This is a genomic window from Bacillus sp. AK031, assembly GCF_053903065.1.
On sequence record NZ_CP096424.1, the window covers coordinates 4017793 to 4133135 of the forward strand.

Here is a 115343-nt window from a genome sequence, read left to right on the forward strand (position 1 = left end):
TGAAGCCTGTAACAGCTCTCAGCGGCGGAGAGAAAGCAAGACTTGCCCTTTCCAAGCTCATGCTCCAAAAGGCAAATCTCCTTATCCTGGATGAGCCTACCAACCACTTGGACCTTGATAGCAAAGAAGTGCTGGAAGCTGCCTTGATCGATTACCCAGGCACCATCTTATTTGTTTCGCATGATCGTTACTTCATCAACAGAATTGCCACGAAAGTGATTGAACTGTCCGTAAACGAAGCAACAGAATTTCTTGGAGACTATGATTATTATCTTCAAAAGAAAAGAGAGACGCTGGAACTTGCCCAATTGGAAGAGAACAGCAAAGCTAAAGAACAGACTAATCCCAAACAGGAAAAACAAAACTATCAGCTCGACAAAGAAGCGAAAAAGCTTGAGAGGCAGCGCAGAAGGCGCGTGGAAGAGTTAGAAGGACTGATGGAAGAACTTGAGGAGAAAGTCAGTACCATCGAAGCCGAGTTATGTGACCCGGATGTCTTTCAAGATCATGAACGAGTCATTAAACTGAATTCAGAATTGGAAGAAGCAAAACAATCATTAGATGCCTATATGGAAGAATGGACAGAAGTTGAAGAGTTACTTCAATCATAAAAAGCGCAAACTCCCCGTTTAGACACGACAGAAAAATGTTCCAAAGAGAAAAAAAGGCTGCAGGAATCGACTCCCGCAGCCTTTATATATGTAAGTGATTCAGTTATTCACATAGAAAACAAGACTATTTCATTATTTAGTCAGTGTACTCCACAAAGTTATTCACAGAACAATTGTTAATTTCTCTTTATTCACAACACTTTTCCACATTATCCACAATTTAATCCACAGTTATCCCCATTACTAACAGAAAAATAGGAATATTTTCCTTAGGATTTTACACATACATCTGCCTACTTACTAACAACTTATCCACAAACTGTGTACAAAACACATGTTCTTATTTCCTATCGAAGAATTACAGTATTTTTATTAGTATTTTCCCACATTTTATCCCCATAAACTTTTAATAGCTTTTGAAATCATCCACTTTTTATCCCCATATTTAAAAAAGCTTGAGAGATTTTATCCCTCAAGCTTAAAAATTCTCGATATCCAATCCAGGATTCGCATTCATCGCCATTGACCCTCTTTTTCCCTTTTCAAATTGGATCGTCCCTGCTGCAGCAATCATTGCTGCATTATCTGTACAAAGTGAAAGAGGAGGAATAATAAGTTCAATGGGCTCAAGTCCACTGAATTCTTTTTCCAAAGCACTTCTCAGCCCTTTATTAGCTGCTACCCCTCCAGCAAGCAGTACCTGCTGTACCTTAAGTCTTTTCGCTGCTTTTCCCGTCTTGGTTACCAGGACATCAATGACACTTTCCTGAAAACTTGCAGCCAACGTTTCTGGAGGAATAGTTTCCCCGCGCTGCTCAGCATTGTGGACAGTGTTGATAACAGCTGATTTAAGTCCACTGAAGCTAAAGTCAAAAGAGTCAGCCTCAAGCCATGCCCTCGGCAGATCAATCTCTGGTTTCCCTTCAGCAGCCAGCCGGTCAATGTGAGGGCCGCCCGGATATGGAAGCCCCAGTGTGCGTGCTACCTTGTCATAGGCTTCCCCTGCAGCATCATCTCTTGTTTCTCCAATCACTTCAAATGAACCATGTTCTTTCATATACACCAATTCAGTATGGCCGCCTGAAACAACTAGTGAAAGCAGCGGAAATTTCATCTCCGTTACCAAACGGTTGGCATAAATATGGCCAGCAATATGATGGACTCCAATAAGAGGGAGATCTTGAGCAAAAGCTAATGCCTTTGCAGCGTTGACACCGATCAGCAAAGCACCTACAAGTCCAGGCCCTTCTGTAACAGCTATAGCATCCATTTCCTTCAAGGTCATACCGGCTTGTTCCAACGCTTCCTCAATGACGATGGTGATTTGTTCTACATGGTGTCTGGAAGCAATCTCTGGAACAACCCCCCCAAAACGCTTATGGCTTTCGATCTGGGAAGCCACAACATTGGAAAGAATCTCTTTCCCGTTTTTCACGATAGCCACAGCTGTCTCATCACAGCTTGTTTCCATTCCCAGTATATACGTGTCTTTACTCATATAATTTCACCCACATAACTAATGCATCCTCTTGGTTGTCAGAATAATAATTTTTACGGATCCCGCCTTCCTGGAATCCAAACTTTCTGTATAATGATTGTGCCGGAGTATTACTTACCCTTACTTCAAGTGTCATCGATGCTGCACCCATTTCCTTGGCTATCTCCACCATTGCGCCCAAAAGCCTGTCTCCCAAGCCTTTGCCCCGGTAAGATGGCAGCACGGCCACATTGGTGATATGCCCCTCATCCACAATGATCCAAACACCGCAATACCCAACAACTTGCCCATTGTCTTCAATAACTATGTATGTGGCAAAGTGGTTCTTCTCAATTTCATTGAAAAAAGCGTCCCTGCTCCATGGAATGGAAAAAGAATTAACCTCCACTTGCATCACATCATCCAAATCTTCGATACTCATCAACCTGATTGTGTAATCACTCATAATCTAATCCTCAATATCACTACTATTTTTGAGATTCTCTCCACTTGGCTTCTGCTTCAGCGAGCCTGATATAGTTAGGTACCAGTTCATGGACAGGCACTTCATCGGACTCCATTCCCAGCCTGATCAACTCTGAAGGGCGAGGGTTATGGCTGGCCATATCAGCAAATTCCGCCTGGTCTCCAAGCTTCTCACTCAAAACTTCCCGATGAACCAAGATATCATGGCCTGTAAATAGAACTCTTTCATCAAATGTTGTTAAAAATTCCGCCCACTCTGCTGCAGGAAGATTGGCATCCTCTTTCATACATTGCAACTTTCCATCTTGGAACTTATAGAGCCCTGTATACAGCTGGCCGCGGCGTGCATCAAACAGCGGGGCTATCAAGCCGTTATAGTATCTGCCCGAAGATGCCAAGACGGCCAGACTCGAAACAGCTGCCACAGGAATTCCCAATGACCATGCAAGAGTTTTAGCAAGGGTAACCCCAATTCTTACTCCCGTATAAGAGCCCGGCCCGTTTGCCACCACTATTTTATCAAGCTCACAGGGAGCAACGCCGCATTCCTTCATCAGCATCTCCACTGCCGGCATGGCTCTCAAAGAATGGTTTTTCTTTATATTGGTGATGAATTCACCGATTATTTCATTGTCACTGGATAGCGCAATTCCTAATTGATAATTGGACGTGTCAATCGCCAGGATTTTCATTCAAAAATCTCCTTACATAACATTTCATAACGGGAGCCGGATGGTTCAAGCATAATCATTCTCTCGTGCTCTGACTTTCTTCTGATGGTCACAGCAAGCTTCTCTTCCGGCAGTTGTTCTTCAATCAAGTGAGCCCACTCAACTACCGTGACACCTCCGCCAAGGAAGTATTCATCAAAACCAAGATCCTCAAAAGAATCATCCAACCGGTAGACATCCATATGATACAGAGGCAGGCGCCCCTGATATTCTTTAATAATCGTAAAGGTAGGACTGTTCACATTCCTTGTAACACCCAAGCCCTTGGCCAAGCCTTTTGTAAAAGTCGTCTTTCCTGCACCCAGATCTCCTTCTAAAGTGAGAACATCATTCTCTGCAAGCTTTTCCGCAAGCCTGCCGGCAAACTCTGCTGTCTGATCTGGACTGCCGGATACTAATTCATACGTAGACATAAATTTCTCCTTTGATGGTATAAAAAAACCTTAGGATAAATGCATTTCCTAAGGATGAAGTATATATGTAGTTTACCCGATTTAGGCAAGTTGAGCAAAAAATCTTTCCTTTAGACATAAAAAAATAACGAAACATGGTTTCGCTATACTCATAAAGTAATAGATGGCGGTCCGGACGGGACTCGAACCCGCGACCTCCTGCGTGACAGGCAGGCATTCTAACCAACTGAACTACCGGACCAAAGATTTTTGCCGACAGGCAAAATATCTGTCCTTAATGTAAGGACTAGATTCTGATTGACAAAATATCTATCCTTAATATAAGAATTAGATACTTGTTTAAAAAAATGGTATTGCGGGGGCAGGATTTGAACCTGCGACCTTCGGGTTATGAGCCCGACGAGCTACCGAACTGCTCCACCCCGCGACGATATAAAAGATTGTTACAGCCTGGCGACGTCCTACTCTCACAGGGGGAGATCCCCCAACTACCATCGGCGCTGAAGAGCTTAACTTCCGTGTTCGGCATGGGAACGGGTGTGACCTCTTCGCCTTAATCACCAGACTGTATTCAGTTGAAAGAACATCGTTCTCTCAAAACTAGATAAAGTATGAAGAAAAGAAAGTATTCCGAGTTTCGCTATAATTGTGGTTAAGTCCTCGATCGATTAGTATCTGTCAGCTGCACGTGTCGCCACGCTTCCACCTCAGACCTATCTACCTGATCATCTTTCAGGGATCTTACTCACATAAAGTGATGGGAAATCTCATCTCGAGGGGGGCTTCATGCTTAGATGCTTTCAGCACTTATCCCTTCCGCACATAGCTACCCAGCGATGCCTTTGGCAAGACAACTGGTACACCAGCGGTGCGTCCATCCCGGTCCTCTCGTACTAAGGACAGCTCCTCTCAAATTTCCTGCGCCCACGACGGATAGGGACCGAACTGTCTCACGACGTTCTGAACCCAGCTCGCGTACCGCTTTAATGGGCGAACAGCCCAACCCTTGGGACCGACTACAGCCCCAGGATGCGATGAGCCGACATCGAGGTGCCAAACCTCCCCGTCGATGTGGACTCTTGGGGGAGATAAGCCTGTTATCCCCGGGGTAGCTTTTATCCGTTGAGCGATGGCCCTTCCATGCGGAACCACCGGATCACTAAGCCCGACTTTCGTCCCTGCTCGACTTGTAGGTCTCGCAGTCAAGCTCCCTTGTGCCTTTACACTCTGCGAATGATTTCCAACCATTCTGAGGGAACCTTTGGGCGCCTCCGTTACTCTTTAGGAGGCGACCGCCCCAGTCAAACTGCCCACCTGACACTGTCTCCCACCCCGATCAGGGGCGAGGGTTAGAAGTTCAACACAGCCAGGGTAGTATCCCACCAGCGCCTCCACCGAAGCTGGCGCTCCGGTTTCCAAGGCTCCTACCTATCCTGTACAAGCTGTGCCAAAATTCAATATCAGGCTACAGTAAAGCTCCACGGGGTCTTTCCGTCCTGTCGCGGGTAACCTGCATCTTCACAGGTACTATAATTTCACCGAGTCTCTCGTTGAGACAGTGCCCAGATCGTTGCGCCTTTCGTGCGGGTCGGAACTTACCCGACAAGGAATTTCGCTACCTTAGGACCGTTATAGTTACGGCCGCCGTTTACTGGGGCTTCGGTTCGCACCTTCGCTTGCGCTAAGCACTCCCCTTAACCTTCCAGCACCGGGCAGGCGTCAGCCCCTATACTTCGCCTTACGGCTTCGCAGAGACCTGTGTTTTTGCTAAACAGTCGCCTGGGCCTATTCACTGCGGCTCTCTCGGGCTTGCACCCTAACAGAGCACCCCTTCTCCCGAAGTTACGGGGTCATTTTGCCGAGTTCCTTAACGAGAGTTCTCTCGCTCACCTTAGGATTCTCTCCTCGCCTACCTGTGTCGGTTTGCGGTACGGGCACCTTTTTCCTCGCTAGAGGCTTTTCTTGGCAGTGTGGAATCAGGAACTTCGGTACTATATTTCCCTCGCTATCACAGCTCAGCCTTCACGGTGACGGGATTTGCCTCATCACCAGCCTAACTGCTTAGACGCGCATATCCAGCAGCGCGCTTACCCTATCCTCCTGCGTCCCCCCATTGCTCAAACGGAAAAGAGGTGGTACAGGAATATCAACCTGTTGTCCATCGCCTACGCCTTTCGGCCTCGGCTTAGGTCCCGACTAACCCTGAGCGGACGAGCCTTCCTCAGGAAACCTTAGGCATTCGGTGGACAGGATTCTCACCTGTCTTTCGCTACTCATACCGGCATTCTCACTTCTAAGCGCTCCACCAGTCCTTACGGTCCAGCTTCTCAGCCCTTAGAACGCTCTCCTACCACTGACACCAAACGGTGTCAATCCACAGCTTCGGTGATACGTTTAGCCCCGGTACATTTTCGGCGCAGAGTCACTCGACCAGTGAGCTATTACGCACTCTTTAAATGGTGGCTGCTTCTAAGCCAACATCCTGGTTGTCTAAGCAACTACACATCCTTTTCCACTTAACGTATACTTTGGGACCTTAGCTGGTGGTCTGGGCTGTTTCCCTTTCGACTACGGATCTTATCACTCGCAGTCTGACTCCCATGGATAAGTCTTTGGCATTCGGAGTTTGTCTGAATTCGGTAACCCGATGAGGGCCCCTAGTCCAAACAGTGCTCTACCTCCAAGACTCTTACTACATGAGGCTAGCCCTAAAGCTATTTCGGAGAGAACCAGCTATCTCCAAGTTCGATTGGAATTTCTCCGCTACCCACACCTCATCCCCGCACTTTTCAACGTGCGTGGGTTCGGGCCTCCATTCAGTGTTACCTGAACTTCACCCTGGACATGGGTAGATCACCTGGTTTCGGGTCTACGACCACATACTCATTCGCCCTATTCAGACTCGCTTTCGCTGCGGCTCCGTCTTTCCGACTTAACCTTGCATGGGATCGTAACTCGCCGGTTCATTCTACAAAAGGCACGCCATCACCCGTTAACGGGCTCTGACTACTTGTAGGCACACGGTTTCAGGTTCTATTTCACTCCCCTTCCGGGGTGCTTTTCACCTTTCCCTCACGGTACTGGTTCACTATCGGTCACTAGGGAGTATTTAGCCTTGGGAGATGGTCCTCCCAGCTTCCGACGGGATTTCACGTGTCCCGCCGTACTCAGGATCCACTCAAGAGGGAACGAAGTTTCGACTACAGGGTTATTACCTTCTGTGACGAGCCTTTCCAGACTTCTTCGTCTACTTCGTTCCTTTGTAACTCCGTATAGAGTGTCCTACAACCCCAAGAGGCAAGCCTCTTGGTTTGGGCTAATCCCGTTTCGCTCGCCGCTACTCAGGGAATCGCGTTTGCTTTCTCTTCCTCCGGGTACTTAGATGTTTCAGTTCCCCGGGTCTGCCTTCCATACTCTATGTATTCAAATATGGATACTGCACCATTACGTGCAGTGGGTTCCCCCATTCGGAAATCTCCGGATCAAAGCTTACTTACAGCTCCCCGAAGCATATCGGTGTTAGTCCCGTCCTTCATCGGCTCCTAGTGCCAAGGCATCCACCGTGCGCCCTTTCTAACTTAACCAAATGGTTAATCAAACAATATCTCATAAGAGATATCCTAAAATGGCAAATTCTCGGTTCTTTCTTGACTTTCTTCATATATCTTTATCTAGTTTTCAAAGAACAATGTTTTGACGGTATTAAACCATCAAAACTGAACAAAACAAAATCAAATCGTCACGTCTCATATATCCTTAGAAAGGAGGTGATCCAGCCGCACCTTCCGATACGGCTACCTTGTTACGACTTCACCCCAATCATCTGTCCCACCTTAGGCGGCTGGCTCCAAAAGGTTACCTCACCGACTTCGGGTGTTACAAACTCTCGTGGTGTGACGGGCGGTGTGTACAAGGCCCGGGAACGTATTCACCGCGGCATGCTGATCCGCGATTACTAGCGATTCCAGCTTCATGCAGGCGAGTTGCAGCCTGCAATCCGAACTGAGAACGGTTTTATGGGATTTGCTAAACCTCGCGGTCTTGCTGCCCTTTGTACCGTCCATTGTAGCACGTGTGTAGCCCAGGTCATAAGGGGCATGATGATTTGACGTCATCCCCACCTTCCTCCGGTTTGTCACCGGCAGTCATCTTAGAGTGCCCAACTGAATGCTGGCAACTAAGATCAAGGGTTGCGCTCGTTGCGGGACTTAACCCAACATCTCACGACACGAGCTGACGACAACCATGCACCACCTGTCACTCTGTCCCCCGAAGGGGAAAGCCCTATCTCTAGGGTTGTCAGAGGATGTCAAGACCTGGTAAGGTTCTTCGCGTTGCTTCGAATTAAACCACATGCTCCACCGCTTGTGCGGGCCCCCGTCAATTCCTTTGAGTTTCAGTCTTGCGACCGTACTCCCCAGGCGGAGTGCTTAATGCGTTAGCTGCAGCACTAAAGGGCGGAAACCCTCTAACACTTAGCACTCATCGTTTACGGCGTGGACTACCAGGGTATCTAATCCTGTTTGCTCCCCACGCTTTCGCGCCTCAGCGTCAGTTACAGACCAGAAAGTCGCCTTCGCCACTGGTGTTCCTCCACATATCTACGCATTTCACCGCTACACGTGGAATTCCACTTTCCTCTTCTGTACTCAAGTCCCCCAGTTTCCAATGACCCTCCACGGTTGAGCCGTGGGCTTTCACATCAGACTTAAGAGACCGCCTGCGCGCGCTTTACGCCCAATAATTCCGGACAACGCTTGCCACCTACGTATTACCGCGGCTGCTGGCACGTAGTTAGCCGTGGCTTTCTGGTTAGGTACCGTCAAGGTACCGCCCTATTCGAACGGTACTTGTTCTTCCCTAACAACAGAGCTTTACGATCCGAAAACCTTCATCACTCACGCGGCGTTGCTCCGTCAGACTTTCGTCCATTGCGGAAGATTCCCTACTGCTGCCTCCCGTAGGAGTCTGGGCCGTGTCTCAGTCCCAGTGTGGCCGATCACCCTCTCAGGTCGGCTACGCATCGTCGCCTTGGTGAGCCGTTACCTCACCAACTAGCTAATGCGCCGCGGGTCCATCTGTAAGTGGTAGCTAAAAGCCACCTTTCCACTTTTCCTCATGCGAGGAAAAGAAATATCCGGTATTAGCCCCGGTTTCCCGGAGTTATCCCAGTCTTACAGGCAGGTTACCCACGTGTTACTCACCCGTCCGCCGCTGACTTCAGGGAGCAAGCTCCCATCAGTCCGCTCGACTTGCATGTATTAGGCACGCCGCCAGCGTTCGTCCTGAGCCAGGATCAAACTCTCCGATAGAAGTTTGACTTGCTCATTTGCTAATTTTAAAGTGTTAGCAACTTTGTAAGAACTGTGTTCTTACTAGAATTAACGTTGACGTTTTGTCTTGTTTTGTTCAGTTTTCAAGGTTCAATCAGTATATTATGGAGCGGGTGAAGGGAATCGAACCCTCATCATCAGCTTGGAAGGCTGAGGTTTTACCACTAAACTACACCCGCATATTAAATTGCTCACTGGTCGGGAAGACAGGATTTGAACCTGCGACCCCTTGGTCCCAAACCAAGTGCTCTACCAAGCTGAGCTACTCCCCGTTTTGTCTCTCATTCCTCAAAACAGGATTGAGTTGATTTGTAAATGGCGCGCCCGAGAGGAGTCGAACCCCTAACCTTTTGATCCGTAGTCAAACGCTCTATCCAATTGAGCTACGGGCGCAATTTGTTTGCATTGCTTAATTGGTGCGGCCGAGAGGAGTCGAACCTCCACGGGGTTGCCCCCACTAGGCCCTCAACCTAGCGCGTCTGCCATTCCGCCACGACCGCGTTGAAAAGCGACAAGATCTATTATATAATTTCTAGCGTTAGATGTCAATAACCTTTTTTAAAAAGAAAAGTGCGGGTGAAGGGACTTGAACCCCCACGCCTTGCGGCGCCAGATCCTAAGTCTGGTGCGTCTGCCAATTCCGCCACACCCGCATGATGAAAGTTATTTTGCTGCGCAAAAAACTTTGGTGAGCCATGAAGGACTCGAACCTTCGACCCTCTGATTAAAAGTCAGATGCTCTACCAACTGAGCTAATGGCTCTTAATGGCTGGGCTAGCTGGATTCGAACCAACGCATGTCGCAGTCAAAGTGCGATGCCTTACCGCTTGGCTATAGCCCATCATTTTTAAATTCTCGCAAACGCGAGGTTTATAATATAACATGTTTTATTGAACAGTGTCAAGCACTTTCCTCAAAAAATTAATGGCGGTCCGGACGGGACTCGAACCCGCGACCTCCTGCGTGACAGGCAGGCATTCTAACCAACTGAACTACCGGACCAAAGATTTTTCACGGAGTGAAAATATCTGTCCTTAATATAAGGACTAGATTCAACTTGGCAAAATATCTGTCCTTAATGCAAGGACTAGATTCAACTCAGGCAAGATATCCTTCCTTAATGTAAGGAATAGAATATACTTATCATCACTTTCGCAAAGGGAATTTAAAGGTACGCTTCGCTGCGCAAATTAAAGAATGTTTATTTTACTACGCTTCGCTTCGTAAAAAAACCTGGTGACCCATACGGGATTCGAACCCGTGTTACCGCCGTGAAAGGGCGGTGTCTTAACCGCTTGACCAATGGGCCATTAGATAATGGCGGAGAAGGAGGGATTTGAACCCTCGCGCCGCTTACACGACCTACACCCTTAGCAGGGGCGCCTCTTCAGCCACTTGAGTACTTCTCCACATCTTCATAAAAATGGCTCCGCAGGCAGGACTCGAACCTGCGACCGATCGGTTAACAGCCGATAGCTCTACCACTGAGCTACTGCGGAACAAAAAGTATTGTTTGTCGTTTGTCGACTCTTATTATTATACTTACATCCAATATGCTTGTCAACGAAATTTTTCACGTAATTATTGTTGGATTATTTTTCACTTTCCAATCTTAGTTTCCCTTTGCACTTCCCGCATACATAACGGTCTGTATTGATCCTCTTTCTTCTTTTGTAAACGAGCCGGCATGATGTGCATATATAAACAATAATCTTCCTTTTCTTTTGTGAAGGGGCAGACAGCGGAGTACAGTGTCTTGGGGCATCCACTTTCTGAAGCAGTTCACGGAAGTCTCTGTCCCTGTGTTTGTATCCTTTTCCCTCTATGTGTAAATGGTAATGGCATAGCTCATGTTTGATGATACCGGTAAGTTCCTCAATGCCATGCTCCGCCAAATACTTAATGTTGATTTCAATATTATGGGACCGCAGCATGTATCGGCCGCCTGTTGTGCGGAGGCGGTTATTGAAAAAAGCTTTATGCCTGAAAGGTTTGCCGAAGCTTTCTAAAGATATCTCTTGAACCAGCTCCTGCAATTCTTTATTTTCCACATTCAACACTCCCTTGGTGAACCTGACAAACTATTATAGCATATATTTAAGTAGGAGCTTTGAACCTGCATTTTTTTGGCTCATCGTGTGAAACAGCAGAGCAAATGCCTTTGCTCAGCCGTTTCGTATTCATTGGGAGGAATGAGCTAAAAATAATAATCTAATACTATTCCCCAACTCTTTAATAATCTCATTTGAGCACCTCTCAATACATCAGTAAAAGAATGCTTTTCACCCTAAAGTAAACAAGGAGGTTTGATGATGCCTAACTGGCTTGTCAGTCAAATGCGTAAGGCCTACTTTGAAAAAGACCGTTACCAGATCAAACTTCTCAACCAGTGCTGGTACTTCTATAGAAAAAAACACTGCTCATGATCAGCAGTGTTTCCTTCATTTCTTATTCTTTCACCATCGTCAATGCTACCCGTCCTTTTTTCACATCCGCACTTTCTACCCAGACTGTTACCACATCTCCGACTGAAACGACGTCAAGAGGGTGCTTAACAAACCCTTTGCGCAGTTTAGAAATATGGACAAGCCCATCTTGCTTTACTCCTATATCAACAAACGCACCAAAATCAACTACATTTCTGACCGTTCCCTGAAGCTCCATTCCCGTTTCAAGATCTTCAAGCTTCAATACATCCTTTTTAAGAAGTGGTGCAGATAACTCATCCCTCGGATCACGGCCGGGACGAACAAGAGCATCGATGATATCTTTTAATGTCAGTTTTCCAATTCCAATCTCCTCTGACAATTCATCAACATTGATGCTTTCCATTCTTTTGCGCAGTTCTTCTGTTCCGATTGAACTCTCATCTAAAGAAAGCTTTTGAAGAATCTTTCGGACTTCTTCGTAATTCTCTGGATGGATCGGCGTTCTGTCCAGCACTTCTTCACCGTCGATAATTCTCAGGAAGCCGATACATTGTTCATATGTCTTTGCCCCGAGGCGTGGTATTTTCTTTAATTGTTTTCTCGTTGTGATTCTGCCCTCTTCTTCTCTCTTGTTAACTATATTATTGGCAACTGTTTTAGACAAGCCTGCTACATATTGCAGAAGGGAAGAAGATGCCGTGTTGACATTCACGCCGACCTGGTTAACGACTGTCTCTACTACGAATGTAAGAGATTCATTTAATTTCTTCTGAGATACATCATGCTGGTATTGTCCCACCCCGACCGATTTCGGATCGATCTTCACCAGTTCAGCTAAAGGATCCTGCAGTCTTCTTGCAATGGATACGGCACTTCTTTCTTCCACTTGAAGTTCAGGAAACTCTTCGCGCGCAATATCCGATGCCGAGTAAACACTTGCACCCGCTTCATTTACAATTAGATAAGAAATATCCTGGTTGACTTCCTTCAAGATATCAACAACGAATTGCTCTGTCTCTCTGGAAGCAGTTCCATTTCCAATAGCGACAATTTCAATATTGTATTTTTGGAGCGTTTTCTTGAATACCTCGATGGCCGCTTCTTTTTTCGCTTTAGGGGGGTGCGGGTAAATAACGCTGATGTCCAGCATTTTTCCTGTTTGGTCGACAACCGCTAATTTACACCCCGTACGGTAAGCCGGATCGACGCCAAGAACCATCTTCCCTCTCAGCGGCGGTTGAAGAAGCAATTTTCTAAGGTTTTCTGTGAATATATGTATGGCTCGATCCTCAGCTGTTTCGGTAAGGGCATTTCTAATTTCCCTTTCGATTGAAGGCTGTATTAACCTCTTATAGCTGTCTTCAATTGCTTCCTCGACAACAGATGATACAACAGAGCTTGTTTTTATCACGTTTTTAACAAGGAAGTTATGGATTCGTTCTGTGTTCGGCTCAACAGACACCTTCAGAACCCCTTCCTTTTCTCCTCTATTCACCGCCAGCACACGATGCGGAACAATCTTGCTAAGCGGCTCACTGTAGTCATAATACATTTCAAAAACATTCTTTTCATCCTCAGCATCTTTTTTCACTGAAGCTGACAGTGTTCCGTTTTTGAAAGTATCATTACGAATCCACTCTCTATATTTGGCATCATCGGCTACCATCTCGGCAATGATATCCTTCGCTCCTGTGATAGCTTCTTCAGCACTGTTCACTTCAAGCTCTTCAGAAATATATTTTTCTGCTTCACTCTGTAAATTTCCGCTTGAAGGGAAAGTCATGATCCAGTCAGCGAGCGGCTCTAAGCCTTTTGCTTTGGCAACCGTTGCTTTGGTTCTGCGTTTTTGCTTGTATGGACGGTACAGATCTTCGACGATTTGCAGCTTGTCCGCTCTTTCGATATCCCTTTTTAACTCTTCCGTAAGTTTTCCTTGTTCATCAATTAAACGAAGCACTTCTTCTTTGCGGGATTGGAGGTTTTGGACATAGTTCCAGGATTCCATAACCGAACGAATTTGCACTTCATCCAAAGCCCCTGTCTGCTCTTTACGATACCTGGCAATGAACGGGACCGTATTTCCTTCCTCTAAAAGAGATATAACACTTCTTATTTGTTTAACATTTATCTTCAAGTCTTTTGAAATCTTCTCTAGTAAATCAGGTTTTTCAATTACTGCTGACACTGCTGCATTACCTCCAGTTCATTTCTATACTTAACAGTTTACCATAGCCTTTAGTATATATACTGTACAGGGAGGGGACTTTCCTTCTTGTATTTAGCCTGCTCCCCCAGCCGGAACACTGATTCCCCACATAGGAGGAGGACTTCTAACACACAGAGCCATTTAACAACAAAAAAGAAAAAGCCTACTCTTTAGAGTAAGCTTCCTACGATAAAAGTTGTATCATCTATTGGCTCTGCCAGACGCAAGCTGATTTCGTCATTGATTTTTCTCAAGGAATTACTATTTTGAAGCAAGGATTTAATATTCGTGATATTCAATCCGTCGGAATGCAATAAGAATTTAGATTGGGGTTCATAGGAAAATCTTTGTGTTCTGTATTTTTGGGGTCTGCCTGAAAGATAGCCTGTTACTGGCAGCGGGTAAGTCATTTTACCTACCGATGAATAAAGATAGAAACGAATATTGCCGACACAACTGTATTCAAACTCCTGACTGTCAAAATATACTTTAATGATCGCTACAGCTGCACCTCTTTTATGAAGCAACTCTTCATTACAATAATTCATTAACGTGGATACATCTTCGTGATGATGCTTCTCCACCAGCTCTACCACCGCATTTGAAGATTCATAGGCAAATTTTCCGCTTCCAAGGCCATCTGCCAGAATGCAGATGAAATAGTCGTCTGTAGAAGTAAAAAAGAAGCTGTCCCCACAATAGGGATTTTTACCTTTAGAAACTTGCTTGGCATAAACCTCAATGTGATCTTTGACTAAATGAGTCATTCAGAAAAACTCTCCGAATTTCTCATCTCTGCTTCAATCGCTTCTTTAAGCTTCTTGATTGCGCGTCTCTGTAGTCGGGAAACGTGCATCTGAGAAATTCCCAGTTTTTCTCCTGCGTCTTTTTGGCTGAGATTATCCAGATAAGTATATTGAATAATGAGCCTTTCTCTCTCTGATAGAACGTGAAGCACTTTTTCAAGAACCAGTTTTTGGTTAATTCTTTCATATCCATCGTCAATGCTGCCGACGATATCCAGAAGGGTCACTGTACTACCTTCTGAATCAGCCTCAATAGAATGATCCACTGATAATGCCTGGTAGCTTTTACCCATTTCCATAGCTTCCAATACTTCTTCTTCCGTCACTTCAAGATAATCTGCAATCTCAATTACCTTTGGTGAACGTTCCAGCGTATTGGTAAGCTCCTCGACAGTTGACTTGATCTTAGGTCCGAGCTCCTTGATCCTTCTAGGAACATGCACACTCCATGTTTTGTCACGGAGAAACCTTTTAATCTCACCTACTATAGTTGGAATCGCAAATGCTTCAAAAGTCTTCCCGAAAGAATCATCATAGCGGCGTATGGCACCTAATAAACCGATCATGCCGACTTGCACAATGTCCTCATGGAAAGATTTCCCCTTGGAATACTTGCGGGCAATAGAAATTACAAGGTTTTCGTAATGCAGCACCAGATTACTCTGGGCTTCATCGTCATTATCTTCCTGATATGCTTTTATCCATTCTTTTACTTTCTCTTTTGTCTGCTGATTAGGTTGAGATAGTTTTGGCATCCTTCTCCACCTGCTCTCCTTCTAGGAACTTAGTCATAAAGACCGTTACACCCTCTTGATGGTGGACTTTCACCTCATCCATAAGACTTTCAATCAGGTACAGCCCAAGCCCGCCTTCTCTTAAAAATTCTACAGAGTTCTCAGCGTCATACGGTCCCACTTCTTCACGGGTCTTCTTGAAGTCAAAGCTTTCTCCATTATCTGCTACCATCACTTCCAAGCGTTCCTCATATAAAGCAAATCCGACAATGACTTCTCCGGTTTCATCCTTATACGCATGCTGAACCGCATTGGTAATCGCCTCACTTGTCGCGATTTTCAGGTCTTCAATTGCATCATAAGTGAAGCCCATTCTGCTCGCGATACCGGACAAAGTCAAACGAATTACACCTACATATTCTGGTTTAGCAGGGATTTTCATCTCGATGTAGTCAAAATCTTGCATTATTCTACGCCACCTTTTACCTCGGAATTAATATTCATAATATCTCCAAGTCCTGTAATATCAAACAGGCGTCTTAAGCGTTCTGATAAACCGTTTAAGTAAAGTTGGCCACCGTTTGCTTTAATGGTTTTGAATAAGCCCACAAAAACCCCTAAGCCTGTACTGTCCATATAGGAAACCTCGGATAAATCAACGTTCATCACCACATTTTCTTCTTCCGCCGAAGAAGAAAGGGCGTCTTTTAGTTTGGGAGCCGTATAGGCATCAATTTCTCCATTTACTTTTACATCAATTACCTTATCATTCTCATTAAGATCTATCGTTAAATTCATCTAATTCACCTCTTCTACACAAATCCATCGCTATATTCGTTTACCCTATCCTTGGGATAATAAACATCAATCAACAAATTCTTTTTAATATGATGAGAGTGAAGTCATCCCGCAGCTGGAAATGCTGCAGTCTTTCCAATTCTTTATAGACACTTGTCACGATATCCTGGGCTGGAAGATGAATATATTTTTCAATATACCCTATCAAATCTTCCCTTTCGATAAACCCTTCTTCCGTGCGGCACTCGGTCACGCCGTCCGAAAGCAGGATAATCAGATCCCCTGCATTCACCTGCCGTTCATACTGGCGGTATTTGGCTCTCTTATCAACTCCGAGCAGCAGCCCTTTTGCATCCAGGTCCTCGAATTCATTTGTTTGCGAATTGAAAAAGAATCCAGGTTCATGGCCGGCTGAAGAATAATTGAATACATGCTTATAAGGATCATACATGCCATAGAACATGGTGATGAACATACTAGGATCGACGTTCATTTCTACCACTCTATTAAGGCTTTCCAGGACTGCACTTGGATAATGCCTGTGTTCAGGCAGGCTGTCCATTGCATATTTGATCATGGACATACAAAGTGCAGCAGGGATCCCTTTTCCGATAACATCGGCAATCGCAACACTTATATAATCATTATCATCCTGAACAAAGTGATAATAGTCGCCGTTCATTCGTTTTGCAGGCACACTCAATGCTCCTACATCCAGCGACTCTACTTCCGGCACCGTAGTACCGAGCAGGGTCTGCTGCATATTTGAAGCAATCTCGATTTCATTGTTCAGTTCCTGCTGCTTGGAACGCAGGCTTTGGTGTTCACGATAAGCAAAACCGTAGCCTATCATTACTTCTAGTAATATATCAAAAGAGTCGAGCACACTCGGTGACAAGCCAGGCTCCATTTCAAGCATGATGCTTTTGTGAAGACTGATGATTTCTTCAGGCGAAATGTTATGTTCAATTGATTTCCGGCTGAACTTCTGGCCCAGATACAGGGCTTGCTCATCCTGCACTTTAAGATAGTTCTCGAGGATTTCTTTATATTTCACATCCATTAACTCTCTAAAATCCATGTCACTCCCCCTAGCGGAGCCACTTTGTAGCTCTTATATCGGTTCCTTCTCCCGGGGTCGATTCAACGTTGAATTCATCCATCAACCGCTTAACACCCGGCAGTCCGGCTCCCAGGCCTCCTGAAGTAGAAAAGCCATCTTCCATCACTTTTCGTATATCCTTGATTCCCGGCCCTTCGTCCAAAGCGATAATACGAACACCGTTCTTTCCGTTTTCGCTTAATTTCTCTATACATATTTGTCCCTGTCCGGCATACAGGTAGATGTTCCTTGCCAGTTCAGAGATGGCAGTGGTTATCCGGGCTTGGTCGACAGTGCCAAATCCCAAATCCTTCGCCACATTCCTGCCAAGCTGTCGGGCAGCAACGATGTCCCACTCATTTGTAATTTTTACGCAGGATTGGATTTCCATACACTAGTCCCCCAATTCCTGTTGTAATTTCTCCAAACCTTTTTCTAAATCCAATGCCGTCAGAACATCATCCAGATGGATGCCAAGTTCAATGAGTGTAATGGCAACTGCAGGCTGAATGCCGGTAATGACGACTTTTGCACCCATTAGCCTGGACATATTGATGACATCCCCCAGAACCTTGGCAATGAAAGAGTCGATAAAATCGATGGAAGTTATATCGATTACAACACCTCTTGCACTTGTTTCATGAATTTTGTGCAGGAGATCTTCCTGGAATTGAAGTGCAGTCTGATCATCCAGCTCCCATTGAATAGATATTAACAGGCAATCATGCAGCTTTAAAATTGGTATCCTCACACTGTTCCCTCCGTTGAGACAATTTTTCTATCGGTCATTTCAAGGGCTTTTTCAATACCCTTGCGCAATGTACTGTTTGTGCTGAATTGATTTAAATCAATTCCCAAGTTAACAATCGTTTGAGCGATTTCCGGCCTTATTCCTACAAGCATGCACTTAGCCCCTACAAGACGCACTGCTTCAGATGCTTGTATGATGTGGTGTGCTACCATCGTATCCACTACCGGAACCCCGGTAATGTCGATCAGCACCACTTCGGCACGGTGTTTCACCACGCCGGTAAGCAGGTTTTCCATGATCAGCCTTGCACGTTCCGTGTCTATAGTCCCTACCAGCGGCATAACGGAAATCTTCTCGAATACAGGAATCAATGGGGCTGACAGCTCTTGAAGCGCTATTTTCTGTAAAGAAACCGTCTTTTCCCATGTTTTAGCATAGGCATTGATAATTTCGTTATACATAGGAGACAACCACTTGTCGAAGTAACCACAAGCTTCCATATGGTTGTCTTTTGTAACTTGTCCCTTTTCCAGCAGGAAGTCATAGACAATCCGCCCGAACATCTGCAGGCCGGAAGTGACAAAAGTCAACGGCCATCCCAGCCTGACCACTCTTTCCGCAAAATCGGCAAGCCTTTCCTTATAATCCTTGGAGTCCTCAAGATTGGATACAATCAATTCAACGAACTCATGGCTTGTCTTCACAAACACTTGATCAGACACAACTTCCGTGACAATATCATCTGACTCATCTTTCATGACTTCCATCCATTTTGCGACAAATTCTGTTTTATTTTCTTTTATCGTTCCAATTAAATCGTTAAACATCTAGTCCTCCCCATTTTATCATAAAGATTTTCTGCTTCCTGCCCGAGGTGCCAGTTGTAACGCCAATTTAAAATTAGTAAAAGATATAAATAAAAAAGTATATATCAGTACGTGCAGCCACGTATTAAAAACACCTGGAAACAGAATATTGGATAATATCTGCTAACTGTTCCCCTAATCTCAATTACATTATAAGTATTTTTTGATTATTTGTCATATAATGTCCACTTTACAAATAGGCATGCACCTGTGAAAGTCATCTGAAATAGGCTGTATAAACAGGTCCCGCTGAATTCAGCAAACAAGGGTGAACTTTGCAGAAGTGCCTTAGCCAGCAGGAATTGTACCCCGCAGCAAGATTTGCTCCCACTGGAAAAATCAGCACATTTAAGAACGCCTAAACCTTTCAAAACAGGCTAAAATAAAAAGAACACCCTTCCTCGAAGAGCGTTCTTTTTTAAAACTGTATGAGTCCTACACTGATCTGCAGGGCATCATCCACTTTTTCCATCATTTCATCATCTAGATGCGTTATCTTATCCGTTAAACGCTGTTTGTCGATTGTTCGAATCTGTTCGAGCAAGATAACGGAATCTCTTTCAAAGCCATATCGCTTTGCATCAATCTCAACATGAGTAGGCAGTTTTGCTTTTTGGATTTGGGCTGTAATGGCAGCCACGATCACTGTGGGACTGAATCGATTGCCGATATCGTTCTGAATTACAAGAACAGGCCTAACGCCTCCCTGCTCGGATCCGACTACTGGGGAAAGGTCCGCAAAATAGACGTCACCACGCTTGACAATCAAAGGATTAGCCTCCACTCACTAAACGTTCGACTGTATGCTCTGCCTCATATTCTGCCTGAATTGCTTCTGAAGCGATAGCAAGGTTGATCTTTGCCATTTCCATATATCCACGTCTCATTGTTTCACGGATTTGGCGCTTCTTTCGTTCACGAAGATACATTTTAGTCGCACGATAGATATACTCATTGCGATTAACATTTTCTTGTTCTGCAAAGCCGTCAAGTTCTGTAACGAGCTGTTGCGGTAAGCGAATTAAGATTTCTGTTGTTGTGCTGGATTCAGACACAAACCACACCTCCACCAATCACTATAAACCGTTTCGTTTTACTACCATAACTATCATACCATCGATTGCCCCAAGATAAAAGACATAAAATAAAATCCTTCTCTATTATCGGCCAATCCACTGGAGAATTATGCATCTTTTGCCTAAGCTGATTCATAAACTTCCAAAAAGGACAAACCCAACGGTGACAGGCTCCACCGGATATTCACTTTTTGTAAAATCCGCTAGTCGAAAGCAGTTGATTGGAAACTTCCACCGGCTGACCTTCTTTAATATAGATTCTCGGCACTCGATTGGAGATTATGCAGGGAATCTCATAATTGATGGTATCGAGTTTCCGGGCAATTTCATCAATAGAGATAAAAGCTTCCTCCTGATTGCCAATCAGCGTTACTTTCGCTCCCGGCTGCACCTCTTCCGGCAAGCTTACCATGCATTGGTCCATGCAAATCCGGCCGACAATCGGCGCCCGCTGCCCATTGACCAGCACTTCCTGCCCTTGGAGCTTCCTCAGCCAGCCGTCAGCATATCCGATCGGCAAAGTCCCGATCCACTCTTGATTGCCTGTTTCATAAGTAGCTCCATAACTGACTTTCTCCCCGGCTCCCAGCTCTTTTACCTGTACAAGCCTTGAATGCAGGGAAAACACCTGCTTCAGCGGAAAAGGCAGGACACCTTTCATATCCATGGAAGGCGAAAGTCCATACATCGCGATTCCCGCTCTTACTGCATTGAAATGGGATTCAGGGCTTATCAAGGTCGCTGCGCTATTGGAACTGTGGATATATCTTGGCTTTTGTGACAGACAGGATATCATATCTTCAAAGGAAGCCAGCTGCTTATGGAAATACTCTTTATCCAATTCATCAGCTGTCGCAAAATGCGTAAAGACTCCTTCTAAATGGAAATGTTCCTTCTCCAGGATGAACTTTTCCACCCGTCTGAGTTCTTCGGACGTACGCACCCCGATCCGGCCCATTCCTGTATCACACTTGACATGGAGTTGCAGAGTCCCCTCTTCTTTTGCCAAATAATCTTGGGCTGCTTTCAACCATTCATAATCAAAAACTGTCAGAGAAATATTGTGTTTCAAGGCCAGCAATGCATCTTCTGCCCTGGTTGCACCCAGCACCAGAACGGGAGCATCGATTCCATTTTCCCTGAGTGAGATTGCTTCATCCAAAAAGGCTACGGCCAGACCTCCGGCACCTGCCTCCAATGCTGTCCGGGCTGTTTGGACATCGCCATGCCCGTATGCGTTCGCTTTCACTACCGCAAACATCGTGACGTTCAGAGGAAGATGCTGCTTTATATTGCTTACATTGTAAAACAAGTTATCAAGATCAATCTCTACCCATGTATCCCTGAAGAACCTGGTTTGCGTTATCACTACATCACTTCCTATTCTAAAAAACAAAGGCTTGCCAATCGAAACTTTAAAATTGTATAGATAGATTATTCACGCAGTGCGCCAGTCTGTCAAAATCAAATTTACCTATTTCTCCGAAAACCGCCAGACCTTCAATTTTTTCAAAGACCTGGCGCTTGCCGGAAATCAACACTTTTCCATTTTATTATAAAAGTATATCAAAAATGCTTATCTTTTATCTAACTTCTGATATCAAAGGCGGATGCGCCCCATTCAGTCCCGACAAGCAAATGTTCCAGTGTGGGTCACAAGTTAATGGAGGCTCTTTTGAATCCATAATTTTTCTGTTTACCATATCCTGTATTTTTGCATTGAATGAGCGACTCCGGAATGATGTTCCATTTCGGGATGGATTACTGCGTCATAGGACTGACAACGATAATGATTTTCATAATAGGATCTATTACAGGACCATTGGGCCGGCAACAAAATAATGATGTCATATACATTCAATCTAAAAAAATAGGAGCCACCCATTATAGGCAGCTCCTTCATGTTGTTTATTTTACCATCGATCCTTGAACGGAGCGGGCAATTTCTGTCATTTCTTCCGGCGTAAGGTCATTTGATGCAAGCATGTAGTCCACGCCATCATATGTCCAAGTGATGGTGCGGTCTGTCATGGCCGCAACTGTGAAACCAAGATCCTGGATATCGCCATTTACAGTTGTAGAGACTGTTACAGCAGGGACTACTGTTGATTTCTCCTGAACAAGCGTAAATGATTTCTCTCCATCATAAGTCAGGACAACACGTTTGCCGTCATCAGTCTTGACTTCCTTCTCTTCTACCAGCTCTGCACCTTTCTCTGATGCAGCCAATGGATAATGAACAGTAAATTCACTGTCTCCTACATTAGCACTTACAGGCATTTCAAGCTGAGCACCTGTCATATTCTTCTTCATGTCAAAGTCGTTCTTATCGAATGCCGCTTTTGTATCCATCTCTGAGAATTCTACTGTCACAAGGGCATTGCGGTCAGCATCCATCACTTTTACTGATGCCGGCGTCAAGTCCTTCTTGTTAAAGCTGATTTCCTGGACAGGCAGCATCTGGCTGTTTTGATATCGTGTTTTCGTTTCAAAAACATAATGTTCCTTTGTTTCTGTGAACTTCGCTTCTTTATCAGCTTCGATATCTTTTACCAGTGACTCATAAAGATAAGCCTGGCTGCTGTTGTTCGGCCATTCACTTTCGAACTTGAAGCTTTTGTTCAATGCCGGCGTCAAAACGAAGACACCCTCTTCATTTCTTAAAATCATCTGGCTTTGTTCTTTGGCTGGGTTCGACAAATTCACGCGGTAGAAATTGGGATCATTATGCCACACGTCCACATCATAGGTTTGCGGTTCGTCCCCTACTTGAAGAGTCATTTTTGCTTTCGCTTTATATCCCTTCATATCTTCCACTTTCGCAGTCAAACTTTTCAGGACATCCTCTTGAGACTTGGCTCCGCATGCAGCCAGCATCAACACTGTTAACATTGCCGCAACCAAAACAACTAACTTCTTTTTCATCCTTTCAACCCCTTTTATCTCAGTTAACGTATTTGAGAGAGGGGAAAACCAGCCGGCAAGAATGAACCGTCCTCCAATCCACGCCGCTCGCTTGCTAACCGTCCGAAAATCTTTGAGGATCGGCAATCCGATTGACGACTGGTCTTGTCTCTCCTATTGCACTATGAATATATGAGACAACCTCGGGGTTTATGCTAGGAAAGATGACAAGCCTGACAAAATTTATTGTGTTTTCTTTGAGTAAAAGTGGGTTGTTTTTTGAGACGGCTGCAGGAGTTCGGGGGTTAATGGCTGGAAGGGTATTTTTGGATTACAATGTTGTTTCTCGCTTAACAAGCAAAGGACATCATTCGGTGCTCCTATCAAAATGATGTACCTCGATCCAACACACAGCCTCAGAAATCATCTTGAATTCACAAAGCACCTATACATCCTTTTCAGCCTTGCATTGTTCTTCAGCCATCACTTTTAAAGCAGCTGAACGGTCAATAATGAACCTTTCCATATATCTCTCGAGAAATAATTTGTCTGCAAAGACGCCAATTATGCCAAGAGGAGACTTGTACCGGAAGATATCTGTCATGACAGTGAACTCTCCTTCTTCCTCGAATTGATGCGTATGGATGAAAGAATGAAAGGCCCCGCTCACCATCTCATCCACAAAGAGAGAGTATTTCTCCATCCTGGTAATTGTAGCGGTCAGCCTCTGCCTGATTCCGAAATGAACCGCCTCCCAGGTCACTTTGTCTCCTTCCTCCATCAAACCGCTTGTAATGCCCGCAACCGCCTTTTCTTTTGTATGAGAAACCGTTTGAGTGTGTATATCCACATTTCTCGCAAGGTCGAAACAAACCTGGATAGGTGCGTGAATGTATTCTTTATGAATGATTACCGGCATTGCCCCGCCCTCCTTATATTACTTACTCTTCAATGATAACCTGGGCAGCAGCAAACTCCCGGCTGTGGGTGATCGTCAGGTGGACACCCTTTTCTATGGGGGAAGCAATAAACGGCTTTCCAAGTTGGTCTTTCCTGATTTCGATATCAGTGAAAGACAACTGTGAACCAATGCCTGTTCCCCTCGCTTTGGCAAAAGCCTCTTTGGACGCAAACCTGCCTGCGACAAATTCAGCTTTCCGGGCTCCGTTCAGTGAAGAGCAGTCATCCATTTCCCTGTCCGTTAGAATACGTTCAAGAAAACGAGGCTGCCTCTCAGCCAATTCTGCTATCCTTTTGATCTCCACAATATCCAATCCGATTCCTTTAATCATGTTAAGCCCTTCTCCTTCTATTTTTATATAAACTTACATATTATTAGTACAAGATATCCTGTAATCGATCTTATCACACTTCACACTACACAGCGGCTGGTTTAAAAGGTAGAATGTATACAGTCGCACCGCTTTTTTAAAGGCTCTTTTCTAAATGGTTGAGGTTTTTTATTCCTACTGTATTTTTTCGATTGGAGCGGAAGGCGTGCGACCTCCTGCGGGATTAGCGTGACAGGTGAGACCCCGCAGGCAAAGCCGAGGAGGCTCACCGCACGCCCCGCGGAGTCGCATGCCTGGAGCGGAAATCACTCTGAACTTAAAAGGAGGTATTCAAGTGTTTGTCCGGACTGAAAGCTTTTCACAATATATCCGCCTGTACCCGGTCATATCCATTATAGTATTTATCCATCTATTATTATTCAGCTTCACGCTGATTCCGTTTCTTCCGGAGGTTTGGGTATACGAGCATTTTGCGGGAATCAACCTATATATATTCAATGGGGAATGGTGGAGGCTGATCACCCCTATTTTTGTACATCTGGGGTTTGCTCACGTTTTATTCAATTCATTTTCACTTATCCTGTTTGCCCCTCCATTAGAAAGAATGCTTGGAAAATTCAAGTTCACTATCATTTATCTGGCCTGCGGAGTTATCGCCAATATTGCCACTTACTTCTTAAAACCGCTTACCTATAACCATGTTGGTGCTTCCGGAGCCATTTTTGGCTTGTTCGGTATTTATGTAGGCATGACATTGTTCCAAAAGCATATGATTACAAGGGAAAATAAACAGGTCATTCTCCCGATTGTTGTAATCGGTTTGGCCATGACCTTCTTCCAGCCGGGCATCAATGTCACTGCCCATCTGTTCGGTCTTCTCTCAGGATTGGCAATCGCTTGGCTACTCCCCTATATTACCAAACCTAATAGGTATTAAAAAAACAGCTGGCACCGAGGGAAAACTATTTCCCAGTGCCAGCCGTTTTTGATTTAGAGCCTTTGCCTTTCAGGGTAATACCATTTATAGATATGCCTTACACTTTGTTCATCCAGATCCTTGATTTTCCCGGCGGCACCGGCTTCCCCGGACTTCACAATCGCCTTTAAATTACCCAGGTTCCTTTTACTCTGAAAAAAATTCTGTTCTGTCTCTAAGGACTGAATCCTGTATTTCTTCATGAATAAGGTATGTTTTTGAAAGGACCGATACCTTAACCCCAGCTGGGAGTCGTGAATGCTCCAGCCCGCACTCCTGAACTTAGAGTATCCCCATAACCAGAATGGCACGTACAAGAGGAGAGACCAAAGGCCAAGTGGCCAGAACGCAATGGAAAGCCCCGCCGCAGCCAGCGTTACAAGAAAGCTTTCCCTAAAAAGGTATCGTCTCAGCGACCTTTTAGGAACAAGGTTGAAACCTTCCGAAAAAGTATATTCAGGCAATGTATCCTGAAGGATGGAAGCAATCTTCTTCTTCTTCACCATCGGCAGCAGTTTGATCGTGCTGCTTTCCTTATCTAACACCGAGCCCCCTGCGCTTTCGATCTGTACAGCGGCATAACCGAAAGGCTGCCTCAGAATGTTTTCCACTATCCTGATTCCCTGGATGCGGTTCAAAGGAACGGTCATCTGTTTCTTCTCCAGCAATCCTCTTGTGATGACCAGATCATCACCCTGTTTTCTTACAGTAAAATCAGCGTATACAAGCAGTGTACCGATAATCGAAGCAACCCAGGCCATGAACAGCCCAACTGCAACCACAACTACCACTAGCAGCAGGCCGCTCCGGACAAACTCTTCCACTTCATTAAAGACTTTTTCATAAGGAATGATTTCATCAAACTGTGACAGGAAGATTAACACACCTGAAATCACCACTCCCGCTCCACCGGAAGTGCTGGCCATCAGGAGCAGATCCTTAAAGCCCATTTTAAAAATGACTGTTTCTGTGTCTTTAATGGCCGGCCTATCATCTTGGACGGCTTGATTCTTTTTAAATGACTTCGCTTCATTAATGATGTTCTGCAAATTTTCCGCTTCCATTTTACTGATCGCCGTCAACTCTGCTTCCGCCTGGCTTTTATCTGAAGATCCCGCCGTTTCAATTTTTACTTTTACCAGACCGAATGGCCGCTGGAGAATGCCTTCCGTCAGATTCAAACTCTGGATTCGTTCAAAAGGAATATACCTCTTTTTCTTCACAAATAGACCGTATTCAATTCTCAACTCTCCATCTTCAATCCAGTAGCTGAAGCGCAGCCACTTGATGATGCCTGACACCAGCAAAAAAATCAACATGGCCCCGGTTATCAGGAATGGCAGCCATTTGAAAAATCCCGTTGCCTCTTCCCCTCTGTTCAAGAAAAATAAAAAGATGATCGGCAGGATAAGTTCTTTTAACTGTTTAAGGAAGTTGGCAACTGCCGAAATCGGGTGAAGCCTCTTTTTCTCAGACATCATCTTCAGCCACCCTTGCCAGTGCAGAAATCGAACTCCGGAGTTCGTCCGCTTCATACATGTCTAAAGCCGGTATTTCATGCGTTGTCGCAGCCGTTGAAATAGTAATGGTCGCCAATCCATACTTTCTTAAAAGCGGTCCCTGCACCGTATCCACATGCTGAACCCGGACCATTGGCACCAGTGTCCTTTTTACAAAAAAGACCCCTCTTTGCAGTTCAATCTCCTGCTCCCTGACTTCATAACGCCATCTTTTCCATCTAATCATCGGCAGTAACGCAACGGAGAAATATGTATAAATCGCCGCTATGATGACTGCTGCAGCAGGTATCCATATCGGCCAGTCAAAAAAATAGGTCAGGACAAGTGCTGCGACGGCAAGGATTACAATACCGGCCGAATGCATAACTCCGTACCATCTCCACACCGGCAGCGCTTTTTCTGATATCCGTTTCATCGGTTCTTTATTCATCGGTTCAGCCTCCAATCGATTGTTCCCTTCTCATTGTATACGATTGCAGACGCTCATTTGTTTCGTTTATTCAAATTATTTTATTTCAAAGGACGCCTGATCGATCCATTGAAGTGAAGATTCCCCCCTTAACTGTTCCGCCAGCCTGAATAAGGCATCATCTTTCTGTTTGGCTTCAATCATGCAGTCGACTCTGTCTGTTGATTCTTTGATTCCATTCAGGAAGTCCATGAACATACCGGGATCAATATAATCTGCATGGGCCTTGTAATCTTTCTCTGACCGCGGGCTGGAAATGTGCATCTTGACTGGCAGCGGGGAGTTTTCCCACGTGCGGACGACCCGTTCCCAGCCCTCTTCCCACCCCAACTCATGATGAGCCAGGTGGTGATGGTAGTCAAACACCATAGGAACACCAAGCTTTTCGCAGAGATACAACGTGTCTTGAAGCGTAAAAACAGTATCGTCATTCTCCAGGATGATCAGATCCTGCAGGGAAACCGGTGTCAGGCCCCAGTTATGGATGAACTGCTCAAGCGCTTTTCCTTTATCATCATAGGCCCCTCCGACATGTAAGACACAGCGGTGTTTCGGGTCGACGTCCATGCCTTTGAGCAGCGCTTCATGAATCTTTAAGGTCTGAAGCGTATTTTTCAATGTATCTGTATTGGAGGTATTAAGGAGAACGAAATGATCGGGATGAAACCCGACACGCTGCGGATGCTTCTTGATAAATTCGCCGATTTCATGCAGCGGCTCCTTCAAAGCCCGCATGAACTTCCAATCCTTGAGCTCAGGATGGTTCGCCAGCGGAATCAGTTTTGAACTGAACCTGAAAAACTTTATGTCATATGCGAGATTATGTTTAAGGAGCCTTAAGCAGTTTTGGAGGTTCGAGACCGCAATGCGCTCGAGTTTCCGCAGTCCCGCTTCCCTGTCTTTCAGCTGTGAAAATTGTTTATAAGTCATTGTTTGGGATGGTGACGCATTTTCCAAGTGAACGCTCATTGCCACGTATCCAAGTCGTACAATCGTCATTTCTGCCCCCGCCTTTTTTGGATAGTATCTGCCAGTGGAGGGGGTTCTATTAGAATTTTGATTTTATAGGGCGGCAGAGGAGTAATTTTTAGGTGATTTTGAAAGAATATCTGATTAATTCAGGATATTCTTTCAGAATTTCCAAATCATTGCGATTCAGACCAACTCATATCATGACGGAAAAACAATTTATGAGCGTAATTTTTGTATTTATGAGCCAAACTTATTAGTTTATGAGCCAGATTTTGATTTTATGCGTATCTTTTCAATTTTTTGAGCCTGATATCATATTTATGAGCATTTTGCCTTTGTACGGGAAAAAACCAGCAAGAAAAATCCCTCATAGGTAATCGGCCCAAAGAAAACAATCAACACCGACACACTCAAACTCAACAAAAAACCACTCCCGCAAGGAAGTGGTTTTGAAAAATATTATGATTCTCTTTGCTGCTTGCGGCGAGGGTTGCGTTGTTGACGGCCTCTTGAAGAAGAGTAACCTTGTCTTCCTCCACCTTTGCCTCCGCGAGAAGATCCTTTTTTATAATCGCGTTTGCCACCGCCGCCTCCGCGTCCATCTCTTTTGTTTGGAAGCGGGCGTTCCTCTGTGATTTGAACCGGTGTATCATCCGGCTCTTTCGTGAACAGGCGAAGAGCAGCTGCTACGATATCTACATCGTTGTGGTCTTCAAGAAGTTCTTTTGCCATGCTGCGGTAATTTTGAAGTTCGTTGGAATTGATTGTTTCCACTAACTTCTCCATTGCCAAGCGCTGCTGGCCTTCAAGTGCTTCATTTGAAGTTGGCGGCTTCATTTGCGTCATGCTCTTTTTCGTTGTTTTTTCAACAATGCGAAGGTAACCCATTTCTCTTGGTGTTACAAACGTCATCGCCATACCTTCTTTACCTGCACGTCCTGTACGTCCAATACGGTGAACGTAGCTTTCAGGGTCTTGAGGGATATCGAAGTTATAAACATGTGTAACTCCTGAGATATCAAGTCCGCGTGCCGCTACGTCAGTAGCTACAAGCACATCGATACGGCCTTCTTTGAACTGGCGAAGAACGGTCATACGTTTCGCCTGGCTCAAGTCACCATGAATACCTTCTGCAGAGTAGCCTCTCAACGTCAATGCACGAGCCAGCTCATCCACACGGCGCTTTGTGCGTCCGAAGATGATGGCAAGTTCAGGTGACTGAACATCAAGTAAACGGGAAAGCACATCGAATTTTTCTTTTTCATGCGCTTTTACGAAATACTGCTCGATATGCGGAACAGTCATTTCTTTAGACTTCACGCTGACTGTTTCAGGGTCTGTCATGAAGTTGTTGGCGATTTTGCGGATCGGTCCCGGCATTGTTGCTGAGAACAATAGCGTTTGGCGCTCATCCGGTACATTCTTCAGGATGGATTCGATATCTTCGATGAATCCCATGTTAAGCATTTCATCCGCTTCGTCCAAAACAAGTGTGCTTACGTTTCCAAGCTTCAATGTTCTGCGGTTGATATGGTCAAGCATACGACCTGGTGTACCAACGATGATATGAGGGTTCTTTTTCATCGCGCGGATCTGGCGCTGGATGTCCTGGCCGCCGTAAACTGCTAATACACGGACTCTTTTGTCCTGGCCGATTTTGAATAATTCTTCGGAAACCTGGATTGCAAGCTCACGGGTAGGTGCAATGATAAGTCCTTGGACGTTCGGGTTGTTGACATCGATCTTTTCAACCATTGGAATACCAAATGCTGTTGTTTTACCAGTACCTGTCTGTGCCTGTCCGATAACGTCCTTGCCTTCAAGTGCCAATGGAATCGCACCTGACTGGATTGGCGTTGCCTCTTCAAAACCCATTCGATTGACGGCTTTTAACGTACTAGAGCTTAAATTTAAATCTGAAAACTTTGTCAATTTCTCATTCTCCTTTTGTTTATGGCTGTCTTCGCATTGTTTTCACTTTCCTGATAGGGGAATAGCAAAAAAGGTTGCGAAAGGAGCCTTATTGATGCATTTATTTTTATTGACATGGTCTACATTTTCATAAAGAGAACCCGGCTATAGTCTAAGCTACCCGCATGATAACGGGACATGGATCTTACCGAGAATATATTTATAGTGAAAGCCGTGTTATCCTTATCGGCAATAAGTTTTAGGATTCCTAATCCACCCTACAAAAAAAATTACTCTTCTTAAAGAAGAGTTTGCACAAAAAAATGTGAACAATGTTATGGATATGTTACCACTAATAGAAAAAGATTTCAATTAAAGTAAAATTATCTTGCTATTCACTTTCTTTCAAGAGAAAAGATGCCACCTTCTCAAACAGGTCTGCACTGTCGTCGCTATGGCAGATGAGGTGCTTTGCTTCTTCCGAAAAATACCTTTCCTTTTCATCATATGTAATTTCTTCAAAAAGAAAATCGGCACTTTTCGGCGGAACGATTCCATCTTTTTTCCCCTGGGCAATAAAGACAGGAATGCTGATTTCTTTTAGCAGCGGTTTCACCATCAACACGACTTTTCTGAACTGGTAGGTTGCGGATATCGGCGTATCCTTTATCTTCTTTTTATACCTTAGATACAGCTCATTATTCGATAGGTCGCCGCGAAATACATCCTGAACCATTTCTTTGATATCGGCCAGCAGCTGTTTCGGGTTGACATAATAGGCAGCAGCACTCAGCAATACCAGCTTGCATACAGGGTAATTTACAGCAAGATAACTGGCGATCAATCCTCCCATGGAAAATCCGATAATATATACTTTTTCACATGTCTCCAATAAATTCTTGAGCTCTTTTTCTGCACATTGAATCCATTCTTCTGCCTTTTTGCCTTTCAGAGCCAGAGACTCTCCGTGCCCCGGCAAGGTTGGAACAGAAATCTTCCAATCGGTATGATATTCCAGATACTGAGCGAGAGGGTCGACTTCGTACGGTCCTCCTGTGAAACCATGTAAAATTAAACATCCATTCATCATTATCACCGTTTTCAAGGTATTATATTTATTGCTCTTGAGTTTTATAAAAAAGAAATTTAATACCGTCTTTTTAAAAAAAGGAGAGATACTATGAAAGCAATACTGTTCGATCTGGACCGGACGTTACATGACCGGGATGCTTCTGTGCTTCGTTTCCTGAAGGCTCAGCATCAGTCTTTAAATGAGCTGCAAACAGCTGGGGTACCTTCTTCTTATATTGACCGGTTCATTGAGCTCGAATGCAAGGGATACGTTTGGAAAGATAAGGTTTACAGCCAGCTGGCCGGGGAATTCAATCTTCCGCTCTCCCCGTCAGAACTGCTTCAGGATTACTTAACAGGCTTTCACCGTCACTGCCGGGAGATGGAAGGGACTTCTCTTTTACTCCCTTTTATAAGAGAAGCGGGATTTAAAGTCGGAATGATAACGAACGGAATGACCGATGTACAAAATAATACGATTGACGCATTGGGCATACGCCCTCACTTTGACTGCATTATCATTTCCGAAGAAGCAGGGATGAAAAAACCTGACCCGCGGATTTTTATAATGGCGGCAGAAGCGCTCGGTGTGTCGCCCTCGGATTGCCTGTATGTTGGCGACCATTATGAAAACGATGTAGCCGCTGCCCGCCAAGCCGGGATGAAGGCCGCGTGGCTCGTGGTGGATGAAGCGGTTCAAGAGAGACCTCAAGCCGATATCGTAATCTCCACACTTAACGAACTGCAGGAACACCTGGAATAGCAAAGCGGTGCCTGGTACAAATCAGCGCATTTGTACCAGGCACCAGGAAAGGGTTATTGTGTAAGCTTCTCGATTACTTCCTCCAGCCTCATGCCTCTAGAGGCTTTGAAAAGAAGGATCTCATCTCCTTGCAGGATTCCTTCCAGCTTTTCTGCCAGTTCCTGTTTGTCATCAAAGCTGAAGACATTTTCTTTACCGAGATTTTCGGAAGCCCCTTTGGCTGCATGCTTCGACAAGTTTCCGTATGTGAATAGAAAATCGATTTTGCCTTGTTTGATTTCCTTGCCTATTTCATAATGGTACGTTTCTTCCTCAGGCCCCAGTTCAAGCATGTCACCCAGAACAAGTATTTTTTGGGTGTAGCCTTGAAGGCCTGAAAGCAGGTTGATGGCCGCCCTCATGGAAGTTGGGCTCGCATTATAGGCGTCATTCAGGATTTTCTCACCGCGTCTGCCTTCCATCATTTCCATTCTCATTTGAGTCAGCTTCAGATTTTCGAAAGCCTGCGGCATTTCGCTGTATTCTACTCCCCATTCTCTGGCGATAAGCATGGAAGCCAGTGCATTCATGATGTTATGCTCGCCAAGGACAGGCAGCACAACCTCCAGGTCCGGCTGGGCATTGACCCTGAAGGAACTTCCTGTATCAGTCGTTCGCATTTCAATTGGATATAACGTATGGCCGTCCCCTTGCCCGAATGTTTCCACCTTAAACGGCCAGTTTCGGTCAACCCGTTCATTCAGCAGAGGTTCATCCCCGTAATAGACGAACAGACCGTCCTTTTTTAACCCGCTGATGATCTCAAGCTTGGCTTTGGCGATTCCTTCTCTTGAACCAAGGTCCTGAAGATGGGATTCTCCGATATTAGTGATGATGGCTGCATCAGGCAGGGCAATATTCGACAATTCTTCAATCTGCCCGAAACCACTCATGCCCATTTCCAATACCGCAACCTCCGTGCCCTTTTCCAGCGCAAGAATTGTAAGGGGGAGCCCAATATGGCTGTTATAATTCCCCTGTGTTTTTTGAACTTTATATTTGACGCTCAACAGATTTGCCATCATATCTTTTGTTGTTGTTTTCCCGTTACTTCCTGTTATTCCTACCACTTTGATGCCCAGTTCCTGCCTGTACGCCCTGGCAAGGTTCTGGAGCGCTGCCAATACATCTTCAACAATGATAATCGGCAGATTCGCAGGAGGGTTCGGAACATCCTTCTGCCACAGTGAGGCACTCGCTCCGCTTGCAATGGCGCCCTCGACATACTTATGGCCGTCGACATTTTCACCTTTGAACGGGATGAACAGGTTTCCCTTTTCAATTTTTCTGGAGTCGATACATACTCCCTGAATCTTAATATCCTGAATGGCAGAAGTATCGTTTTCCACATCAATCATTCCGGCTAACTGTCCAATGGATTTATTTATCATTCCAATAGCTCCTTTTCAATTCGGTCTGCTTTCCTATATTATAGGCACTTGGCACTGCATTGTTACTTCCAGTATGTTTGAAAAAAAGAGGGCTGACTCAAGTGTTTACGCCAGCCCTTCTTGGGTTACATCGTATGTTTGATATTCTGCTTCTCTTCGTGGCGCTCTTTGGCCAGCTGGACAAGGCGCTCGATCAGCTCCGGATATTCGACGCCGGTGTGCTTCCAAAGCAGCGGGAACATGCTGAATGGCGTAAACCCAGGCATTGTATTGACTTCATTCATATAGATTCCACCGTCTTCTGTCAAGAAGAAATCGGCACGAACAAGTCCTGAGCAGTCCAGGGCTTTAAACGAATCGACAGCAATCCGTTTCATCTCTTCATATACATCATCAGGGATTTCTGCAGGAATGATGAGGGCCGTATCGCCATCTTCATACTTTGCTTTGTAATCGTAGAAATCTTTTTTCGGTAAAATTTCTCCGGGAACTGATACTTCAGGATCATCATTGCCAAGAACCCCAAGCTCGATTTCTCTCGCTTTAACCCCTTCTTCAATAATAATTTTACGGTCAAATTGGAAAGCTTCCTTGAAGGCAAGGATGAGTTCTTCACGGGATGTCGCCTTGCTGATCCCAACGGAAGAACCAAGGTTTGCAGGCTTGACGAAGCAAGGATAGCCAAGCTCTTTTTCAACCTTTAAGTAAGCCGCTTCCGGATCGCTTTCCCATGTCTTTCTCAAATACCATACATAATTCACCTGCGGGATGCCCGCCTGTGCATAAAGGTTTTTCATGATGACTTTATCCATACCGGCTGCAGAAGCCAAGACTCCATTTCCTACATAAGGAAGGTCCAGGAGTTCCAGCATTCCCTGTACTGTACCGTCTTCCCCGTTTGGGCCGTGAAGCAGCGGAAGGATGACATCAAACGTGCCGCCTTCATTTTCGGACGCGCTTAAAGTGGTGCTCAATGCGTTCGGTGCAATGGCTTCGCCTTCTGAGAAAGCGAGCTCTTTAACCGCTTCAACAGGTCCTTGAAGCTGAGGCCCTTTAATCCATTGGCCTTCTTCAGAGATGTAGATCGGGTATATATCATATTTGTTATTATCAAGAGCGCCGATTACAGCTTTGGCTGTCTGCAGGGAAACATTATGCTCAGCTGATTTGCCGCCGTATAGTAAACAGATTTTTGTTTTCATAAGTTGTAGCCTCCAGTAATTGAAGTAAGATGTTTCTATTTTATCACTTTCGCCTGAAAGCGGAAGAAGGATTGTGCAGGAAAAAACAAATTAAGTACAATGTCTGTTACTAAATTTCTATGTAACAAGAAGAATGTCCTACTACATCACATTACTTACGCTGTAAAAATATACCCTCAGGCAACACCATATCAAACATCCTTATTATCCGGAACACCCACCATAAGTATTCCGGGGGACTGTCCCCTGTTACGCTAACGCATTAACGCACTGAAAGGGACAGTCCCTCTCAGTGCGTTAATGTGTTAAAGTCGTATTCCGTTATTCGACAAAACCAGACACATTCCGGGTAGTGCCTGTCACCAGTTATTTCACTACTAGAACCGGGCGGTCTGCCTTTTGCACGACCTGATGGCTGACGCTGCCGAGCACAAGTTCCTGGAGTGCATTCAGGCCCCTGCTTCCGATGACGATCAGATCCAACTCTTCTGTTTTGGCGCATTTGATAATTTCTTCGGCCGGATTGCCCTTTGTCAGGTTGACAGAATAATGGATATCCGCCTCTGCAAGAACCTTGGAAATCGGCTTCAATTTCTCTTCGCGTTCTTTCTGCCGTGCACCCGGGTTCATCCCCAGCCAGGCGTCATGCTTGGAAGCTTCATGATCAATGACATGGATAACCATTAATTTATAGTCTTCATTACCCTGTAAAAGCGTAACAACATGCTCTGCCGCTTTACTGGAATGGGGGGATCCATCAGATGCTAAAAGAATTTTTCTCATATACTCCACCTCTTTTATATGATTTTATCAGAAGCACATTTGCAAAGAAGGGTTTCCCTGAAACATTCACAATTTGTCCTCATGTAGCGAACTGTGTTATACCATACGCCCTTTGCACTATTTTTCTGACGCTTTTCCGGAAATTTTCAACAAAAAAGACTATCCTCCGGAACAAAGGATAGTCTTCTTACTATATTAATGGCCAGACAGCTTGGCGCCCTCTTTATTGTGGACAGCCAGCTTGTCGATCAAATTCGAACTCGCCTCATTCATGCCTTTCAACGTTACCGTGGTACCTGACTCTCTAAGCTTAAGAACAATCCGGTCGATAGCATTTACACCGGAATCATCCCAGATATGAGCTTTCGAAAGGTCGATTTCAACTTTCTCGACATTTTCATTGTAGTCAAACGCGGCAATCAAGTCTGTTACAGAGGCAAAGAAAATCTGGCCTGTAACCTGATACACTCTTTTGCTTGTCTGTTCTTCAACAAACGAATGAACATGGACTTCTGAAATTTTTGCTGCAAAGAAAATCGCACTTAGAATAATACCCGCAAATACACCTTTCGACAGGTCATGCGTATAAACTACTACAGAAACTGTCACAATCATGACCAATGAATCAGTGATAGGAGCTTTCTTTAATGATTTTAAAGAACCCCAGTCAAACGTTCCGATTGATACCATGATCATGACACCTACAAGAGCAGCCATCGGAATCTGGACGACAAGATCACCAAGCACCATGATCAGGAACATCAGGAACACACCCGCAACAAGTGCAGACAAGCGTCCGCGCCCGCCGGATTTCACATTTATGACCGATTGGCCGATCATGGCACAACCTGCCATACCGCCGAAGAATCCAGCGACGATATTGGCAATCCCCTGCCCTTTACTCTCCTGGTTCTTATCACTTGCCGTATCTGTCATATCATCAACAATAGAAGCTGTTAATAAAGACTCTAATAGACCCACCATCGCCAATGCAATCGAATAAGGGAAAATGATGGACAAGGTTTCAAGGTTAAATGGAATTTCAGGTACTAAGAATAGAGGCAGAGACCTTGTTAGTTCTCCCATATCCCCAACTGTTTTAACACCAAGTCCCCCAAAGATAACGACCATGGAAATGACGATGATCGCAATCAGCGGAGACGGAACCGCCTTTGTAAACCTGGGAAGAATATAAATGATAGCAAGCGCACCTGCAATCAAAGCATACACCAGCATGCCTTCACCTAAGAAGTGGGGAACCTGCGCCATAAAAATCAAAATCGCCAAAGCGTTTACGAACCCCACCATAACGGAGCGCGGGATGAATTTCATGAATCTCCCAAGCTTGAATACCCCAAATAAGATTTGGAATACCCCCGTTAAAATTGTGGCCGCAAATAAATACTGCAGTCCGTGATCCGCGACTAACGTAACCATCAACAGAGCCATGGCACCCGTCGCCGCTGATATCATCCCGGGACGTCCACCGACGAAAGCAATTACAACCGCAATACAGAAGGAAGCATACAAACCTACCATTGGGTCGACACCCGCAATAATTGAGAACGCGATCGCTTCAGGAATTAAAGCAAGGGCTACGACGATACCTGAAAGGATATCCCCTCTGACATTGTGGAACCATTCAGTTTTGTAGTTTTTGAACAAAACTTGCACCTCTTTCTATTAATATATTATTTCTTTTCCCGTAGAAAAGACCCCGACCAAAACATGAGTAATCATACCTTCTATCAGAGAACTTAACAAGAGGTTATGTAAGCGGTAATTAGCTGGTTTTTCTCTCTTAATCTTTGATTTTCTATTGTTATCGCACGCAAATGATAAAATTGGCTTATGTAGAAGTTTAACTTTTCAGAAAAAACACATCGCCTTTATAAGTCAAATCCTTACAAACGTGTCCTGCCTTTTTGCTATCCTATTGGAAGGAGGTATTCACAATGAGTTCAAACGCACCTATACATACAAAGTTTTTTTACGGCTGGATGATCGTTGCCATTGCCGGGCTGGCTGTATTTTTTTCAGGACCCGGACAAACATACTCAGTATCCGTTTTTATCGACCACTATATCAAGGATTTCGGATGGAGCCGCTCGCAGGTTTCTTCTATTTATTCTGCCGCTACCCTTCTGTCTGGATTATGCATGTTTTTTGTAGGATGGTTCATCGACAGGTACGGCCAGAGGCGGATGTTCGTTTTCGTTTCAATCGGTTTGGCATTGGCCTGTCTGCTTAACAGTATGGTCGCCAATATCACCATGTTGTTTTTTGGTTTCTTCCTTATACGCTTATTCGGTCAGGGGTCGCTCACTTTGATTCCGAACACCCTTGTCCCGCAGTGGTTTATTTTAAAAAGGGGGAAGGCCCTGAGCTTCATGGCCATCGGTGGATTTGCAAGCTCTGCAGCCATCCCCCCAATCAACGCCTGGCTGGTTACCGACTTCGGTTGGGAATTCACCTGGAGGCTTTGGGCTGTGCTGCTGGTCTTGATCTTTACGCCGCTTGCATTGTTTTTCGTCCGCAACAAGCCTGAAGATATCGGACTTCTCCCTGATGGAAGGCAAAAACGGCTGGATATCAATGAAGAGGAGGAGGAAGATTTAGAAGATAATTGGACATTCCAGGAAGCACTGAGGACGAAGGCATTCTGGCTCATTCTGTTTTGTGTAAGCATTCCCGCCCTGGTGAATACCGGGATTACCTTTCATCTCATTTCCATCTTCAAGTGGAATGACCTTTCTGCAGGGACGGCTGCGCTTGTCCTGAGCCTGATGGCACTAGTCGGATTTCCTGTCACGCTTCTAGCCGGAAGGGTCCTTGATAAGGTAAAAGTAAATTATGTTCTCGCTGGAATTTTTGCAGGGGAAATCATTTTCATCCTGTTCTTGTTTGTCACAAAGACCCCATGGCTGGCGATTGTGTTCGGCTTGCTTTGGGGAATCAGCGGCGGTTTTGAACGGATTGCGTTGACCTATATTTGGCCGAGTTATTATGGAAGGGCATCACTTGGACGCATAAAAGGGACCGCCACCACCGTGATGGTCCTTGGATCGGCATTCGGCCCGCTTCCATTCGGTTTTGCTTATGATACTTTCAACGGCTATTCCGAGATACTGCTGCTGACGTTAATACTGCCGGCCCTCGGAATTGTATTTTCCCTGCTGGCGAAAAAACCGGAAAGAGAAACAGCCTGAACCATAATTCCCCACTAAAAAAAGAGAGCTGTGTGCTCTCCTTTTTTAGATTGGCGTACAAATTTCAATATAGTGCCCGTCAGGATCCTCTATATAAGCGACCACTTGTCCCCATGGTTTTTCGGTTGGTTCCAGCAGGATCGCCACACCTTCGCTCCTTAACTTTTCGACGGCGCCTCTTACATCCTCTGTCACCAGCCCCAGTTCAAATGTCTGCTCTTTTCGCTTGCTGTCCGGTATCGGCAGCCCGGTAATCTCCCTGCCTGATTCTCTCGTATTAAAAGAAAGAGTCGTGCTGCCAGTTTCAAGTTCTATGTAAGTACCTGCCTCCATCTTAATCTGTAAACCAAGCAAGTCGCGGTAAAATCGGATTGTTTCCTGCAGATTTTCAACATATAAAATGACATAACCTAATTTTAACTCCATCTGGATCCTCCTTTGAATAAGATTTCACTCTCTTCACAAATTCTATTCCGCTCTTTAATTTCCTTTTTAAAAGAGAAATTTCTTTAGGACAGCCTGCGGGTATGGTTAAATTAAACCAAGATTAAATTTTCAGATTTAAGCGGCAAGGAGAGATAGGATGACGCTAACAGGACCAAAAGTGGCCTTGCGAGAGGTGAAACCCGCAGATTTACCGGAATTATTCAAACTGATCTATGGTGAAGGTGACGAGCTTCCGGAATGGAAGAACTGGGATGCCCCCTACTTCCCGTTCAGCAAACCAAATTATAAGTCTTACATAAAAGGGACAGCCAAAAAGATCAAGGAAGGCAGAGACAACCAGCGGATGGCGATCATTGTCGATGGTGTCATCATCGGCACCGTCAATTATTATTGGGAAAATGAATTGACGAAATGGCTTGAAGCCGGAATCGGCATCTACCGCCCTGACTACTGGAATGGGGGCTACGGCACAGAAGCGCTTTCCATGTGGGTGGAACACCTTTTTAACACTCTCGATATTCCCCGTGTCGGCATCACGACATGGTCCGGGAATGAACGGATGATGAAAGCAGCCGAAAAAGTGGGAATGATTCTTGAAGGCCGCCTGAGAAAGTGCCGCTATTATAATGGGGAGTACTATGATTCCATCCGCATGGGGATCCTTCGTGAGGAATGGGAAGAAAAGAAACCTGATTTTTTGAGATGACAGGAGATTGTGCTTTAATGCATTAAAGTACAAAAAGGGACTGTCCCTCTTAGCGCTTTAAAGTGTTAAAGCACTATAATCTTAAAAAGCAGATTAAGCCTTGTTGCTTAATCTGCTTTTTTTTTAATTCAAATACAGGCTCCATTCTTTGGATTTCCGGTCGTATACCAGGTAGCCGTAGGCCTGGTTATGAGAAAGGAGCTGGTAGTCTTCGTACATGGTATCCATATGCATATAATCGCCCATTACCCAAAGCGGGATTTTAATGGTGGTTCTCCCTTTAACTGCCGCTTGAATGGAAATTGCCAGTCCTTCTTTTATTTTTTCCTTTAGTGAGTACATGACTTCCTTCCGGATAGGGGGAAGGCTGGTGATCTTCTGGCCCGGCAGAAGGCGTTTCAGGGGTTTGTCTCCCTTTTGCTGAACAAGCTTCCCTGAAATGGTTTTGCCGAGCATGCTGTAGAAGTCATCTGTATGCCTGTAATAGGTTTTGTTGAACCAGCCGTCATCATGTGCCAAATAGACAAACCGGTTATTCAGCTTTGAGTAAAATGGCGAATTCAAACTTTGTTTCGTATGACCCATATAAAGTATCTCCGCAATCTCCTGTCCGCTCAGCTGATCCAGTCCGTCCACTTCCTCAAAGTCGACCCAACAGAAATCTCCATATCCATGAATATTATCCGCTGCCAGCTTATTGACCTCTTCTTTGTCCGTATACTCCATAAGCGTATTCATATTGAAAGAACCGTGGTCAAACTGATGCTCAATCATCAACAGGTGGTTGAGAGGCTGCGGCAGATTTTGTGAAAAATCGCGGAACTCCAGTCCATAAGACATCACATATTTCTGAGCTTCATTCTGGTGTATATAAATGACGTCTTTAAAATTGCCGTTCTGTTTCAGTTGTATCACTTCCCTTAAATTGGAATCCGAGTTCATATCGTTAATTTTATCAAATTTTGACGAAAATAATATTTTATTATGATTACATTTTTTTAACTGCATTTGTGTTTATAAGGCTGTTTCGTATAGATTGTTGCTTTCGGAAAAATCCCAAGAGCCGGATTTTTCCCCTGGATACAAAGTTTTTTCTCTCTTAACGGGGAGAGTAGCTCTTTTCCCTCGTGCTTACCAAAATATTTCAGGTGAATTATGGCGATATTTTTCGGAATTCATATTGAATAGCGACAAAGTTTACGAAAAGAGCCATAATAAAAATGTTAATCTCCACAAAAGGAGGGCCCTCCCATGTATAAAACATTGCCTCAGGACCAATTGACACTGCTGACCATCAAAGCTCTTAAAGAGGGCAAGAAAAAAGAACTGCAGCAAATGCTTGAAGAATTACAGCCATATGACATGGCATTAATCTATACAAACCTTCCAGAGAAGCATCAGGCGCGTTTCCTCCTGCATTTAACCATACCCGTTTTAGCGGATATGATTCAGGAACTTTCCCCTGATGAACAGATATCGGCTCTTCAAAAAGTCGGGAAGGAGCGGTCCGGCAAAGTTCTCGATGATATGGATAATGATGATATCGCTTCCCTGCTGGATAATATGTCGCCTGAACGGATCGAAAAGTTTTTATCCGGCATGACTAAAGAGGAATCATCAATCGTCCAGGATATGATGAACTACCCGCCGGAAACAGCAGGCCGCTTGATGACAAACCGGTTTGTCTGGATCAGGAGTTATTATTCTGTAAGAGAAGCAGTCGACAAGCTGAAAACATTCGCGGAATTTGCGGAAACCATCAATTACTTGTATGTGGTGGACGAAAATCGAAAGCTGGTCGGTGTGGTCTCCTACCGTGACCTTCTGCTGGCAGACATGGACCATATGATCAAAGACATTATGTATACTCGCGTCATTGCGATCGGGTTGGAGACCGACCAGGAAGAAGCGGCCAGGCTGATCGAGCGATACGACTTCCTTGCGATTCCCGTCATTGATGAGGAGGGTATACTGAAAGGAATCATTACTTTTGATGACATTATCGACGTTGTGATCCAGGAAGCGAATGAAGATATCGAGAAGTTATCCGCATCCGGTAAGGCCATTGATTTTGATACAAAATCACATGTTGCTGCTTACAGAAGGCTTCCTTGGCTGATCTTGCTTTTGTTTATCGGCCTTGTATCCGGGAGCATCATTGCCTCTTTTGAGGAGACATTGTCAAAGGTTGTGGCTCTGGCCTTTTTCATGCCGATGATTGCCGGGATGACCGGCAACACAGGAACTCAATCTCTTGCTGTCGTTGTCCGCGGACTGGCTTCGCGGGATATTGATATGAAAATGGTCATGCGGCTGATTGGCAGGGAATTTGGGGTTGCGCTGATTATCGGGATCACCTGCGCCATCTTGATTGCTGTCATTGCCTTTGTATGGCAGGGCACACTTGTACTCGGGTTTGTCGTCGGATCTTCCCTGCTGCTGACTTTGATTATCGGCACGATGGCCGGCACGATCATCCCACTCATTTTGTACAAGTTAAATATCGATCCGGCTGTCGCCTCCGGACCGCTCATCACAACCATTAACGACATTTTATCGCTGCTGATCTATTTTGGCATTGCGTCATTTTTCATCCATTTATTAATGTAACCATCGAGCGAGGTGTTTTCGGATGCCTCGTTTTTGTTGTTGGTTTTTTTCACCGCACCATCTTCAAGTTTAGAAGCTCTTTAGGGAATCGAAATCTGAGTCGTGATTGGCGCTCTATCGGGGTGGCGATTTAATGAAATTTCAAATCCAAGTCGCCATTTGCCCTCTATGGTGCTGTCATTTTAGGAAAAATCAAAAGCCGAGTCACCATTGGCGCTTTATGGGGGGGTCAAATCAGCATAATTCCAAATTGGAGTTGCCATTGGCGCTCTATGGCGCTGTCATTTCAGGAAAAACCAAAATTCGAGGCGCCATTGGACCTCTATGAGGGTGTCAAATCAGCATAATTCCAAATTGGAGTTGCCATTGGCGCTCTATGGCGCTGTCATTTCAGGAAAAATCAAAATTCGAGGCGCCATTGGAGCTCTATGAGGATGTCAAATCAGCATAATTCCAAATTGGAGTTGCCATTGGCGCTCTATGGCGCTGTCATTTCAGGAAAAACCAAAATTCGAGGCGCCATTGGACCTCTATGAGGATGTCAAATCAGCATAATTCCAATTCCTAGTCGCCATTGGCGCTCTATGGCGCTGTCATTTCAGAAAAAACCAAAATTCGATGCGCCATTGGACCTCTATGAGGATGTCAAATCAGCATAATTCCAATTCCTAGTCGCCATTGGCGCTCTATGGCGCTGTCATTTCAGAAAAAACCAAAATTCGATGCGCCATTGGACCTCTATGAGGATGTCAAATCAGCAAAATTCCAAATTGGAGTTGCCATTGGCGCTCTATGGCGCTGTCATTTCAGGAAAAATCAAAATTCGAGGCGCCATTGGACCTCTATGAGGGTGTCAAATCAGCATAATTCCAAATTGGAGTTGCCATTGGCGCTCTATGGCGCTGTCATTTCAGGAAAAATCAAAATCCGAGGCGCCATTGGACCTCTATGAGGGTGTCAAATCAGCATAATTCCAAATTGGAGTTGCCATTGGCGCTCTATGGCGCTGTCATTTCAGGAAAAATCAAAATCCGAGGCGCCATTGGACCTCTATGAGGGTGCCAAATCAGCAAAATTCCACTTCCGAGTCACCGTTAGAGCTCAATAAGGGTATGGACTGACGGGAAATAGTGACACTAAACCCCCAGCACCACAAACTAAATGTCCTTAGAACCTCTCTAGTTACTCTTAAGTCAAGCAATTCACCAACACCCCCCCCGCCATTTATTCCTCCTTATAAGACTAATTCACTGAAATTGGGGGAATGTAACAAGAAGAGTCTTTTTTCGTCGGGGAGGTGCAGAGGCCATACCCTCTTAAATTTTTAAAAAACCAGGGGGAAAGCCCTCAATTATGATTGCTTTAAACCTTTTTCTAGTAGCTTTGTTGATTGGAATGACGGCTTTCTTTGTTGCTTCTGAATTTGCCATCGTCAAAATCAGGTCGACACGGATCGACCAGCTTGTCTCAGAAGGAAACGCAAAGGCAGAAGCTGCCCAAAAGGTCATTTCCAACTTGGATGGGTACTTATCCGCTTGTCAACTTGGCATAACCATCACAGCCTTAGGCCTTGGCTGGCTTGGCGAACCGACCATCGTCGTTTTGCTCAATCCTGTATTTGAAAGCCTTGAAATTCCCGAATCTGTTTCACATGTAATTGCCTTTATCATTGCTTTTAGTGTCATTACGTTCCTGCATGTCGTGATTGGAGAACTCGCTCCGAAAACATGGGCCATTCAAAAAGCGGAACAGATTACCCTGCTTACCGCAAAACCGCTGATCTGGTTTTATAAAATCATGTACCCTTTCATCTGGGCATTGAACGGTTCTGCCCGTTTCATCACCAGGATGTTCGGACTGGGGACCGCCTCGGAACACGAAGTCGCTCACTCGGAAGAAGAACTGAGGATTATCTTGTCTGAAAGTTATGAGAGTGGAGAAATCAATCAGTCAGAGTTGGATTACGTGAATAAGATATTTGAATTCGATAATCGGATTGCCAAGGAAGTCATGGTTCCGAGAACGGAAATTGTCAGTCTGGAAAAGGAGACACCTTTGAAGGAAATTGTCCGCACCGTCAAAAAGGAAGGCTACACCCGCTATCCAGTCACTGAGGGAGATAAAGATACGATTCTCGGGCTCATTAATATCAAGGAGATTCTCACCGACTGCCTGACCAATGATTGCCCTCAGGATCAGCCGGTGCCCAACTATATCAAACCGATTATCAGGGTCATCGAGACCATCCCGATTTCTGACCTTTTGTTAAAAATGCAAAAGGAACGCTCGCATATGGCGCTTCTTATCGATGAATATGGCGGAACGGCCGGCCTGGTAACAGCGGAAGATATAATAGAAGAAATAGTCGGCGAAATCCAGGATGAGTTTGATACAGATGAACGTCCGCTTGTTCAAAAGTTAGGTGAGGAACACTTTATTGTTGATGCCAAGCTCCTGATCAATGAGTTCAACGACCTGATCGGTACAGACCTTTCAGATGAAGATGTCGATACCATCGGCGGTTGGATGCTCACCCAAAAATATGACCTTAAACAAGGTGATTCCCTATTTGAGGGCGGATATGAGATCACCGCTAAAGAAATGGAAGGACACCATATATTTTATGTGGAAGTGAAGAGTAACAATGAGGACTGACCGAGATGATCCGGCAGTCCTCATTGTTTGCCAAGAAGCATTAAATTGTCATTTTAGGGTAATAGAAACAAAGGCACATACATAAGCGGAAACCCGTCTAAATCATTATTGTTCAGGACACCATTCTTTGATAGAGTTAAGAATGGTGTCGTTGTACAACTGAGGCCAATTGAAACGCGAACTGAACGTAAGAATAAGAGAAAAGAACTTTTTCTCCACCCAAAAATTTACTAATAAAAACATTTTCATATTTCCCGGACTTCCATTAAACTGTACTATAGAATTCAATTAGAAATTAAGGTGAATGCACATGGAAACTCGCCAGCGTTTTTCAGATAAAATCGATTGGGGATTAATATTTTTACTGTTTCTCTTTTTCATTGTCAGCGTGGTTGCAATCAGCAGCGCCCAGACATCAGGACAGTATGCCGGGTATAACTTTGTACTGAGGCAGGCCTTCTGGTATGTCGTCGGATTTATCATCATCGGGTTTGCTCTGCTGTTTGATCCCGACCAATATAAAAGACTTGCCTGGTATGCCTATGGGTTAGGGATCTTCCTCCTTGGCTTATTAGTTATCGCACCTTCCAGCATTGCGCCCGTCCGAAACGGTGCGAAAAGCTGGTTTGAACTACCCGGCATCGGGTCTATACAGCCTTCCGAATTCATGAAGACCTTTTTGATCCTTGCTATTGCCAGGGTCATCAGCAGCCACCATGAAGATAATCCTAAAAAAACCTTGAAGACCGATTTCATCTTACTCATGAAAATCGGAGTGGTCGCTTTGATACCGCTTGGATTGATCATGCAGCAGCCCGACTTGGGGACTTCACTCGTGATCATCGCGATTGTCAGCGGATTGATCCTTGTTTCCGGTATCACGTGGAAATTGATCGTCCCTATTTTCACAGGTGTTGCTGCCATTGGAGGTTCAATCCTCGCATTGGTTGTATATGCACCGCAAATACTGGAAAAATATTTGAACGTGCAACCCTATCAGTTCGGCCGTATCTACTCCTGGCTGGACCCTTACAATTATCAAAAGCAGGAAGGCTATCACTTAGTCAACTCTTTGAAAGCGATCGGTTCCGGACAGGTATTCGGCAAGGGTTATCAGGATAAGCAGGTATACATCCCGGAAAATCATACAGACTTCATTTTCAGTGTCATCGGTGAAGAGTTTGGTTTCATTGGCGCCAGCATCATCATCAGTCTGTTCTTCCTGCTCATCTATCATTTGACGAAAACAGCCCTGGACATTAAAGAACCATTCAGCGCCTATGTTTGTGCCGGCGTTATCAGCATGATCACTTTCCACGTCTTCCAGAATATCGGGATGACGATTCAGCTTCTTCCTATCACCGGGATCCCTCTTCCGTTCATAAGCTACGGGGGAAGTGCGCTGATGGGAAATATGCTTGCCCTTGGACTCGTGTTCAGTATGAGGTTCTATCATAAAAACTACATGTTCTCTTCTGATGATTCTTAATTTTCCATTCAATGGGGTTTCCTTTCTTATCGGAAGTGTGTATAATACTCTCTAATAATAATATGTTCGATGACAAAGAGAGTATTTTTGAGGCCAGAACTTCAGAGAACCGGGGATGGTGGGAGCCCGGTGTTCCCCTTGAAATGAAGCGCACTTTGGAGAAGCATATCCGAACCATGCAGTAGGGTATGCCGGGTACATCCCGTTATCTGATGAGCTGCCCTGATTGGGGAAGAAGAGTGGTACCGCGGGAACCCCGTCTCTATTTTAGAGGCGGGGTTTTTTGTATCCTCAAAAACGCTTTTGTCATCCAACACGCACTATTTCTGGAGGTGGAAACGATGAATTTATATGATTTTTATGCCGGGCTGCTGGAGAAGCACCTGAGCAGCGACATGAGCAAGGAAGAAATTAAAGCAGTCATTGAAACACCGAAGTTTTCCCATCAGGGAGACCTTTCCTTTCCCTGTTTTCAACTGGCGAAAAAGAAAAAACAGTCTCCTGCAGCTATCGCTGGCGGACTGGCGCAATCCCTCAACAGCTCTTTCCTGTTGAAGGCGGAAGCGGCTGGACCTTATGTGAACATCTTTTTTAATGGAAAAATGACTGGTGCCGAAATCATGAACGGAATCCTGTCGCAGGGAGATCAATTCGGCAAAAACTCTTTCGGGAAAGATAAAGTCATCACCATCGATATGTCTTCCCCCAATATTGCCAAGCCATTCTCGATGGGTCACCTGCGTTCAACCGTCATCGGCAACTCCATTGCTCTGCTCGCTGAAAAATGCGGCTATGAAACCGTCAAAATCAATTATATCGGTGACTGGGGTACTCAATTCGGAAAGTTGATCACGGCTTACAAGAAATGGGGAGATGCAGATAGAGTAAAAGCCAACCCCATCCCCGAACTATTCAGCCTTTATAAAAAATTCCATGAAGAAGCTGAAGTCGATCCCTCTCTCAACGATGAAGGAAGAAAAGCTTTTAAACTCCTTGAAGACGGCGATCCGGAAATGACTGAACTCTGGACATGGTTTAAGAATGAGTCCCTCTCAGCTTTTGAGGAAATCTATGGACTGCTTGGCGTCTCATTTGACTCCTACCACGGAGAATCCTTTTATAATGACAAAATGGAAGCCGCAGTGGAAGTGATGAAAGAGAAAGGGCTTCTTGAGACGTCTGAAGGTGCAGAGGTTGTCCGGCTGGACGATGAAGGGCTGCCTCCTTCCCTCATAAAAAAATCGGATGGAGCGACCCTCTATGCGACCCGGGATATCGCCGCAGCCCTTTACAGAAAGAAGACCTATGATTTCGCCCACGCCCTTTATGTAGTTGGCCAGGAGCAGACGATTCACTTCCGCCAATTATTTGCCGTGCTGGATAAGCTCGGAATGCCATGGGCTGATGAAATGGTCCATGTTCCATTCGGCCTTTTCCTACAGGATGGCAAAAAAATGTCTACGAGAAAAGGAAGAGTCACACTCCTTGAAGAAGTGCTGAAAGAAGCCATTAACATGGCACTGGCCAACATTAAGGAAAAAAATCCAACTCTGGAGAATGCTGAAGAAACTGCCCGTGCAGTCGGTACGGGGGCTGTCATTTTTCATGATCTTAAAAATGACCGGATGAATGATGTCGAATTTTCCCTGGAGGATATGCTTACATTCGAGGGTGAGACTGGGCCGTATGTTCAATACACACACGCAAGAGCTCAATCGCTGTTAAGAAAAGCCCGTCCACAAGAACAGAAGGAGTTTTCCGGGCTGGAAGACCAGGAAAGCTGGGAACTGATCAAGCTTCTGAACAAATATCCTGAGATGGTTGAAGAAGCTTATAAGAACTACTCACCATCGATAGTCGCTAAATATATTCTGTCAGTCAGCAAAGCCTTCAATAAGTATTATGGAAAAACAAGAGTTTTGGAGGATAACGACGAATTACAATCCCGGCTTTTATTAGTGAAAGCCGTTACCGATATCCTCCATGACGGCTTGAGCCTGCTCGGGATTAAAGCGCCGCCACAAATGTAAGTTGTCGATATTTCCCGAGAAATTTTTATCCCTTCGGTTATCAACACACAAAAAAACAGCCCCATTTTACAAGTCTCTTATACTTGAATTGGGGCTGTTTTACATTATGAAGCTTAAGAATACTCGATACGTCCTAACACTCTCGCAAAGAAGAGGCCAACCAGGAATGTAACAACACTCGCCACGATAAGGCCCGTATCTTCCGGAATCCCCGGATAGATGACAACGATCGACCCGATGACAAGGCCGATAATGAGTGCATATGTCGCTGATGAATACTTTTCCAAGAAGAACTTGATCACTTTACTCATGACGATGATTCCGATAAGGATACCTAGTCCAACCACAAAAATGATATCAAGTTGAAGATTGGAAATACCGCTGATGACAGTAGAATAAACTCCGATAATCAGCAGAATGAAGGAACCGCTTATGCCAGGCAGGATCATTGCGGCGCTTGCAATGAAACCTGATAAGAACAACATAGTATACGTTCCTGCCGTCATTTCTTGAATGACAGCCGATTCTTCCGATTTGAAGAATATCATGGAGGCTACGATGGCAGCCCCAATAATCAGGAGCACATAATGGGCCGGCTTAAAATTGTGTTTCATCTCTGACTTTTTCGCCAGGTATGGGATCACTCCGATGATCAGCCCCATGAATAAAAATTGCGTAGGAGCGGGATAGTGTTCAAAAAGCCATTCAATCAGCCTGGCCAATAATAGAATGGATGTTACGACTCCAACCCCAAGGGGAATCAAAAACCGCAAATGCGTTTTCCATTCTTTGCTGAAAATACCGTTAATGGCTGCGATCAAACGATCATAGATGCCAAGCATTACCGCGATTGTTCCGCCGCTCACTCCTGGTATAACATCACTCGCGCCCATTATCATACCTCTATATATATTTTTCCATTCCCACATTAGATGATCTCCTTTATATTTAAAACTTTAAACTTACTGCTTGTCCATGTCCTTCCACATTTTATCATCATTAGCGATTATTATCTATTCCTGATCTTTCTCTTCCTTCCCGACAATGAACGGGATATGGTGTTTCATTACTTCCAATCTGGCCGGGGTTTCCGTATATACCTCCCCGTCCATATCGATATTCTGGATGGATGCAGTGTCTATCGAGGCCGTGTGCGCTTGGAAGTGCAGGATTTCACCACTCTCTTCATTGAGCTTACCCGTTCCCTTGGCAGCCATCACCTCTTTTAAAAGCCGGAATCCTGCTTCTTTTATAATAAAGATGTCGATTAATCCGTCATTATACTTTTGCGGGGGCAAAGGCAGCTCGCTGGTGCCGATAAACCGTCCATTAGCCACGAACACCATGACAGCCTCTTCCTCTACAGCCCTCCCATCTATTTCTGCCCTGAAGGTAAAGCTTTTCGCTTCCTGCAAGGTTTGGAACGCACTGAGATAATAGCTTAGCTTGCCAAATACTCCTTTCACCGCTTCATTGACATTCCTGGAAGCATCGGCAATAATTCCGATTCCCCAGAAGTTTGAAAAATACCGGTCGTTTGCTTGAACGATATCGATTGCTTCAGTTCCCCCATGCTTGATTAGCAGTGCAGCCTGCTTTATATCTTGCGGGATTCTTAATGAACGGCTGAAATCATTGCAGGTACCGGCAGGAAGGATGGCGGTTTTTGGCCTGAATGACAATTCTGCCATCCCATTTATGCATTCATGGACCGTTCCATCCCCGCCGAGAATAATAATGAGCTCATAGCATTCCCCTCTCTCCCGGCAAATCCGTTCTGCGTCCGACTTACTCTTCGTCCCGTAAATCGTGAGTTCATCGCAGCAGGAAGAAAGTTCACCTATGCAATTACCCAAGGTTGTATCGATATCATCCTGCCCGGCATTTCCGTTATAGATCAACAATGCGGTTTTATATTGATTCATGTCCTTCAGCCCCCAACCAACTAGTTTGACAATTCATACTCTACTATTACCACTTCTGCAAAATAAAAAAACACCTAACAAAAATGTTAGATGCGGGGTTTAAGCCGTATTGGAGTCATCTTGGGGAACCGTTTTCATAGCTTTGTAAGCAAAGGCCAATCTTCCTTTTATATAAGATTGGGGATCATAGGCAATATTTTCATTTTTAATCCTGTGTATCTCTACCTCGGCAAAAGTTCCCAAGGCACGGCAAATATTATCCAATGCCAGTTTAAGAGCTTGCGGATCGTTCACCAGCTTCCTGTTCATACACTGATACGAAAGTTCGTCTGCTTTGCGTCTAATCCCTTTCAGCGTTTCTACATCAAACATGGAATCAGGCATAACTCATCCTCCCCTTCCTTTATTAGAGTATATCGAATAAAAGAGGGGATTATGTCTGTCCCATTTTTTGTTTTTATGAATCGTGTGACAAGGGTTTCGGGAGCGGTTGAAGATTTTTTAAAGATTGAAAAACTTCCCGTCTCGATTTTGTCTTGGTAATATTCACACCGACTTTTGAGAGCTTTGAAACGACTTTCTTTAACCGTTCATTTTCGTTTGTCACTGTTTACACCCTCTTCATAAAATTGTCTCTGCTATTTTCTACGAATGAGATTCAGATTTGGTTTCATTTTTTCCACTTATGATTCATTTTATATTACCACTTACGATTCATTTTATATTACCACTTACGATTGTTTCTAACCTTTTTTTGAAAATTTTTTTACTTTTTTTCTGCAACTTACATAATACAGGATTTATTAGCCATCTTAAGTATCATGAAAACAAAAATTATTTCCATAGTCGTTATGTTGTCTTTGTCTTTTGGATTAATAGCACCAACCATCTCACATGCTGCTGATGTGTACTATGTACAGAGAGGAGATACTCTCTGGAAGATTTCAAAAAAATATCAGATCGGACTTTCTGAAATTATTGGAGCAAACTCTCAGATTCCGAATCCTGACCTCATTTATCCTGGACAGAAGATCAACATCCCTAACATCGATTCAGTTAAGGGGGTTGAAGGTGAAGTCATCAGGCTGACGAACCAGGAGCGTGCGAAGAATGGCCTTTCGCCTCTGCGTGCCGACTGGCAGCTGTCAAGGGTTGCCCGCTACAAATCAGCAGACATGAGAGATAAAGGATATTTCTCCCATACGAGCCCAACGTATGGATCGCCTTTCACAATGATGAAAAACTTTAACATCAACTACCGCGCTGCCGCTGAGAATATCGCAGCCGGCCAGCCGAGCGCCCAGGCAGTTGTAAAAGCCTGGATGGAAAGCCCCGGCCACAGAAAGAATATCTTGACGCCCAATTACACTCATATTGGTGTCGGCTACGTTAAGGGAGGATCTTACGGAGCCTACTGGACTCAAATGTTCATACAAAAATAAGGAGATGAATTTCGAGCGGAGCTGCCCATTGGCAGCTCTGTTTTCTTTTTTGCTCTATTTATGTCTCCCAAGCATATACATGTACAAAATGCTTTGGGAGGCGATGGTTTGAGAAAATTGAAGGTAATCGTGTGCTCTGCAATCACCCTGCTTGCTTTATTGCTGCCCTTTTCAGCAGCATTAGCGGAGGACCCGATAATTGAAAGTATCGACCAGAAACTGCAATCATCAGATCCTTATTATCAAAAAGGCTCTGCGGCAGTAATGGATTTCACTGATATCAGGATGGATATTGCCGTTTCAGAAGAAGAAGTCGAGCAGCAGAAGGTGAAAATGGTTTTTGTTCAGTATGAGAACGAGCGGGATACACTATTCACCTTTAATAAGCAGGAAATCTTTTACTACAGCCTGGACAACAATGTGCTGCTGGAAAACGATGCGGTCATCGGAAATAATGAATCAAACGATTTCATTGGGGATCATCAGGACGACTACCGAAAACAAATCAGCCCTGGGTCTCTCGCTTTAATCCTCTTCCTCATATTTGCTGTTATTTTTGTCTTTCCTTTAGTCATTATCCTATTCAACAAAAATGCTCCTTCTGATGAGATGTATCACTATGAACTGTAATTGGTAAATCTGGATGTACTTTCGTTTCGGCAGACCGAATAAAACCAATCGGATTCCCTATACTATATGTGTACTGACCACTACTTTCAAGGGGGAATCAGAATGCAAGTACGTGATGTAATGACAGCTAATGTTGAAGCTTGTACAGCACAAGATTCGTTTCAGTCCGCAGCAAGCAAAATGAGCTCATTAGGGGTTGGAGCTCTCCCGGTAATTCAAAACGGGCAGGTTGTCGGCATGGTAACAGACCGGGACCTTGTAGTGAGAGGGTTATCCCAAACCACAGGTGCCGGAAACATCAGCGGAGTCATGTCACAGAACGTGGTCACTGTTTCTCCAGATGCCTCGGTTGAAGAAGCTGCAGCATTAATGGCGCAGAATCAAGTACGCCGCCTTCCTGTTGTGGAAAATGGGAACCTGGTAGGGATGCTGGCACTGGGAGACCTGGCAGTACAACAGCAGTCCGACCAGAGAGCCGGAGCTGCACTCAGTGAAATTTCTGAGAACGATCACCTTCATTAATTCCTAAAAACGTCCTCATTTGAGGGCGTTTTTTATGGTTATTTTTTCATGAACAGGAAGGAATTTGCGTGTTTTTGTCGAAACCTTCTTTTACAGAGATGATGTTAAAAGGAGGCAAAAGCTATGCGTTCAGCAAAACACAATCGCCGTTTACCCCGCAGCTACCGCCGGGAAAAACAAAAAATGGCGCTGGTCGATAATTTAGTCGATTTTCTGTATATGATGATTGGGATTACGATGATTACTTGTGTACTGCTGCTTGTTTTAAATTATGGAATGTAACTCTCCTTCAGCTGCTTCCTGCAATATCTCCACAGCCAATTCATGATCGTCCATTACATAAGGCACCTCCCGGGGTTCTGCCCAAATACGGCAGGTTGACTCATTATCCCTTAGAAAAGGCAGCACTTCTTCAATATCCATACGGTAAAAAAGCTGGTACCCCACCACAGGGTACTTTCCTTTTGGATCAAAGCCGGGATTGTTTTCATGGCTGACTTTAATCATCCCGATCTGCCCAGCTCTCCCTTTTACATATCCTTCTTCCATTGCTTCCCGGGCAAATGCTTCTTCCGGACTTTCCCCTTGTTCTATATGGCCTCCCGGAAAATTAAAACCTCTTCCTTTAATATTGACGAGAAGCACCATTCCGTTATAAAAGCAGCAACCATGGACACTTGTCACTTTATCCAGGGGCGGCAGTTCTTTTGATACAATCCATGTCAGTTCGACGAGACCGCTTTCCCATTGCACTCTTACCGTATTCATACGCTTCCCTCCATGGCAGGAGCCGTCCATAAACGAGTGACATTGAATAGCTCATCACCCCTGAATTCAAGCTTGTATATGTCAGGTTTCGTCGTACTCCTCCAAAAATCAAGTGTTCCATACTTCTTATCCCAGGCACCCATCGTAATCGCCATAATATGACCATGGATGCCGATTGCAATCCGCTGTCCCTCATGTTTCTCCAAAACATCCTTCAGGGCTGCTGCGCCTCTTTCTTTTACTTCATTATTGGTTTCGCCGCCGGGCAATCGAAAGTAGGGGTTTTCAAAGACTTCCTGCATGGCCTTTAGTGTATCTTCTATCCGATAATCCTTTGCCGCCAAGTCCCTCTCACGAAACCGTTCGTCGACCTGAACGTCAAGGTGTAACGCGTCTGCCAAACCTTGCACCGTTTGAATCGCCCTTGTATAGGAACTTGAGTAGACAACATCGAGGTTCTCTTCTAAAAGCAACGTTTTAACACGGCCTGCATCTTCCATCCCTCGAATGGATAAGCCCCTTGTTTCCTCTTCTTCCAGGTTGAAAGCAGAATGTGCATGCCTGACCATATAGATAATCGTCATGGTTTATTCACCAATCCTTTCAACCTTCATTTCGTCACCTGCCGGCAAATTCCTGCCTTTGCGGATGGCAATTTTATGTTTTGTAAGTTGTGATCATTTTGAAATTTTACTAATATAGCAATTTTATCATTATTCACCCTTATTAAAATTCCGGGTTTAAAGCGCTTTCAATGATATGATGTGAAAGTATTTTAAGTTCAGGAGGTATTTATAATGCTAGATTTCAACACACCACTAATTCAAGAGCCTATGGGCATCTTTGCCTATCTGGCAGCCGTCGTCGGTTTAATCTTTGTCCTGGGAGAATCGAAAAATCCTTCTCTGCAAAAGTTTTTTCATTATGCCCCCCCACTAATTTGGACTTATTTCATTCCGATGCTCTCGACTACATTTGGAATCATTCCAGACAGTTCTGATTTATACAGCTTTGTCTCTACATACATTCTGCCTGTAGGCCTGCTTTTGCTGTTGCTTTCAGCCAATGTTCCGGCCACTCTCAAATTAGGTCCGAAAGCGATCATGATGTTTCTGGCTGGTACAGTGGGCGTTATAATCGGCGGACCGATTGCCCTGGCAATCTTCCAGCCTCTTCTTCCTGAAGAAGCTTGGACAGGTGTCGCTGCTCTTGCAGGAAGCTGGATTGGCGGAAGTGCCAACATGGCGGCAATGATTGAAGCAACAGGCACTCCCAACTTTGTATTGTCACCGATTATTGTCGTTGATACTGTCGTCGGCTATGGCTGGATGGGAATCATGATTTTCCTTGCCAGCTTTCAACATAAGTTCAATAAGTGGAATAAGGCAGATAATTCCGTTATTCAAAAAGTAAATGAGGACATGGGGGAACTTCAGCGCAAAAACTCCCGCCCAATTGATGTACCTCAATTGGCGGCCATTCTAGGTCTCGGTTTCGGAGTAGCCTATGTCGTACGCATTTTCGCTGAAACCCTGCCGCAGACCTCCGTGTTGTCTGCAGGGACATGGACAATCATGATCATTTCGGCTATCGGTATCATCCTTTCTTTTACGAAGGTCAGCAAACTGGAAAACTACGGAGCGAGCAAAGTGGGATACGCCGGGATCTATATCCTGTTAGCCACTATCGGGGCCAAAGCCGATTTAGCGTATGTATTTGATGCTCCTCAATATGTACTGATGGGGATTGTCTGGCTGGCGATTCACGTCCTGGTCATCTTCCTTGCTGCACGACTGCTTCGTGCACCTTTATTCTTTGTTGCTGTAGGATCTCAAGGGAACATCGGCGGTACAAGCTCTGCACCTGTCGTGGCATCGGTATTCCAGCCGTCCCTAGCACCTGTCGGATTACTGATGGGTATCATGGGGAATGTCGTCGGCACCTATGCAGCCGTTGCCTGTGCGATGCTCGCGGAATGGGTCAGCGGATTTTACTTTTAAACTTGATCATTTAATAAGCGAAACTCCCCGTGGGTTTTGCTTTTTTTGGTCGGGAAGGCCTCGTCGGTATTTTATATCAAGCTCTTTCTATTCCTCTGGTAAACACTTAGATTACCTTATCTCTTATTGCTTCTCGCCGAAAAGTAAAGACTGCGCTCGTTTTTCCTCTTTTATTAATAGGTTTTTTTAAAAAACCTAAAAAAAGACCCGTCCGGATGTAAAACCGGACAGGCCCCGCCTTCTATCCTTCTGCGGCAGAAGGATCATTATAAACTTCTGTATCCATTTCATCGGTCAATTTGCTCGTAATCAAGCCTGAGGTCATCGCTCCGCTGACATTGACCGCAGTTCTTCCCATATCAATTAGCGGTTCAATCGAAATCAGCAAACCGGCGAGTGCGATTGGCAGGTCCATCGCTGACAGAACCAGAATGGCGGCAAATGTTGCTCCTCCTCCGACACCGGCGACACCGAAGGAACTTATCGCCACTATGACGATCAAAGTAAAGATAAACGAAGGTGTCATCGGATTAATACCGACCGTCGGTGCAATCATGACTGCTAGCATGGCAGGATAAATACCCGCACAGCCATTCTGTCCGATCGACAAACCAAAAGATCCCGAGAAGTTTGCAATCCCTTCCGAAACGCCCATATGCTTCGTTTGGGCATTGATTGTCAGAGGCAATGTTCCGGCACTGGAACGTGAAGTAAAAGCAAACGTCAGAACCGGAAATGCTTTTTTCAAATAGGTGATTGGATTCAACCCGGCCATCGTCAGCATAATTAAATGAATGGCCAGCATGACGATAAGGGCAGCATAAGAAGCGGCGACAAATTTGCCGAGCTTCAATATCGCATCAAAGTCACTTGTTGCAACAGTTTTCGCCATGATGGCAAATACACCATACGGGGTAAGCCTCAATACCAGGGTTACGACTCGCATGACAATGGCATATATGGCATCCACAATTTTTTTGAAGAATTCTGCTGTTTCCTTTTCCTTTCGATAGACTCCAAGATATGCCACTCCGATAAAAGCAGCGAAGATGACGACGGCAATCGTAGAAGTCGCCCTTTCTCCCGTAAAGTCGAGGAACGGATTTGCCGGCAGCAGCTCCAGTATTCTTTGCGGATAGCTTTGATTTTGCAAGGCATCGGAACGTTCCTCAAGCTGAAGTCCACGTGAGGTTTCCGCGTCTCCCTGTTCGATTTGAATTGCTTCCAGACCGAAGCCTTGGGTTGCAGCAATCCCGACTGCAGCGGCGATGGCGGTTGTACCGACTAGAAGCCCAATGATCAGAACGGCGATTTTGCCAAGGTTGTTCCCAAGCTTAAGCTTGGTAAAAGCAGAAAGAATCGATACAAAGACAAGAGGCATGACAACCATCTGCAAAAGCTTGATATAACCAATTCCGACAATGTTATACCATTGGATTGAATCAGCCAACGTTTCATCGGTCGGTCCGTACAGCCATTGCAGAACAAAACCGAAGACAATCCCTAAACCAAGTGCGGCAAATACTCTTTTAGAAAAGGATAAATGCTTTTTCTGCATGTAGAAAAGGATACCTGCGATAACGAGAAAGGCAGCGATGTTTGCAAGAAGCAGCCAACTGTTCATTTCTTTCCCTCCCTTTTTCATCATGATGGATGACAGCCCTAAAAAACTGTCGCTACCATCTTATGAAAGAAGATAGGCATGTATGTTATTTGCAGGGCTTTGGGCTTAATTTAAGCCCGTCCCCTAACTTTCAGGCAGGCAAAAGAGAATCTATTTATACCCTGTCACTAGCAGCAAAACCTAATTTTTACAGTGAACAACCGGAAACCCGGTCCGTATTATGATAAAATGACTTAGTACGAAGGAACTCAACTGCCGTCTATTACATTTGTCAGAGGAGAATTATATGGATATCCTGACTATTTTTCTTACGGTCCTTGTGGTTTTGAATATCGCTTTCGCCTGTGTCGTTGTTTTCCTGGAAAGGCGCGATGCCGGTGCCACATGGGCTTGGCTTATGGTTTTGCTTTTTATTCCGGTTCTCGGGTTCATTCTCTATCTGATTTTTGGGCAGAATTTAACCCGAAAACGATTGTTTCAGTGGGACGATATTACGAAAATTGGGATCGAAGAACTGATCGCCAGACAAATAAGCGACATTAAGGGAGACAGTTTCCCTTTTAGAGACAGTACGGTCAGGTCTAATAAAGAATTGATTTATATGCATTTGATGAACAATGAAGCTGTCCTCACCCAGGATAATGACATCACTGTCTACACTCATGGGGAAGATAAGTTCGAGGCGCTCCTAAAGGATATTAAGGCGGCTGAAGATCATATTCATTTTCAATATTACATACTGCGAAAGGATGCATTGGGGAAAAGGATCCTGCGTGCTTTGACCGAAAAAGCCCGGGAAGGCCTTAAAGTGAGGGTTTTATACGATGAAATGGGTTCGAGAACCTTAAATAAACGATTTTTCCGTGAATTGATCACTGCCGGCGGTGAGGTGGAAGTTTTCTTCCCTTCACGGATTCCTTATATCAATCCACGGCTGAACTACCGGAATCACCGGAAACTCGTCATCATCGATGGGGTAACTGGTTATGTAGGGGGCTTTAATGTCGGAGATGAGTATCTGGGGCTCGATCCTAAGTTCGGCTATTGGAGAGATACCCATTTAAGGCTGGAGGGCAGTGCCGTCCATGCGATGCAGACGAGGTTCATTCTTGACTGGAACCAGGCATCCGCTTCACGGGATATTTCTTTAGACTACAGATACTTTCCAGATGTTTCGTTCACGGGAAATGCCGGGGTACAGATTGTCACGAGCGGCCCTGATTCTGAATGGGAGCAAATCAAGAACGGCTATATCAAAATGATTTCTTCAGCAAAGAAATCCATTTACATCCAGACCCCTTATTTCATTCCTGATGCAAGCCTCCTCGATGCATTGCGGATTGCGGCCCTTTCAGGCATTGATGTAAGAATCATGATCCCAAACAAACCTGACCATATGTTTGTGTACTGGGCAACTTTTTCTTACATTGGCGAAATGCTTAAGGCAGGTGCACGGATTTATATTTATGACAATGGCTTCATCCACGCCAAAACCATTGTCGTCGACGGTGAACTCTCTTCAGTTGGAACAGCAAATATTGATGTCCGAAGTTTTCGGCTGAATTTCGAAGTGAATGCTTTTATCTATGATGTTGACCTATCAAAAGAGCTGGGTTCAATTTTCCTGAACGATATTAAGCTTTCGAGAGAGCTTACAATGGAGGAATACTTGAAGCGCCCGCTGTGGATCCGGTTCAAGGAATCGATTTCAAGGCTATTATCACCCATACTCTGATCTTCAAAAGAGACTGGGACAAAACCTTAAAAAAAGACTCTTTTCGCAAAGAATGTATCTGAGTAACAAGAATGGATTTCCGCTCCAGGTGCACGACTCCGCGGGGCGGGCGGTGAGCCTCCTCGGCTTTGCCTGCGGGGTCTCACCTGTCCCGCTAGTCCCGCAGGAGGTCGCGCACCTTCCGCTCCAATCCGCCTACGTTCAGGAAGCAGCGGCAAATAACCTTAAAAGTAACCTCTTTAAGATTAGAGCCTAATAACATGAATGAACCGCATGAAGTCAAGAGTATATAACCTTGATCTCATGCGGTTTTATTTTCGATTATTTCTACTTAAATCAATTAGCTTTCAACTTATGTCCCAGCCTCTTTTGTTTATTGTACTGCCTCTTTAACGCTGTAAATCATTAAAAGGGACTGTCCCCTATGGTGCGTTAAAGGGCTAAAGTGTTACATCACTTTCATTTACTGCGCGGCTGCTCGATGACAGACCAATCTTGCAGCAGGGAGGCTTCTTGTTCTGCTGTCAGACCTGCTTTAAGTTCTGCAGGGCCATATTCCTCGGCCCATCTCAAAGTATCTTCAATAGTTTCCCGGGGGTTTCTGAGAACCAGTCCTTTATTTAATGCCCTTGAGTAATCAGCCAGGATAAAGCCGTCAGGATATTGATCATTTACAGGTATCCACAACGGCAGCCCGGTAAACGGCGCAACCTCTCTCTCAGTGAGAAACGAGTCTTCAACCCATTCCTCTGATGTATGGGCAGGAGCAATGTATTTCAGGTCTTCCACAAATTCCTTCATGGTGTATCCCTGATTCGGCCCCGTCACATTGTAGGTTCCGGTTTCCCCTTCCTCTGCCATGAGGATAACCCACTGGGCGAGGTCCCGCACATCGATCCATTGAATGACTCTTTCTTTGCTGCCTGGAACAAGGACTTTGCCTCCTTGTGAAAACCGCTTCACCCAGTATGTAAATCTGTCGGTTGTGTCATCTGGCCCTACAATGAGACCCGGCCTTATATTGAGGACTCTTCCTGGCAAAAGCTCTTCCAGCTTGTCTTCACACAAAGCTTTCAACGGCCCATACGTTTCGCCATTGACCTCCTCAGTTGATGGGTCGGTCAACGCCCCCGTTGCATCGCCTTCTTGAGCTTCACCTGTTAAGAATTCCTTATAGACAGAAATCGATGAAATGAAAATATACTTGCTGATCCGACCCTTTAACGCTGCAGCCGATTCTCCCGCAATTCTTGGAGTGTAGGCTGACGTATCGATAACGGCGTCCCAGCTTCCCTTCTCCAGTGAGGCCAGATCACCCGTTTCCCGGTCACCAGTTAATTTATGAGCTTCAGGAAATAAAGCGGGATTGGTTTTACCACGATTGAACAAAGTGACATCATGCCCTTTTGATAGAGCCGCTTCGGCAATATGTTTTCCTAAAAAAGATGTTCCGCCAAGCAGTAACAGTTTCATAGAATTTTCCTCCTCTACTCTTCCCTCATATCCGTCATCGTTACTTTAAAAACATATGCCAAGTCTGCTTCCTCAATGCCATCTGACAAAGATCCATCTTCCTCGATCCCCACCGTTCTTAATCCGCTGCCTTCCGTGCCAATCCACGCTGCAAGATAAACAGATCTATCTTTCACAATACTTACTTTCTCATTAAGCAGTGAGGTAAAAGACCATGCCCCGACTCCCTTGGCCTCTTCATACGTTTCCAGGAGGCCGTCCATGCTCCCGATAAAAAAATCCACTTTTTCCTCTCCTTTGTTATAGCCAAAGGATACAAGCGCATGATCAAATTCTTTTTCAACTTGGCCAAAGGAAGAAGCTCCTTCGTCTGTCAACAGGCCTTTTTTATAGACATCCACCGAGTACTCAAGGTCGTCCCCTTCACCCAGCTTGCCGTTCAAATCAAAGTATTCAATACCATCTATCCCTGTCTTGCTGATTAATGTGTTCTCTTCTTCACTTAATGGATGAGGTTCTATGGTTAATTGGCTGCCCTCTTCTTGCTCTTCTGAACAGCCTGCTTCAAAGGCTGTTAAAATCACCATAAGAAGTGCTGCCGCGCGCTTTTTCATTTTCTCTCCCCCTCTATAGCCAGCTATAACTATACTATTAGCTGAAGAAGGTGCTGATTCCTCTATTTGGGAGGTTTATCGGTACCCACTGTCAGTTCCTGCGAGAAAGGGAGCCAACTCACAAACAGGATAATAAAAAGAGCCGGCTTCAACGCCAGCTCCTCACCATTACACCAGTGCATTAATCTGATAGATTTTCCCGTTCTCAATATTATCGCTTGTCAGAACCTTCACCAAAGCTCCCGCTACCGTATCAGCATCTCGCAGCATTCCTTCTTCCTTGTACTTCTTGAAGGTTTCCACGTCGTTAAAAGCCGACTTTGCAGATGAACGGATTGTCGATTGCATGTCGGTATCCATAATCCCTGGACTGAACGCAAACACTCTATGGCGGCTTTTCTCATTTTCAAGCTCCAGCGCAGCCGTTTGTGTAAACATATTAATACCTGCCTTCGTACTGCAGTAAACGCTCCATCCTGATATCGCCCTGCTGCCTGCCCCTGAAGAAACATTGGCAACAACCAGCCTGGCCTTTGAATCCTTAACCTTTTCTAAAAATATGTTACTGATAAGCATGGGAGCAAGCAGATTCACATTTACGTTCTCAGCTGTTTTCACTCCGTCAAGACTGCCTGCGGTTTCAATAGGGTCAACCATACCGGCATTATTGATCAAATAAACGCTATCAGAATCCTCCCCAAACACTTGGTCCGCAATGTCAGCAAAAACGCTTTCCACTTCAGTACTGTTTGCCAGGTCACAAGTAAAATGGGAATACTCAGCATGATTTTCCTCTGCCAGTTTTTTCAATTCCGTGTTCTCAGAACGGGAAGCAGATATGACATTCAGTCCTTTAGAAAGCAGCTGTTTTGCAGCAGCAGCCCCCAGCCCTTTTGAAGCTCCTGTAATGATTGCATAGTTCATGGCCTTCACTCCTTTTGTCATGAGTATATTAAAATTCTTCTTACGAATAAAGTTTATCGCCTTTAAGTCGACCAAGTAATCATTCCATTAACAAAACCTCTTCTGCTAAAAACAGAAGAGGTTTTGTTATACTGCCGATGCCAGATAATTCTCCATAACCAGTTCAGGCGGCAAAGGACGGCTGAAGTAGTAACCCTGGATATTGTCGCATCCAAGTTGGTTGAGCATGGTTACTTGTTCCTCAAACTCCACTCCTTCCGCAATGACCCCAAGTCCATTATGAAATGCAATGGACAGAATCGTTGAGATCATCGCGGACTGGTCGGTTGCAAGCACATCTACAAACGATTTATCAATTTTTATCACATCAATTGGAAGCTTATCAAGATAGCTGAGCGAACTATAGCCTGTACCAAAATCATCGAGACTGATTCTGATTCCGAGTTCTTTCAGTTCCTGCAGCCTACTGATTGTAACCTTCTCATTGAACATTGTCATACTTTCCGTAATTTCAATCTCAAGCAAGGACGAAGAAATATCATGGGTTTCCATAATATCCTGCAGATTGTCCAGGAATGAAGGGTTTGCAAACGAACGCTGCGACACGTTGATAGATACGGGAATTCCCCTTAATTCTGTCGACTGCCACTCGTTTAGCTGACGGCAGGCTTCCCGGGTCACCCAATCCTCCAGTTCTACAATTAAATTCGTCTCTTCTGCTGCCGGTATGAATACTCCCGGTGATATCAATCCTTTTACAGGATGTCTCCATCTGACAAGGGCTTCAAACCCGATCAATTCATTCTCCCGTGCATTGATTTTAGGCTGATAATGGAGAAGAAGCTCATCCCGTTCAATCGCTTTCTTCAATTCGTTTTCGATAATGATCTTTTCTATATTGCTGTTATCAAACTTATTTTCATAGACGGCATAATTATGGAAGGCATTATTTGAGACAGAAGCTCTTGCCGTATCTGCACATTTAATAAGCAGTTCCGGCTCTTCCCCATTTTCCGGATAGGAGGAAATCCCCGTCTTCATCTCCATATAGATTTCATGCCCTTCAACGAAAAAGGGAATCTCAAGGATTCTCTGCAGTTGATCGAGAGCCGGTTTAAGGCCCCTTCCATTATGTGCAGGGACCATGCAATACATCTCATCTCCGCCAAACCGTGAAACAACACTTCCATTAGGCAATACGGATGTCAACCTCATGGACAGTTCTTTAAGAACCTGATCACCGATATGATAGCCGAACACATCGCGAATCGTTCTCAAGCGTCCGTAATCAAGACTGTAAATGAAAAAGGGAGTCTTCTCCTGCACTGCTTCCTCTACTTCAGAAGTGAACCTCCTTCTGTTGGGAAGCCCTGTAAAGTCATCATAATGAAAAAGGTATTCTATTGTATTGGACTGCTTTTTATTTTCAGTAATGTCCTTTGTAATAGCATAAACACCGACAATTTCCTTCTCAATCTCAATCGGGACTCCCGTTACATTTAAGAACCTGACAGATTGATCTTTTGTGATAATGCTTAACTCCATCTGCTGAGGCTCCCCGTTTTTAGCCAACTCAAAATGCTGAAGGGTCCCGTGAAGCTGTGATGGGGACACAATATCCTGAAAGCTCATCGTCAAAAGCTCGGCTTCACTGTATCCTGTAATATGTTCCGCAATTTTATTGACTGTCGTAAAAGCCCCATTCAAATCAAACGAAAAGACGGCATCCGGATTATGATCAAATAGAGATTGAAAGTGCTGCTCACTGGCCTGTACCTTTGATAAGTTTTCAAGGTTTCGCTGTTCACCAAATAAGTCAGGGACGACAGACAATACCCACACCATAAATACCTCCAGCGCATACGGAAGCATCGATAAATGAAGCCCTGGATTCTCTTCATTTATAACAGGCAGAACCGACATGGCCGTAAGATAGGGAATTCCCGCCAAAGCAATTCCGGCTGCAGCCGAACCAATGATCACCCAGGCATTCGTATCAACCTTCCCTGTCTCCCTGCTGATTTGGATGAGAAACCTGAGAGAGTAGAAGGAGATGGCCAGTGTCAACATGAAGGTCATAACCATCAGGATCGGCTTCACCTCGGCCAATTCAGAGAACAGAATAAAAACAGCGGTATAATCCGCTACCAAAATCACCAGCGTTAAAGCCAGGCCTCCCAGTAAATACATCCAGGTATTCAATTTTCTTTGAATCGCCAGCTTCAAAGCGAAATATGTTCCGAAAACACAGCTCAATAAAAAGGTAATAATATAGAAAGTGAAATTAGTGCTTTTATAGGGGAAGTCCAGTGCCAGCACAACAAATAAGTTGGTAAGGAAAAAGGTGGTACCGATTAATACGGCTTTCCAAGCATTTGAACGGATCAATCTATTGAACATCGATTCGTGCTGAACAGACTGAATCATTAAAAAGCCATTTATAACAGAAAAAAGAATGCTCCAAAAAACATAAGGCAGAAGTATTCCATAGTCAGTAAGCAAAGTTTCGCCTCCGCATTCAAATTTTTATATCTGATAGGTCTTTGGTTTTATATCTATTTTATACTAATTCTAAATAAAATCCCAGTATGATTTCAGGTTGAGTATAAAACAGTTTAACTCTCAGGGTGGAGTGGTAAAAAACAATAATAAACTACTACTTAAGGGAGGTACGACATGAAGAAGCGAGCAGCCTTTTTAACTGTCCCACTCAGCTTGGGCATCTTGCTTGCCGGCTGTACTGATTTTGCCGAGCAGGAACCAGAAGTTGACGAAGAAATCACAGATGAAGAAAGCGGCGAAGACACCCCCGGAGCCGAAGAAGATAACTTTGATGATGATGAAGGCGGCACGGAAGGCGATCCCGAAGAGCCTGATTTAGATGAAGAGCCTTCAGAAGAATAATAGAAAGGCAGAAAAGTCCCGTTCAGAAGTGCCACCTAATTCCCAAACCTAAAAATCTTTATACTTTCTTTCAAAATAACCCGCTGGTCCATAGGATCAGCGGGTTTTGCGTCAATGATCGATCGTTTTTGCCGGCGTGATGGTAAAATCGGCTGGGACCGGTTTGATGGCTTTCTGTGGAGTAGCCGTCTCTCTTTTTCTCTTACGTTTGATGATGTTCACACCCACTTTTTTCTGCTGAATCTCTTTCACTCCCTGCACAATGAGCTGCATGGCGATGATCGAGATCATGAACGCTGCCAAAGGAGCCAGAACAACAGCATAGTTACCCGTCATTAGAGCATTTTTCGTGGAACTGATCAGCCCTGACCATTCAAAGGTGGAGGTCTTTGGCGGGTCCGGCATGTCACCCCGTGTCACACTCGTCCCCCCCAGGAACAAGTGGAACAATCCAAGATGGACTAGGATGAACAGAACTTGAATGAATTGCTGTCCAAAAAGGATGAACAGCCTTGGCGCAAGATGCGGAAACAGGTGTGTCCATAAAATATGGCGGTTGCTGCCGCCCATCAGCTTTGCATTCAGAATGAACTCCTGCTTGGACAGCTCCCTCATTTCATTTCCGATCAAAACCGTCGTCAGCGGTATAACGAGAATCGTCAATATGAATGCTTCAAACAGAAGCTTCTCGAGTAAAGAATACTCGATCCCGAAGAACGGGTCCTGCCAAAGCACCGGTCTCAGCAAAAGATATGCAATGATGCTGAGCGGCAGAAAGTGAATCGAATCCACAACCCTTGTCAGCCAGTTCTTTCTGTATTCGTTTAAATAAAAATGATAATAGACTGATAGATAAAAACCCAGGATCACCCGCAATAAAGCAACAATCAATGCGAAAATCAACGTATACTTAGCCCCGACAATGAGCTGGTCTAAAATACTGTAACCATAATAATCTGAACCGAGTAAAAGAAGCTCCGAAGGCTTATGGGGCGGAGCACTGATCAGCTTCCCTTTCTCATCGCGGAGCCAGATGATTTGTTCCACCGGTACCTTCGCGAAAATGGTATAGAGGATACTGTAAGCAATCATAGTAAACAGCGTTAGAAACCCAAAAGCAAACTTAGGATTCTTCATATGCTGCTTCCAAAGCCTCCCGAGCAGCCCGATCAATCCCCAGATTTTCCATTCTTCAATGGAAACCCGGTCTTTTTTATACCTGGAATGGTCTTCGATATCCTCGACTCTCAGCCACGTATAAATAATCTGGTAGAGGATGAAAAATGGTGTGTAAATCATGACCAGTGCCGCTGCAACCGTGATCGGCCTGAAATCTTCAACAATATAATAGGTAATGCCCCTCATATTGAATACGGTTTCAATAATGAATAAGCTGGAAAGCATCCCCCATATAATGATCTTTCCATGATGGAAAACACTTGGAGCGATATTTTTCAGAACATAGGATCGAATGATCTTTGTTTTGCCCAGACCTTTGCTTCGGGCAAATTCAACATGCGTTTTCAACATCTCCTCTTCTGTCACCAACAGAAGGATCCGGTAGAATGACAACATCGGAATGATGGAAAGCGTGATAATCGGGGCAAGATAGACCTTTTCCTCACCCAATGCGGTAAACAGCATCAACTCTATCTTGAATGTCTTATAAAAAAAGACAATGAAAAGCTGCAGCAGGAATGCAACCATAAGATCGGGAACCGTTTCAAGAAATCCCAGTGAACGCTTGACAGGCGCCATCACCCATTTCGGCATCAGAACGGTGAAGTATGTAAGAATCAATGCTATCCCAAGTCCCAACCCCAAAGAACCGAAGAGAATCTGCAGTGAATAGTAGTAAGGCTCAATCAGCATTTCCAATACATCGACTTCATATCCTTTATACATATAAAACCATGTTTCTCTTTGGGGAAAAGCAACAGCAAACTTAAAAAACTCTTCCAAGTAGCCGATGAAATTATATATTCCTCTTTCCTTGAAGGCGTGAGGGGCTATGCTGACAAACAAGATGCCGATAATTCCAAGAATATAGTAGAATGGAATTTTCAATAAATACATCAGTTTACTTTTCATGCAAACTCTCCTTTCATACTTCCGTAATTATTGTAATATTTTTGTAAAATTTATTCAATTCAAAAAATAAAAAACCCCATAATAAAACCCGGAAGATATAAGACCTTCCGGGTTAACCATTTTATTTAAATAAATCAGCCAGTGACTGGAAAAGGTTGCGGAAGAAATCGAGGATTCCCTGCAAGAAGCCTTTGCCTTCTTCTCCTACTACATCTTCAAGCTTCTGCTTAATATCATTAGAGATATCCTCCAGCTGTCCTTTAACATTATCAAAATTGATATCGAGGTTTCTCATTTTATCGAATAAGTCGATAAGGAGCTGGCGGTCTTCCGGGCTCAATTCAATATTCAGAGATTGAAGCTGTTCGCTCACAATCCGCTCGACATCTTCTTTTGTTGCCGGGTTTTGTTCAGCGATCTGTTTTTTGATCTCTGTCAAAAGCTCACTGACTTTCTCCTGGTCAAGCCCTTCTTCTTTTGCCAGTTCGGTAGCGATTCCCAACTCTTCATTGGCTACTTCCATCCGTACCGAATCAAGTTTCTCGCCGCTGACTTCGTATGCTTTATAAATTCCTGTCAACGCAGAATGCCCGCTCACCTTGATCGGTGAAGCGACAATGACAATCGCGTCTTCCACGCCCGCCGTCAGTAGGGCATTGGCATACATTTCATCGGTTACTTCAGTTATATTTCCGGGTGTAGCTCTTTCTATGATAAGGCCTTCGCCTTTTTCCTGCCTTGTGATTTTAGCTGAAGAAAACATTCTCGCGTTCCGGTCTTCACCCTGAATATAGCGGGCCAGGTCTTCTCCTGTTACCGTTATCTCTTCTACCATCTCAGGATTATCGACTTCAAGAGCCTCCCTGACTTCTTCCTTTTGAGCTTCAGAGAGAGATTCTCCCAGGACAACAATCGGAAGCCCGAATTTCTCATTTATACTATCTTTATTTTTATCTCCATCCGCTGCCATGACATTGCTGCTTCCAAATAGACCAAAAAAGACTGCAAGAATTAAAGCGATCTTACTCCATTGCTTCATCATTCAGTTAGTTCTCCTTTTTCATGAAAGATTAGGTCTTACAGGAACATCATATCACTTTCCGTTCAAAGTATGTCTACTTTTTTCTTCCATTCATCTTCCAGGATGCTCATTTCCCACAGATTCCAATACTCCTCTTCATATTTTTGGACATCTCGCTTCAGGCCCTCTTTTTGAAAACCTGCTTTTTCGTAGCACCTTAAGGCAGATTCGTTGAAGTCATAAACGCCAAGGCTTACCCTGTGGAGATTAAGGGTATCGAACGCCACTTTGAGTATTTCCTTCATCAAAGCTTCGCCTGCTCCTTTTCCCCGCATGGAATCATCCCCGATCAGCACCCGGCACACCTTGGCTGAACGATTATCGCGATCGATGCTTTCAAGGGAAATATGTCCGATCCCTTTCCCTGTATCCTTCTCGATTGCTTTATAAATGAACTTCTTGCTGTCCTCCTGGTTGGCATCTTCTATATGTGATTGGAGTTTACCATGAGTCAGGGGATAGCCGAACCCGCCTCCGCCCCACTGTATATACTCTCTTTTGGAGTCGAACCAATTAATCAGCTGGTCAAAATCGTCTTTCGTAAAATACTGTAATTCAATCATGGGTGCACCGCCTTTTTTTGTTTCGTTTACCCTGTTTAGCTTTTGGGGACACTTTTAGACAAAATAGAATGTCTTTCGGCTCCCCATCGGCTTAAAGTTATTTAATAAAATTCTCCTCACCGACTTTTTACTGCGAACAACTCTACACCAATCATATATTTGAGCTGTTGTCACTTTATGCTCAGGAAAAAGCAGCTTAAATTCAGCTGTACTTCGTAATACAGCATCATGGCATGATTCTCTCCCCCCACACTGATGACAGAAAAAACTGGAGTTGGTCAGCGCTTCATAAAACTCATTACACTCCGGGCAGGTAATCCCCTTTCTTAATCTTTCATAATTGTAGTCTGGCAGTTTGTAATCAGGTACCTTGGTTGATTGAAGAGAAAGAAGTTTTTCAGCCAATTTAACATCGGAATTCTTCAGCTCGGTTAATTGTTTGTTCAGGGTATTTTTGAAACGGTTTAGTTGTGATGGAAAGGTAATAGGGGTTTTAAAAGGGGCTTGAAATAGAAAAAAGTCGGAGTGCATGAACATAAGATGACTCATTATGGATAAGTTGTATCCATACTCATGTAGAAGTTTTTTGAATGAAATTTCTGCTCTCTGCAGCTGATGCAGGGGATTCTTGACTTCTTTCCCAGCTGAAGTGTACCACCTGTCTCCATCTAAATAAAAGTCACCTTCATAATACTTCACTTCAAAAAGATAAATAGTATCTGCGCAGATGAATAATGAATCAATCTGGAAGAGGGTGTGATTGTGTTCAAATAGGAGATCATTTAAAATGATTGTTTTGCTTTCAAGTGACTCAGCCCATTTATCAAATTCCAATTCTCCTAGGTAGCCTTTGAGAAGATTTTGATACCGAGCCTCCTCCTTTGCTTTAAGAATGGTTCGGCAGTTCAGGGATTTAAGGATCCTCAACTCTTTCGATTCGCTCCTGGTTTTCATTATCAATTAGCATTGCTCCCTTCTGTATTTGGTTTTTATTGTACCATATTTTACCTTATGCTTTTTGTTTTACTTATTATTTATCAGCGGATTTGAAATTTGAAACTCTAGATGGGGTTTATCTCTTGGTTATTTGCCAGCTGGGTCTTTGCTTTTCCACCTAGATGGTCTTTATCTCTCGGTTATTTACCAGCTGGGACTTTGCTTTTCCACCTAGATGGTCTTTATCTCTCGGTTATTTACCAGCTGGGACTTTGCTTTGTCCCCTAGATGGTCTTTACCCCTTGGTTATTTGCCAGCTAGCTATTTTTGGGATTACTTAGATGGCCTTTATCCCTCAGTTATTTACCAGCTGGGACTTTGCCGCGCCCCCTAGATGCTCTTTACCCCTACGTTATTCACCAGCTAGCTATTTTTGGGATTACTTAGATGGCCTTTATCCCTCGGTTATTTACCAGCTGGGACTTTGCCGCGCCCCCCTAGATGGTCTTTACCCCTTGGTTATTTGCCAGCTAGCTATTTTTGGGATTACTTAGATGGCCTTTATCCCTCGGTTATTTACCAGCTGGGCCTTTGCTGCGCGCCCTAGATGCTCTTTACCCCTTAGTTATTCACCAGCTAGCTATTTTTTGGATTACTTAGATGGCCTTTATCTATCGGTTATTTACCAGCTAGGACTTTGCCGTGCCCCCTAGATGCTCTTTACCCCTACGTTATTTACCAGCTAGCTGTTTTTTGAATTACTTAGATGGCCTTTATCCCTCGGTTATTTACCAGCTGGGACTTTGCCGCGCCCCCTAGATGCTCTTTATCCCTTAGTTATTCACCAGCTACCTGTTTTTGGGATTACTTAGATGGCCTTTATCCCAGTGTTATTTACCATCCGTGCCCTTGCCGCGCCCCCTAGATGCTCTTTACCCCTACGTTATTCACCAGCTAGCTATTTTTTGGATTACTTAGATGGCCTTTATCTATCGGTTATTTACCAGCTAGGCCTTTGCCGTGCCCCCTAGATCCTCTTTACCATACGTTATTCACCAGCTAGCTATTTTTTGGATTACTTAGATGGCCTTTATCCCACTGTTATTCACCAGCTAGGCCTTTGCCGCGCCCCCTAGATCCTCTTTATCCCTCCGTTATTCACCAGCTAGCTATTTTTTGGATTACTTAGATGGCCTTTATCCCACTGTTATTCACCAGCTGGACCTCTGCCGTGCCCCCTAGATCCTCTTTACCCCTCAGTTATTTGACAGCTATACCTATTTCAAGTTCCTTAGATGGTCAATACTCATCAGTTATTAACCATCCATGTGGTAAATTGAACCCTCAGAAGTCAACTGACTGCCTTATCAATCTTTACAAGCTATATAAAGGGGATAAATAACAAAAAAACAAGCCCTCAAAAATGAGGGCTTGTTTATAGGGTGTATCATTATTAGACTTTTTGTACGTTTGTCGCTTGAGGACCGCGTTGGCCATCTTCGATATCGAACGTTACTTCTTGGCCTTCGTCTAATGATTTGTATCCTTCGCCTTGAATAGCAGAGAAGTGAACGAATACATCGTCTCCACCTTCACGCTCGATGAATCCAAAACCTTTTTCACTGTTGAACCATTTTACTTTACCATGTTCCATTTTTCTTTTTCCTCCTAATGTGTAACAAAACTAAAATTTCGTTATAGTATTTTACTTAAGTTATTATTCCCAGTCCGCTCATCTTTAAACATCATTTACCAAAACTTTTTTATTTTCTTTTCAGCCCAGCTTAATTTTGGTGAATTTCCGCTTTCCGACCCCGATAATCATCCCGTCCGTCAAGGTAACCACAAGCCCTGCGTCCTCAATTTTGCTGCCATCGATTTTCACACCGCCGTTTGCAATCATCCTGCGGGCTTCACTTTTGGAACTCAACATATTTAATTCAACCAGCAGGTCTACAATCGGAGTCTCCAGCCTTCCATCCCAGAGAACAGCAGGAATGTCATCCGGTATGCGGCCTTTTTGAAAAACCGCCTTAAACTGTGCCTCTGCATCCAGCGCAGCTGTTTCACCGTGGTACATTCTCACAAGCGTTTTGCCGAGAAGCATTTTTGCATCACGCGGATGAAGGCTTCCATCAGCCAGGTTATCGGCAATCTCCTGCTTTTTTTCCAGAGACAAGTCGGTCGCCAGCTCGAAGTATTTCACCATCAGTTCATCCGGAATCGACATTGTCTTTCCGAACATTTCATTTGGATTCTCATCGATGCCGATGTAGTTGTGTTTCGACTTAGACATTTTATCCTTTCCGTCCAAGCCTTCAAGCAGCGGCATCATGATCACGACTTGCTTTTCTTTGCCGTAATGTTCCTGCAGACCACGTCCCATCAAGACATTGAAGTGCTGGTCAGTCCCTCCAAGCTCGATATCACTTTCGAGTTCAACCGAATCGTAGCCTTGCATAAGGGGGTAGAAAAATTCATGAAGAGAAATCGGCTTCCCGGCTGACAGCCTTTCAGAGAAATCATTTCGCTCCAGCAGCCTTGCTACCGTAATGCTTCCTGCCAAATGGATTACATCCTCTAAATTCAATTGTTTCAGCCATTTAGAGTTGTAGAATAGTTCTACCCTTTCCTGTTCAAGCACCTTGCCGAACTGCTCAAAGTATGTCTTGGCGTTATGCTTCACCTCTTCATCAGTGAGCTGTTTCCGTGCAACTGACTTGCCCGTCGGATCACCGATTTTTCCAGTGAAGTCGCCGATAATCAGTTGCACAATGTGGCCGTTATCCTGAAACTGCCTCATCTTGTTGAGGACTACTGTATGGCCGATATGAACATCCGGTGCAGAAGGGTCAAGGCCCAGTTTTATCTTTAAAGGCTTATTTGTCCTGATCGATTTTGCGATTTTTTGCTTCAGCCCGTCTTCCGGAATGACTTCCTGGGTTCCTCCCGCATAGATCGCGAACTGCCTCTCTACTTCTTGTATTTGCTCTTCCGTCAGGTTCTTCATCCACTCTGTCATTTGATTTTCCTCCTCTACATTATTTTCCTCACGCTGACACCCCTCCGCCTGCGGGAACTTTCTCTAAGAAAACACAAAAAAACCACATCCCTAAAAAAGGGACGTGGTTTTGACACGCGGTACCACCCTTGTTGAAGATCACTCTTCCACTCGAAGATATAACGGCTCAACCGTCCTTTGCTACTGATAAGCTGCAATCACATACATTGCTCTGTTCCATGAAGAGAAAGCGAAAAACAGCAATGTCTATAAAAAAGCCTTTTCACAAAGAAAGCTCGAGGAAGTAATTCACACTCACCTTTGTACCGGTTTTCACCTGCCACCGGCTCTCTGACACAGGGAGATGAGATGCTACTGAATCCTGTCAACACTGATATTTAAATTAAAAACAGTTTACCGGATGTCACTTGCAAACACAAGAAGTTTTTTCATTTCCTGTTTTTTAGTATGTACAAAAATATTCCCATGACGAAAAAAGTGCTCAATATAAGCAAGAGAAATACAGGTGTTTCCAGAGATGCCATGAGCAGTCACCTTCTATTTCAGATCTTGGAGGGACGGATGAAAAATCAACAGAAGAATCGCTATGACCGGCAGGGAGATGAGAAGGCCGATTAAGTTATTTTTATAATGAATTCGAATAATAATAAACATTATACTGTTGAAGATAAAGGACCATCCGACACTCCACCCGTTCTCATAGATGAACAACCCTTTTTTATAAAAGAGATATTCAAGTATGGTAAAGTACGCTATCCAGGCCGATACATAGAGGAAGTTTCGTTTCCTGGCAGGAAAATAACGTAAATAAATCATTAAAACGACCGGAATGACAAACAGCGTGAAAGTGATCTCTATTAATGTGTGGTTCAGCCATTCTACGGTCACTGCTTTATAGGCCCACAATGTATGATTGTAAAAAATAAAGTTATACAGCAGGTTGCAGATAACAAAGAATTGAACGGTGGGATAATATTCTTTCCAGCGTTTCCAATCCACGAAAAGAACAGCAAACACAATATAAACGATGATAACGAGGAGCAGATACATACACATTCTCCAAAGGTTTTTTTCTTATCCTGCCACATCTCCTGGAATTTTATAACACCTCAATGCTTAAGCCATTCAACGGTTGATATCCTGAACCTCTCTACGCCTCTGGTCTTAAATAAAATAAATCGCGGGGTTCATTGTATAAACTTGGAAAACAAACTAAGATAAAAGTATGATAAATGACAATTGAAACGGGGAGATAATATGAAAAATATTTTTGCAATTGTGATTGCCATCCTGGTCGTCGGTTCCGTCCTCATCATTCTAAATGACAACACTTCATTGTTTGCTTCAGGAAAACGCACAGGCGAGAACAGTGTCGCTGTTTCTGACAGGGTGAATCAAATTGAGATCGATGTGGACAGCAGCCATACTGTCGTAATCCCGGAAGACAGGGAAGATGTGAAAGCAGAGCTTGATGGAAAAGGAAATTTAATGGTCAGTGCAAGGGGCGATGAGGTAAAGGTTGAAGTGAAGCGCAAATGGTTCGAGTGGATGTCCTTTAATAATAAATCAGACTTAGTTGTTTATATCCCCGAAAACTTCGATCGTGAAATCGAGATCAATATCGGTTCAGGGAATCTCGAATTAAAAGGGGAATCAGCTACGAAACCCATTGTGCTCGACCGCTTGGAAACAGATATGAGTTCCGGCAATCTTGAACTGGCCAACATTACTGCCTCTCAGTTTGTCCATAACGGCTCTTCAGGCAAATTTTCAGCCGATCGTTTAACAACTGAAGAAGGTGAGATTGACATCAGCTCTGGTGATGTCACATTGACTGACTACTCTGGTCCATTAAAAGGAGATCTTTCTTCAGGACAAATGAATGTACAATTAAAAGAGTTAAATGGAGACATCCGGTTTGACCTCAGTTCCGGCCAGGTTGACCTCGACCTGCCTGATGATGCTGAATTTACATTGAACGGTGAAGCGAGCAGCGGGAACATCTCCTGTGAATTCCCGCTCTCCGGCCAAACGAGTGATGACGGTGATATTTCCGGCACCCATGGATCAGGCAAATATCAGGTAGAGGTTTCCGTATCCAGTGGTGATGTAAGGGTGTATTAATCATTTTAACGCATTGTCCTTTGGGTAAGGAGTTCACTTTAGAGGTACAAAAGGTAAAAATCCAAAGTCTTTAGCATACGAATTCTCACCATAATTCGTATGCTATTTTTTATTGGGACTACAGCAAGTCTTCTACTTCCAAGTGTTTTTTCGCATCTAGTTTCGCAACGTTTACACAACACTGAAATAAATATTGTAGTCTTGCGATTTATGTAGCGAATTAACTTGCGAAATGGCATAAAAACACCATAACGAATTTTGTCCATTATGGTTAGAATTCGCTCCTTCATAAAGGGTTCAAATATGTAACGGATTTACTGTTTGAAAGACGGCTTTTCTTCAAGTAACAACGCCGTTTGTTCACTGGGTGGCCCCACCCTGCCATCCAAGGGCGGAATCTCAGCGGCCCAAAGGAAATCAGCAGCATGAGCTGAGAAAAATAAGGGGAGAAACTCCCCTTATTTACGAAATGGCACTAAAAAAAGTTGAAATAAGGGGAATAATTACCGCTATTCATTTGATAATCATGAAAAATGGGGTGCTGTGCCAGGAATAAGGGGAAAATCCCCCCTTATTTATAGCTAACTCAGCTATTTTTTGCAGTTTAAGGGGAATTTCTCCCCCTATTTATGGATCTGTGACCCCTCCCTTAAAGATAGGACCTTCTAAGCTTTCCGAACGGAAATCCGCCCAATACCCACACTTTCTCATTTTCAGGTAATGAAAAAGAACCCCCCTTATCAAGGAGAGGGATTCTCAATACTGCTACTATTCACCTTTCATCGCCTGTACTTCGTCTTCGTGGTTATCAATCCACTCCTGCGCCACTTCTTCAGGATTTTGCCCCTCATCAATCTTCACGATCATTTCTTCAATATCTTTTACATCCATCTTCCAGTTACTCAAGAACTCATAGGCTTCTGGTGCCTCGTCCTTTAATTCGTTATTCGTGATCACATGCACTTCTGATGTCTGGAAGTAGTCTTCCGGGCTTTCCAATACCTTTAAATCATAGTTAACGAACATTGGGTGAGGGCGCCATCCCAGGAACAGGACCGGTTCCTCGTTTTCCATCATGCGCTGTGCCTGTGCAAGCATCCCGCCTTCACTGGAAGCCACATACTCCAGATTCAAACCGAGTTTTTCAATCATTTCTCTTGAAGTGACCGTCATCCCGGCTCCTTCTTCAATTCCGTAAATTTTCCCGCCGAAGAGGTCTTCTTTCCCCTTGATATCTTCGACCGATTCAATTCCTTCAACGTAGGTCGGGATGACCCAGCCAAGCTGGCCTTCTGTATAGCTGACAGCCGTATCATCAAGCTTATCTCCGTACTTTTCCATATAGTTAGCATGCATCACCGGCAGCCAGGCATCCATGAATACGTCCAAGTCTCCTCTTGCCAGGCCTGTATAAACCCCGCCGGCATCCGCTTTCGTTTCATTGACTGTATATCCCATATCCTCAAGAAGCAGCTTTGCCACTTTAGTAGGCGGCACTGTACTGGTCCATGGAGTTACACCAAAGTTGATGGTGACACCTTCATTGTTTCCGCCATTTTGCTGAGCATTATCGCCGCCTTCATCCTCATTGCCTGTACCGCATCCAAAAAGAAGAAGAGCGATAAGCATAAGCACCATACTAAGTTTTACTTTCTTCATATGTCTCCACCTCTATCATTAATTTTTTTGCCCAAGCCCCTGTGTAATCCGGTCGAGGATGATGGCCAAAACCACGATTCCAAGACCGCCTACAAGACCTAAGCCGACATTGACACTGGAGATACCGGCCAAAACGGTGGACCCCAATCCGGGAGCACCGATCATCGAAGCGATAACCGCCATCGACAAGGCCAGCATGATTGTTTGGTTGATTCCCGCCATAATGGTTGGAATGGCAACAGGAAGCTGGACTTTCGTCAGCATCTGCCATGAGGTCGACCCGAATGCCCTCGCTGCCTCAACCATATCTGCAGGCACCTGCCTGATCGCCAGGCTGGTCATCCGGACCGCAGGCGGCGTCGCAAAGACAAATGTAGAGATAACCGCTGGAACTTCTCCCAGACCAAACAGTAAGATTGCCGGAATCAAATACACAAAACTTGGCAACGTCTGCATGAAGTCGAGAACTGGCCTTACGACATTATCCAATGCCGCTGATTTGGCCGCCAGGATTCCCAGCGGAACCCCTATGACAATAGAAAACAGTGTAGCAACCACCACGACCGCCAATGTGAGCATTGCGTCTTCCCAGAGATTTACCGATCCAAGATAGAAAACCCCGATAAGAGTGAATATCGCAACACCTTTTCCGGCAAATTTCCAAGCCAGGAGGATGAGGATCAAGGCCATGACCTCCGGTAGAATCCAGGTGAAAATATCGGCTACTCCATTAATAAAAAACGAGATAATACCGCTGATCGCTTCAAAAAATCCTCCGAGTACAGGTATCAGCCAATCATATACGAAATTATTGGTCCATTCTTCCAAAGGCAGTGTAAAGTAATTCATTCTGCTGCCACCTCACTTTGCTGCTCTTTTCCCAGAACCAAACCGGATAGAATGGAAACCCTGACGATGATTCCTAATAGCTTATTGTCTTCTACGACTGCAATTGGATATCTTGACTCTGCTGCCACCCCGATCAAATCATTTAACGGAGTTTCAGGAGTTGTTGTGAAGTAGTCCTGTTCAAGAACATCTTCCACCCACTTATTTTCCTTATAAGCCTTTATTGCCGAGTCAATCGTCAAAATTCCTTTCAGGTTTTTCTCTTTGTCAACGACAAAAATACTGGATATCCCGGCATCCTCCATCTTTTTGACAGCCATTCGCGGCCCATCTTTCCAGGTAGTGACCAGGTCTGGTTTTTTCATAACATTTTCTGCCACGAGAACTTTTGAACGATCGACGTCCTCGACAAAGTTATACACATATTCGTTGGCTGGATTCTCGAGAATCTCCTCCGCAGTACCTATCTGCACAATTGATCCATTTTTCATGATCGCAATTCTGTCTCCGAGCTTAAGCGCTTCATCTAGATCATGAGTAATGAATAAAATCGTTTTTCCTAACTTGCTTTGCAGGTTCAATAGCTCATCCTGCATTTCTTTTCTAATGAGAGGATCGAGTGCACTGAAGGCTTCATCCATCAACAGGATATCCGAATCATTGGCAAGGGCGCGGGCAAGTCCCACCCGTTGCTGCATTCCCCCGCTCAACTGATCGGGGTAGCTGTCTTCATAGCCTTTCAGCCCGACATCATGAATGGATTTGAGCGCTTTTTTAGAGCGTTCCTCTTTGGCAATCCCCTGAATTTCAAGGCCGTATTCCACATTGTCTTGGACAGTGCGATGCGGAAACAGCGCAAACTTTTGAAAAACCATTGCTAATTTCTTTCTACGGGTTAGCATCAAGTCGGTTTTCGTCATTTCCGTTATGTTATGCCCATCAATCAGTACCTCGCCTGCCGTCGGTTCTATCAGTCGGTTGACCAGGCGGATGAGGGTGGATTTCCCGCTTCCTGAAAGCCCCATGATGACAAAGAATTCGCCGGCCTTCACTTGGAATGATGCGTTGTTCACACCGACCGTCATGCCCGTTTCTTCTAAAATTTTCTCTTTTCCCTGCCCTTCTTTTAATCTCTTTAGTCCTTCTTTAGGGTTGGAGCCGAAGATCTTAGTAAGATTATTTACTTCTATCTTGTTCATAAGCATGTCTCCTTTAATAGACTCTCTCCCTTTACTATTTGTCATTTGGACCATTTCATACTATTTTACAGAACAAAAAAGAGGACCATCTTCAGGCCCTCATTTCATCCTATTATCTGTCATCAGCACTGTTCCATGTCTTGCCGTCTGTAGAGTTCTTCACCGAGTATTTTTCAGCTGCTGTCAATGTTTCCGGTGAAAAACCTGGCATTACTCCAAACTCTGTATCCGTTACATCGGTTAGTATGGCCGGGTTATCTGTTTCTTTTAGGATAGCCTTCAACTGCTTCTCCACTCTGTTTCTGCTGTTGCGCTTAACCATCTCAACACACTCCTTTTTTAGTATAGGTTTTGCGCAACTGCTTCTTCCTATTCTTCCTCTATTGCTTTACGTAAGATTTCTTCCCAGCATACGAGAAAAAAGAAGTGTCCTTTTCCTTTAACAATCTGCATTTTGGAGCCCTGAAATCTCTCCTTAAGGAAAGCTGCTGTTTTGACAGGCCAAAGGGCATCTTTCTGCCCGCTCCAAATGCAGACTGGAAAAGGGGTCTTCCATTCATTTAGTTTGAAAGGTTTCATCATCGCATTAAGTTCCAGGTATTCAGCCCAACCTTTGGTCCGGTAAGCATCCCAAATCCCCTCCGCTGTCTGTTTCTTTAACTGCTCTTTCATCCCGGATGACCGGGGATCACTTTTTTTCTTATTATGAATCTTCAATATCTGTCTTCCAATTTTGCCGGTCCAGTGTTTAGTTATTCGTTTGGCAAACTTCCTGTTTAGAACAGGGGCTATCCTATTCAGTTTTCTAAGTAACTTCCAGCGAATGGGCAATACTTTGCCGCTTTCTTTATTGTGAAGAGGAATGGCGCTTGCCGCCAGTGAAAGGGAGGAAATGTATTGGGGATGGCGGTAAGCAAACACCTGGCAGAACAGGCCCCCATTTGACCAGGCAATAAAGTCCGCTTTCTGTATGTGGAGATGGTCCAGGACATCTTTCACATCACCCGCATAATCAAACATTGAATAATCCTCCACCAGGTCCGATCCTCCATATCCCGGCCGGTTCACTATCAGAAGGAATAATCGGTGACGCTCAAAAAACTCTTCATCAAAAAAGACCGAAGAAGCAGCGGAGCCCCACCCATGAAAATAAACCACCGGACGCCCGGATTCATCACCGACCTTCTTATAGGTAATTCTCCTCCCCGACGGTTGCTTCATGATAAAGCCCTCTTCGCCCCTCATTAATACCCTTCCTTTCCAAAGATGTTTTACAACTTAATTTCCCTTCTCTATAAAGAGGCAAACGAATATGTATGACAGGGATTACCCGAATAATGTCGAATCGGCAGCTGAACATGCGGTATCTCATTAATATAAAAAGCAGGCCACCTGATGATGGCCTGCTAATCGACAATCGACAAAAACCGGGGCGTGCCTGTCACGCAAGATTAAACATTCTTCAAATGTTCAATAAACTCCAACACTTTCTCTTCACTTCTGAGGTTATGATTGCAGGTTTGGCTGTCCTGGCAGATATAATTTCCTCTGTTTTTGAAAGTGCCGTTTGCAGCTGCTTTGGATTGGGTTACGAACATACCGATGTTTTCAAAAGAGTTGCAGATTGTGCAGATTCCTTTTTGGCTGTGGTTCTTGAATGAGCCTCTAAGCCCGACAAGCTTTCCGTCAATATCAGCGACGAGGTATTTTCTCTCCTAACCTATATCATTCCATCCCAAATAGGTGATTTCCCTGAAATCCATATTAGCAAGGTCCGGAAGTTTCAGCTTTTTGACTTTTGGAAATAATTTTTCAAGCGTCTTCTCTGAAATCCTTCTAAACGGGATGACAAACGGCTTTAATTGAGCCAGAAAGACCTCTGCATCCTGTTTATCTTTTATCATATCCACCGGATCAAGCAGGTCGGATTGTGCAGGGGAAAGCCCTGAGAACAATCCTGTTACATTTTCCTTCACCATAGCCTTTACTGCCTTCAAAACTCCGGGATCACTAGCGCTTGAGTGCCCGTTAACAAGATTTTTCGTCTGTACTTTTATATAGTTAAACTGATCATTTCTAATGAAAGGTTCCATCTCAATTACTCCTTTGAAGTCTTACTCTTTATTCCATTCCATTGTAAAATAAGCGGGCTTCATTAGATATACCAAAATTGTTCTGCAAATGAAATCGCCATAAAAAAGCACTGCACTTCTTAAAGTGGAAAGCAGTGTTGTCAGCAACCTATTTAGAGTAAACAATCTTCTTGATTGTTTCAATTGAAAGGAAATAGTCATCCGCCAGCTCATCAATCCTGGTCCCGCTTTGAAAAGCAGTACGGATAGAAAGGTTCCGCTCCTTGACTTTCTTCCTTCCACCTGACTTCGTTCCCCACTTTTGATAAGCACTCTTCGGTTTAGGGATATAAATCGTTTCTCCTTGAACATACTTTTGAATTTCCTTTATCAAACTTTCAGGTAAAATATTTTCAGCTTTCATTTCAGCTCGCTCCTTATTTATTTCTCGTGTAAAAAATAAGGGCAAAGCCTGAATACTAGAAATGAATAAGCTTGCTTGGGCGATCAAATCAAGCGTCTCACCCCATGCAAAGTATCGCCTTCCTAATTTCAGGCTTTGCATGAGTCGCTGGAGCTTTAGACAATGAATTGCTCCTTGCCATATTCACCACCTCCTTAAGATTTTTCCAACTTAGTGTATCCATTATTTGTTAGTCTGTGAATTAATTATAAAATAATTTCGTGTTGCTTGCACCCAAAAGAAAAACCTAAAATAAATACTGTTTGAGAAGTTTCAGCAATGACCATAACGGGAATAAATTAGATATCATTTATACAGAGAGGTATTATATGGAAAAAACAAGATTTGAAAAGGAGCTTTCCGGTTTTATCGGGCGGCTGCTTCGCGAGCATTTTGGCCGGGGACCCGGAAATGTTATTTGTACAGCTGCTGGTCCTTATATCATCACCCATATATCCAACTTTTTATCTCCCATGGAGAAATCATTGATGGCCAATGATAAAAGTGTGTATGTGGAAAAAACCCGAGACCTGATGATGGAAACATTAATAAAGGATATCTCATCTTATATAGAAGTGAATGTGAACGGACAGGTTGAGGAATTTTATTACGACTGGGAGCTTAAATCCAAAACGGGAATGATCATAGCTGTGTTATCTTGTTCCGAGCAAGAATGCCCCCTGCCTTCCCCCAACAATTATTCGAACAGCGAATTGGTTCATAAAGACATCATATCGATCAGCACAGAAGCACAGAAGCCGCCTGAAGAAACCTATTCCATCATGCTGAACCCGCGAACGCTGCTGATCATCAGAAAAGGGATTTTTATCAGTATAGAAAAAGAGCTGTTGCAATGCGGTTTTCAAGAAAACTTAAAAATTGCCAAGCGCAATTTGGAAAAACGGCTCCTCTATCAGCACAAAACCGATTTTGAACAATATCTACATGCAAAACTGGATGACTTCTTCGTTGACTGGAACTTTGAACATGATAAAAGTTATATCCTCTTTAACTTGGTTCCCCAGAAACAGCTTTGATAAAAAGAATCAGACATGATATCATGAAAAAAGAATATACATTCTTGAATAATGATTTATTCTGATAGCAATGAATGGGCATAGAACCGGACATAAGTCAGAAGAGGAGGATACCCTTCTTTTCTGACTTTTTTTATTACCATAAAATGGATTTATTTTCGAAAAGGATGAGGATACAGCATAATGACCATCAATGAATTGTCCCAGAAAGAGCAAATAATCTTTAATTGTATAGATACTTTTATTGAACAGGAACAATTGGAGAGTGAACAGCCCGCAACCATCAAAAAGAAAGAGTTAGAGACTTATATTGAATCTGAAGCTGAAAGACTTTCTTTTCCGTATCAAAAGGAATCTGATTCAATCAAGTCTTATTATACTTTCAGCTTGGAAAAGCATGAAGTTCAAATCGAAATATTCTATAGGTACAAGAGCTATTACACGCGTCACAGCATTTGCCTGGTGAATAAATCCCCAAACTAATCAAAAGCTGATTATTGCTGCTTTAAAGGGTTTGCAATTCACTGCTATTCATAAGAAAAAAAGAGGACGAATCCTAATGAGATTTCGTCCTCCAATTGTTGTCGTAGCTTTGCTGCACTATAACTAAAGCCCCTTTCTTATTTAGATGGGGCTTTTTACGTTGACCTTCAAGTATTAACGGTTTTCTTTACCTGGTGAATAAGCTCCTCGATTGAAGCATGATCTTCAGGAGATTCATCCACATGGCTCCACATGACCTCTCCTTTTTCACTAAATAACCATGAACCGCCCTGTATATAAATATCTTGGGTATTAAGAGACTCCTTTACAACTTTCTGCTGCTTTTCGTCCTCTGGAAGGAAGGCTTTCTTGCCGCCTTTTATGAATGCTTTTCCAGCTTTCGCGAGCAGTTTCCATTTTGCCATGGATTTGTGGCCCATGCTTCGAAACAATGTACGGTCCGGGTCTCCGAATATCTGGAATGGATATGGACCAAATTCGTCTAAGAAGCGTTCCAACAGTGATCGGTTGGAAGGAAAAATCACGATGACTTGTGTCCCTTCTTCCGTTAATCTTCCATGATGCTCACGCAACTGCGTGAGAAATGCTCTGCAAACCGGTCAGCCAGGATGCCTTACGAATAGGACGAGACTTTTCTTATCATTGACAATTTCTTCAAAGGTTTGGTTCTCACCAAAAGGTTGCTGCAATATTTCAGCCATCATCTCACCTTTTCTATAATTAATCTATCTGGTTCTATGATAGCACTTCTTCTTCCTCCATACATTATTAGAGGCTCCATATATTTCATCAAGGATATCTTTAGAAATATTCACCGTAATAGATATAAGTAAGAAAAGAAACGACGAGTGTATTATTTACCCAATTTTTTTTATAAAACAGAGTTCCTTTAAAATACTTTGACAATGACATAAAAATAAGGTAAATTACGTAATGTACGAACATTATTTATTACACATAAAACTAATATTCGTTTTTAGGAGTGTTACTCATGGAAAATGTGTTTGATTATGAAGATATTCAATTAATTCCTGCTAAATGTGTGGTTAATAGCCGCTCTGAATGTGATACAACTGTTTCATTAGGCCGTCATTCTTTCAAATTGCCAGTGGTCCCTGCGAACATGCAGACAATAATAGATGAAAAGATTGCGATTTACTTAGCTGAAAATGGTTATTTCTACATCATGCACCGCTTTCAGCCGGAAAAACGAGTGGATTTTATTAAAGATATGCACTCACGCGGGCTGATTGCTTCAATCAGTGTTGGTGTTAAAGAAGAAGAATACGGCTTTATCGAGGAGTTAGCATCTGCTGGGTTGATACCTGAGTTCATTACAATCGATATTGCTCATGGGCATTCCAATGCCGTTATCGAGATGATCAAACACATCAAGAAACACTTGCCTGAAAGCTTTGTCATTGCCGGCAATGTTGGTACACCGGAAGCAGTAAGAGAACTGGAACATGCCGGTGCAGATGCAACAAAAGTGGGCATTGGACCAGGAAAAGTTTGTATAACAAAGATTAAGACCGGATTTGGAACAGGAGGCTGGCAGCTTGCGGCTCTCCGATGGTGTGCAAAAGCGGCAAGCAAGCCAATTATCGCTGACGGAGGCATCCGTACTCATGGAGATATTGCCAAATCAGTACGTTTCGGCGCCTCTATGGTCATGATTGGCTCTCTATTTGCCGGACACGAAGAATCACCTGGAGAAACAGTAGAAAAAGACGGAAAGTTCTACAAAGAATATTTCGGTTCAGCATCTGAGTTTCAAAAAGGGGAAAAGAAGAATGTAGAGGGCAAAAAGATGTTTGTAGAACATAAAGGCTCCCTTAACGACACTTTGAACGAAATGGAGCAAGACCTTCAATCTTCAATCTCTTATGCAGGCGGCAGCACACTTGACGCAATCCGCCACGTAGACTATGTAGTAGTTAAAAACTCTATCTTTAACGGTGATAAAGTATATTAATAATAATAAACCGAGCAGACTAGCTGCTCGGTTTTTCTTCGTTACTGTATACCTTCCCTCCAATCCTGGAAGACAATTGACAAAGGATCATCCCAAGAATCGCCGCAACAAGAATATAGACTCCCGCGAAAATCTGGAGTGCCCCGGCAGCAAGCCCGGCAATGATGACGGAAAACTCACCTCTGGGCGCAAGGGTCAAACCGGTTTCAAGAGATTCCCTCCTGGAAAGCCCGTACCAGCGGATACCCGCAAACCCGACAATCAGTTTATGGAGAACCGACCAGATCACGATGGCAAAGAGCAGCCCGAATGCCGGAACTTCTTTTGTAAATTCAAGAGACATCCCAAAGTTCAAGAAGAAGAATGGCAGGAACAAGTTCCTCACGGGCAGCGCCACTTTTGTGATTTGGTCCTTAAAGGTGGTGCCAGCAAACATCAATCCTGCAAGAAAGGCACCGATTACTTCCGAAAGATCAAGGAATACGGCAAACCCTCCATAGGCTAATGCCAATGCGATTATGAAAATAAGCAGATAATCTTCGTGCAGGAACTTCTCAATAAGCTCGTATCCTTTTTCCTGGATAAAGCGGCTGATCAGAACAGCCACTCCTATCAGCAAAGCTACCTTAAGGAAGATTAACAGGAAGTCTGCTGCATTAAAGCCTTCACCGCTTAACCCGATCAGAATGGTAATCAATACGGGGGCCACCATGTCTTCAAATATTAAAAGGGTGAGGATATATCCGGATTCTTTTCGGTCAAGCTTGTTTTTATGTTCAAGCAATTTAATGGTAATAGACGAACTGGTCGCATAGACGAGCCCTCCTATAAGCAGCGAATTAAACAGGCTCTGGCCAAAGAGTGAACAGATTCCTGCAGTGACCCCGACCCCAAGAGCCAGGTCCAGCAGCCCTGGCTTCCAAACCATCTTTCCCTTTTCTGCTATTTCCCTAAGCGGAAATTTCATCCCAATCAGAAAAAACAGAAGGATGAGGCCTATCTCCCCAGCCACTTCTATCGTCTTCACACTATCCAAAATCCCTGCAAGCGAAATTCCAGCTCCCAGGATGATGTAAATGACTATATCAGGTATGTTCAGCTTGGTTCCTAAAAAAGCTGTAAGAAATAATACGAAAAGAAATAATCCAAGAAACAATGGCAGGTTCACGTTTGCACACCCTTTCAGTCAAAAACATTATTAGTATGGGTATATACCCCGATTCGATTCATTCTAAGCCCTCTCCTTGTTCCTTGTCTTTCAATTCAGACAATAAAAGGGCAGGCATGGTAAAATGTTTACATCTGACAACAAGAATAATGGACAGGCAGACAAGACTTGAATTGAAGAGAGCGATATAATTCATATCAGATGCCTATGGATGCCCACCTGAAGTAAGCAATTGAGGTACAAGTATATTGCTCCTTTATCATTCCTGTGGATTAGCACTTGAATGCCAGGTCTTTAGGAGCAATTATCGTTTCAACCTATGATTATCATATTATTAACATAAAGAACATAAAGCCTTATATTAATGAATGGAGGTAAGCAAGATGAATAAACTGATAGTTGCTCAAAATCTGGAAGAAAATCAGATTGCAGATATTAAACGAATCATACCGGAATGGGAGGTTGTGACAGGCAGAGATCCTGAACAGTGGGAGAGCCACCTTGAAAGTGCGGAAATTATCGCAGGCTGGAAAAAGAGTATGGAAACGGTCCTGCACAACCAAACTCCTCTCCGCTGGATTCAAACCTGGTCTGCAGGTGTAGACAGCATGCCCCTGGCTATTATGCAGGAAAGCGGAATCCACGTTACCAGTGCAAATGGGGTCCATGCCTATCCCATTTCTGAAACCATTTTTGCATTGATGCTGGGCCTGACGAGAAAAATCCATACATATGTACGGAACCAGGCTGAAAAGACGTGGGCACACTCCGGATTGAAACTTGAAATTCATGAAAAAACCATTGGCATTATCGGGGTGGGGGCGATTGGCAGAGAGACCGCCAAGATTGCCAAAGCCTTTGGAATGAAAACACTCGGCATCCGCCACTCAGGAAAAGACACTGATTATGTGGACGAAATGTACAAAACGGACCAGATGGCGAATGTCCTGCCTCGATGTGATTATGTTGTTGTGACAGTGCCCTTAACAGCTGAAACAAAGGGAATGTTCGGTGAGGAAGAGTTTGATCTAATGAAGCCTTCCGCTTTCCTTATTAACATCGGCCGTGGTGAAACCATCAATGAAGATGCCCTGATCAGTGCTCTAAAGTCCGGCAGCATCGCTGGTGCAGGACTTGATGTTTTCGCAAAAGAGCCACTTGAAGAGAACAGTCCTCTATGGGGGATGGAAAATGTGATTGTCACTCCTCATACAGCAGGATCTACTGAGTACTACACCAAGAGGGTCATAGAGGATATATTCATTCCTAACTTAAAGGAATATATTACTGGAGGGACTCCACCTAAAAATCTGGTTGATTACCAAAAAGGTTATTGATCCTATAGGAAAGGCTGCCAACTATTTTGGCAGCCTTTCCTTCATTGCTATCGCTTTAACAAATCATATTGGTGAATAACTTCTTTTGTAATCGCACTGTCTTCATCCAGATGACTCACGTTTTTCAGGACATATGCAACCCCATTTTCATTGATCATGCGCTGGATTTCCATTGCCTCTGTATCTTCCGGATTATCAAACAGCAAGGCCGCAGCAATCGCTTTTGCTAGATTGGAGTAAGGTAATCCGGCTTTTTGCGCCTCCGTTGTCGGGCGGACCAATCTATCGTCAGGACCCAGTTTGCGAAATGGCGCCCTGCCTACTCTTGTGACACCATCATTTAAATATGGATTTTTAAAGCGCTCAATATTCTTGTTGATATACGCTAAATGTTCCTGTTCCTCAAGACCATATTGTTTTACCAGGTAAGCCCCAGTCTCTTTCAATGTGTCTTTTACCTGGTTGGCAATATCTTCATCAGCCAAAGTCTTATCGATTGTCTCTTTTCCTTGCAGGTATCCGAAATAAGCGATGACTGCATGCCCTGTATTGACAGTGAATAACTTTCTTTCGATGAATGGAGCCAGATCTTCTACAATCGTCATTCCATTGACTTGCGGGATATTCTCTTTCGTCTCTACAACCCATTCATAATAAGGCTCTACAAGCACATCCAGAGAATCCTGATCCTGGATTGGCACTATACGGTCCACAGCAGAGTTAAAGAAATAAACGCGCCCCTCCAGCTTTGCCTTTGTTTCTTCGTCAAGGTTTTCGAAGATATGTTTTTTCAGGATATCTGTTGCGCCAATTTGATTCTCGCATGCAATTACATAAAGCGTTTCATCACTGGAAGATACTCGCTTGGAAATCCCCCGGGCAATTAAAGGTGCAATTCTCGGCAGGATATTTGGGCCGATAGCGGTGGTGATATAGGAAGCGTTTTGAATCGCCTCCATTACCTCATCTTCTTGATGCAGATTATTTAAACCGGAAACATTTTCGATTGTCACTGTTTCTTTTTGTTCTGTAGCCAGTACAACTTGATAATGTTTTTCCTCATTCAATTTGTTAATGATTTGCTCTGCAATGTCAACAAAGGTTACGTGATAACCAGATTGGGAAAATAAAGCTCCGATGAAACCTCTCCCAATATTGCCTGCTCCAAAATGAACGGTTTGCTTCAACTTCATCATTCCTTTATCAAATTTGTTTGTAAATAGACGAGAAATAGATCTTCCAATTTCTTGCGGATCATCGCTTCATTCGATGACGAGAAAATCATCATCGAGATATTGCTTTCAATCAAACTGGTACTGATGATACTAAGTATTTCCTGCTCCCTCTTACTTAAGTCTTCAGGCGCCAGCATTAAGAGCAGGCTTTTCATCTGCATTTCCTGCCCATCCATCCCTTTAACGGGACAGGGCTGATCCAAGTGGCAGACCTGGAAAATCAATTCCTTCACATTTTCATCCCGGCAATGGAATAACCCCATCTTAGTCCCGGGGATCCCAAGGCCGCCCTTTTTCTCCCGCTCTTCCAACTGTTTCAGAACGTCAGGGTAGTTTTTTATCAATAAATCCTGTTCGGCCTTTTCAACCAGGTCTCTTAAAACGGTGAAATGGTTTCCAATATGCCGTTTTCGATAAAGCCGAAAATTATTGAGAATGGATTCGATGCTGGATTGGATATCTTTTATTTCCTGCAATAGAGTTCGTAACTTGGGTTGATTAGGATTAGCTATAGCCTCTTGTGGAGGTCCAGGCCTCAAATACTGTTTTTTCTTTGTCAGTTTTTCCAGGTTATTTTGCAGATATGTCTGAATGAAGCCTATATCTTTTTCGCTTAACAAGGGGCTCACCAACGTATAATCGACATCCGTGAATGGTAGCCTGACTGTAGAAATTACAATGTCATATTCCTTAAGATTGGCGGATTGGAAATCTTTAAGAGACAAAATTTCCACCTTGTTAATTTCCGTGAGTTCTTTTTGAATCCTGCTTGCCAGCATTTTAGATGCGCCGATTCCGGTTGGACAAACCACTACAGCGTTGATTTTTACCTTTTCTTCATTCATCAGCAAGGCGGAACCAAAATGGAGAACGATAAAGGCTGTCTCGTCATCTGGAAAGCTGATGTCTTTGAATTGAACCCCAAGACTTTTTTCAACAGCCATGAATAAAACTGGATACTTTTTCTTGATATCTTCCGTTAATGGATTAAATAATTCCATCCCCTGCTTTAACCGATAGATGGAAGGTTCCATATGGGCAAGCAATCCTTGATACAGAGAAAAATCATCTGAGAGATTCACGTGAAGCTTGGACGAAACATCCTCGATAAGGTTCTTGATTAGCTGGCCAAGCAGGATGCTGTCATAATCGATGGCGTCTGGTGCTTGTACCTTAGAGCCTTTTAAAACAATGCTTAAGAAATGGATATCGTTTTTGGTGATGGGAACGGCGAGCATCTGACTCAGTTCCTCGCATATCTCATTCATTATGCTGAATTCAGTTGTATATTCGGCTTCAGACTCATAGTCTTCGTCCAAAGCAAAGCCATCCCGGAGTCGCTGAAATGATAAACATACATGGACAATGAGACCTGTATAATCACTGTCAGTCAGTTTTATATCTGCTTTGTTCAAGGATTGGTTTACAACTTTGTCAGCCGCTACTAAATATTCGGGAGTAAAGTACCCCAATACCGGCCCATTCATAAGATTTCCTTTTTGCAGCAAGTAGATATTCTCAATGATTTCCTCATAGAAATATATCAAGAAGTAGCTGGCCAAAGCATGTCGCCTTCTGGCTTCAGCTGCAGATACCTCTATCCCGACGCCCCTCTTTCTGATAAGTCTTACCGAGAACTTACTTAACCAGTCTGCCAAATCATCCAGATAGGCTGACAGCGTCGCTGTGCTGATACCAAGTTGATTTGCCAGCACCTGCTTTTTAAAAAACGGCCCTTCTTGCATTAATATTACTAACAGACTCCGTTTCCTTTCTTCCGGTGTCTCATCAGTCGGGCTGACATCCATTAACTTTTGTATAAGCCTGTATATCTGTTCATTCTTTCCCTCGATGAACAAGCCATCATTTGTCGTTCGTTTTAACTGTAAATTGTACTGCTCCAGTAGTTTTTCAATGGACTTAAGATTCCTCTGAACGGTTCTTCCGCTTACATTCAAATAAGCAGAAAGCGAGGAAACTGTATGCTTGCCCGATGTCCTTATGATCAGATCAATGATGGATTTTTCCCTAGTGGTAATAAACATTTTCTCCACCCATTTCTTTTATAAGGCTTATCTTCTTCTTATAAAACCTTTGTAAAGCAGAACAGAAAGGCAGGTATCCCCGCCTTTCTCCTTAAAAACATTATTTGCTGTTAATGATATTTTTTAATTCTGTTGCCGTTTTGGCCTGAACCATCTGATCGACATTCTCCTGTTCTGAGCAGATGACAGCAATTCCGGAAAGAATTTCTAAGTGTGTACCATCCTTGCCTGCAATACCGAAGATCAGCTTTGCCTGCTCACCGTTAAAGTCGACGCCATTTGGTACTTGAATTACTGTGAAGCCTGATTTGATGACCGCTTTCTTAGCTTCCTCCGTACCATGGGGTATTGATACGTTATTCCCCATATAAGTAGTTGTTATGCCTTCACGTTCAATCATCGCATCCACATAGCTGTCTTCAACGTAACCGGCTTTGACCAATGCCTCACCGGCAAACCTGATGGCTTCTTCTTTAGTAGCAAATTCCTTGCCTATAAAGATGTTTTCCTCGAGAAGAAGGTCATCATCTTTATCCATGTTAGGTTCAGTCCCGACTGCTTCTTTTTCAGACTCTTCAACAAGCTCTGCCTGCTCTTCTGTGATCCCATCTTGCAGGCTGGCAATCAGCTTGTCATACTCAGGGCTTGATAAGAAGTTATCGACCGAAATATGGTATGCACCCGGCAGTTTATTCTGCGCTCTTGGCGTTAACTCTTCCTGGGTGATGACAACCTGTGCATCTGCTGGGATATTGCTGATTGCTGTATTCGTAACGGATACATCCAATCCTGCTTCCTTCACTTTCTTGCGAAGCAGAGAAGCCCCCATAGCACTTGACCCCATACCAGCGTCACATGCAAAGACAATCTTGTTAACTACTTCAGGAAGGGTTCCTTTAGCACCAGATACATGGCCGGCTACAGAACTCTTCTTGCCTTTCATTTGTTCCATTTTCTTTGTTGCTGCATTGATATCTTCATCAGTATCCTTGCTCGTTTTCAGCACAACAGCAGAGACTGCGAACGAAACCGCCGCTGCTACAAGGACAGCTGCATAGTTTGCCACATACACCATTCCATCATTTGGTGTTACGGCCGTAATAGCGATAATACTCCCCGGAGAGGCAGGTGCTGAAAGACCTCCACCTAATAATACAAGAGTAAACACACCGCTCATTCCGCCAAGGATGACAGATAGGAAAAGCATTGGTTTCATTAAAATGTAAGGGAAATAGATTTCATGGATTCCCCCGAAAAAGTGAATGATTCCAGCTCCCGATGCCGACTGTTTCGCGGTGCCCCTGCCGAAGAACATGAATGCCAGCAGGACACCAATACCTGGTCCCGGATTTGCTTCCAAAAGGAACAGAATCGACTTCCCTGTTGATTCAGATTGTTCCAAACCAATCGGTGACAAAATACCATGGTTGATGGCATTGTTCAGGAATAAAATCTTCCCGGGTTCGATCAGAATGCTTGTTAGAGGCAGCAATCCCGCCTCAACCAGCCAGTCAACTCCTGTCACAAGTACTTCAGTAAAAGCATCTACCGCTGGTCCGACACCCAGGTATGCTAGAATTGCAAGGATGGCTCCAAGGATACCAGCGGAAAAATTATTGACGAGCATTTCAAATCCTGACCTGATTTTCCCTTCGATCATCTGGTCAAACTTCTTGATGACATATCCGCCTAACGGACCCATCAGCATTGCGCCTAGGAACATCGGCGTATCAGGTGCACCGACAATGACACCCATTGTCGCAATCGCACCAACAACCCCTCCGCGCTGATCGTAAATCAACTTACCGCCTGTATAACCAATTAACAGAGGCAGCAGGTACGTAACCATCGGACCAACTAAATTGGCAAGGCTTTCATTTGGAAAGAAGCCAGTTGGAATAAATAACGCTGTAATTAATCCCCATGCTATGAACGCACCGATATTCGGCAGGACCATAGAGCTGAGGAAGTTACCGAACTTCTGTACTCTTACTTTTATATTAGATTGAGCCATATAGTGTCTCCCTTTCTCTCATAAATAATTGCAAATAAATCTGACTTCATCATAAATGACGCAATGGCGGCGTTTCAAGGAAGATGAAGACTAACTTTGTCGCGCCTGTTGTGACAAACCTATTGTTTCTCTAAATATAAATTGTATGTAATGGCTGATTCCTGTTATTTGTTGATTTTGTCTTAAAACACAAAAAAAGTCCCCGGAGAGTAACTCTCCGGGGACTTCTGATTTGCTATTATTCAACAGTAACTGATTTTGCTAGGTTACGCGGCTTATCTACGTCACAGTCACGGTGAAGTGCTGCGTAGTAAGAAATCAGCTGCAACGGTATTACAGAGATAAGGGGTGTTAATATTTCATTCACTTCAGGAATGACAAAACGGTCGTCTTCCTCTTGGAGCCCCTTCATCGAGATTATGCAAGGATTCGCTCCACGGGCTGCTACTTCTTTCACATTTCCACGGATACCAAGATTCACTGCTTCTTGAGTCGCAAGAGCGATGACAGGCGTTCCTTCTTCAATAAGGGCTATGGTACCGTGTTTTAGTTCTCCGCCGGCAAATCCTTCAGCCTGGATGTAAGAAATCTCCTTCAGCTTAAGAGAGCCTTCAAGGCCTACATAGTAATCAAGGTGGCGGCCGATAAAGAAAGCGTTGCGTGTTGTTGCCAGATAATCACGGGCAATCGTTTCGAACTCTTCTTTCTCATCACAAAGTGCTTCCATTGCTGTTCCAACAATGCCAAGCTCATGAATCAAATCAAAGTTTGGTTTGATACCACGCGATTTAGCCGTTACATCTGCAAGAATGGAAAGCACGGCAATCTGAGCTGTGTACGCTTTAGTTGAAGCAACCGCAATTTCAGGACCGGCATGAAGAAGCAATGTATAGTCTGCTTCACGGGACAATGTTGAACCTGGAACATTCGTAACCGTCAATGATTTATGTCCAAGTTTCTTGGTTTGGACAAGAACAGCACGGCTATCCGCTGTCTCACCGCTTTGAGAGATGAAGATGAATAAAGGCTTTTGGGATAACAAAGGCATGTTGTAGCTGAATTCGCTTGCAACGTGTACCTCTACCGGAATCTTAGCGATATTTTCGATGAACTGCTTTCCGACTAATCCAGCATGGTAGCTTGTTCCCGCTGCAATGATATAGATACGGTCGGAATTGTTCATAGCTGTAATGATGTCTTCATCGATTTCCAATTCCTGATCATCGTTTCGGTAAGCACTGATGATCTTACGCATAACCGCAGGCTGCTCATCAATTTCTTTAAGCATATAGTGTGGGTATGTGCCTTTTTCGATATCACTTGCATCCAGTTCAGCAGTATATGGGTCGCGGGAAACTTCTTCCCCTTCAAGATTTTGGATTGTTACTTTTTCTTTTGTAACGATAACCGTCTCTTTATCCATCAATTCTACATACTGATCTGTTACCTGAAGCATAGCCATTGCATCACTCGCTACAACGTTGAAGTCATCACCAAGCCCGACAAGGAGTGGGCTTTTGTTCTTCGCAACAAAGATGGTTTCATCATTTTGATTATCCAGAAGCGCAATGGCATAAGAGCCTTTAAGAAGTTTAAGCGTTGTACGGAACGCTTCTTCTACAGTGCTTCCTTCGTTGACCAACTTTTCAATCAGTTGTACAACGATTTCAGTATCTGTGTCACTTTTTAAAGTTACTCCCTCAAGGTATTCACGCTTTAGAGCTGAATAGTTCTCGATTACACCGTTATGAACAAGTGTAAAACGTTCTGTTGTTGATTGATGCGGGTGAGCATTTACCCTGCTTGGCGGTCCATGAGTTGCCCAGCGAGTATGGCCGATCCCTGTATTGGATAGCACATTTTCATCTACATTGTCACGAAGGTCAGCAATTCTGCCTTTCTCTTTGAAGACGTGGACTCCGTCAGCGTTTTTCACGGCGATTCCTGCAGAATCATAGCCGCGGTATTCAAGCTTTTCAAGTCCTTTTAATAAAATTTCTTTCGCGTCCTTATTTCCAATATATCCTACGATACCACACATAATTCTTTTCCTCCCTAATTGATAAGGGGGCGAGAAAGCGCGGGGGCTTCTTGCCCCCTTATCTCTGATTATAATTTCAATGTTTGCATTTTCTTTCCTTTGTCCATCAAGTTGCCTCGATGATTTAAGAAAGAAATTGACGGCTCTGCGTTAAGCCGGGAGGCATCCGCCGAATAATCGATGAACCTCCACCTCGTCAACTAAACCTACCCAGTTCAATGGTTTAGCCCTGGCGCTTATGAATCTTTATTAACCCCTATCCTCCCAAGTATCTTTGAATACGTTCTGAATCACATTCATGTGAATCAAAAACAGGATAATCATACAATACCCCGAATGAATCGTCAATAAAAATTTGTTAGCAGCACAATAAAAAGACGGGAACTTAGTTGATTTTTGGCTCATTTCCGCCCGTGGAAGGGAAAATGGAAGAGCAAACTCGTTTGCTCCTGCCATTTTCCCTTCCACGGGCGACCTTTCAGCTATGCTGAAAGGCGAGTGAAACTCTGTTTCACTCGAATGAGCCAAAAATCGTTCTACATATTAATTGAATGCTTACGTTATTTTCCCGCAATCCAGTCATTTAAACCAGCCAATTGCTGTGAGTCCATGCTGGGCTGTGCTGTAAAAAAGGACATATTAAAAAATATGCATAAGAGGCCTTGGCGGTCCCTCTTATGCATACCCAATTCTTTTTTCTTATTTCAAGCCCATTTCTTCTTGAACGACCTGGGCAATTTCATCTACATATTTTCCACATAGTTCTTCTGTCGGAGCTTCAGCCATCACCCTTACAAGCGGTTCTGTGCCTGAAGGGCGGACAAGGATTCTCCCGTTTCCGTTCATTTCCGCTTCGACCTTCTCGATCACAGCTTTGACTTCAGCATTATCTGTTACATGATATTTGTCTGTGACTTTCACGTTGACGAGTTTCTGTGGAAACTTTTTCATTTCCCCGGCAAGTTCTGATAATGATTTGCCAGTCAACTTCATGATATTAACTAACTGGATGCCTGTTAACAGTCCATCCCCGGTTGTATTGTAATCCAGGAAGATAATATGGCCGGACTGCTCTCCTCCCAGGGTATAGTTACTCTTGCGCATTTCTTCCACTACATAGCGATCACCGACAGCTGTTTGGATACTCTGAATATCGTTGGATTCCATGCCTTTATGAAAGCCCAGGTTGCTCATGACAGTCGATACGACAGTTGACTGCTTCAGTCGTCCCTCAGACTTAAGATGCTTGGCGCAGATGAACATAATCTGGTCGCCATCTACAATTTCTCCATTTTCATCAATTGCAATCAAGCGGTCACCGTCTCCGTCAAAAGCAAGGCCGACATCCGCACCTTTATCTTTGACTAACTGGGCGAGCTCTTCCGGATGTGTCGAACCTACCCCATCATTAATATTTAATCCGTTCGGAGAAGCCCCCATCGTAATCAGGTCGGCATCAAGGTCGGCAAAAAGATGTGGAGCTAATGATGAAGTTGCTCCATGTGCGCAATCCAATGCTATGGTCAAACCTTCAAACTCTTCATCCACTGACTGTTTCAGGTATTGGAGATACTTCTGCCCGCCTTCAAAATAATCGCTGACTTGTCCAAGATCGGCGCCGATTGGACGAGGCAATTCGTCCTCTGACTTATCGAGTAGTTCCTCAATCTCTTTCTCCTGATCGTCGGACAGCTTAAATCCGTCTGAACCGAAAAACTTGATGCCATTGTCACCCACCGGGTTATGTGAAGCGGAAATCATCACTCCCGCCTGTGCATCCAAAGCTTTAGTCAAGTAGGCTACTCCAGGAGTGGAAATGACTCCAAGGCGCATAACTTCAGCACCGATTGAAAGCAAACCGGCAACCAGTGCACCTTCAAGCATATGGCCTGAAATTCTCGTATCGCGGCCAATTAGAATTTTCGGCCGTTCAGCATCTTTCGTTAAAACATATCCGCCAAAACGTCCTAATTTAAAGGCTAACTCAGGAGTCAGCTCTGTATTAGCAATTCCTCTTACACCATCTGTCCCGAAATACTTTCCCATTGATATCGCTCCTTAAGTGGGCTTAATGAATTATGTACTAATTAAGCCGGTATTTTCTCTTGTATTTGGATTGTAACTTTATTGTTTGTTAATTCCCATTCGATGTCATCAGGACCCTCGGCGACAAGTTCAACTTCATGTTCGCCAGGGGCCAGTCCTGTTACATTTGCAAACAGCGAGAATGATTGGGAATTGACCGAATCGAGTTGTTCGCTAAACCCTGAAATCCTTATATCCACCGTTCCAGTCTCAGGATCCAGAAACTCATACTCCAAGTCTTCCTCGGCACCTTCAAGCGTTATGGAATTTCCCATGACTGTCTTTTCTTCTACTTTCTTCAAATCGATCTTTACTTTTACCGTTTCAGGTGTTGTCTTATTGAGGCCGTCCGGAAGTTTCAGGGGTACCTCTATTGTCTCGTCTTTCGTTATTTCGCTTAAGTCTATTTCAGCTGTTAACTCATTGAGTGTATTGAGGACTGTTTGCTTTCCGAAAGCGGTTACCTTCTTCGGTTCGACTGTAATGGTTTCAATCTCCAGTCCATCCGGAAGTTCCCCTTTTTCTGTGACAGCTACGGAAACCTCTTTGCTTGGATTTACTACTTCCACCGTCACATCCACCGTTTCCGGTTTGATGACGACATTCAGCTTGTTATAGTCACTGTCGAGAACCTGGACTCTCGCTTCTCTTGAAACCGTACCCTCAACGACTTTATTGATATCAAGGGTTGCAACCACATAGGTGATTTGCTCTATGACATCTTTAGCCCCTGTAACCTCTATCGTCTTAGGGTCGGCAGTTATACTTGTGGCTTCAAATCCTTCTGCCAGGAGCGATTCATTGAATTCCGGTTCCACAGCAAATTCTTCTGTCACTTTTTCCTGTATGGAGACATTGGCAAAAGAAGGGGTCACCTTTACTTGCAGCTTATCCGATATCCCCTCAATTTTCAGGTCGACCTGATGATCCCCGATTCTAAGATCGTTTAAATCGGCGTATACATGAAAGTCCCTAAGAGTCTTAGCTTGAGTGACCAGGTTTTTGGGCCCCTCCACCTCAATGTTGACCGTTTCAGGAACTCCGCTTACAAACAGATTTTCACTATCATAAAAAACTTCGACAGGCACATTGGCAATCGTCTCTGTATTTTCCTGCGGGTTGCTGCTTTCACTTCTTTGCATGGCCATTTCATCAAAATTCACAGAAGCATAGAGTACAAAGGCTAAAAGCAATCCCACTACACGCATAAACCAGCGATTCTCGATGAATTTATCCATTGTCTCTCTTCCCCCTCCAGCTCCATTTTGTAGAGGAAGCATTTGCTTTTTCTCCTATCAGCTCATGCTCTAGGATCAGTTTTAGATCCTCGACCGACACATTCCTTTTCAAATCTCCATTCATGGTAACCGATATGCTGCCAGTCTCTTCTGAAACAACGATTGTTATACTGTCCGTCACTTCACTGATCCCTAATGCAGCCCTGTGCCGGGTTCCCAATTCTTTTGAAATGAACGGGCTCTCAGACAGCGGCAGATAGCAGGCAGCAGCTGCAATCCGTCTTTTTTGAAGAATGACTGCACCATCATGCAGCGGAGTATTAGGAATAAAGATATTGATCAGCAATTCTGAAGAAATCTTTGAATGAATCGGTATACCTGTTTCTATGTATTCACTCAGGCCCGTTTCCCTCTCAATGGATAAAAGGGCGCCTATTCTCCTCTTGGCCATATAACTGACGGCCTTGCCAATCGCCTCGATCATCTGTCCCTGCTCTTCTTCCTCCTGGTTTCCGCTTCTGGAGAACAGCCTTCCTCTTCCCAGCTGCTCAAGCGCCCGGCGAAGTTCCGGCTGGAAGATAATGATGATCGCCAGGATACCCCAATCAATGGCCTGATCGACCAAGGACCTCAGGGTGTCCAGACCCAGCAGTCCACTCAGCCCTCTTACGATAATGATCACAAAGATCCCTTTTAAGAGCTGAACGGCTTTTGTTCCCTTGATTAACATTATTAATTTGTAGATAACAAACCATACCAGGAGTATGTCAATAATATCTGAGGCATAATCCAGTACGGAATAATTTGAGTAAACATCAAAAAACGGCATATGGTATCCTCCAATAGAAGTGATCTAAAGGGATAGCCGTGAAAATGGCTATGTAATTAGTAACTTCATTATTATATCACAAAGAACCTTGAGATACGGAATAATAGCAATAAAGAGGCGTATAACAAATCAAGACAATTTCCTGGCCAGCCCTTCTTAAAGCCTAAAAGAAAAGGACTGCTTCGAAGGTGATATGCCCTCTCCGAAACAAATCCTGTATTTGTTATCTATATACCCTCTGGCTCCGTTTCAAACCAGTCCATTGTCTCTTTAAAACCTTTTTTTATTTGATACCATAACCATTCAAATGCCGCATCGATTTCTTTAATATCACCTGTCACACTTCCAGCTGACGCTAAGTACTGCTTGCCATTGATAACCGTTATATCCCCGTTGACCTTCCCCTCAACCTTGAGGTCTCCATTTTTCACTGTAATGTTCCCATCTACCACTTTCCCTTCAGGCACAATGACAGTGTGGTCTTGCACGATTAAATCCGGCTGTTTTGTAAAGGCAAATTCCTCACTTTCATTCCAGGAGGTAAACAGGCTGCCAATCATAAAGATAAAGAACAGTGAAGCCGCAGTCACAAGCGGATGGTGCCGCAGCCATCTCTGGACCCCGACCTTTTTCTTTTCTCTCGGCAGGTTTGCCATTACCTTGCTTGTAAAATCATCAGGTGCATGTATATGAGACGTACTTTGTACCAGTGCAATCGATTTTTTCATTTCATGGAAAAATTGCTGACAGTCTTCACACCTTTGAAGATGTTCCTTCAATTTCTTTTCATGATCTTGTGTAATTTCTTCATCTAAATATTCGTGGATATACTCTTCATATTCTTCAGAACAACAAGTTTTCAAAGGCTTCACACCCTTCCTACACATTTCTTAATTGTTTTCTGAGAGCCTCTCGCCCTCTATGTATTCTCGTCTTCACCGTGCCCAAGGGCAAATCCAGAATTTCACTGATTTCCAGAAGCGATAATTCTTCGATATATTTCAATACGATGACCGACCTGTATTTGTCAGGCAGCTTCAGGATCTGCCTTTGGATCTCTTCCTGAAGTTCCATTTCTTCCACTTCTTCTTCAGGCAGCTGGCCGTCAGCGGCTACTTGAGAATACATTGTTAATCCATCCGTTCCGGTTACCTCAGCATCAAGATAATAATCAGGTTTCTTTTTCCTGATCCTGTCGATACAAAGGTTGGTGGCAATCCTGTAAAGCCATGTGGAGAATTTCCTTTTCTGATTAAAGGTATGAATATTTACATAGGCCCTTATAAAAGCCTCCTGAGAAATATCTTCTGCTTCATGGCGGTTCCCCAACATACGGAAACAAATCTGGAATACTTTATCTTTATACAACTCTATGACTTCGGCAAATGCATCCTGGTCGCCTTTAAGCACCTGCTTTATTCTTTTATTGACTAGCGCATCCATTTTATACCTCCGCTCTATGCGGCTATACATATATACGAACGTATAGCAAAAAGGTTTCAATTTTTTTTACTATTCTATCCTAACAAATTTTAGCACATTATGTTTACATTTTTTTGTAAGCGGGTATAAAAGTACTAAATAAAGTCGGAAACGAGGTAATAGGTGTGGGGAGAGCTGAATTACTAAAACAGATAGAGGAGCATAGAAGCAGGATGGTCGAGATGGCCCTTCAATCCTCCTTTGCAAACGAGAAGGTGGTTGAAATCAGCGCAAAGCTTGATAACTTGTTAAATACCTTTGAACAGAAAACAGAAGAATTATAAAGAAGCAGCTTCATCGATGAAGCTGCTTCTTTGTATTCATTTATAAAATTATAAAAGTTTCTCGCCGAAAAGAGATCCCATCAGGGCAACAGCAACTGAAGCGGTACGATTCTTATCATCCAAGATTGGATTAACTTCAACAAACTCTGCGGATGTAACCAAGTTGGATTCAGCCAGCATTTCCATAGCCAAATGGCTTTCACGATAGCTGATCCCGCCAAGTACAGGAGTTCCTACCCCTGGAGCGTCACTCGGATCAAGACCATCTAAATCCAATGACAAGTGAACCCCGTCAGTCTTGTCTTTCAAGTAACTGATTGCTTCTTCCATCACTTTCGTCATTCCCATGCGGTCAACCTCATGCATTGTAAATACTTTGATGCCGCGTTCCTTAATCAGTTCTCTTTCGCCTTCATCCAAAGAACGGGCGCCGATAATCACAATATTTTCAGGCTTGACCTTTGGTGTATAACCACCAATGCCAGTAAGGCTTTCATCGCCGATACCCAGGCTGACTGCAAGCGGCATGCCATGGATATTCCCGGATGGTGAAGTATCACTCGTATTCAAATCACCATGGGCATCATACCAAATAACACCAAGATTTTCATAATGCTTTGACACCCCAGCCAGAGTCCCAATTGCAATACTGTGGTCACCGCCAAAAACCAGCGGGAAATCTTTTCCTTGAATCACACTATCCACTTTATCAGCAAGCTTCTGATTACCTTCTGCAACCGCTTTTAAATTTCTCAAATTGGAATCGGATGTATGTACTCGCTCAGGCTGAGCAATTTCAATATTCCCTAAATCATTGATCGTATGACCCAGGTTTTCAAGTCTCTCCGCCACGCCGGCATAACGGATAGCGCTCGGTCCCATATCTACACCACGGCGCATCTGGCCCAAATCCATCGGTACGCCAATAATTGATATATTCTTCTTCATACTATTCCTCCTCACTTTTTCTACTACCATTGTATCGAAACAAACCAACATGACTCAACCGGACAAGATGGTGTATATATATTCAAAAGCGGAAGCGGGCGTTTAGCGACGTACGGACTGCAGGGCTTCCGCATGAGATAAAAGGAAACACGATGAGCATGAGCGAATCGATGTTGACTTATCGCAAGGAGGAAGACCGGAAGTACGCTAGTCGCTGCCCGCTGGAGCTGGACGGATCAAAAGCAGAGGGGGCCTGCCCAGGGGCGTACGGATTTGACACAGGCGTATTGAGATAAAGGAAACACGATAAGCGCCAGCGAATCGATGTTGACTTATCGCAAAGGAGGCTGTGGCAAATACGCTAGCCGCTAGGCCCCCGGAGCTAGCCGGATTCAAAAGCGGAAGCGGGCGTTTAGCGACGTACGGACTGCAGGGCTTCCGCATGAGATAAAGGAAACACGATGAGCATGAGCGAATCGATGTTGACTTATCGCAAAGGAGGAAGACCGGAAGTACGCTAGTCGCTGCCCGCTGGAGCTGGATGGATCAAAAGCAGAGGGGGCCTGCCCAGGGGCCTACGGATTTGACACAGGCGTATTGAGATAAAGGAAACACGATAAGCGCCAGCGAATCGATGTTGACTTATCGCAAAGGAGGCTGTGGCAAATACGCTAGCCGCTAGGCCCCCGGAGCTAGCCGGATTCAAAAGCGGAAGCGGGCGTTTAGCGACGTACGGACTGCAGGGCTTCCGCATGAGATAAAGGAAACACGATGAGCATGAGCGAATCGATGTTGACTTATCGCAAGGAGGAAGACCGGAAGTACGCTAGTCGCTGCCCGCTGGAGCTGGATGGATCAAAAGCAGAGGGGGCCTGCCCAGGGGCCTACGGATTTGACACAGGCGTATTGAGATAAAGGAAACACGATAAGCGCCAGCGAATCGATGTTGACTTATCGCAAAGGAGGCTGTGGCAAATACGCTAGCCGCTAGGCCCCCGGAGCTAGCCGGATTCAAAAGCGGAAGCGGGCGTTTAGCGACGTACGGACTGCAGGGCTTCCGCATGAGATAAAGGAAACACGATGAGCATGAGCGAATCGATGTTGACTTATCGCAAGGAGGAAGACCGGAAGTACGCTAGTCGCTGCCCGCTGGAGCTGGATGGATCAAAAGCAGAGGGGGCCTGCCCAGGGGCCTACGGATTTGACACAGGCGTATTGAGATAAAGGAAACACGATAAGCGCCAGCGAATCGATGTTGACTTATCGCAAAGGAGGCTGTGGCAAATACGCTAGCCGCTAGGCCCCCGGAGCTAGCCGGATTCAAAAGCGGAAGCGGGCGTTTAGCGACGTACGGACTGCAGGGCTTCCGCATGAGATAAAGGAAACACGATGAGCATGAGCGAATCGATGTTGACTTATCGCAAGGAGGAAGACCGGAAGTACGCTAGTCGCTGCCCGCTGGAGCTGGATGGATCAAAAGCAGAGGGGGCCTGCCCAGGGGCCTACGGATTTGACACAGGCGTATTGAGATAAAGGAAACACGATAAGCGCCAGCGAATCGATGTTGACTTATCGCAAAGGAGGCTGTGGCAAATACGCTAGCCGCTAGGCCCCCGGAGCTAGCCGGATTCAAAAGCGGAAGCGGGCGTTTAGCGACGTACGGACTGCAGGGCTTCCGCATGAGATAAAGGAAACACGATGAGCATGAGCGAATCGATGTTGACTTATCGCAAGGAGGAAGACCGGAAGTACGCTAGTCGCTGCCCGCTGGAGCTAGACGGATCAATAGCGCAGGGGGCCTGCCCAGCGGCGTGCTGGCTGGACCGGTTCTGTATGAGACAAAGCAGTACATCTGACCATACCATACGCCCTTTTTCTTAATCATCCTATTTTAAATTCATGCATCAACAATAATAGGGTGTTTCTCTTCTAATCACACTATTATAAATTCTTTCTTCCTTTATAATGCGCTGTTTCCACTCTATTCACACTATTATAATCTTGTTTGTAGCCCCTAATAGGATGTACCCTCCTCAAACAGCATAATAGCCCTTGATTCAAAGAAATTCATTTGACCAAACTCTGTAATCTACATCTTCACACGCTATCATCAAAACACAAAAAAGCTTCCAGATCAAAATCTGGAAGCTTTTTTTAATGAGCCATGAAGGACTCGAACCTTCGACCCTCTGATTAAAAGTCAGATGCTCTACCAACTGAGCTAATGGCTCTTAATGGCTGGGCTAGCTGGATTCGAACCAACGCATGTCGCAGTCAAAGTGCGATGCCTTACCGCTTGGCTATAGCCCAATAATAGCAAAAATAAAAAGACATTAGTTAACATGTCCGTTTTATGCTTTATGTATTCAATAATGAAGAATAGTTATTTCACTTCATAAAAACAATGGTGGAGGGGGGCAGATTCGAACTGCCGAACCCGAAGGAGCGGATTTACAGTCCGCCGCGTTTAGCCACTTCGCTACCCCTCCAAATAAAATGGTGCCGGCAAGAGGACTTGAACCCCCAACCTACTGATTACAAGTCAGTTGCTCTACCAGTTGAGCTACACCGGCATTTTATTGGAATATCGTTACTTTATTAAATTGTAGTATGAATAATGGTGGAGGATGACGGGATCGAACCGCCGACCCTCTGCTTGTAAGGCAGATGCTCTCCCAGCTGAGCTAATCCTCCGTAATGGGTTTTAAGTTTAACTTTTAAGAATGCTTTTTTTACTTCTTGCGCTGATGCCTTTATTATGGATGCTTATTTTACTCCGCTGCGCTTCGTAAAAAAGCTTGGTGACCCCTACGGGATTCGAACCCGTGTTACCGCCGTGAAAGGGCGGTGTCTTAACCGCTTGACCAAGGGGCCGACTATAAAACTATTAAGCTTCCAACCGGGCTCGAACCGGTGACCTCTTCCTTACCATGGAAGTGCTCTACCTGCTGAGCTATGGAAGCAATGGCTCCGCAGGCAGGATTCGAACCTGCGACCGATCGGTTAACAGCCGATAGCTCTACCACTGAGCTACTGCGGAACGATAAGCCTGGCGACGTCCTACTCTCACAGGGGGAGATCCCCCAACTACCATCGGCGCTGAAGAGCTTAACTTCCGTGTTCGGCATGGGAACGGGTGTGACCTCTTCGCCTTAATCACCAGACAAATATTGCTTTCAGTAAAGGACAGGCTTTATTATAACACCATCTTTTTCAAAAAATCAAGTGTTATTTTAAAAATTGTTCCCTGAAAACTAGATAAAGCATGAAGAAAAGAAAGTATTCCGAGTTTCGCTATAATTGTGGTTAAGTCCTCGATCGATTAGTATCTGTCAGCTGCACGTGTCGCCACGCTTCCACCTCAGACCTATCTACCTGATCATCTTTCAGGGATCTTACTCACATAAAGTGATGGGAAATCTCATCTCGAGGGGGGCTTCATGCTTAGATGCTTTCAGCACTTATCCCTTCCGCACATAGCTACCCAGCGATGCCTTTGGCAAGACAACTGGTACACCAGCGGTGCGTCCATCCCGGTCCTCTCGTACTAAGGACAGCTCCTCTCAAATTTCCTGCGCCCACGACGGATAGGGACCGAACTGTCTCACGACGTTCTGAACCCAGCTCGCGTACCGCTTTAATGGGCGAACAGCCCAACCCTTGGGACCGACTACAGCCCCAGGATGCGATGAGCCGACATCGAGGTGCCAAACCTCCCCGTCGATGTGGACTCTTGGGGGAGATAAGCCTGTTATCCCCGGGGTAGCTTTTATCCGTTGAGCGATGGCCCTTCCATGCGGAACCACCGGATCACTAAGCCCGACTTTCGTCCCTGCTCGACTTGTAGGTCTCGCAGTCAAGCTCCCTTGTGCCTTTACACTCTGCGAATGATTTCCAACCATTCTGAGGGAACCTTTGGGCGCCTCCGTTACTCTTTAGGAGGCGACCGCCCCAGTCAAACTGCCCACCTGACACTGTCTCCCACCCCGATCAGGGGCGAGGGTTAGAAGTTCAACACAGCCAGGGTAGTATCCCACCAGCGCCTCCACCGAAGCTGGCGCTCCGGTTTCCAAGGCTCCTACCTATCCTGTACAAGCTGTGCCAAAATTCAATATCAGGCTACAGTAAAGCTCCACGGGGTCTTTCCGTCCTGTCGCGGGTAACCTGCATCTTCACAGGTACTATAATTTCACCGAGTCTCTCGTTGAGACAGTGCCCAGATCGTTGCGCCTTTCGTGCGGGTCGGAACTTACCCGACAAGGAATTTCGCTACCTTAGGACCGTTATAGTTACGGCCGCCGTTTACTGGGGCTTCGGTTCGCACCTTCGCTTGCGCTAAGCATTCCCCTTAACCTTCCAGCACCGGGCAGGCGTCAGCCCCTATACTTCGCCTTACGGCTTCGCAGAGACCTGTGTTTTTGCTAAACAGTCGCCTGGGCCTATTCACTGCGGCTCTCTCGGGCTTGCACCCTAACAGAGCACCCCTTCTCCCGAAGTTACGGGGTCATTTTGCCGAGTTCCTTAACGAGAGTTCTCTCGCTCACCTTAGGATTCTCTCCTCGCCTACCTGTGTCGGTTTGCGGTACGGGCACCTTTTTCCTCGCTAGAGGCTTTTCTTGGCAGTGTGGAATCAGGAACTTCGGTACTATATTTCCCTCGCTATCACAGCTCAGCCTTCACGGTGACGGGATTTGCCTCATCACCAGCCTAACTGCTTAGACGCGCATATCCAGCAGCGCGCTTACCCTATCCTCCTGCGTCCCCCCATTGCTCAAACGGAAAAGAGGTGGTACAGGAATATCAACCTGTTGTCCATCGCCTACGCCTTTCGGCCTCGGCTTAGGTCCCGACTAACCCTGAGCGGACGAGCCTTCCTCAGGAAACCTTAGGCATTCGGTGGACAGGATTCTCACCTGTCTTTCGCTACTCATACCGGCATTCTCACTTCTAAGCGCTCCACCAGTCCTTACGGTCCAGCTTCTCAGCCCTTAGAACGCTCTCCTACCACTGACACCAAACGGTGTCAATCCACAGCTTCGGTGATACGTTTAGCCCCGGTACATTTTCGGCGCAGAGTCACTCGACCAGTGAGCTATTACGCACTCTTTAAATGGTGGCTGCTTCTAAGCCAACATCCTGGTTGTCTAAGCAACTCCACATCCTTTTCCACTTAACGTATACTTTGGGACCTTAGCTGGTGGTCTGGGCTGTTTCCCTTTCGACTACGGATCTTATCACTCGCAGTCTGACTCCCATGGATAAGTCTTTGGCATTCGGAGTTTGTCTGAATTCGGTAACCCGATGAGGGCCCCTAGTCCAAACAGTGCTCTACCTCCAAGACTCTTACTACATGAGGCTAGCCCTAAAGCTATTTCGGAGAGAACCAGCTATCTCCAAGTTCGATTGGAATTTCTCCGCTACCCACACCTCATCCCCGCACTTTTCAACGTGCGTGGGTTCGGGCCTCCATTCAGTGTTACCTGAACTTCACCCTGGACATGGGTAGATCACCTGGTTTCGGGTCTACGACCACATACTCATTCGCCCTATTCAGACTCGCTTTCGCTGCGGCTCCGTCTTTCCGACTTAACCTTGCATGGGATCGTAACTCGCCGGTTCATTCTACAAAAGGCACGCCATCACCCGTTAACGGGCTCTGACTACTTGTAGGCACACGGTTTCAGGTTCTATTTCACTCCCCTTCCGGGGTGCTTTTCACCTTTCCCTCACGGTACTGGTTCACTATCGGTCACTAGGGAGTATTTAGCCTTGGGAGATGGTCCTCCCAGCTTCCGACGGGATTTCACGTGTCCCGCCGTACTCAGGATCCACTCAAGAGGGAACGAAGTTTCGACTACAGGGTTATTACCTTCTGTGACGAGCCTTTCCAGACTTCTTCGTCTACTTCGTTCCTTTGTAACTCCGTATAGAGTGTCCTACAACCCCAAGAGGCAAGCCTCTTGGTTTGGGCTAATCCCGTTTCGCTCGCCGCTACTCAGGGAATCGCGTTTGCTTTCTCTTCCTCCGGGTACTTAGATGTTTCAGTTCCCCGGGTCTGCCTTCCATACTCTATGTATTCAAATATGGATACTGCACCATTACGTGCAGTGGGTTCCCCCATTCGGAAATCTCCGGATCAAAGCTTACTTACAGCTCCCCGAAGCATATCGGTGTTAGTCCCGTCCTTCATCGGCTCCTAGTGCCAAGGCATCCACCGTGCGCCCTTTCTAACTTAACCAAATGGTTAATCAAACAATATCTCATAAGAGATATCCTAAAATGGCAAATTCTCGGTTCTTTCTTGACTTTCTTCATATATCTTTATCTAGTTTTCAAAGAACAATGTTTTGACGGTATTAAACCATCAAAACTGAACAAAACAAAATCAAATCGTCACGTCTCATATATCCTTAGAAAGGAGGTGATCCAGCCGCACCTTCCGATACGGCTACCTTGTTACGACTTCACCCCAATCATCTGTCCCACCTTAGGCGGCTGGCTCCAAAAGGTTACCTCACCGACTTCGGGTGTTACAAACTCTCGTGGTGTGACGGGCGGTGTGTACAAGGCCCGGGAACGTATTCACCGCGGCATGCTGATCCGCGATTACTAGCGATTCCAGCTTCATGCAGGCGAGTTGCAGCCTGCAATCCGAACTGAGAACGGTTTTATGGGATTTGCTAAACCTCGCGGTCTTGCTGCCCTTTGTACCGTCCATTGTAGCACGTGTGTAGCCCAGGTCATAAGGGGCATGATGATTTGACGTCATCCCCACCTTCCTCCGGTTTGTCACCGGCAGTCATCTTAGAGTGCCCAACTGAATGCTGGCAACTAAGATCAAGGGTTGCGCTCGTTGCGGGACTTAACCCAACATCTCACGACACGAGCTGACGACAACCATGCACCACCTGTCACTCTGTCCCCCGAAGGGGAAAGCCCTATCTCTAGGGTTGTCAGAGGATGTCAAGACCTGGTAAGGTTCTTCGCGTTGCTTCGAATTAAACCACATGCTCCACCGCTTGTGCGGGCCCCCGTCAATTCCTTTGAGTTTCAGTCTTGCGACCGTACTCCCCAGGCGGAGTGCTTAATGCGTTAGCTGCAGCACTAAAGGGCGGAAACCCTCTAACACTTAGCACTCATCGTTTACGGCGTGGACTACCAGGGTATCTAATCCTGTTTGCTCCCCACGCTTTCGCGCCTCAGCGTCAGTTACAGACCAGAAAGTCGCCTTCGCCACTGGTGTTCCTCCACATATCTACGCATTTCACCGCTACACGTGGAATTCCACTTTCCTCTTCTGTACTCAAGTCCCCCAGTTTCCAATGACCCTCCACGGTTGAGCCGTGGGCTTTCACATCAGACTTAAGAGACCGCCTGCGCGCGCTTTACGCCCAATAATTCCGGACAACGCTTGCCACCTACGTATTACCGCGGCTGCTGGCACGTAGTTAGCCGTGGCTTTCTGGTTAGGTACCGTCAAGGCACCGCCCTATTCGAACGGTACTTGTTCTTCCCTAACAACAGAGCTTTACGATCCGAAAACCTTCATCACTCACGCGGCGTTGCTCCGTCAGACTTTCGTCCATTGCGGAAGATTCCCTACTGCTGCCTCCCGTAGGAGTCTGGGCCGTGTCTCAGTCCCAGTGTGGCCGATCACCCTCTCAGGTCGGCTACGCATCGTCGCCTTGGTGAGCCGTTACCTCACCAACTAGCTAATGCGCCGCGGGTCCATCTGTAAGTGGTAGCTAAAAGCCACCTTTCCACTTTTCCTCATGCGAGGATAAGAAGTATCCGGTATTAGCCCCGGTTTCCCGGAGTTATCCCAGTCTTACAGGCAGGTTACCCACGTGTTACTCACCCGTCCGCCGCTGACTTCAGGGAGCAAGCTCCCATCAGTCCGCTCGACTTGCATGTATTAGGCACGCCGCCAGCGTTCGTCCTGAGCCAGGATCAAACTCTCCGATAGAAGTTTGACTTGCTCATTTGCTAATTTTAAAGTGTTAGCAACTTTGTAAGAACTGTGTTCTTACTAGAATTAACGTTGACGTTTTGTCTTGTTTTGTTCAGTTTTCAAGGTTCAATCTGTTTCGCCGCTCGTTTTTGGCGACTTAATCATCTTACCATTTTCGAAAAGCTGAGTCAACAACTTTTTTAAAATGTTTTTTTAATGATGTTTTGTTGCGCCGTTGTGTAACAGCGACCTTTAATAATATATCAGGATAGCAATTGAAAGTCAACAGCTTTCACAAAAAAAATATCCGGCATATGCTTGTCCCCTAAACTTCCTTTAAGAGTCTTCTGTTCACCTCTCCTGTTGCAGCTTTGATGTCTTCATATATTTAATGCACTCTTTATGAGACGCAACCCTTTTAAATAGAGCGAATAATATTTTGTACCTTTCGTCCATTGCTCGTTTAACAATGTGGTCTATCCGGGAATCTTTTAAATCAAATAGTATTTCATCCATTTCTCTTTTCAGTAAATATTCTATTTCTTGTTTTTCTCTTTCATTTATTAAGAAGCCCAGCAATACTTTCACCCCTTCTGTATGTTAATTGTAGTTTTTTCCAAAAGAACCGAATTTATAATATGCTTTTTCTCATTTCTGTAATATTTTTTCCTCGGACATGCATATGTTAGAACAGGAAATCGTGTCTTGGAGGGATAGTATGAATGTTTTCTACACATTGAATGCCAGGAGAATAAAACAGATTGTACTTATTTTGGTTATCTCTTTTTTCACCGCATTATTCATTTTTACCGGAAGCCTGTCTGCTTTGCCGGTTTTTTCTACAGAAGATGGACCTAAAGCAATATATAAAGGCGATAAGGGGATCTCCCTTACCTTTAATGTCGGATGGGGAGATGAAAAAGCTGAACCAATCCTTGAAGGACTTGAGAAACAAGGGGTGCAATCTGCCACATTCTTTCTCTCTGGCTCTTGGGCAGAGAGACATCCGGATATAGTTGAAAAGATCATTAAATCAGGTTATGAAATCGGCAGTCTTGGCTATGCATATGAAGATTATAGTGATTTGGACGACAGCAAGGTTCGGCAGGATATTCTTAAAGCTCAGGAAGTTTTTGAAAAGCTGAATATTGAAGATGTGAACCTGATCAGGATGCCTACTGGCCATTTTGATAAAAGGGTTTTAACCATAGCTGATAAACTGGGCTATACCGTTGTGCATTGGAGTGTTAATTCACAGGATTGGACAAATCCGGGAGTGGAGAAGATTTTGGAAAACGTCTCTCCTGCTAAAAAAGGTGATATTGTTCTGCTGCATGCATCAGATTCAGCGAAGCAGACACAAAAAGCACTCCCTCAAATCGTTAAAATGTTAAAGTCAAAAGGGGAATTCATCAGTGTTTCTGAAATGATCGCTAATGGGAAGGCAAAAACTACCCTTGTCCCTTAAAAGAAAAAGGCTGGAACCGCCATCTAATTAGCGGTCCAGCCTTTTTTTATTTCTTCGCCATTCTTTCCTCTTCTGATCTTCTGTTATATTTCGGCAGCATAAGTAGCTGATAGGCATTACATGCTAATAAGGCAAACAGCATCAAAAAGAGCCACTTACTTTCGTTTGCTTGAAGAACCGGGAGCCATTCAAGCACTGTTACAACCACCATAAAGAACATCGCTGAAACGAATGTATTTTGCCCGGACTGTTTGTTCTTTATAAAAGCAACAACTAAACCCGCTGCCACAATTAACAGAAACAAAAAGATATAGGAGAACAATATCTCTCCATCCGCAGTAAACCCATCAAAACGGAAATAAACTAAATCAAAAAGAACAAATGCCGTTATTACAATTTGAACCGTTTTCCAAAAAGAGCGGAACATACCCAGCCCAAATTGATGTACCGTTAAATACGCAAAGAAGCCCATCTGACTGATCACACTGAACGTAAAGCCAACTACTACCAGCCAGAAAAATACAGATACAATTTTCCCGATGTCAAAATCTTTAAACCAAGGCTCGAATTCATTCCACCTTAATATTAATCCTGAAATACCAGTTACAAGCCCACCTACCATAAGCGTGGAGAAAAATAATCGAATCCAATTCCGGATAGTCACTTAAGAAATGCCTCCATTACATTTTTTTGTACTTCTTTGATTGTACCAAACGACCATTTAAAAAATCCACATCAACCTTGCCATGCGGTATATTTTTTTTTATTTTACTCATATTAAATGTAGGGATATTTTTAGTGAAAGGGGCTTAAAGATGAAAAAATTATCCTTTCTTATATTAGTTCCGCTCTTCTTTCTCTCTGCCTGCGGAGGCGGGGGAGGCGGAGGCCAAGCAAGCAGCCAGCCTGATTACGAAGAAACCAAGAAAATGGTCGTAGATATATTGAAAACCGATGATGGCAAAAAAGCCATTCAGGATATTATGTCTGATGAAAAAATTAAACAAGAGTTGATTATGGATGAAGGGGTCGTAAAAGAAACGATTATAACCACCCTGACATCAGAAAAAGGCAGTGAGTTTTGGAAAAAGTCCTTTGAGGATCCAAAGTTTGCCGAGGCAATGGCCAAAAGCATGAAAGGCGAAAATGAAAAACTTCTGAAGGACTTAATGAAGGACCCTGAATATCAGGGTATGTTAATGGATATCTTCAAAGATCCTGAAATGCAAAAGGAAATTGGGGAAACTCTTAAAAGCAAAGAGTATAGGGAACATCTGCAGCAAGTCGTCACGGAGACATTCGAAAGTCCTTTATTCAAAGCTAAAATCCAAGATATCTTGATTAAAGCTGCAAGTGAGATGAAAGGACAGGGCGGAGAACAAAGTAAAGAAGGCGGGGCTGAAGGTGGCGGAGGCGAATCCGGCGGTGGTGAAGGCGGAGGTTCTGAATCCGGTGGCGGTGAAGGCTCTTAGATAGGAGAAAGCGAGCGGGAAATCTGCTCGCTTTTAATGTGTGTTCTGTTGCAGGGAATATATAAGCATGAGGGGGCTGTGTTTTTGATTCGGAGACATTTGGGACTAATATTTTTCAATTACTACCTGTTTCGGACTCCGCAACAACATTTAAAGCTTTCACTGTCCGAATAACTGTCTTATTCGGACTCCCCAATCCCTCTTTAGGGCTTTTCTGTCCGAATGAAGAATCACTCCTCCCACAAATCCCATTATCTCTTAAAGATAAAAAAAGGAGCGGTCCATTCGGCGTCTTGCAACGAATGGACCGCTCCTTCAAGAAGGTGCTTATGAAAGCAATTCAATTACTTTATGTGCGATATCACCGTAAATTTTGCCTATACGGTGGTCAACATCATAGACGGATGGCGCAAAGTCATCCTCATTCCAATCTGGCTGTTGAAGAGGAAGTTGCCCAAGAAGGTTTGTCCTCAATTCTTCTGCGAGTTTCTCTCCGCCGCCTTTGCCGAAAACATATTCTTTTTCCCCTGTTGTTTTGCTTTCGAAGTAAGACATGTTCTCGATAACACCCAAGATTTCATGATCGGTGCTCAAAGCCATTGCTCCTGCACGGGCAGCAACAAATGCTGCAGTCGGATGAGGTGTCGTCACGATGATTTCTTTACATTGTGGAAGCATCGTATGGATATCAAGTGCTACATCCCCTGTTCCAGGAGGTAGATCAAGGAGAAGATAGTCAAGGTCTCCCCATTCTACTTCACCGAAAAAGTTGTTTAACATCTTACCGAGCATTGGTCCTCTCCAAATAACAGGCGCATTGTCTTCCACAAAGAAGCCCATGGAGATGACTTTCACTCCAAACCTTTCAACCGGTATAATTTTTTCTCCTCTGACAACCGGCCTTTTCACAATACCCATCATATCAGGGACACTGAAGCCATAGATGTCTGCATCCACAAGCCCCACTTTTTTGCCTGCTCTTGCCAAAGAAACAGCAAGGTTAACGGCCGCAGTTGATTTCCCCACTCCGCCTTTTCCGCTGGCAATGGCTATAAACGTTGTCTTGCTTCCAGGCGAAAGAAGGTTTCCGGACTCACCATCCGCTTCCCCTTGAGCACCTCTATGCTTTTCCAGCTCTTCAGGAGAAAGGTCCGCAAAGCGTATACCTACTGTTTCCGCTCCATTTTCTTTTAAGATCTTAACGATTTCCTGCTGCATCTGCATTTGTTCAGCCGTTCCCGTTTTGGCAATGGCTACTTTAACGCTGACATGCTGTTTCTCTTCTTTTACATTAATTTCAAGCACGCCATTTGTTTCCTCAAGCGTTTTATGTAGGAAAGGATCTTTGATTTTATATAATAAATCTCTCACTTGCTGTTCTGTTAACATACTGGCACCTTCCTTTAATCTTGAATTCGTTTTCATCCTATTCCAGTATAACATATTCTAATTGTATTGAATTGTCTAACACCTTGCATACCAAAATAAAAAAAACTGAGAGGCTTAATCCTCATCAGTTTCCTCATCATAGTATTTCAATATACCCTCATAAATAGAAGCGGCGACTTTTTCCTGATACTTCTCGGTCATCAGGTTTGCTTTCTCTCCAGGATTGGAAAGGAAGCCGATTTCCACGAGTGCACCCGGTTTATTAATATGCTTAACCAGATAGACATTCTGGATGCCTTTCGCCTCTCTTGTTGTATTTTCCAGGTTCCTGATCAATTCAGATTGAATGGACTTTGCGATGGCTTTATTTTCTTTATATTTTGGATTGTAAAATGTCTGCGCCCCGCTCCACCTGCTGGAAGGAATCGCGTTCAGATGAATGCTCAAGTAAAGATCTGCTTCTGATTCATTAATGAGCTCCAGCCTTTTTTTCAAGTCAGCTGTCTTCCTTCTGCTGTACCCCTTCATACCTTCTGGCGCCAGATCACTGTCATCATCCCTTGTCATCATGACAAGTGCGCCTTGTTCCTGAAAATAATCTCGCAGCTTTTCTGAGACCTCCAGTGCAATATCTTTTTCCAAAGCCTGCTTGTCGCCGGCTCCCCCATCAGGGCCGCCATGTCCCGGATCAATATAAATAATCTTTCCCGATAAAGGAAGATTCCAGGATTCCCATGTGTCGGTATCCAGCAGCTTATATTGAAAAATAAGAAATAATATGATGACGACACTGGCAAATCCAATTATCTTTAATTTATTCATTCACATTCCCCTCCCCCATCTCTATAAAAAATATGGGACAAGGGCTGAATTTAGAACTGAGGAGCTAAAATTAATGCATCCTCAGCTTGTGTCTCTTTATACCATTTGTATAACCTTCACTCCACCATGTTTCTACAAAATGTTCACAGCTGTAGTAAAAGGATTCATCTACTGTATTGGAAACTCCGAGCTCTGCCCAGTAGAGCCAGAAGTTATATAACGTATCTATATAGTGTTTCATTTCGGTTTGGCAACGATCTTGTACCTCCTCTGGAGATTCACCCTTATAGCCAAACTTGCTCATTTTGCCGCCTAGCAAATAGGCTTCAACAGCCACATCAAAACAAGCCTCATCAAACCCCTGCTGCATAAAGACACCGCCCTGGATCTTGATTTGTCCAAAATGTTTACGGACGCTTTCCTGCAGCATCTTAATCGAAATCTCACGCAGCAGCTTCCTTTCATGCTGTATCTGCTTCTCTCTTCTTTTCGAATTAAACGAAGTAATTACGTTCAAGGTATTTCCCTCCCTTTGAACGTATTTTTTGCTTAATATCTGACTTCATTCGAGCAATGGTTTCCAATTTGGATTCGGGGTGTCTGCTTTGTGACAGGCACGCCCCGGATATTGTCGAAATGATGTGCCTCGCTGGACGAGCGACAGACATCATCCTCGGGTTTCATCGAATTGATGTACCCCGCTGGACGAGCGACGGACATCATCCTCGGGTTTCATCAAAATGATGTACCTCGCTGGCCAAGCGAAGGACATCACCCTCGGATTTCATCAAAATGATGTACCTCGCTGGCCAAGCGAAGGGCATCACCCTCGGATTTCATCAAAATGATGTGCCTCGCTGGCCAAGCGAAGGGCATCACCCTCGGATTTCATCAAAATGATGTGCCTCGCTGGCCAAGCGAAGGACATCACCCTCGGATTTCATCGAAAAGGTGTACCTCGCTGGACGAGCGACGGACATCATCCTCGGGTTTCATCAAAATGATGCGCCTCGCTGGCCGAGCGACAGATATCATCCTCAGATTTCATTGATTTAATTTATCTCGGATAACAGATTTTTCCGATCTGAATATCTGCCTGATCCTCTAGAGAATGCCTTCTCCCTCCTCTATCACTAAGTCT

103 protein-coding genes, 21 tRNA genes, 6 rRNA genes and 2 other annotated features (1 of these 132 running past the window's edge) are annotated in these 115343 nt (G+C 44.4%); of the genes, 29 read left to right on the forward strand and 101 right to left on the reverse strand.

Annotation, left to right across the window (positions count from 1 at the left end; genetic code table 11):
- A protein-coding gene (locus M1E09_RS20440; protein ID WP_456272655.1) for an ABC-F family ATP-binding cassette domain-containing protein crosses the window boundary here: on the forward strand, nucleotides 1–611 show its 3' portion. Its footprint begins 1324 nt before the window's first position; 611 of the gene's 1935 nt are visible here — the last part of the coding sequence; its start codon lies beyond the left edge, outside the window; its stop codon occupies nucleotides 609–611.
- A 478-nt stretch (nucleotides 612–1089) separates the two neighbouring features.
- Here the strand turns inward: M1E09_RS20440 and tsaD are convergent, their stop codons facing one another.
- The 21 genes from tsaD to M1E09_RS20545 all read right to left on the reverse strand — a co-directional run bounded on the left by tsaD (nucleotide 1090) and on the right by M1E09_RS20545 (nucleotide 11102).
- Complete coding sequence (tsaD, locus tag M1E09_RS20445) at nucleotides 1090–2109, reverse strand: tRNA (adenosine(37)-N6)-threonylcarbamoyltransferase complex transferase subunit TsaD (RefSeq protein WP_456272656.1); 1020 nt, start codon at nucleotides 2107–2109, stop codon at nucleotides 1090–1092.
- Nucleotides 2102–2554, reverse strand: a complete 453-nt coding sequence (gene rimI, locus M1E09_RS20450; protein WP_456272657.1) for a ribosomal protein S18-alanine N-acetyltransferase — start codon at nucleotides 2552–2554, stop codon at nucleotides 2102–2104. Before rimI ends, tsaD begins: the two co-directional genes overlap by 8 nt.
- Nucleotides 2555–2576: 22 nt before the next feature.
- A complete protein-coding gene (gene tsaB, locus M1E09_RS20455) occupies nucleotides 2577–3266 on the reverse strand; it encodes a tRNA (adenosine(37)-N6)-threonylcarbamoyltransferase complex dimerization subunit type 1 TsaB (protein WP_456272658.1) in 690 nt (229 codons plus the stop codon).
- Nucleotides 3263–3718, reverse strand: coding sequence for a tRNA (adenosine(37)-N6)-threonylcarbamoyltransferase complex ATPase subunit type 1 TsaE (gene tsaE / locus M1E09_RS20460; RefSeq protein ID WP_456272659.1), 456 nt, complete (start codon nucleotides 3716–3718; stop codon nucleotides 3263–3265). Before tsaE ends, tsaB begins: the two co-directional genes overlap by 4 nt.
- A gap of 164 nt (nucleotides 3719–3882) precedes the next feature.
- Nucleotides 3883–3959, reverse strand: a tRNA-Asp gene (locus M1E09_RS20465).
- A gap of 112 nt (nucleotides 3960–4071) precedes the next feature.
- Nucleotides 4072–4145 (reverse strand) — tRNA-Met (locus M1E09_RS20470).
- Between the two features lie 21 nt (nucleotides 4146–4166).
- Nucleotides 4167–4283 (reverse strand): 5S ribosomal RNA (gene rrf, locus M1E09_RS20475).
- Nucleotides 4284–4366: 83 nt separating this feature from the next.
- Nucleotides 4367–7302: ribosomal RNA gene (locus M1E09_RS20480) — 23S ribosomal RNA — on the reverse strand.
- Between the two features lie 176 nt (nucleotides 7303–7478).
- A 16S ribosomal RNA gene (locus M1E09_RS20485) occupies nucleotides 7479–9030 on the reverse strand.
- The 16S, 23S and 5S rRNA genes sit together here with 13 tRNA genes alongside, the layout of an rRNA operon.
- Before the next feature lie 126 nt (nucleotides 9031–9156).
- Nucleotides 9157–9230: transfer RNA gene (locus M1E09_RS20490), tRNA-Gly, on the reverse strand.
- Between the two features lie 16 nt (nucleotides 9231–9246).
- Nucleotides 9247–9323 (reverse strand) — tRNA-Pro (locus tag M1E09_RS20495).
- Between the two features lie 44 nt (nucleotides 9324–9367).
- Nucleotides 9368–9444 (reverse strand) — tRNA-Arg (locus M1E09_RS20500).
- Between the two features lie 21 nt (nucleotides 9445–9465).
- Nucleotides 9466–9551, reverse strand: a tRNA-Leu gene (locus M1E09_RS20505).
- Nucleotides 9552–9622: 71 nt separating this feature from the next.
- Nucleotides 9623–9704 (reverse strand) — tRNA-Leu (locus M1E09_RS20510).
- A 33-nt stretch (nucleotides 9705–9737) separates the two neighbouring features.
- A tRNA-Lys gene (locus M1E09_RS20515) sits at nucleotides 9738–9813 on the reverse strand.
- A 4-nt stretch (nucleotides 9814–9817) separates the two neighbouring features.
- Nucleotides 9818–9892, reverse strand: a tRNA-Gln gene (locus M1E09_RS20520).
- An 84-nt stretch (nucleotides 9893–9976) separates the two neighbouring features.
- Nucleotides 9977–10053 (reverse strand) — tRNA-Asp (locus M1E09_RS20525).
- A gap of 232 nt (nucleotides 10054–10285) precedes the next feature.
- A tRNA-Glu gene (locus tag M1E09_RS20530) sits at nucleotides 10286–10360 on the reverse strand.
- Nucleotides 10361–10369: 9 nt separating this feature from the next.
- A tRNA-Ser gene (locus M1E09_RS20535) sits at nucleotides 10370–10460 on the reverse strand.
- Nucleotides 10461–10475: 15 nt separating this feature from the next.
- A tRNA-Asn gene (locus tag M1E09_RS20540) sits at nucleotides 10476–10550 on the reverse strand.
- 93 nt (nucleotides 10551–10643) lie between these two features.
- Nucleotides 10644–11102 (reverse strand): SprT family protein, encoded by a 459-nt coding sequence (locus M1E09_RS20545; protein WP_456272660.1) that lies wholly within the window; start codon nucleotides 11100–11102, stop codon nucleotides 10644–10646.
- Between the two features lie 261 nt (nucleotides 11103–11363).
- On the opposite strand from M1E09_RS20545, the gene cmpA reads away from it, so the two are divergent.
- Entirely contained in the window at nucleotides 11364–11477 is a 114-nt protein-coding gene (gene cmpA / locus M1E09_RS20550) for a cortex morphogenetic protein CmpA (RefSeq protein ID WP_006838640.1), read from the forward strand.
- A 22-nt stretch (nucleotides 11478–11499) separates the two neighbouring features.
- Here the strand turns inward: cmpA and M1E09_RS20555 are convergent, their stop codons facing one another.
- The 15 genes from M1E09_RS20555 to acpS all read right to left on the reverse strand — a co-directional run bounded on the left by M1E09_RS20555 (nucleotide 11500) and on the right by acpS (nucleotide 24015).
- Nucleotides 11500–13665 (reverse strand): Tex family protein, encoded by a 2166-nt coding sequence (locus tag M1E09_RS20555; protein WP_456272661.1) that lies wholly within the window; start codon nucleotides 13663–13665, stop codon nucleotides 11500–11502.
- Between the two features lie 191 nt (nucleotides 13666–13856).
- Nucleotides 13857–14453, reverse strand: coding sequence for a PP2C family serine/threonine-protein phosphatase (locus tag M1E09_RS20560; protein ID WP_456272662.1), 597 nt, complete (start codon nucleotides 14451–14453; stop codon nucleotides 13857–13859).
- Nucleotides 14450–15247 (reverse strand): RNA polymerase sigma factor SigB, encoded by a 798-nt coding sequence (gene sigB, locus M1E09_RS20565; protein ID WP_456272663.1) that lies wholly within the window; start codon nucleotides 15245–15247, stop codon nucleotides 14450–14452. The genes M1E09_RS20560 and sigB overlap by 4 nt, the downstream gene beginning before the upstream one ends.
- Nucleotides 15225–15692, reverse strand: a complete 468-nt coding sequence (gene rsbW / locus M1E09_RS20570; RefSeq protein ID WP_456272664.1) for an anti-sigma B factor RsbW — start codon at nucleotides 15690–15692, stop codon at nucleotides 15225–15227. The genes sigB and rsbW overlap by 23 nt, the downstream gene beginning before the upstream one ends.
- Nucleotides 15692–16024 carry an anti-sigma factor antagonist gene (locus M1E09_RS20575; protein ID WP_456272665.1) on the reverse strand — a complete coding sequence of 111 codons (333 nt, stop codon included), beginning with the start codon at nucleotides 16022–16024 and terminating at the stop codon, nucleotides 15692–15694. The genes rsbW and M1E09_RS20575 overlap by 1 nt, the downstream gene beginning before the upstream one ends.
- Before the next feature lie 70 nt (nucleotides 16025–16094).
- Nucleotides 16095–17105: a SpoIIE family protein phosphatase gene (locus tag M1E09_RS20580; RefSeq protein WP_456272666.1), complete on the reverse strand. Its 1011-nt coding sequence runs from the start codon at nucleotides 17103–17105 to the stop codon at nucleotides 16095–16097.
- Nucleotides 17106–17115: 10 nt separating this feature from the next.
- Nucleotides 17116–17517 (reverse strand): anti-sigma regulatory factor, encoded by a 402-nt coding sequence (locus M1E09_RS20585; RefSeq protein WP_119547306.1) that lies wholly within the window; start codon nucleotides 17515–17517, stop codon nucleotides 17116–17118.
- 3 nt (nucleotides 17518–17520) lie between these two features.
- Entirely contained in the window at nucleotides 17521–17877 is a 357-nt protein-coding gene (locus M1E09_RS20590) for an STAS domain-containing protein (RefSeq protein WP_006838632.1), read from the reverse strand.
- Nucleotides 17874–18704 carry an RsbT co-antagonist protein RsbRA gene (locus M1E09_RS20595; protein WP_456272667.1) on the reverse strand — a complete coding sequence of 277 codons (831 nt, stop codon included), beginning with the start codon at nucleotides 18702–18704 and terminating at the stop codon, nucleotides 17874–17876. The genes M1E09_RS20590 and M1E09_RS20595 overlap by 4 nt, the downstream gene beginning before the upstream one ends.
- Nucleotides 18705–19161: 457 nt before the next feature.
- A complete protein-coding gene (ndoA, locus tag M1E09_RS20600; RefSeq protein WP_006838214.1) occupies nucleotides 19162–19512 on the reverse strand; it encodes a type II toxin-antitoxin system endoribonuclease NdoA in 351 nt (116 codons plus the stop codon).
- A 4-nt stretch (nucleotides 19513–19516) separates the two neighbouring features.
- Nucleotides 19517–19798, reverse strand: coding sequence for a CopG family ribbon-helix-helix protein (locus tag M1E09_RS20605; protein ID WP_006838213.1), 282 nt, complete (start codon nucleotides 19796–19798; stop codon nucleotides 19517–19519).
- A 205-nt stretch (nucleotides 19799–20003) separates the two neighbouring features.
- Complete coding sequence (alr, locus tag M1E09_RS20610) at nucleotides 20004–21188, reverse strand: alanine racemase (protein ID WP_456272668.1); 1185 nt, start codon at nucleotides 21186–21188, stop codon at nucleotides 20004–20006.
- A 539-nt stretch (nucleotides 21189–21727) separates the two neighbouring features.
- Nucleotides 21728–22744 carry a LolA family protein gene (locus tag M1E09_RS20615; protein WP_456272669.1) on the reverse strand — a complete coding sequence of 339 codons (1017 nt, stop codon included), beginning with the start codon at nucleotides 22742–22744 and terminating at the stop codon, nucleotides 21728–21730.
- A 424-nt stretch (nucleotides 22745–23168) separates the two neighbouring features.
- Nucleotides 23169–23642 (reverse strand): SRPBCC family protein, encoded by a 474-nt coding sequence (locus M1E09_RS20620; RefSeq protein WP_456272670.1) that lies wholly within the window; start codon nucleotides 23640–23642, stop codon nucleotides 23169–23171.
- A gap of 22 nt (nucleotides 23643–23664) precedes the next feature.
- Nucleotides 23665–24015: a holo-ACP synthase gene (acpS, locus tag M1E09_RS20625; protein WP_456272671.1), complete on the reverse strand. Its 351-nt coding sequence runs from the start codon at nucleotides 24013–24015 to the stop codon at nucleotides 23665–23667.
- 334 nt (nucleotides 24016–24349) lie between these two features.
- On the opposite strand from acpS, the gene M1E09_RS20630 reads away from it, so the two are divergent.
- Nucleotides 24350–24952 carry a rhomboid family intramembrane serine protease gene (locus M1E09_RS20630; RefSeq protein ID WP_456272672.1) on the forward strand — a complete coding sequence of 201 codons (603 nt, stop codon included), beginning with the start codon at nucleotides 24350–24352 and terminating at the stop codon, nucleotides 24950–24952.
- 53 nt (nucleotides 24953–25005) lie between these two features.
- On the opposite strand, the gene M1E09_RS20635 is transcribed toward M1E09_RS20630, so the two are convergent.
- From M1E09_RS20635 to M1E09_RS20655, 5 genes are all read right to left on the reverse strand, one after another.
- Nucleotides 25006–26472: a PH domain-containing protein gene (locus M1E09_RS20635; RefSeq protein ID WP_456272673.1), complete on the reverse strand. Its 1467-nt coding sequence runs from the start codon at nucleotides 26470–26472 to the stop codon at nucleotides 25006–25008.
- Nucleotides 26462–26941, reverse strand: a complete 480-nt coding sequence (locus tag M1E09_RS20640; RefSeq protein WP_456272674.1) for a PH domain-containing protein — start codon at nucleotides 26939–26941, stop codon at nucleotides 26462–26464. The genes M1E09_RS20635 and M1E09_RS20640 overlap by 11 nt, the downstream gene beginning before the upstream one ends.
- Nucleotides 26942–27016: 75 nt before the next feature.
- Nucleotides 27017–27979, reverse strand: a complete 963-nt coding sequence (gene uvsE, locus M1E09_RS20645) for a UV DNA damage repair endonuclease UvsE (RefSeq protein ID WP_456272675.1) — start codon at nucleotides 27977–27979, stop codon at nucleotides 27017–27019.
- 432 nt (nucleotides 27980–28411) lie between these two features.
- Complete coding sequence (locus M1E09_RS20650; protein ID WP_456272676.1) at nucleotides 28412–29884, reverse strand: DEAD/DEAH box helicase; 1473 nt, start codon at nucleotides 29882–29884, stop codon at nucleotides 28412–28414.
- A gap of 370 nt (nucleotides 29885–30254) precedes the next feature.
- Nucleotides 30255–30950, reverse strand: coding sequence for an alpha/beta hydrolase (locus M1E09_RS20655; RefSeq protein WP_456275044.1), 696 nt, complete (start codon nucleotides 30948–30950; stop codon nucleotides 30255–30257).
- Nucleotides 30951–31043: 93 nt separating this feature from the next.
- Between M1E09_RS20655 and M1E09_RS20660 the strand changes: the two genes are divergently transcribed.
- Entirely contained in the window at nucleotides 31044–31697 is a 654-nt protein-coding gene (locus M1E09_RS20660) for an HAD family hydrolase (protein ID WP_456272677.1), read from the forward strand.
- A gap of 53 nt (nucleotides 31698–31750) precedes the next feature.
- On the opposite strand, the gene M1E09_RS20665 is transcribed toward M1E09_RS20660, so the two are convergent.
- The 4 genes from M1E09_RS20665 to M1E09_RS20680 form a co-directional block, all read right to left on the reverse strand.
- Complete coding sequence (locus M1E09_RS20665; protein WP_456272678.1) at nucleotides 31751–33127, reverse strand: UDP-N-acetylmuramoyl-tripeptide--D-alanyl-D-alanine ligase; 1377 nt, start codon at nucleotides 33125–33127, stop codon at nucleotides 31751–31753.
- 125 nt (nucleotides 33128–33252) lie between these two features.
- Entirely contained in the window at nucleotides 33253–34329 is a 1077-nt protein-coding gene (locus tag M1E09_RS20670) for a D-alanine--D-alanine ligase (RefSeq protein WP_456272679.1), read from the reverse strand.
- Between the two features lie 366 nt (nucleotides 34330–34695).
- Nucleotides 34696–35112 (reverse strand): universal stress protein, encoded by a 417-nt coding sequence (locus M1E09_RS20675; RefSeq protein ID WP_456272680.1) that lies wholly within the window; start codon nucleotides 35110–35112, stop codon nucleotides 34696–34698.
- A 195-nt stretch (nucleotides 35113–35307) separates the two neighbouring features.
- A complete protein-coding gene (locus tag M1E09_RS20680; RefSeq protein WP_456272681.1) occupies nucleotides 35308–36786 on the reverse strand; it encodes a SulP family inorganic anion transporter in 1479 nt (492 codons plus the stop codon).
- 281 nt (nucleotides 36787–37067) lie between these two features.
- Here M1E09_RS20680 and M1E09_RS20685 point away from each other — a divergent pair, with 281 nt between their 5' ends.
- A complete protein-coding gene (locus M1E09_RS20685) occupies nucleotides 37068–38321 on the forward strand; it encodes an MFS transporter (RefSeq protein WP_456272682.1) in 1254 nt (417 codons plus the stop codon).
- A 45-nt stretch (nucleotides 38322–38366) separates the two neighbouring features.
- Here M1E09_RS20685 and M1E09_RS20690 read toward each other — a convergent pair whose 3' ends face one another.
- On the reverse strand, nucleotides 38367–38747 hold the full coding sequence (locus M1E09_RS20690) for a VOC family protein (RefSeq protein WP_456272683.1): 381 nt from the start codon (nucleotides 38745–38747) through the stop codon (nucleotides 38367–38369).
- A gap of 157 nt (nucleotides 38748–38904) precedes the next feature.
- On the opposite strand from M1E09_RS20690, the gene M1E09_RS20695 reads away from it, so the two are divergent.
- Nucleotides 38905–39474, forward strand: a complete 570-nt coding sequence (locus M1E09_RS20695) for a GNAT family N-acetyltransferase (RefSeq protein WP_456272684.1) — start codon at nucleotides 38905–38907, stop codon at nucleotides 39472–39474.
- Between the two features lie 123 nt (nucleotides 39475–39597).
- On the opposite strand, the gene M1E09_RS20700 is transcribed toward M1E09_RS20695, so the two are convergent.
- Complete coding sequence (locus tag M1E09_RS20700; RefSeq protein ID WP_456272685.1) at nucleotides 39598–40389, reverse strand: hypothetical protein; 792 nt, start codon at nucleotides 40387–40389, stop codon at nucleotides 39598–39600.
- 336 nt (nucleotides 40390–40725) lie between these two features.
- Here M1E09_RS20700 and mgtE point away from each other — a divergent pair, with 336 nt between their 5' ends.
- From mgtE to argS, 4 genes are all read left to right on the forward strand, one after another.
- Nucleotides 40726–42084: a magnesium transporter gene (gene mgtE, locus M1E09_RS20705; protein WP_456272686.1), complete on the forward strand. Its 1359-nt coding sequence runs from the start codon at nucleotides 40726–40728 to the stop codon at nucleotides 42082–42084.
- A 1353-nt stretch (nucleotides 42085–43437) separates the two neighbouring features.
- On the forward strand, nucleotides 43438–44739 hold the full coding sequence (locus tag M1E09_RS20710) for a hemolysin family protein (RefSeq protein WP_456272687.1): 1302 nt from the start codon (nucleotides 43438–43440) through the stop codon (nucleotides 44737–44739).
- 310 nt (nucleotides 44740–45049) lie between these two features.
- Nucleotides 45050–46228 carry an FtsW/RodA/SpoVE family cell cycle protein gene (locus M1E09_RS20715; RefSeq protein ID WP_456272688.1) on the forward strand — a complete coding sequence of 393 codons (1179 nt, stop codon included), beginning with the start codon at nucleotides 45050–45052 and terminating at the stop codon, nucleotides 46226–46228.
- Nucleotides 46229–46288: 60 nt separating this feature from the next.
- Nucleotides 46289–46495 (forward strand) — a binding site (T-box leader).
- Between the two features lie 74 nt (nucleotides 46496–46569).
- Entirely contained in the window at nucleotides 46570–48258 is a 1689-nt protein-coding gene (gene argS / locus M1E09_RS20720) for an arginine--tRNA ligase (RefSeq protein ID WP_456272689.1), read from the forward strand.
- A 113-nt stretch (nucleotides 48259–48371) separates the two neighbouring features.
- Here argS and M1E09_RS20725 read toward each other — a convergent pair whose 3' ends face one another.
- From M1E09_RS20725 to M1E09_RS20740, 4 genes are all read right to left on the reverse strand, one after another.
- Nucleotides 48372–49187 (reverse strand): DUF368 domain-containing protein, encoded by an 816-nt coding sequence (locus tag M1E09_RS20725; protein ID WP_456272690.1) that lies wholly within the window; start codon nucleotides 49185–49187, stop codon nucleotides 48372–48374.
- An 84-nt stretch (nucleotides 49188–49271) separates the two neighbouring features.
- On the reverse strand, nucleotides 49272–50183 hold the full coding sequence (locus M1E09_RS20730; RefSeq protein ID WP_456272691.1) for a diacylglycerol/lipid kinase family protein: 912 nt from the start codon (nucleotides 50181–50183) through the stop codon (nucleotides 49272–49274).
- A 99-nt stretch (nucleotides 50184–50282) separates the two neighbouring features.
- Nucleotides 50283–50567, reverse strand: coding sequence for a hypothetical protein (locus M1E09_RS20735; protein WP_456272692.1), 285 nt, complete (start codon nucleotides 50565–50567; stop codon nucleotides 50283–50285).
- Between the two features lie 73 nt (nucleotides 50568–50640).
- Nucleotides 50641–50790, reverse strand: a complete 150-nt coding sequence (locus tag M1E09_RS20740; RefSeq protein ID WP_456272693.1) for an Lmo0850 family protein — start codon at nucleotides 50788–50790, stop codon at nucleotides 50641–50643.
- Nucleotides 50791–51004: 214 nt separating this feature from the next.
- Here M1E09_RS20740 and safA point away from each other — a divergent pair, with 214 nt between their 5' ends.
- The 4 genes from safA (at nucleotide 51005) to M1E09_RS20760 (ending at nucleotide 53059) form a co-directional block, all read left to right on the forward strand.
- Entirely contained in the window at nucleotides 51005–51625 is a 621-nt protein-coding gene (gene safA / locus M1E09_RS20745; RefSeq protein WP_456272694.1) for a SafA/ExsA family spore coat assembly protein, read from the forward strand.
- 108 nt (nucleotides 51626–51733) lie between these two features.
- Entirely contained in the window at nucleotides 51734–52255 is a 522-nt protein-coding gene (locus M1E09_RS20750) for a hypothetical protein (protein WP_456272695.1), read from the forward strand.
- A gap of 102 nt (nucleotides 52256–52357) precedes the next feature.
- A complete protein-coding gene (locus tag M1E09_RS20755) occupies nucleotides 52358–52777 on the forward strand; it encodes a CBS domain-containing protein (protein WP_456272696.1) in 420 nt (139 codons plus the stop codon).
- Between the two features lie 123 nt (nucleotides 52778–52900).
- Complete coding sequence (locus M1E09_RS20760; protein ID WP_456272697.1) at nucleotides 52901–53059, forward strand: hypothetical protein; 159 nt, start codon at nucleotides 52901–52903, stop codon at nucleotides 53057–53059.
- Here the strand turns inward: M1E09_RS20760 and M1E09_RS20765 are convergent.
- Nucleotides 53042–53545, reverse strand: a complete 504-nt coding sequence (locus M1E09_RS20765) for an NUDIX domain-containing protein (RefSeq protein WP_456272698.1) — start codon at nucleotides 53543–53545, stop codon at nucleotides 53042–53044. The two genes, M1E09_RS20760 and M1E09_RS20765, sit on opposite strands and share 18 nt — an antisense overlap.
- Nucleotides 53542–54129: a histidine phosphatase family protein gene (locus M1E09_RS20770; RefSeq protein WP_456272699.1), complete on the reverse strand. Its 588-nt coding sequence runs from the start codon at nucleotides 54127–54129 to the stop codon at nucleotides 53542–53544. The genes M1E09_RS20765 and M1E09_RS20770 overlap by 4 nt, the downstream gene beginning before the upstream one ends.
- Before the next feature lie 213 nt (nucleotides 54130–54342).
- On the opposite strand from M1E09_RS20770, the gene M1E09_RS20775 reads away from it, so the two are divergent.
- The gene (locus tag M1E09_RS20775) at nucleotides 54343–55545 is read left to right on the forward strand and encodes a DUF819 family protein (protein WP_456272700.1); all 1203 of its coding nucleotides are present in this window, start codon (nucleotides 54343–54345) and stop codon (nucleotides 55543–55545) included.
- A gap of 241 nt (nucleotides 55546–55786) precedes the next feature.
- On the opposite strand, the gene M1E09_RS20780 is transcribed toward M1E09_RS20775, so the two are convergent.
- Nucleotides 55787–57169: an L-cystine transporter gene (locus tag M1E09_RS20780; RefSeq protein WP_456272701.1), complete on the reverse strand. Its 1383-nt coding sequence runs from the start codon at nucleotides 57167–57169 to the stop codon at nucleotides 55787–55789.
- A 286-nt stretch (nucleotides 57170–57455) separates the two neighbouring features.
- On the opposite strand from M1E09_RS20780, the gene cls reads away from it, so the two are divergent.
- Complete coding sequence (gene cls, locus M1E09_RS20785) at nucleotides 57456–58904, forward strand: cardiolipin synthase (protein WP_456272702.1); 1449 nt, start codon at nucleotides 57456–57458, stop codon at nucleotides 58902–58904.
- A gap of 459 nt (nucleotides 58905–59363) precedes the next feature.
- Here the strand turns inward: cls and M1E09_RS20790 are convergent, their stop codons facing one another.
- The 4 genes from M1E09_RS20790 to M1E09_RS20805 form a co-directional block, all read right to left on the reverse strand.
- Nucleotides 59364–60377 carry an NAD-dependent epimerase/dehydratase family protein gene (locus M1E09_RS20790; protein WP_456272703.1) on the reverse strand — a complete coding sequence of 338 codons (1014 nt, stop codon included), beginning with the start codon at nucleotides 60375–60377 and terminating at the stop codon, nucleotides 59364–59366.
- Nucleotides 60378–60391: 14 nt separating this feature from the next.
- Nucleotides 60392–60991: a hypothetical protein gene (locus M1E09_RS20795; RefSeq protein WP_456272704.1), complete on the reverse strand. Its 600-nt coding sequence runs from the start codon at nucleotides 60989–60991 to the stop codon at nucleotides 60392–60394.
- Nucleotides 60992–61159: 168 nt separating this feature from the next.
- Nucleotides 61160–61915 (reverse strand): (S)-benzoin forming benzil reductase, encoded by a 756-nt coding sequence (locus M1E09_RS20800; RefSeq protein ID WP_456272705.1) that lies wholly within the window; start codon nucleotides 61913–61915, stop codon nucleotides 61160–61162.
- A 126-nt stretch (nucleotides 61916–62041) separates the two neighbouring features.
- Nucleotides 62042–64417: a putative bifunctional diguanylate cyclase/phosphodiesterase gene (locus M1E09_RS20805; protein WP_456272706.1), complete on the reverse strand. Its 2376-nt coding sequence runs from the start codon at nucleotides 64415–64417 to the stop codon at nucleotides 62042–62044.
- A gap of 174 nt (nucleotides 64418–64591) precedes the next feature.
- Here M1E09_RS20805 and M1E09_RS20810 point away from each other — a divergent pair, with 174 nt between their 5' ends.
- Nucleotides 64592–64819 (forward strand): hypothetical protein, encoded by a 228-nt coding sequence (locus tag M1E09_RS20810; RefSeq protein ID WP_456272707.1) that lies wholly within the window; start codon nucleotides 64592–64594, stop codon nucleotides 64817–64819.
- 111 nt (nucleotides 64820–64930) lie between these two features.
- On the opposite strand, the gene M1E09_RS20815 is transcribed toward M1E09_RS20810, so the two are convergent.
- The 7 genes from M1E09_RS20815 to M1E09_RS20845 form a co-directional block, all read right to left on the reverse strand.
- A complete protein-coding gene (locus M1E09_RS20815; RefSeq protein ID WP_456272708.1) occupies nucleotides 64931–66910 on the reverse strand; it encodes an ABC transporter permease subunit in 1980 nt (659 codons plus the stop codon).
- Between the two features lie 121 nt (nucleotides 66911–67031).
- Nucleotides 67032–67952, reverse strand: coding sequence for a DUF1002 domain-containing protein (locus M1E09_RS20820; protein WP_456272709.1), 921 nt, complete (start codon nucleotides 67950–67952; stop codon nucleotides 67032–67034).
- 62 nt (nucleotides 67953–68014) lie between these two features.
- Nucleotides 68015–68554 (reverse strand): GNAT family N-acetyltransferase, encoded by a 540-nt coding sequence (locus M1E09_RS20825; RefSeq protein WP_456272710.1) that lies wholly within the window; start codon nucleotides 68552–68554, stop codon nucleotides 68015–68017.
- Between the two features lie 54 nt (nucleotides 68555–68608).
- Entirely contained in the window at nucleotides 68609–69388 is a 780-nt protein-coding gene (locus M1E09_RS20830) for a nuclease-related domain-containing protein (RefSeq protein ID WP_456272711.1), read from the reverse strand.
- A 1555-nt stretch (nucleotides 69389–70943) separates the two neighbouring features.
- Nucleotides 70944–71144, reverse strand: coding sequence for a cold-shock protein (locus M1E09_RS20835; RefSeq protein ID WP_456272712.1), 201 nt, complete (start codon nucleotides 71142–71144; stop codon nucleotides 70944–70946).
- 120 nt (nucleotides 71145–71264) lie between these two features.
- Entirely contained in the window at nucleotides 71265–72512 is a 1248-nt protein-coding gene (gene tyrS / locus M1E09_RS20840; RefSeq protein ID WP_456272713.1) for a tyrosine--tRNA ligase, read from the reverse strand.
- Between the two features lie 94 nt (nucleotides 72513–72606).
- Nucleotides 72607–72889, reverse strand: a binding site (T-box leader).
- Nucleotides 72890–73049: 160 nt separating this feature from the next.
- Entirely contained in the window at nucleotides 73050–73562 is a 513-nt protein-coding gene (locus M1E09_RS20845; RefSeq protein ID WP_456272714.1) for a CBO0543 family protein, read from the reverse strand.
- Between the two features lie 207 nt (nucleotides 73563–73769).
- Here M1E09_RS20845 and liaG point away from each other — a divergent pair, with 207 nt between their 5' ends.
- Nucleotides 73770–74636, forward strand: coding sequence for a LiaG family protein (liaG, locus tag M1E09_RS20850; protein ID WP_456272715.1), 867 nt, complete (start codon nucleotides 73770–73772; stop codon nucleotides 74634–74636).
- A 768-nt stretch (nucleotides 74637–75404) separates the two neighbouring features.
- Here liaG and M1E09_RS20855 read toward each other — a convergent pair.
- From M1E09_RS20855 to M1E09_RS20890, 8 genes are all read right to left on the reverse strand, one after another.
- On the reverse strand, nucleotides 75405–76295 hold the full coding sequence (locus tag M1E09_RS20855) for a glycine betaine ABC transporter substrate-binding protein (RefSeq protein WP_456272716.1): 891 nt from the start codon (nucleotides 76293–76295) through the stop codon (nucleotides 75405–75407).
- An 18-nt stretch (nucleotides 76296–76313) separates the two neighbouring features.
- The gene (locus tag M1E09_RS20860; RefSeq protein ID WP_456272717.1) at nucleotides 76314–77144 is read right to left on the reverse strand and encodes an ABC transporter permease; all 831 of its coding nucleotides are present in this window, start codon (nucleotides 77142–77144) and stop codon (nucleotides 76314–76316) included.
- Nucleotides 77141–78343, reverse strand: coding sequence for a quaternary amine ABC transporter ATP-binding protein (locus M1E09_RS20865; protein ID WP_456272718.1), 1203 nt, complete (start codon nucleotides 78341–78343; stop codon nucleotides 77141–77143). The genes M1E09_RS20860 and M1E09_RS20865 overlap by 4 nt, the downstream gene beginning before the upstream one ends.
- Nucleotides 78344–78455: 112 nt before the next feature.
- Nucleotides 78456–78665 (reverse strand): hypothetical protein, encoded by a 210-nt coding sequence (locus tag M1E09_RS20870; protein ID WP_456272719.1) that lies wholly within the window; start codon nucleotides 78663–78665, stop codon nucleotides 78456–78458.
- 47 nt (nucleotides 78666–78712) lie between these two features.
- Nucleotides 78713–79564 (reverse strand): alpha/beta fold hydrolase, encoded by an 852-nt coding sequence (locus M1E09_RS20875; RefSeq protein ID WP_456272720.1) that lies wholly within the window; start codon nucleotides 79562–79564, stop codon nucleotides 78713–78715.
- 230 nt (nucleotides 79565–79794) lie between these two features.
- Nucleotides 79795–80034, reverse strand: a complete 240-nt coding sequence (locus M1E09_RS20880; protein ID WP_456275045.1) for a hypothetical protein — start codon at nucleotides 80032–80034, stop codon at nucleotides 79795–79797.
- A 24-nt stretch (nucleotides 80035–80058) separates the two neighbouring features.
- Complete coding sequence (locus M1E09_RS20885) at nucleotides 80059–80436, reverse strand: FusB/FusC family EF-G-binding protein (RefSeq protein WP_456272721.1); 378 nt, start codon at nucleotides 80434–80436, stop codon at nucleotides 80059–80061.
- 148 nt (nucleotides 80437–80584) lie between these two features.
- Nucleotides 80585–80839 (reverse strand): CD3324 family protein, encoded by a 255-nt coding sequence (locus M1E09_RS20890; protein ID WP_456272722.1) that lies wholly within the window; start codon nucleotides 80837–80839, stop codon nucleotides 80585–80587.
- A 368-nt stretch (nucleotides 80840–81207) separates the two neighbouring features.
- Between M1E09_RS20890 and M1E09_RS20895 the strand changes: the two genes are divergently transcribed.
- Nucleotides 81208–81915 carry a DUF2294 domain-containing protein gene (locus M1E09_RS20895; protein ID WP_456272723.1) on the forward strand — a complete coding sequence of 236 codons (708 nt, stop codon included), beginning with the start codon at nucleotides 81208–81210 and terminating at the stop codon, nucleotides 81913–81915.
- A 183-nt stretch (nucleotides 81916–82098) separates the two neighbouring features.
- Complete coding sequence (locus M1E09_RS20900; RefSeq protein WP_456272724.1) at nucleotides 82099–82398, forward strand: hypothetical protein; 300 nt, start codon at nucleotides 82099–82101, stop codon at nucleotides 82396–82398.
- A gap of 167 nt (nucleotides 82399–82565) precedes the next feature.
- Here M1E09_RS20900 and M1E09_RS20905 read toward each other — a convergent pair whose 3' ends face one another.
- A complete protein-coding gene (locus M1E09_RS20905; protein ID WP_456272725.1) occupies nucleotides 82566–82991 on the reverse strand; it encodes a peroxiredoxin-like family protein in 426 nt (141 codons plus the stop codon).
- 419 nt (nucleotides 82992–83410) lie between these two features.
- On the opposite strand from M1E09_RS20905, the gene guaC reads away from it, so the two are divergent.
- Nucleotides 83411–84394: a GMP reductase gene (gene guaC / locus M1E09_RS20910; RefSeq protein ID WP_456272726.1), complete on the forward strand. Its 984-nt coding sequence runs from the start codon at nucleotides 83411–83413 to the stop codon at nucleotides 84392–84394.
- 19 nt (nucleotides 84395–84413) lie between these two features.
- On the opposite strand, the gene M1E09_RS20915 is transcribed toward guaC, so the two are convergent.
- Entirely contained in the window at nucleotides 84414–85562 is a 1149-nt protein-coding gene (locus M1E09_RS20915; protein WP_456272727.1) for a cation:proton antiporter, read from the reverse strand.
- A gap of 383 nt (nucleotides 85563–85945) precedes the next feature.
- On the opposite strand from M1E09_RS20915, the gene M1E09_RS20920 reads away from it, so the two are divergent.
- The gene (locus tag M1E09_RS20920) at nucleotides 85946–86899 is read left to right on the forward strand and encodes a D-2-hydroxyacid dehydrogenase (protein WP_456272728.1); all 954 of its coding nucleotides are present in this window, start codon (nucleotides 85946–85948) and stop codon (nucleotides 86897–86899) included.
- A 47-nt stretch (nucleotides 86900–86946) separates the two neighbouring features.
- Here M1E09_RS20920 and M1E09_RS20925 read toward each other — a convergent pair whose 3' ends face one another.
- From M1E09_RS20925 to sigW, 9 genes are all read right to left on the reverse strand, one after another.
- Entirely contained in the window at nucleotides 86947–88086 is a 1140-nt protein-coding gene (locus M1E09_RS20925) for a mannitol-1-phosphate 5-dehydrogenase (RefSeq protein WP_456272729.1), read from the reverse strand.
- A gap of 5 nt (nucleotides 88087–88091) precedes the next feature.
- Nucleotides 88092–90179: a BglG family transcription antiterminator gene (locus tag M1E09_RS20930; RefSeq protein ID WP_456272730.1), complete on the reverse strand. Its 2088-nt coding sequence runs from the start codon at nucleotides 90177–90179 to the stop codon at nucleotides 88092–88094.
- A 100-nt stretch (nucleotides 90180–90279) separates the two neighbouring features.
- The gene (locus M1E09_RS20935) at nucleotides 90280–92193 is read right to left on the reverse strand and encodes a PTS mannitol transporter subunit IICBA (protein WP_456272731.1); all 1914 of its coding nucleotides are present in this window, start codon (nucleotides 92191–92193) and stop codon (nucleotides 90280–90282) included.
- A 238-nt stretch (nucleotides 92194–92431) separates the two neighbouring features.
- Nucleotides 92432–94234 (reverse strand): glutamine--fructose-6-phosphate transaminase (isomerizing), encoded by a 1803-nt coding sequence (gene glmS / locus M1E09_RS20940; RefSeq protein WP_456272732.1) that lies wholly within the window; start codon nucleotides 94232–94234, stop codon nucleotides 92432–92434.
- A gap of 699 nt (nucleotides 94235–94933) precedes the next feature.
- Nucleotides 94934–96280: a phosphoglucosamine mutase gene (glmM, locus tag M1E09_RS20945; protein WP_456272733.1), complete on the reverse strand. Its 1347-nt coding sequence runs from the start codon at nucleotides 96278–96280 to the stop codon at nucleotides 94934–94936.
- Nucleotides 96281–96321: 41 nt separating this feature from the next.
- Nucleotides 96322–97599 carry a CdaR family protein gene (locus tag M1E09_RS20950; protein WP_456272734.1) on the reverse strand — a complete coding sequence of 426 codons (1278 nt, stop codon included), beginning with the start codon at nucleotides 97597–97599 and terminating at the stop codon, nucleotides 96322–96324.
- On the reverse strand, nucleotides 97550–98386 hold the full coding sequence (cdaA, locus tag M1E09_RS20955) for a diadenylate cyclase CdaA (RefSeq protein ID WP_456272735.1): 837 nt from the start codon (nucleotides 98384–98386) through the stop codon (nucleotides 97550–97552). Before cdaA ends, M1E09_RS20950 begins: the two co-directional genes overlap by 50 nt.
- Before the next feature lie 227 nt (nucleotides 98387–98613).
- A complete protein-coding gene (locus M1E09_RS20960) occupies nucleotides 98614–99273 on the reverse strand; it encodes an anti-sigma factor family protein (RefSeq protein WP_456272736.1) in 660 nt (219 codons plus the stop codon).
- The gene (gene sigW, locus M1E09_RS20965; RefSeq protein ID WP_456272737.1) at nucleotides 99266–99829 is read right to left on the reverse strand and encodes an RNA polymerase sigma factor SigW; all 564 of its coding nucleotides are present in this window, start codon (nucleotides 99827–99829) and stop codon (nucleotides 99266–99268) included. The genes M1E09_RS20960 and sigW overlap by 8 nt, the downstream gene beginning before the upstream one ends.
- Nucleotides 99830–99993: 164 nt before the next feature.
- Here sigW and M1E09_RS20970 point away from each other — a divergent pair, with 164 nt between their 5' ends.
- Nucleotides 99994–100152, forward strand: a complete 159-nt coding sequence (locus tag M1E09_RS20970) for an aspartyl-phosphate phosphatase Spo0E family protein (protein WP_456272738.1) — start codon at nucleotides 99994–99996, stop codon at nucleotides 100150–100152.
- A gap of 48 nt (nucleotides 100153–100200) precedes the next feature.
- Here the strand turns inward: M1E09_RS20970 and rocF are convergent, their stop codons facing one another.
- Nucleotides 100201–101100: an arginase gene (rocF, locus tag M1E09_RS20975; protein WP_456272739.1), complete on the reverse strand. Its 900-nt coding sequence runs from the start codon at nucleotides 101098–101100 to the stop codon at nucleotides 100201–100203.
- 152 nt (nucleotides 101101–101252) lie between these two features.
- Here rocF and M1E09_RS20980 point away from each other — a divergent pair, with 152 nt between their 5' ends.
- The 4 genes from M1E09_RS20980 to M1E09_RS20995 all read left to right on the forward strand — a co-directional run bounded on the left by M1E09_RS20980 (nucleotide 101253) and on the right by M1E09_RS20995 (nucleotide 102633).
- On the forward strand, nucleotides 101253–101396 hold the full coding sequence (locus M1E09_RS20980) for a hypothetical protein (protein WP_456272740.1): 144 nt from the start codon (nucleotides 101253–101255) through the stop codon (nucleotides 101394–101396).
- Nucleotides 101397–101871: 475 nt separating this feature from the next.
- Nucleotides 101872–102015 carry a hypothetical protein gene (locus M1E09_RS20985; protein ID WP_456272740.1) on the forward strand — a complete coding sequence of 48 codons (144 nt, stop codon included), beginning with the start codon at nucleotides 101872–101874 and terminating at the stop codon, nucleotides 102013–102015.
- A 165-nt stretch (nucleotides 102016–102180) separates the two neighbouring features.
- Nucleotides 102181–102324 (forward strand): hypothetical protein, encoded by a 144-nt coding sequence (locus M1E09_RS20990; protein ID WP_456272740.1) that lies wholly within the window; start codon nucleotides 102181–102183, stop codon nucleotides 102322–102324.
- Between the two features lie 165 nt (nucleotides 102325–102489).
- Nucleotides 102490–102633 carry a hypothetical protein gene (locus M1E09_RS20995; protein ID WP_456272740.1) on the forward strand — a complete coding sequence of 48 codons (144 nt, stop codon included), beginning with the start codon at nucleotides 102490–102492 and terminating at the stop codon, nucleotides 102631–102633.
- Nucleotides 102634–103258: 625 nt separating this feature from the next.
- Here the strand turns inward: M1E09_RS20995 and M1E09_RS21000 are convergent.
- The 12 genes from M1E09_RS21000 to M1E09_RS21055 all read right to left on the reverse strand — a co-directional run bounded on the left by M1E09_RS21000 (nucleotide 103259) and on the right by M1E09_RS21055 (nucleotide 109630).
- Nucleotides 103259–103331: transfer RNA gene (locus tag M1E09_RS21000), tRNA-Lys, on the reverse strand.
- Between the two features lie 4 nt (nucleotides 103332–103335).
- Nucleotides 103336–103410: transfer RNA gene (locus M1E09_RS21005), tRNA-Gln, on the reverse strand.
- Nucleotides 103411–103505: 95 nt separating this feature from the next.
- A tRNA-Tyr gene (locus M1E09_RS21010) sits at nucleotides 103506–103589 on the reverse strand.
- 8 nt (nucleotides 103590–103597) lie between these two features.
- A tRNA-Thr gene (locus tag M1E09_RS21015) sits at nucleotides 103598–103673 on the reverse strand.
- Nucleotides 103674–103718: 45 nt separating this feature from the next.
- A tRNA-Val gene (locus tag M1E09_RS21020) sits at nucleotides 103719–103794 on the reverse strand.
- A gap of 105 nt (nucleotides 103795–103899) precedes the next feature.
- Nucleotides 103900–103974 (reverse strand) — tRNA-Glu (locus M1E09_RS21025).
- 16 nt (nucleotides 103975–103990) lie between these two features.
- Nucleotides 103991–104063, reverse strand: a tRNA-Thr gene (locus tag M1E09_RS21030).
- A 2-nt stretch (nucleotides 104064–104065) separates the two neighbouring features.
- Nucleotides 104066–104140: transfer RNA gene (locus M1E09_RS21035), tRNA-Asn, on the reverse strand.
- 7 nt (nucleotides 104141–104147) lie between these two features.
- Nucleotides 104148–104264 (reverse strand): 5S ribosomal RNA (gene rrf / locus M1E09_RS21040).
- A 138-nt stretch (nucleotides 104265–104402) separates the two neighbouring features.
- Nucleotides 104403–107338: ribosomal RNA gene (locus tag M1E09_RS21045) — 23S ribosomal RNA — on the reverse strand.
- A 176-nt stretch (nucleotides 107339–107514) separates the two neighbouring features.
- Nucleotides 107515–109066, reverse strand: a 16S ribosomal RNA gene (locus M1E09_RS21050).
- 336 nt (nucleotides 109067–109402) lie between these two features.
- Entirely contained in the window at nucleotides 109403–109630 is a 228-nt protein-coding gene (locus M1E09_RS21055; protein ID WP_456275046.1) for a hypothetical protein, read from the reverse strand.
- Between the two features lie 139 nt (nucleotides 109631–109769).
- On the opposite strand from M1E09_RS21055, the gene pdaB reads away from it, so the two are divergent.
- Nucleotides 109770–110519, forward strand: a complete 750-nt coding sequence (gene pdaB, locus M1E09_RS21060) for a polysaccharide deacetylase family sporulation protein PdaB (protein WP_456272741.1) — start codon at nucleotides 109770–109772, stop codon at nucleotides 110517–110519.
- 46 nt (nucleotides 110520–110565) lie between these two features.
- Here pdaB and M1E09_RS21065 read toward each other — a convergent pair whose 3' ends face one another.
- Nucleotides 110566–111183: a KinB-signaling pathway activation protein gene (locus M1E09_RS21065; RefSeq protein WP_456272742.1), complete on the reverse strand. Its 618-nt coding sequence runs from the start codon at nucleotides 111181–111183 to the stop codon at nucleotides 110566–110568.
- A gap of 151 nt (nucleotides 111184–111334) precedes the next feature.
- Here M1E09_RS21065 and gerD point away from each other — a divergent pair, with 151 nt between their 5' ends.
- Nucleotides 111335–111991, forward strand: a complete 657-nt coding sequence (gene gerD, locus M1E09_RS21070) for a spore germination lipoprotein GerD (protein WP_456272743.1) — start codon at nucleotides 111335–111337, stop codon at nucleotides 111989–111991.
- Between the two features lie 327 nt (nucleotides 111992–112318).
- Here gerD and M1E09_RS21075 read toward each other — a convergent pair whose 3' ends face one another.
- From M1E09_RS21075 to M1E09_RS21085, 3 genes are all read right to left on the reverse strand, one after another.
- Nucleotides 112319–113380 (reverse strand): P-loop NTPase, encoded by a 1062-nt coding sequence (locus tag M1E09_RS21075; RefSeq protein ID WP_456272744.1) that lies wholly within the window; start codon nucleotides 113378–113380, stop codon nucleotides 112319–112321.
- 114 nt (nucleotides 113381–113494) lie between these two features.
- Nucleotides 113495–114202 carry an N-acetylmuramoyl-L-alanine amidase CwlD gene (gene cwlD / locus M1E09_RS21080; protein WP_456272745.1) on the reverse strand — a complete coding sequence of 236 codons (708 nt, stop codon included), beginning with the start codon at nucleotides 114200–114202 and terminating at the stop codon, nucleotides 113495–113497.
- Between the two features lie 70 nt (nucleotides 114203–114272).
- The gene (locus M1E09_RS21085; protein ID WP_456272746.1) at nucleotides 114273–114719 is read right to left on the reverse strand and encodes a DUF2521 family protein; all 447 of its coding nucleotides are present in this window, start codon (nucleotides 114717–114719) and stop codon (nucleotides 114273–114275) included.
- Nucleotides 114720–115343: the final 624 nt, after the last annotated feature.

Coding starts and splice junctions, on each gene's coding strand:
- M1E09_RS20775 (WP_456272700.1), top strand. CDS start 54,343: ATGCTAGATTTCAACACACCACTAATTCAAGAGCCTATGGGCATCTTT.
- sigW (WP_456272737.1), bottom strand. CDS start 99,829: ATGGATGCGCTAGTCAATAAAAGAATAAAGCAGGTGCTTAAAGGCGAC.
- M1E09_RS20820 (WP_456272709.1), bottom strand. CDS start 67,952: ATGATGAAGCAATGGAGTAAGATCGCTTTAATTCTTGCAGTCTTTTTT.
- M1E09_RS20985 (WP_456272740.1), top strand. CDS start 101,872: ATGAGCATGAGCGAATCGATGTTGACTTATCGCAAGGAGGAAGACCGG.
- M1E09_RS20895 (WP_456272723.1), top strand. CDS start 81,208: ATGGAAAAAACAAGATTTGAAAAGGAGCTTTCCGGTTTTATCGGGCGG.
- M1E09_RS20795 (WP_456272704.1), bottom strand. CDS start 60,991: ATGAAAAAGCGCGCGGCAGCACTTCTTATGGTGATTTTAACAGCCTTT.
- rimI (WP_456272657.1), bottom strand. CDS start 2,554: ATGAGTGATTACACAATCAGGTTGATGAGTATCGAAGATTTGGATGAT.
- gerD (WP_456272743.1), top strand. CDS start 111,335: ATGAAAAAATTATCCTTTCTTATATTAGTTCCGCTCTTCTTTCTCTCT.
- tyrS (WP_456272713.1), bottom strand. CDS start 72,512: ATGACAGAGTGGATGAAGAACCTGACGGAAGAGCAAATACAAGAAGTA.
- M1E09_RS20810 (WP_456272707.1), top strand. CDS start 64,592: ATGAAGAAGCGAGCAGCCTTTTTAACTGTCCCACTCAGCTTGGGCATC.
- M1E09_RS20800 (WP_456272705.1), bottom strand. CDS start 61,915: ATGAACTATGCAATCATTACAGGAGCTTCAAAAGGGCTGGGGGCTGCT.
- cdaA (WP_456272735.1), bottom strand. CDS start 98,386: ATGCCGTTTTTTGATGTTTACTCAAATTATTCCGTACTGGATTATGCC.
- M1E09_RS20665 (WP_456272678.1), bottom strand. CDS start 33,127: ATGATAAATAAATCCATTGGACAGTTAGCCGGAATGATTGATGTGGAA.
- tsaB (WP_456272658.1), bottom strand. CDS start 3,266: ATGAAAATCCTGGCGATTGACACGTCCAATTATCAATTAGGAATTGCG.
- M1E09_RS20615 (WP_456272669.1), bottom strand. CDS start 22,744: ATGAAAAAGAAGTTAGTTGTTTTGGTTGCGGCAATGTTAACAGTGTTG.
- M1E09_RS20780 (WP_456272701.1), bottom strand. CDS start 57,169: ATGAACAGTTGGCTGCTTCTTGCAAACATCGCTGCCTTTCTCGTTATC.
- M1E09_RS20770 (WP_456272699.1), bottom strand. CDS start 54,129: ATGACGATTATCTATATGGTCAGGCATGCACATTCTGCTTTCAACCTG.
- M1E09_RS21075 (WP_456272744.1), bottom strand. CDS start 113,380: ATGTTAACAGAACAGCAAGTGAGAGATTTATTATATAAAATCAAAGAT.
- M1E09_RS20765 (WP_456272698.1), bottom strand. CDS start 53,545: ATGAATACGGTAAGAGTGCAATGGGAAAGCGGTCTCGTCGAACTGACA.
- M1E09_RS20860 (WP_456272717.1), bottom strand. CDS start 77,144: ATGAATTACTTTACACTGCCTTTGGAAGAATGGACCAATAATTTCGTA.
- M1E09_RS20710 (WP_456272687.1), top strand. CDS start 43,438: ATGATTGCTTTAAACCTTTTTCTAGTAGCTTTGTTGATTGGAATGACG.
- M1E09_RS20670 (WP_456272679.1), bottom strand. CDS start 34,329: ATGAAAACAAAAATCTGTTTACTATACGGCGGCAAATCAGCTGAGCAT.
- uvsE (WP_456272675.1), bottom strand. CDS start 27,979: ATGACGATTGTACGACTTGGATACGTGGCAATGAGCGTTCACTTGGAA.
- M1E09_RS20885 (WP_456272721.1), bottom strand. CDS start 80,436: ATGGAACCTTTCATTAGAAATGATCAGTTTAACTATATAAAAGTACAG.
- M1E09_RS20585 (WP_119547306.1), bottom strand. CDS start 17,517: ATGGAAATCCAATCCTGCGTAAAAATTACAAATGAGTGGGACATCGTT.
- liaG (WP_456272715.1), top strand. CDS start 73,770: ATGAAAAATATTTTTGCAATTGTGATTGCCATCCTGGTCGTCGGTTCC.
- M1E09_RS20690 (WP_456272683.1), bottom strand. CDS start 38,747: ATGGAGTTAAAATTAGGTTATGTCATTTTATATGTTGAAAATCTGCAG.
- safA (WP_456272694.1), top strand. CDS start 51,005: ATGAAAACAAAAATTATTTCCATAGTCGTTATGTTGTCTTTGTCTTTT.
- M1E09_RS20735 (WP_456272692.1), bottom strand. CDS start 50,567: ATGCCTGATTCCATGTTTGATGTAGAAACGCTGAAAGGGATTAGACGC.
- M1E09_RS20695 (WP_456272684.1), top strand. CDS start 38,905: ATGACGCTAACAGGACCAAAAGTGGCCTTGCGAGAGGTGAAACCCGCA.
- acpS (WP_456272671.1), bottom strand. CDS start 24,015: ATGATTAAAGGAATCGGATTGGATATTGTGGAGATCAAAAGGATAGCA.
- cls (WP_456272702.1), top strand. CDS start 57,456: ATGGATATCCTGACTATTTTTCTTACGGTCCTTGTGGTTTTGAATATC.
- M1E09_RS20560 (WP_456272662.1), bottom strand. CDS start 14,453: ATGACTCATTTAGTCAAAGATCACATTGAGGTTTATGCCAAGCAAGTT.
- cwlD (WP_456272745.1), bottom strand. CDS start 114,202: ATGAATAAATTAAAGATAATTGGATTTGCCAGTGTCGTCATCATATTA.
- M1E09_RS20660 (WP_456272677.1), top strand. CDS start 31,044: ATGAAAGCAATACTGTTCGATCTGGACCGGACGTTACATGACCGGGAT.
- M1E09_RS20730 (WP_456272691.1), bottom strand. CDS start 50,183: ATGAATCAATATAAAACCGCATTGTTGATCTATAACGGAAATGCCGGG.
- M1E09_RS20960 (WP_456272736.1), bottom strand. CDS start 99,273: ATGTGTAGGAAGGGTGTGAAGCCTTTGAAAACTTGTTGTTCTGAAGAA.
- rsbW (WP_456272664.1), bottom strand. CDS start 15,692: ATGCAAGATTTTGACTACATCGAGATGAAAATCCCTGCTAAACCAGAA.
- M1E09_RS20845 (WP_456272714.1), bottom strand. CDS start 73,562: ATGTATCTGCTCCTCGTTATCATCGTTTATATTGTGTTTGCTGTTCTT.
- M1E09_RS20855 (WP_456272716.1), bottom strand. CDS start 76,295: ATGAAGAAAGTAAAACTTAGTATGGTGCTTATGCTTATCGCTCTTCTT.
- M1E09_RS20930 (WP_456272730.1), bottom strand. CDS start 90,179: ATGTTTATTACCACTAGGGAAAAATCCATCATTGATCTGATCATAAGG.
- M1E09_RS20580 (WP_456272666.1), bottom strand. CDS start 17,105: ATGGATTTTAGAGAGTTAATGGATGTGAAATATAAAGAAATCCTCGAG.
- M1E09_RS20865 (WP_456272718.1), bottom strand. CDS start 78,343: ATGAACAAGATAGAAGTAAATAATCTTACTAAGATCTTCGGCTCCAAC.
- M1E09_RS20635 (WP_456272673.1), bottom strand. CDS start 26,472: ATGATGTCTGAGAAAAAGAGGCTTCACCCGATTTCGGCAGTTGCCAAC.
- glmM (WP_456272733.1), bottom strand. CDS start 96,280: ATGGGAAAGTATTTCGGGACAGATGGTGTAAGAGGAATTGCTAATACA.
- M1E09_RS20935 (WP_456272731.1), bottom strand. CDS start 92,193: ATGGCTCAATCTAATATAAAAGTAAGAGTACAGAAGTTCGGTAACTTC.
- M1E09_RS20755 (WP_456272696.1), top strand. CDS start 52,358: ATGCAAGTACGTGATGTAATGACAGCTAATGTTGAAGCTTGTACAGCA.
- M1E09_RS20920 (WP_456272728.1), top strand. CDS start 85,946: ATGAATAAACTGATAGTTGCTCAAAATCTGGAAGAAAATCAGATTGCA.
- sigB (WP_456272663.1), bottom strand. CDS start 15,247: ATGCCAAAACTATCTCAACCTAATCAGCAGACAAAAGAGAAAGTAAAA.
- M1E09_RS20715 (WP_456272688.1), top strand. CDS start 45,050: ATGGAAACTCGCCAGCGTTTTTCAGATAAAATCGATTGGGGATTAATA.
- M1E09_RS20900 (WP_456272724.1), top strand. CDS start 82,099: ATGACCATCAATGAATTGTCCCAGAAAGAGCAAATAATCTTTAATTGT.
- guaC (WP_456272726.1), top strand. CDS start 83,411: ATGGAAAATGTGTTTGATTATGAAGATATTCAATTAATTCCTGCTAAA.
- mgtE (WP_456272686.1), top strand. CDS start 40,726: ATGTATAAAACATTGCCTCAGGACCAATTGACACTGCTGACCATCAAA.
- M1E09_RS20815 (WP_456272708.1), bottom strand. CDS start 66,910: ATGAAAAGTAAACTGATGTATTTATTGAAAATTCCATTCTACTATATT.
- M1E09_RS20620 (WP_456272670.1), bottom strand. CDS start 23,642: ATGCCGGTAATCATTCATAAAGAATACATTCACGCACCTATCCAGGTT.
- M1E09_RS20875 (WP_456272720.1), bottom strand. CDS start 79,564: ATGAAGCAACCGTCGGGGAGGAGAATTACCTATAAGAAGGTCGGTGAT.
- M1E09_RS20640 (WP_456272674.1), bottom strand. CDS start 26,941: ATGAATAAAGAACCGATGAAACGGATATCAGAAAAAGCGCTGCCGGTG.
- tsaE (WP_456272659.1), bottom strand. CDS start 3,718: ATGTCTACGTATGAATTAGTATCCGGCAGTCCAGATCAGACAGCAGAG.
- argS (WP_456272689.1), top strand. CDS start 46,570: ATGAATTTATATGATTTTTATGCCGGGCTGCTGGAGAAGCACCTGAGC.
- M1E09_RS20870 (WP_456272719.1), bottom strand. CDS start 78,665: ATGGTTAAGCGCAACAGCAGAAACAGAGTGGAGAAGCAGTTGAAGGCT.
- M1E09_RS20725 (WP_456272690.1), bottom strand. CDS start 49,187: ATGTGGGAATGGAAAAATATATATAGAGGTATGATAATGGGCGCGAGT.
- M1E09_RS20990 (WP_456272740.1), top strand. CDS start 102,181: ATGAGCATGAGCGAATCGATGTTGACTTATCGCAAGGAGGAAGACCGG.
- glmS (WP_456272732.1), bottom strand. CDS start 94,234: ATGTGTGGTATCGTAGGATATATTGGAAATAAGGACGCGAAAGAAATT.
- pdaB (WP_456272741.1), top strand. CDS start 109,770: ATGAATGTTTTCTACACATTGAATGCCAGGAGAATAAAACAGATTGTA.
- M1E09_RS20575 (WP_456272665.1), bottom strand. CDS start 16,024: ATGAATTTAACGATAGATCTTAATGAGAATGATAAGGTAATTGATGTA.
- M1E09_RS20790 (WP_456272703.1), bottom strand. CDS start 60,377: ATGAAACTGTTACTGCTTGGCGGAACATCTTTTTTAGGAAAACATATT.
- tsaD (WP_456272656.1), bottom strand. CDS start 2,109: ATGAGTAAAGACACGTATATACTGGGAATGGAAACAAGCTGTGATGAG.
- cmpA (WP_006838640.1), top strand. CDS start 11,364: ATGCCTAACTGGCTTGTCAGTCAAATGCGTAAGGCCTACTTTGAAAAA.
- M1E09_RS20980 (WP_456272740.1), top strand. CDS start 101,253: ATGAGCATGAGCGAATCGATGTTGACTTATCGCAAGGAGGAAGACCGG.
- rocF (WP_456272739.1), bottom strand. CDS start 101,100: ATGAAGAAGAATATATCAATTATTGGCGTACCGATGGATTTGGGCCAG.
- M1E09_RS20825 (WP_456272710.1), bottom strand. CDS start 68,554: ATGATTGAATTACAGTATTTTACGAAAGACGATTTTGACCAGCTGATT.
- M1E09_RS20595 (WP_456272667.1), bottom strand. CDS start 18,704: ATGTTTAACGATTTAATTGGAACGATAAAAGAAAATAAAACAGAATTT.
- M1E09_RS20835 (WP_456272712.1), bottom strand. CDS start 71,144: ATGGAACATGGTAAAGTAAAATGGTTCAACAGTGAAAAAGGTTTTGGA.
- M1E09_RS20655 (WP_456275044.1), bottom strand. CDS start 30,950: ATGAATGGATGTTTAATTTTACATGGTTTCACAGGAGGACCGTACGAA.
- M1E09_RS20890 (WP_456272722.1), bottom strand. CDS start 80,839: ATGAAAGCTGAAAATATTTTACCTGAAAGTTTGATAAAGGAAATTCAA.
- M1E09_RS20760 (WP_456272697.1), top strand. CDS start 52,901: ATGCGTTCAGCAAAACACAATCGCCGTTTACCCCGCAGCTACCGCCGG.
- M1E09_RS20675 (WP_456272680.1), bottom strand. CDS start 35,112: ATGAGAAAAATTCTTTTAGCATCTGATGGATCCCCCCATTCCAGTAAA.
- M1E09_RS20995 (WP_456272740.1), top strand. CDS start 102,490: ATGAGCATGAGCGAATCGATGTTGACTTATCGCAAGGAGGAAGACCGG.
- M1E09_RS20950 (WP_456272734.1), bottom strand. CDS start 97,599: ATGCTTCCTCTACAAAATGGAGCTGGAGGGGGAAGAGAGACAATGGAT.
- M1E09_RS20685 (WP_456272682.1), top strand. CDS start 37,068: ATGAGTTCAAACGCACCTATACATACAAAGTTTTTTTACGGCTGGATG.